The organism is Vibrio sp. B183, assembly GCF_000740665.1.
GTDB lineage: Bacteria > Pseudomonadota > Gammaproteobacteria > Enterobacterales > Vibrionaceae > Vibrio > Vibrio coralliilyticus.
Genome location: NZ_JPQB01000007.1, coordinates 173,014 through 274,011, shown reverse-complemented (window position 1 = coordinate 274,011; position 100,998 = coordinate 173,014). Strand labels below are relative to the sequence as shown.

Genomic DNA, 100,998 nt, shown 5'->3' with positions numbered 1-100,998 from the left:
GGTTTAGGGCTAGAAAACAAAAGGGAGCACGCTATGTGCTCCCTTTTTAATGGTTGTGTCTTGTATCATTCTGAACAAAGAACAATTGTGATTCTCGAGTTACCTTTCTCCAAATGCAACGCTGATGTTGGTGTAGATCGGCTTCCAAAGGTATTGGAATACTGACTTCTCGCCCGTCGTAATGTCTACCTCTCCCGTCATGCCAGGAAGAATAGAAAAGCTTTCAGGGTTGTCACGGAAGTATGGCGTTTCAACAGACACCACAACCTCATAATAGATTTCACCTCGTTCACTTTGGCTTGTGGTCGGTGAAATACTTTCAACCTCCCCTTTTAAAGCACCAAAACGGCTGTAATCAAACGCATCAATCTTGATTCGAGTTGGCTGACCTACGTTCACGAAACCAATATCTCTCGGAGATAAACGAGCTTTAAAATCGGCTTTACCGCCAACAGGAACGATCTCCACCACAGTCCCGCCCGGTTGAATAACACCGCCGTTCTGTGTACTTGGCAGGCTTTGTACTAACCCTTGTAGCGGTGACACTAACATGGTGTTTGTCAATTTCGCTTGGCTTGAACGCACCCGTGCATTAAGTGCCGACAAATCTGATACCGCTTTGGATCGATCGTCACTGACTTTTGATTTAGCCTCCGCAAGAAGTTGTTCGATTTTTTGTTCATTGCTGTCTGCTTGCTTAATAAGAACCGACTTCTTGCCGCGAGCTTCCTCAATTTTCTGCTCTATGCTCGCCAACTTCTGACGCATTTCAAGCACACGTAATCGAGAGATGTTCCCGGCTTTATAACCTTTTTCCAAGATGTTCAGTTCTTGCTTAGTTGCATTTAGCTCTTTGTCGTAGCTAGGTAGAGATTTTTCTACGACACGAAGCTGCTCTGCTATTTGCTCACTGTCCTTTTCCAACACAATGCGTTTTTGATAGTAGAGCCCTTTTTGAGCATTTAACTGCGCCTTTTGTTGGCTAACGATCTCTGGGAAATCAATTTCAAATTCTCCAAAATTCGGCTCACGATCATCTAGCAAAGCGTTCATCCGCTCGATACTCGCAAGTAAGGTTACTTGTTGAGATTTCAACTCTTCTAGGGCTGTGCGCTGGAAGGTAGCGTCAAATTCAACAAGTGGTTGCCCTTTCTCTACCAATTGACCTTCTTTAACAAGAATTTGCTTTAACTTGCCACCAATGGCGCTTTGTAACACTTGCTTTTCCCCTTCAGGAATCACCGCCCCCTTTGCTTTAGCGATTTCATCCACTTGAGTGACCACAGACCAAGTGACAAAAGCAATGACACACAAGGCAACTGACCATGTCGCTAACGCCAATGTTCGAGCTGTATTTTGTGATTCAACAAGCTCGCCGTAACGCTTGCCAGTCTCGATAGTTTTTTTAGCCATTAGCGACTCCTTGCTTTGACTCTACTTTTTGCTTTGGTAACTCTTGTGTGTCAGATAACTGCTGTTCTTGAGACTCTGATGGCTGCTCCAGAGGACCTGCATAAACCACAGCACCCTCGTCTAACACCACGACTTTATCAGCGAGCTTAATCAAGTCTGGATCATGCGATGTATAGATCACCGTTGCTTTTCCTTTCTTCATCGCCAAGAACTCACCGAATACACGTTTAGCATTGGGATGGCCATCAGGCACCGGGTTATCCATTAGGAACATGGGGTAGTCATACACCAAAGCTTTGGCGTCAATGAGGATCTGAGCGACAGTACCTGACAACATGTCAAACAGGCTATCCGGCTGGATACTGCTGATAGAGGTATCCAGTCCGTCAGGTAATGTGGAGAACCAGCGCTTGCCCCCAACCATATCAATGGCAGCTATCATTTTCTGCTCTTCAACTTTATGCCCATCGCTCAGCCACTCTCGAATACTCAATGTGAGTAAATCTGGGTAAGCCGCGCGAATGAAACACCAGTGTCGATAGAGCTGCGGATCGTACTGAGCAAGATTTACCCCTTTAAGTTCTACCATGCCGTTTTGAATAGGCTGTAAACCAGACAACACTTCAACTAATGTCGACTTACCACTGCCTGAAGGGCCAGTGATCGCCACAATATCACCTGCTTCAACATCAAAACTTACGCCATTCAATGCCGGGCGACTCTGTTTAGGATATCGGAGAGTCACTTGATCTAACTTCAAGTTCGGAGCGACCGTTGGCAATGGGTGATGCTGATAACTAAATTCACGTTCAGACGGCTGAGACAGAATACGATTTACCTGCAGCTTAGATTGATTAAAGCTATTAAAACGCATCGCGCTGTTGGCCAACACTTGCGCAGGCCCAGTCACTTTAGAAATCAACATCATTGATGCAATCAAACCACCGGGCGTCATTACTTGCTCGAAAATAAGGCCAATACCCAAGCCCATGACAGCCAGTGTTGAACCCACTCCGATAAAGTAATAAATCGAGGTGTATCGACTTTGCAGAACCGCTTGATTGAACGTCACCGTGGAGGCAAGCAGATTGGCCTTTTGGAAACGTTGGATCCAGTGTTCTGAAAACCCAGCACTACGAATAAAGGCAAGCTTGGAAGACAACTCATTCGCCATATTTTGACGATTCGTGCCGGCTACCGTCGATTGCATTGAGCGCTTACTATTCGAACGTATCGAACGCTTAGCTAACAGGTAATACAGAACCAAAGAGACGATTGGAACTAGTACCAGCCATCCACCTAGCACACCTATCGCAAGAACAAAAATGGCAATGAAAGGTAAATCAAACAACGCATTTCCGAGTGGTCCTGATAACACACCTGAAATACGCTCAGATAACATCACTTGGTTTTGCTGACTAGACGAGGCAGTTTGCTGGTTTTGCGCATAGCTATTTCTTAATAATCGCTGCACAAGGGATTGAGATATCTCGCGGCTGACTCGGTTGGACACAGAAGCAAACACTCGACTACGCAATGTTCTTAACCAGCCCATCATCACAAACAACAAAGCAGCCCCAATGGCAATACCTTGCAGTTCGTGCCCAGCATCGCCACCGATTACATGGTCATAGATCGACATCGTGATGAATGGCACTGCGAGAGCAAATAGATTGGTGACAAAGCTGACCAAGAGCAATTTAGGAATGATAGGACGAAAAGCATGTAACCGTTCACCAACCCAATCCGGAGAAGCCTTCTCCAATGGCGCCCCTTCGATCACAATGCAAAATTGAGGAGCTTCTGAAACGTCTTCATTGCCATCAACAGCCACAAACTGTTTTGACTCCAAGTGACCGGAAACCAATTCACTTTCACTAAGAACTAGGAGAACTAATTTGTGATCGCCGACTTCATCTAGGTTAGCAACCAAGCGATATGGCAAGGCAAGCCTATCAAACAGGGCAAACATATCATCTATTGATTCAATGCCGTTCTCATCAACCCATTGGCGCGCGAACAGTTGGATATTCGCATTTACTTCCAACTCCCTGAGCACAGAAAGGCTTTCAGTTTCCAGTCGGTTCATCGGCTCATGTTGACCGTCTGTTTCGCCATGACGACTAGCATCTAAACGATTCATGCAATGACCTCCTGCTGAGTAGAACTGTCTTCGGCAATCGAACCGTTTTCTACTCTAATTGTTCGACTCGCTATTTCGCGAAGTTTTGCATGATAGCTCACCATCAATATGGTTCGCCCTGCCAATACTTCTTCTTCCAGCACCTTAACCAGGTTACCGAGAGCATTGAGGTCGAGCGACGAATCCGGCCTTTCTAGCATGAGAACAGGCTTGCTACTCGCTAATTGAGCCGCAATATTGAGCATTTTAATGTTGCCCATACTCAACAACGAAGCACTTGTATGGCCAATTTGTGTTTCTAATCCATCAGGTAAACGGGTAATTTCTTTGGTTAATCCTAAGCGCACAGCATAGTCATTGGCGCTTTGTGTTCTCTCAGGATCAAATCCACATAAATTATCCAGAATCGTGCCCGAGACTAACTGCCCTTTTACCCCGCAGTAAGCTGTAGCTTGAGCGACAGATGCAATCGAAACGGCTTCGCCATTAATGAAGCACTCACCCGCGGCCAAATCATCAATCCCTGCAATCGAAGACAGTAAGTGACTATTGATGTGGCGATCTTCACTCTCTAACAACACCAGCTCGCCTTTATTTAGCGTCACATTCGTACTAGCGAGTTCACCATATCTTTCAACGCTGGCTTGCTTGATTTCTAAAGTCTCAAAGTCAGAGAAGTTAAGCTCAGAACCAGCGGACTCAGACAGTGATAAGTCCCCTAACTTTTCTATTGCCTGATTGGCACTATGGATTGAATTAAGCTTGATTCGAACCCCAACCAGAGCGCTAAGCGGCGCTACAGCTCTACCCGATAAGATGGAGCATGCTGCTAACCCACCCGTGGTCAATTGGCCATCCAAAACCCACAAGCTCCCGGTAATCACCAACAGAACAGAAGTCGCAAGCGCAGCAAGCTGAATACACTCTTGAGCGAAAGCATTCTGCTCTTCTTCTTTGGCTTTGGATTGAGAGCGAACATTATTGAGCGATTTAAACTGATTAAAAATTCGAGATTCAACAGCCTGACGTTTAATACCCTGAATGGTTTGGCTAAGAAGAATCAAGAAGGCTTTTCTCTCCTGCTCATCTTTAGAAGCTTCTTCACTTAAACTTTTAACTCGGATAGAAGACAGCCAAACAATACCAAGCGTGATGACCCAAACTGCCACAGGTATCGCCACTAGCTCACCGCCGACATAAGCCACCAGCCCTAAAAAGATCAATGCAAACGGTAAATCGATAAAGCCAGCAATTATGCCTCCAGAATACCAATCCTTAACTTTGGATACCGATCCTAGCCCCTCTTCGACACCACCCACACCGAGCTTACGCAGATGGCTTGATGATGCAGTTGTCACCCGTTCAACTAAGGTTTGGTAAGTGGCTTTTTCGGTATTGCTGGCCGCCGCAGACAAAAGCCAAGTACGAACAAAACGTATGAGTGCTTCCATGGCTACGGCTAGTGTCGCCCCCGCTAAAAGCAGTGTAGCCGTACCATAACTTTGATTGGGAAGAATGCGATCGTAGATCTGGAGGACCGTTAATGGAACGGCTAATGACAAGAGGTTAATAAGTAAAGAAGGCAGTAAGACTTTCCTTACAACCCCTTTGCTTTGTACTGATGTAACGGGCATACACAATCCTTATCCGAGCTTATGAAATAAGATTGGTATATTCTATTTAGTTGTGCAAGGTAAGGTGCTGATTTAATTTAGTTTTAAGATATTGGTAAAACTCAGTTGTTTCCATCAAAATTTAGATCAAATAAAGATTATTATTAGAGCTTCTTATTGATTAAGAATGTTTGTATAGCTCATATTTTCAGGTTATGAGTAAACTTTTATCCTAAATGATTTTGCTCAAAGATGAGTTAGAGAAACCTGTCGGGATTATATCTGGGCTAGATTATTCTAAGCCCAGATTGATTTCCTATCGTTGACTGTTTACTGAAGCAGAAGAGCAAGTTGACGAATATCAGGGCTCACATCATCTGAAAGCATCAATTGATTTAGTTTCTGTTGAAAGTTATCAATGACTAGATTTCTCTTTTCTAAATCCTTTCTTAACGAAGCATTAGCCGCATTTTTCGCGGCCAACAACATTGCGTGAGACTGCTCCTGTTGCTTAGCTTTCTCACTAGCTAGTTGAAGTTTTTCGTCTTTGTCTTGAACTTCACGGGTACGATCATCCCGCTCTTGCTTAACTGAGGTCAGCTCATCAGACAAACCAGACACCTTCGTAGACAGGCCGGAAATTTTGCTAGACATATCTGACGTCCTCATAGACGTCGCACCAGACATCACTTCAACTGTAAGTTGGGATTTGATCTTATCTTTATGCTGTTTGAGTTCGTTGTCCGCTTTTTCCTTCGCCTTCTTGGTATTGTCTAAGTTAAAGCCCAGTATCTTGTCCCCTGCTGCACCAGCCCCAAGTTTGGCTAGCTTAGTCGTCGACATAACACTGCCAGCGGTACCAAGCACGGACGGCACAGAAACAGTGCCAGCGAATAGTGTGCCTACTGTCAGCCCAAGTCTTAGTACAGCCGAGGTGGCTTTGGACCAGTACTGCGCTCTGTCGTCATTCATGCCCATTTTTTCAAGCAGTTTATACGTTAAATTCGAGATGGTATCTGAGCCCATTTTCAGCCCTTCACCACCATGTGCTTTGCTATACCAATCTGCGGCTGCACAGCCTGCATCGGAAACCGCTAGCGCAAATGCCACTCCCGCCGCAGCGACAAGTGGCACTCCTAGTCCACCACTAAAGACAGTTGCCGCAATAGCCAACCCTAGTCCCACTCCCGCTATCGCAACGTTAAACAGCTCTTTAAAGAATGTACATTTTGCTACGTCTACCCCAGCTTTCTTAGCCTGATCATAGAGAGCCGTCGATTTTTCGAGCAGTTGTTTTGATTCTGTCGTCGAGGTTTCATGATTGCTTAAATACTCTTTCTGAGCTGGTGTGATGGCTAAATCTAGATGATCGACCGTATCCGCTTGGCTTTGTAAAGGCACTTGTGAAATATCAAAGCTTCTTGCCTCTTGCTTGGGGGAAGATTTCGGCATCTCTAAGTCTAAATAATTGAGGCCAGCAAGCTGTTGAGAAGAGATCTCTATTGGCATGGTAATACTCCTACTGCTTGTTACTGAGTAATCTCATCGAGTAAGGACTGAGCAAGCGCACGAATCTCCGGTTGCTCCGGAGTGATAAAGCTTTGCTCAATACAAGTGTGCAACGCATCTACCGCTTCTGAATGCTTTTCCAGCGAAAGATAACATTGACCCATTCTGAAGGTCACCCCAGCGTCACATGCATTCATTAAGGTTGAATAGCCGTAGAAGATCAGCGCATGTTCAAATTGATCTAACGCGTGCAGCGTAGAGGCCATACCAAACATGTATTCGCGTCGCCAAGGGTTGTTCATCACCAGATAGGTAAAATGTGTCAAGGCTCCAGGCATATCTTCATCTTGATATAGCTCAAGTGCGCTTTGATATGCCTGATCTAATTCTGACTCTTCAACACCATTTAATTGCGCCAAAGTTTTATGCCCATTAACGACGTCTTGAATGGATTCGGCGACTTGGTTAATGTCGACTGGAAGGAAATTTGTAGTTGTCATGAGATATTCCATCATCGGTAAGGCACCGAATGAACGGTGCCCTACATTTGGTTTACGTAAAGAACAGATTAGTTGTGAACCGCTGACGCGATGCGCCCGTGAAGCTCGACTAACTCTTTGACTAATGAACGCATCTGCTCTGAGATTTGACGTGCCTTGTCACTGAGTTCGTTGACATTTTTGGCGTAATTTTGGGCATTCATCGCTTTGAATTCGCCGTCCATTTTTTCCATCTCAGCGTCTTTAGTAATGGAAGCCGAGACCATAGAGCCTGCCCCATCAACGCTTTTCCCGAGTGCCTGACCTAGGTGGGTCGCCCCTTCGCCAAATTTCGACGTTGCACCGACACCGACCATACCAACGACTCCTGACAGGATCTGTAAGCCACCGGACCAAGCCGCAGATTCAAAAGCACTCTTAATTGCATCTCGTTTAGTGTCCATCGACGCTTTTTGCACATCCCATCCAAGCAATTGCTGCTTCTGGTTATACTCTTGGAGCACGTTACGCAGCTTTTTAAAGATCTCTGCCAGTTTGACAATCAGTTCGTTAAGCTGAGCAATCGCATCCATCGCTTCACTGCCAGAGACATCATGGTCGTAGTTCGTTGAGCTTGCAGCATTCACTGGTGCGTTGTTTGAAACTTGTACTTCACTCATAATTTCCCCCTTAGCTACACTGCTGATGTGGCAATGCGAGCCTGTAACATTCCTGTTTCATTGATCACTTTGCTTGCACCATCTAAGGTGTCGCCTTGTTTATCAACCAAATCTTTGATGGTTTTGGATTGCTGTTCTTTGGCTTTGTCGTACCAGTCGTAGCAGAACTCCATCAGGTTTTGTTTCAGGATCAAATCTTCAATTTGTTTTTGAAGTTTCGCTTTTTCTTCAGTCACAATACCGCTGGTGATGGCTTTGCCAGACCCGGCAGATGCACGAATAAGATCAAGTGAGGTATAGGTACACGCTTTGATGACGGTTTTGATGACTTCATTGCGCACCATGGTAGTTACCTGTTTAGTGATCTCTTGGGCAGTAACCTGCGCACCTTTCTCGATGGCCGCGGTCGCCGCTTTTTCTACCGATTTAGTCACGAGTTGCTGAATCGCTTCTTCACTGAACGCTTTACCTAAAGACTTAGCGATTTGGCCACCCCGTTCAGCGACTTGCTCTACGCCCTTGCTGACGCCACTCATCAACTGTTTGCTGACCTGTTCTGCCACTTGTTCGGAGACTTGTTTACCAACTTGCTGCGCAATGTTTGTGACTTCTTGAGTAGAGCCTTTGCCGATGCTTTCGACCAGCTTTGGCGCGGCTTCTTTCATTGCCGTTTCTGTGCCTTTGGCGATAGAGCGAGTAGCTGAAATAGCTCGGCCTGCCTGGAAGATATCGAGTGCCATACCCACGATCTCCGCACCCAATTGTACTTTGCCCGCGACATCAATGACTTGCTGACATTTCTCTTTGTCCGCGCCACAAAGAATTGCTGTTTCCGCGGCAGCTTTGACCATGCCGGCAATACCCGCGGTAAGGTAAGCCGCGCCACTGGCCATATCCAATGCCCCGCCTGCTACGTCCCCTACGGCTATTCGCGCGGCGCCTTCAATCAGTTTGAATACACCGACAATGGCTTCGACCGCGCCGACGATCCAGTCGAAGATCGCAGCGAAGATGCCGCCTTTGTGAGCTTTCTCAGCTTGCTCGATTCGCTTAGCAAGCTGCTCCTGAAACTCTTTGACTTGTTGGTCACGCAGTACGGCTTGGGTATCAGTCATTAGTCGACTGGCTTTGGCTGCTGAATTTGCCGTATCGCCAAATGTCTTAAGTCCCAGGTTCGCCGCCATTAGAACCATGTCGTTCATGGAAGCCTTCTCTAACTGGCTTACTGTGACGTTGTCACCCTTGTGAAATGCCGATAATACGCGCTGCAATGCCCGACTTGCTATGTCTGAGCTGACCACGCCCGTTTTTGTTTCGCGGTCGATTACGTCAACAAGGCCACCGGGGGTTCCGGACGAAGGTAAACGCGCTTTGGTTTCCTTAGTTTTATCAAGACGCTCAGTATCCGATGTGCCTGTTACTGGCATTTGAGTATTGAAGTTAACACTAGTCATGATGCACCTCCTGATTAAATTGAGCTAAAGCTTTGTTGGCCTTCTCTGCAATCTCATCCCAAACTCCGTCTGGGTGACAATCACATACGCGCAATGCCGCTTTGTAGGATTTGATGGCGTACTCTTTATTACCAACAGCCAGATAGTTATTGCCTGCATAATAAGGGCTGCGAGGGTCTTCCACTTTGACGATGCCTGCGCGTCCAAAACAGAAAATCGCTTCTTCGTGCTCTTTGAGTTGCTGACAGCATGTGCCTAGTGCAAAGAAGTAATCGAAGTTCCACTGATCAATTTTCATTAGTAAATAGAAGATTCGCTTGGCACCTTCGTAGTCCCCGTAATTCATTAGCTGGGTTCCGTATCGAAACAGAAGATCGAGATCTTTCTCTTCAACGTCAGCCAACATTTTGAGTGAACCGCCTTGTTGCAAGAATGTCTGCAAAGTTTCAAAGTCTTTCTCTACCATAACGCCCCCCTATCGGATGTTTTGTGCAATGGACTTGTTCATCTCTGCCAGCATGGTTTGCATGCTGTTCAGCAGGCTGACAGTCACGTTGTAGGTTTGCATGATTTTCTGAAGCTGGAGCTGTGATTGGGAAACAAAGTCGGACGCACGGTTAGAGACGGTATCGAGTGCTGCTTTTACCGCTTTGAGTTTGCCCTGATCTAGACCACCAGCCGCTTGTAGTGTGTCAGCGATGTGCTGCATGTGTTCTTTGTTGATCCGCTGACCAGACATGTAACCCACTTCAGGTAGGCTCCAGATGTAGTCGCAAGCCCGCTTTCCATCGACCTTAATGCCGTGCTGATCCATATAGCTCACAACATCTTGCCAGCTGTATGACTGCATACCCTCTGGGCCACTGGCGTCAATTTTTGCTTTTAGCTTGTCGAGATATTTAGCTGATGGATCGTTGGTTTTGAGGTAATCGCTAATCGACTTACCATCGACTGAAAAACCATTGTCCTTCATATACTTGATGACTTCAGGTGGTAGCTGACCTGTTGCTTTGTCGCCCTCTTTTGCAACTCGGGCAATCACTTCATCTACGCGGTTAGCCATATCCTGAGCAGAGCGAGATACATCCGCTTTCGCTTGCATCTGACCGTATTTAGCATCAGCTAATTCAGACAGAAGATTCATGAATAAATACAATACCGCTACGCCACCTGACAATACGCTATCGCCTTTAATAGCGTTTTCAATTTCTACTTTGTCATTTTCTTTAGACAAAGGAGCACTCACGCCGTTATCAACTTGAAGCATAACAACTCCTTACTATTATTTTATTGAACAGATTTATCGTTTAAATAATTAACGAATATTCTGAGCGATGGATTTATTCATTTCAGCCAACATGGTTTGCATGCTATTTAAAAGGCTGACGGTCACGTTGTATGTCTGCATCAATTTTTGTAATTGAAGTTGGGATTGTGAAACGAAATCTGACGCTCGATTCGATACGGTTTCTAGAGAGGCTTTAACCGCTTTTAGTTTGCCCTGATCAAGGTCCTTACCATTTGCCTCTAGGTATTTATCAATGGTTTTTCCATCGACTGTAAACCCGTTGTCTCTCATATAGTTAATCACTTCAGGATCCAGTTGTCTTGTGGCCTTATCACCTTCTTTAGCGGCTTCCGCGACTTTTTCATCGACACGGTTTGCCATGTCCTGAGCGGTACGTGACACTTCAGATTTTTTCTGCATCTGAGAGTATTTGGCGTCAGCCATTTCAGACAGTAGATTCATGAACATATACAGCACAGCGATACCACCGGACAGTACAGTGTCACCACGTGATGCAATAGTATTTTTAATATCTTCACTTTGTTGAGAGTTGATGATGCTAGTACCTTGAGTACCTGATGTATCATTAAGATTAACAGCCATAATATTTTCCTCTTATTAATAGGTTATTACTACAAGCTGGGTTCTAAATTGGAAAATCACCATTTAGCATCTCAGTTTGTAATTCTATATTACCGCCCGTTTAATCTTTTGATTTCTAATATCCTCAACCAGTACAAATTGGTGGTTCGACCAGTTTGTTGAATATATTTTCAAATATTAAAACAGTTACAAAAAAACCGGCATAACAATATCGCTATACCGGTAAGGGACCACAGTGGTCATTGACGAATAAGAGATGAACTTTAGAGAGTTACATATATTTCTTTAACACTCGTTTTTTGGGCTTAGGAGATGATTCCGGCTGCTGTTCTTCGGAATCTCCCATGGTTTTGAACCCTTCCTCCAAGCTTTTAAAGTTGCTCTCAAGCTGGGTCACTTTCGACATAATGGCTTGCTGAGAGTTTTGAAAACCCTCGGGAAATGCCTGATTCAGCTTTTCTAATTTTCTACGTGCATCTGGATCGTGCGCAGATTTTTCGACCAAAACCTGAATTTCACTCTGCAGTTGTTCGAATTCCTTCATTTGTTCAGCAAGCATACTGCGACGGCTGTTGAGGTCATCCATTACGGATTTAATGTCGTTGAATGTATCCATAATTTTCTCCGGTTTTTAAAGTGGTACGGTAGAGTTCGGTTTATGTATAGCGCTTGTTACTGATATCGCTTAGCCAAAATACTGATCACGTCTTGAGCAGCGTAAATGGCATGGTAGAGACTTTCCGCAGTCTGTTTTGATCCTTTATTCAACTCATTTCGAGCAGCTTCTAACTGAGAAATCAATTCATCTTTGCTTTCAGGATTCTCCTTAAGCGTGGATTCCAGTTGTGTAATTCGAGCCATAACGCCTCCTATAAAATGAATGGTATGTGTATAAGTTCGCCATCTCGACTGAGATCCAGCCCTTTCAAATCAATGTGACTTACCACATAACCGCTATCGAGTTTGCTGTTCAATTTAAGTCGAGTTCCGTTGCTAAGCTCGACAAATGGGTGGCTGCTGTTACCACCAAAACTTACGATTTGCCCAGACAGATAACGGGATAAATTGTCCCTTACTGGGATGTTCTCAAATCGGACATCAATGCTTTGGCCTGTGTTCGCCATCAACTCACTACTCACCTGACGAATCTGACTGCGGACATCATCTTGAAACTGCCCCGTCACCATGATGCTGTCTTGACGACGTTCTACCATCAGGCCTTGAAGTAGCCCTTTGTCTCTAAGTGCTTCAATGAATTTTTGCACATAGCCACCAATATCGTTTGCCACTTGCCAGTGTTTAAGCCCTTGAACTTGTTCTAATTCACGAGTCACTTTGTCCCACTTTTCACCAGATTGGATTGCACCTGAAATTCTGACTTCACCCATTCTTCTTGATGGAAGAACGTTGATGTTCTGATAACCATTTGCGCTCAATACCGACTCAACATTGCTGATCAATGTATCGGTACAAACCGCGGTGTTGGTGAAACGTATCGAATGCAGTTTCAACCCTTCTTTTAACTTGGCCATGGCGGTTGAGTTGTCGCAGTAACCTGTCAGCGTCACTACTCCATCAGGGCTCCAGTTTCCTTCAACCTGATGTAATGCCGGAACATTGAGTTGGTGTTGTAACCATAATTGCGGGTCGAACACGGGTTGTGTTTTAGCCGGTAACATCAAGGTAAATGCCATTAGAACGATGGTGATCAGTGTCATTGCCAGCAACACCATCTTTCTCCATCTACTTTGGCTGGTTTTTACATGCGCCGGTAACTTTTGCCACTCTAATGCTTGCTCTGCCTTTCCTATAACCAGGCCGACACCACAAATTTCTATCGGTTCTCCCATCGGTAAGGCTTCTTCGGTATTTGCCAGAGAGCCATTTGCCCAGACTTTAACTGTATCCCTGACAAACACACCTTTTTCATCAACCCTGATATTCAATAACTCACGCTCAGCAAGTGGCACCATGATGTCGCCGCTAGGCCCCATTGATAGATCGCCCTGAGGTAATCTCAGTTCTCTACCTTGCATTGGGCCTGTGAGCCATAAGAGTTTGGTACTATTTTCCATAGCCACTCCCACTTATTGATTGACGGGTTCTGCCTTAATTAAGAACAGACGCATAACGCTTTGCTTGCTGTGGTCTGTACTACGGAAAAGTCCTCCTAGTAGTGGGATATCACCCAGTAATGGAATTTTGTTTTCTACGGTATGGTCTTTGTCCTGAACGAAACCGCCCAACAATAGACTCTCACCGGTTTTTAGTGTGGCTTGCGTTGCAATCTCTGAGTTCTCAACCTGAGGTAATGGATCTTTACTACTCACGGGCTTTGCTTGTTGGCCATCTTGAATGTTTAGTGACAGCATCACTTTTTTAAAGTTATTCTCATTGACCAGTCTTGGTGTCACTCTTAAAAGCGAACCTGTAGTTACGGATTCCAACTTGGCAACCTTCTCTCCTTCAATCTTGGTATAGAAGGTTACGTTTTTGTCCAACACCGCTTGAACATTGTTGAGTGTCACAACGGAAGGTCTTGATAACACTTTTGCTTTTGAGTTCTGCTCTAGTGCATTGAGTCTAACCATGAAGTTGCCAGTGTTGCCAATCACCGTTGAGAAGTTATCGCTGCTCAAGCTACCTTGGTTGAAGGTGACACTCCCTCCGCCAAATTTCGCGGCGGCAGACCAATCGATACCGAGTTGATTAAAGTCCGAAGTGTCAACATCAATAATGGTGACCGAAACTTCAATCATGGTTGGCGTGATATCTAATTGCTTTATCAACGAAGCATACATCGCCATATCCATCTTGTTGGTCCGAATGATCACTGCGTTTTGGCGCGAGTCTGCTGAAAAACTGGTTGTGCCTTGATTACTGGCATCAGGTCCTTCATCTTGCTCCATTTGTTTAAGCACAGAGACCACACCTGGTACCGTAACGTCTTGGCTACGGTAGCTATATACGGTGTCTGTTGCAGACGCGTATTTCAGTGGGAAGATTTTGACCGACTTCTGTGATTGCGCATGTTGCTTAGAATCGTTGTCCAGTTGCTGAACATACTTACTCACTGTATTTACACATGCCGGAACCCCATTGACTTGGATTGCGTGCAAGCCTGAAATAGATGTTACCTCACACGCTACTTTGTCAATGAAGCCCGCTTTCGCGATGTAGCGAGTCGCTTCCTGATTAGAGAGTGAAGACAGAGAAATTACCTCATTGGTGACCTCTCTCGCCTTGTTAACATGCAATAAATCCCCATCATAGTACCAAACTAAGCCGTACTGCTGCGCAAGCATGGTTAGGATCTGCTTTGGTGTCTGACCATCTATTTGACCACTGAAAGACTCGCTAATCTGGCTGCTGACTTCCATTGGGATTCCATAGTTCTTGCCTACTTCTTCAATCACTGACTTCAAAGGCGTTCCACGGCTATAGAATACAAATGGTTCACCATGCCATTGAACCGCTGATATCGGCGCAGCATGAGCAAAGTTGATCGTAAAAAGAAGTAACCAGCATAGTAATTTCTTCATAGTTTGCTCCTCCAAATACGAGGTTTGCTGGCTGGAACAGGCTTCAACAACTCTTGCTCCAGATATCTGGACAGTGCCAGTTGCATTTTTATAGAGGAAATCAGTGCTTCGTCGTCAAGCTTATTTGGGTAGCAGCGCCACAATACCCACTCATCATCACGATTTTCTAGGCTGCAATCCCAGCCTTCTTCACATACAGCGAGCACAAGAGACGCTTGCGTTGACCAAAGGCGGTTTTGTGGTGGCTCAATTTGCATACCGATCGTCACGTAATGCTCTGACTGCAACCATCGAAGTCTTCTGCTTGCGCATTGGCCTTGCCACTGGCTGTCATCTGATGCGCTATCCGTATCCAGATACCCCATCGCAATTAAACGTTCGATCATTGAGAACCTCTTTCTCTGATTTCGAATTCAGTATGTATCGAGAGGTTTTTGTTCGGTATCAGGTGAACACCTTAGTCTCACCTGAGGGGAAAAGTTTTATTATCTACATCAAGGTAAAGATGGATCTTACGTGATGCTTCACGCTAAGGTAGAAAGAGCGAATCTTGAAATGATTGCGTTAAAAATCAATGACTACAGGAGTAGACATGAAAACTCGTTGGAATTCTTCACTGGTTACCAAACTCACCATTGCTTTTATATCGGTGTTTGTCGGTCTATGGGTACTGATTCAGATAAATGCATTCGATAACACCTACAACGGAACCTTAAAGCAAACGCTGAAGAGTTACGACCAAATCAGTGAGATTCGAGCGCAGATGAATCGCAGTCTTTTCGCTCAAGCTAAGGATGATACCGAGCAATTTGAGCAGCGCCTTGAGCAATTCCAGACCATGGAAGTAGATTCTAACGCTGAATTGGTTGCCCATCAGTTCAATATTGGTGATACCAATCTACCTATAGAGCGCAAACAACTTTGGGCGCTACAAACCTTTGGCATCGCAGGCCAACAACGTTATGTAGATAGCTTCATTATTGAGCCGGACAGGCAAGTGTCTATTTATGCGGCATCCGAAATTGAACGTTCTCACCTTGATCAACGCGTCGCTGAGATCATCGACCTTTCTCAACTTGATACGGAAGACGGTTTTCGCTGGAGTGAACCCAAATACGATGCCAGTAGAAACAGCGTCTACATTCTCCTTAGTTACACCTTAAATCCGGAAGATGAGATGGCGCGTCAGGTTGGCTTCGCCATTGACATTAAAGACGTCGTCACTGTCTCCAATGTTTATACCAAAGGCGACCAAAATTTATTTCTTACACCAGAAGGCGTTGTACCGTTTCATGGTCAGTCTAAACCGGACGAACCAACCAAAGCTCAGTTGAATAGCCAAATCATGAAAGCCGGTGGCGTAGAAAATGTCGGAGAGTTTTTTGAAACCGACAATTATTATGTCGTCAGTAAGTTCATCGATGGCCCCGATTGGTTGCAGATTTCCATGGTACCCAAATCAAGAATTGAGAAGATGGCTTACACACCGTTCTACAACGAGCTCAAATGGTCACTGGTCTCTTTCGCTGTAATGATTCTGGTCATGCTGTGGATCTTGTGGAAATCACTCGCCCAAACCATCCGTAAATTTGTCGGCATCATTAAAAGTGACCGTCAGCCAACTTTTTCAAGGCGCTTACCAGAATCTAGGAAAGATGAACTTGGCGATATCGCTCGCGCCTACAACATGTTGCTCGATACGATTAAATCCAGCTATGACGAGCTTGAGTCTAAAGTTGAACAACGAACCGTTGAACTTGCTCATGCAAAACAACTGGCTGAAAAGGCGACTGCTCGAAAAAGCGAGCATCTGACCAACATCAGCCATGAACTACGTACTCCTTTGAATGGCATCACGGGTTCGCTTGAGTTACTGCGCAATACTCAGATGAATGAACAACAAGCTGACTTAAGAAATACGGCTTACACGTGCGCTAAATCCCTACTCAGCATCATTAACAACCTGCTCGACTTCTCCAGAATTGAAGCAGATCAGATTGAGCTTAATCTTGCCAGTAACCCACTTCTAAAAGTGGTCGATGAAGCAATGCTGACGATTCAATCCAATGTCATCAACAAGCCTGTTGAGTTAAAAACCGTTGTTGCCGATAACATTCCTGAAAGCTGCATATTCGATCCAATCCGAGTAAGGCAAGTACTGGTTAACCTACTCGGCAACGCGGCAAAGTTCACAGAGCAAGGACACATCTTCCTCTACATTGATAGCAAAGATGACATGTTATATTTCACTGTCGAAGATACAGGGCCCGGTATTGCAGCTAATAAGCTAGATGAAGTTTTCGAACCATTCAGACAATCTTCCCAGCATCAGGTTGGGACCGGGCTGGGGTTACCTATCTCTCGCAAACTTGCCAGTATCATGGGCGGTAGCTTGTCTTTGAAAAGTGAGCTTGGTGTGGGTTCAACATTTATTTTCGCTATGCCACTGACTGAACCTAGCATGCGACTACGCCTTAAACAAGGCGTCATTGATGCGCCAGAAAATCTACATACACAGATTTCACTTTGGGGCGGAGAGTGTGTCGATAAACACTCGGAATCACTTCAAAATGATGAACTCAATTATCTGCCTTGGCGACTTTGGAAGCGTTTGTACGAAATTCAGCATGGTATTTCAACCGAGAAAACCACCGTTCCCGCCAAGGAGATGTTGCCTTGGAAATTGAAAGTACTCTTGGTTGATGATGTTGAAACCAATCGCGATATCATCACCAAAATGTTGGTTGAACTAGGCCAAGAAGTGATTTGTGTGGAGAGCGGTGAGCTAGCGTTGCAAACCGGCGAGCGCCATATCTTCGATCTAGTATTAATGGATATTCGTATGCCAGGCATCGACGGCTATCAAGCGACGCAACTCTGGCGTGAAAGCGAGACTATTCTCGATACCGACTGCCCTATTATGGCATTAACGGCGAACGCCAATCACTCGGAACACGATCAGTCTATGCACCTGATGAACGGCTATCTCACCAAACCTGTTTCATTGAAGGAGCTGGCAAAAGCTCTTGATGTTGCGGCTGAAATTCAGATAGATCGTGACATGCAGCCAGATATCAATACAGACTCAGATACCCCTATTATGGATTTCGCCGAAGACGAATTTACCCAACGACTCGCTAATCATTTCAAAGATATGGCTCAAGCTGCCCGTGAGAGCTTAGCGGATCAGAATTGGCAAGAGCTCAGAGACATATTACATAACGTAAAAGGAAGTGCTGGTCTCGCTGGTATCAATGATGTTTCGAGCGCTGCTGCCGATCTAGAAAAGCAATTGGAGCAAACCAATCATATTGAAAGCGAAGAACTTTATCCGCTGCTCCTCGCTTTAGAAAACTATCAATCACGTTCATAGCGAAGTAGAAAAATATGACATACGAACAATGGGATGCAATTGCTGATGCCTACATTCCACTTATAGGTTGCATTAGCCTGATCGTAATCCTGATTACGAGTTTTAGGTCTGGTTTGAGAACCAGTACTAAGCAGCTGCTAGCAACTTTAGTATCAACGCTGTACATCTATGCACTGATGTTTGCAGATAACTATTTCCAAATTTGGCCTTCATTCGGGATGGACTATAGCACCCACACTGCGTTAGCACTGGTGTTCGTCACCTATCTGTTTACCCATAGCAAAGCACTAAAATGGGTAAGCGTGGCTTCAATGATCGCCTATGCCATTTTGATGATGTACCAACACTATCATACGTTTTCAGATATCATCACGACTGCACTCTGCGTTTTACCCGTGCTTTGGCTTTGTCAGACTCGGCTTGTAAAAGGGTTAAACACACAACCTTGTGCCTAACCAATTAAGCATTAAAAAAACGGCGAATTCAGTAAAGGCTGAATTCGCCGTTTCGTTAAACTGTATCTAAGTTAGATACCCATCCTATGGGCCCATTTCATTAAATCGGCAACATTGTGCGCGTCTAGCTTACGCATAATGTTCATCCGATGGGTTTCTACGGTTTTTAGACCAATCAACAGGGCTTCAGCAATATCTCGATTACGTTTACCTTCGAAGATCAATTTGAGAACCTGCTTTTCCCGCGGCGTTAAAACCGGGATATCCCCTTCTTCAACACCACTTAGTGCCTCAATATGTTTGGCATCCAAAGCTGGGTCGAGGAAACTCTTGCCTCGTGTCACACTCTTTATTGCAGCGAGCAATGTACTTTTAGAACCATTTTTCAATACGTAACCGTTTGAACCGGCATCTAACGCTTCTCGTGCTTTGCGCTCTTCTTCAGAGGCTGTCAATACGATGATCATCATGTCTGGCCAACGTTTACGTAACTGTCGAATTGCCTCTACACCGGACATGCCCGGAAGGTTAAGGTCCATAAAGACCATGTCCGGTTTGAGCTTAAGGCACTCCTCGTATACGCCCAGCCCATCTGTCACGAATCCTACTAACTCCAAATTTGGATATGGAGAAAGGCAGCTTTTTAAACCGTCGAATATAAGGTCATGATCATCCACGACCAAGATTTTTAAATGTGAATACTCGCCAAATGTCATCGTCATTCTCCACGTCAGAAATCGATGCATATAAGGTTCAATATAACCAAACTGCTACGAATTTATTGTTGTTATCGATATTCAATCTATCATTCAACGTGAAGTTATCAAGAGCGTTTTTCATTTAAGTGACATGGGTTCTCATAACGAGGCAGATCGCATGGCGCGTTTAGTCTTCTCCATCATCGTAAGAGACGTTCATCACCACACGAAGTAACTCAGCAACAGGCTCAAACAATGATTCGGGAATGACCTGACCGGGCTCTACCTGGTGATACAAGGCACGTGCTAGCGGAATGTTTTCAACCAGCGGAACCTCATGTTTCTCCGCCATTTCAACAACATGTAGGGCCATATGTTCTTGCGCTTTGTCTAAAACCAATGGCAACGGTGTTTCACCCGGTTGATAATAGAGGCATACCGCAATGTGTGTAGGGTTTCGGACAATGACTGTCGATTTTTTCACATTAGACACCAACGATCCGTTCGCTGTTTCTCTTTGCAGTTCGCGACGTTTTTGCTTCACTTCAGGGTTGCCTTCTGTTTCCTTGTATTCCTGTTTAGTGTCTTCTTTCGACATCTTGAGCTGTTTCATTGTCTGGAAATGGACGAAAGCGTAATCCCCAACGGAAAAGACAAGGTAACAAACAAGGAAGGCGCCCCACAGCCATTTGATCAGAGTGAAAATGATCTCAACACCGCAATCTACACCACATGTAGGTAAATACTGGAACATATTCACATGCTGATGCAGCAGATAATAAAAGACCAAACTGAGCACCAAAATTTTGAGCATGTTCTTACACAGCTCAAACAAGCTTTTCATTGAGAAGATGTTCTTTGCATTGTTGATGACATTCACTTTGTTAAAACTTGGTTTTAAGCTTTCAGATGCCCAAACCGGCCCCGTCTGGACCATGCAGCTAAACGCGACGGTAATCACCAAAATAAAGACTAATCCAGCAATGAATCGAATCAGGATATAAACAAACGCCGCAACCACGGTTTCTGCCGCCACTTTGAGTGGCAAATCGATAGAAGTAATGGCGAGATCGATCATTTTCCATATCGCTTCCATCATGCCCTGCCCTTCAATAATGAAGTAACCGAGAATCACCGCCATTTGAAAGCCTGTCACAATCTCATTGCTTTTAATGACCTGGCCTTTTTTTCGTGCATCACGTAAGCGTTTTTGGGTCGGTTTTTCGGTTTTCTCAGCCATACCTAGCCCTTAAACAATTGGAACAGTGTTGAGATATTGCTTTCAAACTGATTGATTTGATTGAGGTAGTGAGACAGTGCGAAATGCATGCTCACCAAAAGTAAGAAGACAACTAAGATGCTTTTTATGGGCATCGATAGGAAGAAAACATTGAGTTGCTCAACAGAGCGGTTAACCAAGCCAAGCGCAACATCGACCATGATCATGACGACCATTGCAGGCAGTGCAAAACTCAAGCACATGTCAGACATCATCTGCCACTGTTGGCTGATAAATGACAGCAGGTCCTGATTAAAAGACAAGGCAGACTCAGGAGGTAACACGGTATAGGACTGGTATAGAGCGGTTAACAAGGCGTTAAAACCACCAGATACCAGAAATAACACTCCTAGTATCTGAGTGAAGAACATACCAAACACTGAGGATTGTAACCCCATCAACGGGTTGAGTACCGTTGACATCGATGCACCACGCATTGTATCGATAACAAATCCGGCCATATCAATCGCCCAGAATGGAATGGCAGCACAGAAACCAACAATCAGGCCAATTAAAAGCTCTTCACCGTAAATGAATGTTAGTTCTGTTAATGGTTTAGCTGCAAAGTCAACTGGGTGAGCTTGCATCATCGGGATGATGGGCAGTGCGAACATCAGTACCAGTGTATTGCGAATCAACCCGCTTCCCATCGCTCCACCTTTGAAAAGCGGTAGCATTATCATCATGCCCAGTGGTCGCATCATGCAAAGTGCGAGAATAGGGATATATTGCATCAGGGTTGCCATTTAGCCCCCTATGTATCCAATCTGATCGAAAGCCAATCCAGCGTAGTTAAGTAGAGTGCTCCCCATCCAGTGATAGCTCACAGCAAGTGTGATGCAGACAGCTACCAACTTGATAAGGAATTGCAAAGACTGGTCTTGTATCTGCGTCAGTGCCTGAAACAAACTCACCAGAATCCCCACGGCAGAAGCCACAACGACTACAGGTAAGGAAAGAATGAGAACCAACCAAAGCAATTCAGACGTAAAATGGATAATCACCGCTTCGTTCATGAGAAAGACCCCATCAGTTGGCCAATCAGTTTGTCCCAGCCACCCATTAGTATGAAAATCAATAGCTTGAATGGGAAAGCAATCGTCATTGGCGATACCATCATCATGCCCATCGCTAGCAAGATGTTAGAAACGATTAAGTCGATGGCGACAAACGGTAAATAAAGCAAGAAACCAATTTTGAATGCTTCAATCAATTGGCTCATGGTAAACGCCGGGACCATAACCAGTAGTGAATCTTTGGATAGTTCGCTTTGGTATTGTTCAGGCCAGATTTTGTGCCCAATCTCAGAGAAGAACTGAATTTGGGTATCACTGGTGTTGTGGCTGAGAAATTGATGATATGGCGCGATTATCTGATCACTGATTTGGCTAAACACTTCCGGTGACGCCCAATCCACAGGATGCGCGGCCAAATTATCTCGAATAGCTAAACCAACAGGCGCCATCGTAAACATTGTCAGAATTAGCGCTAAACCATAAATTGCCATATTAGGCGGGATTTGCTGAATACCCAGAGCATTTCGCAACATAGACAGCACGATCGAAAGTTTTAAAAATGATGTCCCCATGACCGCAAACAATGGCAAAAGTGACATAAAAAATAATACTGCGATCAGTTGAATTGGATTATCCAGTAAGGCCATAAACACCTCCCAACGATGGTTACATGGTGAGTTTGCACTAGATTGCCATTGCTTAGTATCAGGTCAGGACCTGAGATATAAGTGACATGGAATTGGATAAAAATGGAGATATAACTTTTTATAATCAATCACTTCTGAATCTTCGACATATCCTTTAAAGCTAAGTAAACCTTAGAGGACATATGAAGATGAATATACGTACGCTTAGTCTCGGGCTAGTCGCAACCACCATGGCGTGGTTGACCAATGCAAGCCCTTCTTATCAGGATACTGACACGCACTACCTCGCTTTCGAAGCGGAGGACTACCACAACATTATTCGGCACAACGGAGACAATGACGGTTTCAACGTTGTCTCAATCGACGAATTCACCTCTGAATTTGGCACATCAGTCTTACCCGAAAATTCAGCCTACCCCGCTTCAGAGAACCGCGCTTTGCTGGCTGATTTTCGCTACGAGTATGACATGAACCAATCAACCGTTAAGTACCAAGTCGTTTTTCAAACACCTGGGACTTATCGCCTTTATTACCGACGCTCTATGTTTGAAAAAGATAACGGCTCTTCCTACGGTGGAGAAGATTCATTTTTCTACGCGAACGAATTTGACGGAGAAGAGTTTGCTCAGCATGGTAGCCGTCAATCTCAGGATAGTGATAGTGAATCCAATCCAGAGAACAACCCTTCAGAAGGAAAATTCTTTTGGTACCGAGTCAATAATGATTTCATCGTCACTCAGCAAGACGTAGGAAGGGTTCTGACGTTTTCAATCCGTGACCGAGAGAAAGGCTTTGCACTCGATCGCTTTATCTTCAGCCTCGACCATAAGTTAGACATGGAAGAAACGCCGAAAGATGGTGATGGAAATCAACTGGATGAGTTAGTGAATTCACCAAAGCAGAAACCGGAACCTGTCTCCCATCTATTTCCAATGGACTATGTACCGCATTATGAAAGTGACGAAGAAATTTCGGAACGTGAAAGCGCACTGAAAACACGTCGAGACGATTATATTGGTTATCTGTTCGAACAAGACCAGTTGGGCAACAGTGAGTTGCTCATTGATGAGTTAATCAGGCAGAACAACGATCAGGATGATTTCAAAAGTGCGCTCAAAACCCTTGTGACTCTAGTCTCCCAAGAGCGTTTTTTTCCACACTGGAAAGATCAAGTTGTTGAACGTTTTCATCACGAAGGTGAATTGGCGAGACTGAATGCACAAAAGATTATTCAGGAAAGCAACGGAGATATAAATGATCTCGTTCAGGTGAACCCGATTCGCCATTACACCGATTACGCATGGGCGCTTTATGAACTCGGAGTGTTCAACGACGACGACGACGATGACGCTGCCGTTGCATTCAGACAAAACTTTGAAACCTTCGTCACCCAATATATTGAGGGCACTGCCCCTTACTTTGATAACGCGTATTTCTCTGGAGGTTACAACAAACACGTTACCGCAATGGATATCGCATCCACCATAACCCTGCTCTACAAATCTTCTCTTGCATACCCGAAAGTAAAAGAGGCGTTTTATGCTTTCTGGTACAACGTGACTCAAATGTCGTACGACGGAGATAATTCCCCTCATTATGATGCCGGGACTGGTTTTAACATCATCCTTAACATCGCAGTTCGACATGGGAAAGAGAACGACGTTATCCAGTCTGAACACCTGCTAAGAATGATGGACAGAATGTCCCGTACCGTCATGCCAAGCGGGCAATCAGCCAAATGGGGAAAATCGATGGAAAGTGTTTCTGCAGGCCAAATCAAGATATCAGCAGGCGGGAACCTTCCTTGGATTTTAAAGATGGGCTACCGTCTGTGGCATCATCCTCATTACCTATATATGGCACGCAAGTATCAAGCTTTTCTTTATCAAGATCATGGCCCTTTTGCTGGTAAAGAGTATGCCCCAGATCTATGGCCATTAGGTATCGACGCATTCGATATTGAGCTGGCAAAACCAAGCTCTGGTGACACTCTGTCGCGTACCACTCCTAGAATTACTTCATGTTGTCATAAGGACGGACTGTTGCTTGGCCGTGGTGATACCAACTATGTGGGTGTACAGGATAAGCTGATACTTTCAACTGGGCATCACCCAAGAGCACCTTATATGTTGATGGATTTGAGCTATACGCAACATAAAGCCGCACATGACCATCGTTCTGGTATCGATAATCACAATTTCAATGGTGCGCATACTGTCACCAGAATGAAGCGGTGGGCTGAAGCGAATAAAAACAATGGGATATACATCAATCCTGCTCAGTATGACTATCCCTCAGCACCTTATCCTTCAAAGGAAGTGTCAGCACCCGGAGATAATGAGCGATTTAAGCAAGTCATGGGCTATAAACCTTCCTCTGGCTATGAGATTGAAGAATATAGTGTACAACAACTCTCTGATGACGCTGCCTATGGGGTGGTTAAGTATCGCCGCTACCAATACGAAGGTGTGGTTACTAAGCGTGAAACTGTGTTACTCCACAATGGCGTTTTAGTGGTATTGGACACCCTTTCTACAACACCAACCTACTCAGGAGATCATATCGGCGGCGCCCTTTATCAGGTATTACCGCAACTAAAATCGTCACAAGGTAACAACTGGGTTCTTCTCAAAGGGCAACAAAAAATGCTACCGACTACCTTACCCTCAGGAGAGCTACAACAACTTGATACCTTATTGGTGTTTGATGCTTCGAATGAGGACGTTGAGGTGAAACTGACCAGAAACACTTGGGACAATGAAGAAAGGGAATGGTTTAGCGCTTCAAAGCCACTTGGAACAGGCGAGTCATTCAAAATTGTCTCTTTGATGCTGCCTTTAAGGAACAGTCACGCAATCCAATCGTTCGTTAACGGCATAGACATAAAGTATGAGGCCGAACCAACACTGGTCACTATTCCGTATAACACAACGCAGAACTTAAAGGTGGCTTTTCATTCCAATCAACCAGCTAACGTTAGCTACGATAAATTCAGCGAAAAAATCACACAAAGTGAATAATAATTTGTTCACCTAGAAATTCTCAAAGAAAAGGCCATTCGCTCTTATATATAGAGGGCGAATGGCCATAAATAGAAACAGTAAATATATCTGAACAAAAAGACAATCCAGATATATTAATTTGATTTAAAATTTAAAGGCGGAACTTAACACCAATAATATTTGCCTCTTCGAGATCTTGAAGTGTTAGTTCAAAGTCTTCTTTTGATGAGAGTTCAACCTCCCAACTTTTCTCTTTACTTTCGACTTTTAGCTGGGAATTTTCACTGGTTAACTGCCAATTTCCTGTCGGTTTTTCCAGCACCAGTTTTGAGCCTTCTAAAATGGCATTGATAGATCTATTTTTAACATTAAAAGTACAACTTGGTTTCAACTCACATTCCACATTTCCTTGCTCTTTGTAGGCCATTGTTCGCCAAATAAACGCAGTAATTAAAAGGGTTAACATGATGATTATTTGAGCAAAACGACCACGTGTGAGTTTTTCGGCTGCCATTCGGTACGGTTCTCCGTGTAACAAACTTCAAAGTTTTAAAATAAAAGGTCAAAACCTGACCGACTGTAAGGTTACTACCCTGTCATTGAATTGTTAAATGCAGTATAGTTGGCGGCTGAAAATGCCACTTTTTTATTAAAATCGGCAAGAAAGTTTAACCGACTGTTTCGGCGTCATTTTCTTTATGGTTTGGGTGGCATTACGACATGTGTCGTGTTGGAAGTAAAGTGTAGTTAATTAGAAATTGGAAGCATGCAAATGAGCCAAGAAAAGCAGCTTGAACAAAACTACAACTATACGGTCGTCCGTCAGTTCACCCTAGTAACCATTCTATGGGGTATTGTCGGTATGGGCGTTGGTGTTTTGATTGCCGCTCAATTAGTTTGGCCACAGCTAAACTTTGATACGCCGTGGTTGACGTACAGTCGTTTACGTCCTCTGCATACTAATGCGGTTATTTTTGCGTTTGGTACAAGTGCTCTGTTCGCAACGTCTTACTACGTTGTGCAGCGTACCTGTCAAACTCGTTTATTTGGTGGCCCTCTTGTTGCCTTCACCTTTTGGGGTTGGCAAGCAATCATCTTAGCAGCAGCTATCACTCTGCCTTTAGGTATGACCTCAGGCAAAGAGTACGCTGAACTGGAATGGCCGATCGACATCGCTATCGCGGTGGTCTGGGTCTCTTACGCTGTCGTGTTCTTCGGGACATTGATCAAGCGTAATACGTCTCACATCTACGTAGCGAACTGGTTCTTCGGAGCCTTCATCATCACAGTAGCGGTTCTTCATATCGTTAACAGCATGGCTATCCCTGTGTCTATGGGTAAATCGTACTCGATTTATTCAGGTGCGGTGGATGCGATGGTTCAATGGTGGTACGGACACAACGCGGTAGGTTTCCTACTCACTGCGGGTTTCCTAGGTATGATGTACTACTTTGTTCCTAAGCAAGCTGAACGTCCTGTTTATTCTTACCGTCTATCTATCGTTCACTTCTGGGCTCTTGTATCTCTATACATTTGGGCTGGCCCTCACCACCTGCACTACACTGCTCTTCCAGATTGGACGCAGTCAATTGGTATGGTGATGTCTTTGGTACTGTTCGCCCCTTCTTGGGGTGGTATGATCAACGGTATCATGACGCTATCTGGTGCTTGGCATAAGCTTCGTTATGACCCAATTCTTCGTTTCCTAATCGTATCTCTATCGTTCTACGGTATGTCTACGTTTGAAGGTCCAATGATGTCAATTAAGACAGTTAACGCACTGTCTCACTACACTGACTGGACTATCGGCCACGTACACTCTGGTGCACTTGGTTGGGTTGCAATGGTTTCTATCGGTTCTGTATACCACCTAGTTCCTCGCCTGTTTGGTCAAGAGCGTATGTACTCTGTGAGCATGATCAACGCGCACTTCTGGTTGGCAACAATCGGTACGGTTCTATACATCGTTGCAATGTGGATCTCTGGCGTAATGCAAGGTCTGATGTGGCGTGCAGTTAACTCTGACGGTACGTTGACTTACAGCTTCGTTGAATCTGTACAGGCTTCTTACCCGTTCTACTTCGTACGTTTCCTAGGTGGTTTCATCTTCCTAACTGGTATGTTCTTAATGGCATACAACACGTACAAGACTGTAACAGCGCCAAAAGATAGCCTAAAAGCTATCCCGCAGCCGGCATAAGGAGATTAAAAGAATGAGTTCTAATTCTAACAATCGCCACGAAATTGTTGAGCGCAATGTCGGTTTGCTAGCGATTCTTATTGTTTTTGCAATCAGCTTGGGTGCTCTTGTAGAGATCACCCCGCTTATTTTCCAAAAACAAACCACTGAGCCTGTTGACAATCTACGCCCATACACAGCTCTAGAGCTGGAAGGTCGTGATGTATACATCCGTGAAGGTTGTAACGTATGTCATAGCCAGATGATTCGTCCATTCCGTTCTGAAACTGAGCGTTACGGTCACTACTCTGTTGCTGGTGAAAGTGTTTGGGAACACCCATTCCTATGGGGCTCTAAGCGTACTGGTCCAGACCTAGCACGCGTTGGTGGTCGTTACTCTGATGAGTGGCACCGCGTTCACCTAATTGACCCGCGTGAGCTTGTTCCTGAGTCAAACATGCCTGGTTTCCCATGGCTGGCTGACAATGTTCTTGATGGTAAGAACACCGAGAAGAAGCTAACAATCTTCCGCGATCAGTTTGGCGTTCCATACACTGATGAGCAAATCGCAAACGCGTCTAAAGATGTAGAAGGTAAAACTGAGATGGATGCCATCATCGCTTACCTTCAGTCTCTTGGTCACGCAATGAAGTAATAAAGGGGTGAAATTATGGATATCGGTACTATTCATGGTATTTGGACCATAGTGCTTTTCGTGTGCTTTATAGGTGTAGTTTGGTGGGCCTACGGTAAAAACCGTAAAGCTCGCTTCGATGAAGCTGCGAACCTTGTTTTTGCCGATGAAGAGCAAGCACCCTCAAAAGAACAAGGAGTGACTAAGCAATGACTACATTTTGGAGTCTTTGGATAATCATCATCACAGTCGGTACACTGGTCGGCTGTGCTGCACTACTGTTTTGGTGCCTTAAAGATAAAATGGGCGTTGAAGAAGGTGCAGATATGGGTCACGAATACGATGGTATTCGTGAGCTAAACAACCCACTGCCAAAGTGGTGGACGTATCTGTTTGTAAGTACTTTCGTATTTGCAGCTGTTTACTTCACACTTTATCCAGGTATGGGTAGTTTCAAAGGCGTACTTGGCTGGCAGAGTTCTGACCAGCTGGTAACAACGCTTGAAGAATCAAAAGCATCTATCGCTAGAGCTCAAGAGAACAAAGAACTTGTGCAATACGCGAAAGAGCTAGACGATGCAGAAACTTACTTCGGTGAAGCTTTCAAACGTCTAGCATATGTTGATGGTTCTTCTGAACTACGCCCTATTCCAGAAATCGCCGCTGATGAAGAAGCAGTTAAAGTAGGTCAACGTTTGTTCCTACAGAACTGTTCTCAGTGTCACGGCTCTGATGCTCGTGGTCAGAGAGGTTTCCCTAACCTAACTGATGACGCGTGGCTATACGGCGGTGAGCCTGAAGCAATCGTAACGACTGTAATGCAAGGTCGTATCGGTCAGATGCCTGCATGGAAAGACGCGCTAGGCGAACAAGGCGTTAAAGAAGTGGTTAGCTACACGCTAAGCCTTTCTGGACGTTCTGTTAACGCACGTGAAGCAGAAGCTGGTAAAGCTCGCTTCGTTGTGTGTGCTGCGTGTCACGGTACTGATGGTAAGGGTAACCCTGCTGTTGGTGCACCAGACCTGACCGATCAGGACTGGTTGTTCGGCGGTTCACGCGCTGACGTAACTGAAACTGTAATGAATGGCCGTTCTGGTGTAATGCCAGCATGGAAGGACATTCTGGGCGAAGATAAAGTCCAACTTGTTTCAGCTTATGTCTGGAGCTTAAGCAACTCAGATAATAAGTAACATTTCAATAACGGCCCCTTTTGAAGGGGCCGTCTTTCCTTTACAGTTAAAGCCCTAATTTATTTAATTTTTTTATTGAGAACTTTTGTATGGAAAAGCCTTGGTATAAGCAGTTTTGGCCCTGGTTTATACTCTCCTTAACGGTCGGAGTGTCTATATTAACTTTGGTTCGAGTCGCAATACTTACCAACCACTCAATTCACTTAGTGACTGAGGATTATTACAAGAAAGGTAAAGGTATTAACGTCGACATCACTAGAGTCAAAGTCACTAAAGAGTTAGGCCTTGACGCTACGGTTCGCTCCGAAGGCGACACTGTGGTGATTCAGTTTGATAAAGGCCAGCTAAAGCATTACCCAGCAATTACCGCTATGTTTGCTCACCGAACCCTTCCTGACCATGATTTCACGAAGCTTGTCACATCAGACGCGAGTGGTCAGTACCGACTTAAGCTTGATAGTGAGCTTCAAGGTCCATGGTTTATAGAGCTAACCCCGCACGACGAGAAGTGGCTAATCCAAGGCCGTGTAGAGTTCCCAACATCGTCAGCAGTACAACTAACCAATTAAGAAGCGTCTATGTGCAAATCCTGTTATCACTGTGGTGAAGATGTACCAGCCAACACGGATTTCAAAGTCGAAATTTTGGGTGAAACACGAGATATGTGTTGCCCAGGCTGTGAGACAGTAGCTCAGACTATCGTCGATAGCGGACTGGTTTCCTACTACCAATATCGAACAGCACCTGCAGAAAAAGCCGATTTGGTGCCTGAACAACTTCAGGCACTGATTCATTATGACAACGAAGAAGTCCAGTCCGAGTTTGTAAGAAACGCCGAAGACAAAGCCGAAGTTACCTTGTCACTAGAAGGCGTTTCTTGTGCCGCTTGTGCATGGTTGATAGAGAAGCAAGTTTCCACTCGCACTGGCGTTCTATCTATTCGAGTCAATACCACGACAAACCGTGCAATTCTGGCATGGGATAAAACCCAAACTAAACTCAGCGAACTGCTCTCTAGCATTCATCAGCTCGGTTACAAAGCTGCACCTTTTGAAGCAGACAAACAAGAAGCCGCTTATCATGAGTCCATGAAGCAATACCTATATCGACTAGGTATTGCTGGCTTGGCAACAATGCAAGTAATGATGCTGGCTGTTGCACTGTATCTTGAAGTATTTGGTGACTTGGAGCCTGAATTTAAAAGCTACTTTCGTTGGGTGAGTTTAATCTTCGCAACGCCAGTTATGCTTTACTCTGCCCTTCCATTCTACCTCAATGCATGGCGTAGTATTCGCAGCCGAACGCTAGGCATGGATGTGCCTGTCTCATTGGCAATGATCTTCGCTTACTTCGCCAGTTTGGTAGCAACAGTCACCGAGCAAGGTGAAGTCTTCTTTGAATCCATCTCCATGTTTGCGTTTTTCCTCCTAGTAGGTCGCTTTCTTGAGATGCGAGCTCGACGCAAAGCTGCCGCAGCAAGCGGTAACTTGCTCAAGCTCATCCCCGCTATTGCGACTAAATTAGATGGCGATCAGGTTCCTGTTAAAACGCTTAAACTCGGTGACCAAATACGCGTTCTTCCGGGCGAGCATGTTCCTGCAGACGGGAAGATCATCAAAGGACGAGTCCATATTGATGAATCCATGTTAACTGGCGAGTCGGTGCCGGTGGTCAAGAATGTCGATGACTACGTATATGCAGGGACATTAAATGGTGAAGAGTCTTTCGAACTAGAAGTGACTTCAACTAAAGCCGACTCGATGATTTCCAACATTGTGCGCTTACAAGACGAAGCGCAGTTGTCGAAGCCAAAAATCGCTCAGATTGCCGATGTTGTCGCCCGTTACTTTGTGGCGATTATTTTAGTAATTGCAGCAGGTACGTGGTTTTTCTGGCATCAGACCAAACCGGATGACGCATTTTGGATCATGCTTTCAGTCTTAGTGGCCACCTGCCCTTGTGCGTTATCTCTAGCAACACCAACAGCATTAACCTGCGCTACCTCTCGAATGGGTAACCTAGGCATTCTTCTCCGTAAAGGGCACGTATTCGAAACACTCTGTAAGATTAACCACCTTATCGTTGATAAGACTGGCACGCTCACGCATGGCGACATCGTAATCAGCGAAGTAAATACCTTCTCTGATACCTCAAAAGAAGAAGCCTTAGCAATTGCGGCCTCACTGGAATCCCACGCAAACCACCCGATCGCGAGAGCTTTCAAGTCATATCAAAGCTTGGAAGTTCAGGTAAATGATGTAGAAAACATTATTGGCTCTGGCATTCAAGGTACTTACCAAGACCAAAGCGTTAAGATCGGCAGTGCAAGCTTCATCTTGGGGGAGCAATCAGAAGCGGAACCTAACTCCGTGTATCTGTCCTTAGATGGTCAACATGTCGCCACCTTCACTTACCAAGACCCAATTCGAGCAGAATCTAAGACGTTCATCGAGCGCTTTAAGCAGGCGGGTATCAAAGTCACTTTGCTCACTGGGGATTCCCAATCTAACGCAGACGTAGTCGCCAAAGAGATAGGTATCGAGACAGTGGTTGCAGGCGCAAAACCTCAAGACAAACTTGAGTATCTGCAAAACGTCGATGACAGCGATGTAACCATGATGATTGGAGATGGAATCAACGACGCCCCTACCCTCGCGGGTTCCCATCTATCTGTCGCGATGGGCGGCGGTGCTGATGTTGCCAAAGCCTCTGCTGATATGGTCCTGCTCGGCGACCAATTGGACCGCATTCTTGAAGCTCGTAAGCTCGCTCTGCAAACACGTAAGATTATCCGCGAAAACCTCGCTTGGTCACTTGGCTACAACATTTTGATCTTGCCATTGGCCGTAGCAGGGTTTGTCGCTCCTTATTTTGCAGTTGTTGGTATGTCTGCAAGCTCAATTATTGTAGTATCTAACTCTCTACGCTTGCTCAAAGAACAAGGTAAATAAGATGGAAAGCCTTTATATTCTTATCCCAATTGCTATCGTTTTAGTTTGTGTCGCCATCGCAATCTTCCTCTGGGCGGTAAAAAGCGATCAGTTTGAGGATTTGGAGCGACAGGGTCACAATATTTTGTTCGACGAAGACGAGAAAAACGAGAGCAAGACCAAATGACGCCAGACTGGTTAGGTGCCTTGCTAATCGGTGTCATCGGCGCAGGTCACTGTATGGGGATGTGTGGAGGTATTGCCTCCATGCTTACTATGGGTCAAATCAATAGCTCGAAGCTAGTCCCTGTCTTCTACAACCTCGGTAGACTAATAAGCTATGCCATCATAGGTGCTATTGTTGGTGGCGCCATCTCTTCCATCGCTGAAGTCAGTACAATGAACAATGCGCTAACATGGCTAAGGTTAGGTGCCGCTGTGTTTATGATTCTATTGGCTTTTTATATTGGTCGATGGTGGCAAGGGCTACTTTATGTTGAGAAGATAGGCCAGAAACTGTGGAAGTTCATCTCGCCAGCAGGTAAATCCTTACTGCCATTAAAATCCCCGCTCCATGCTCTTCCTTTTGGTTTTATCTGGGGTTGGTTACCATGTGGGTTAGTGTATTCCACATTAACTTGGTCTGCGGTATCGGGGAGCGCGTTAAATGGCGCTTTGATCATGTTAGCGTTTGGCGCTGGTACTCTACCTGCTATGCTGCTCATGGGCTTTGGCGCAACCTATTTACACAAGTTGCAACAATCGTCGATATTTCGTAACTTCGGGGCGTTATTGATCTTATCTTACGGGATCTACACGGCTTACGGTGCAGTAACTATATTATCACTAACATGATATACCCCTGTTTTTCTGCGGCTTTTTTAGCTACCCTTTAGTATTAATGAGTGCTAAAATATTGATGTATATCAAATCGTGAAAGGTTGTTATGATTTCTGAAAAGCCTGCAACAAAACGCATCCAATCCGGCGGATGTGCTATTCACTGTCAAGACTGTAGTATCAGCCAACTGTGTATTCCATTTACACTGAATGAGTCTGAGCTTGACCAATTAGATCAGATTATTGAACGTAAAAAGCCAATCCAAAAAGGACAAGAGCTTTTTAAAGCGGGCGATGATCTTAAGTCTTTATACGCGATTCGTTCTGGCACAATCAAAAGCTACACCATCACAGAACAAGGTGACGAGCAAATTACCGCTTTCCACTTAGCTGGTGATTTGGTTGGTTTTGACGCCATTACTGGCGACCTGCACCCAAGTTTTGCGCAAGCACTTGAAACTTCGATGGTGTGCGAAATCCCATACGAAATCTTAGATGACCTTTCAGGTAAAATGCCTAAACTTCGTCAGCAAATCATGCGTTTGATGAGTAACGAAATAAAAGGCGACCAAGAAATGATCCTGCTGCTATCTAAGAAGAATGCAGAAGAGCGCTTGGCGGCATTCCTATACAACCTGTCAACTCGGTTCTCTCAACGCGGCTTCAGCCCTCGTGAGTTCCGTTTAACTATGACGCGTGGTGACATTGGTAACTACTTAGGTCTGACAGTCGAAACCATTTCTCGTTTACTAGGTCGTTTCCAGAAATCAGAAATCCTCAGTGTTAAGGGCAAGTACATCACGATTCTTGATCATGATACCCTTATGGAACTGGCTGGCGTTTCAACAGAATCGTAATAACTTCAATGACGTAGCTCAAAACTGAGCTACGTCATACTTTTTTCACCTTCCTTACTGTTTTTCTAAAAATCTTCATCTAGCTAGGCTACATTAATCATATAACTCTCCCACTCCTAAGGAGTTACTATGAGTATCTATAACAAAATACTAGTTGTTGCTGACATAAATAAAGATGAACAACCCGCTTTAGCCCGTGCCATGCAGCTCGCTGCGAAAAGTCGTTCTCGTAGTCATGTGACTTTCTTCCTATCTATCTACGACTTTTCTTATGACATGACCTCAATGCTGTCTATCGATGAGCGTGACGCAATGCGGCGTGGTGTCATTGGCCAACGTGAGCAATGGATGCAAAACGTGGCTAAGCCCTACATTAACGAAGACATTGATTTAGAAGTAAAAGTCGTGTGGCACAATCGCCCGTATGAAGCCATCGTCGCTGAGACATTCGCAGGTAGCCATGACATTGTGATCAAGGGAACGCGTAAGCACGATGTTCTAGAATCAGTGATTTTCACGCCGACTGATTGGCACTTACTCCGTAAATGCCCTTGTCCGGTGTTATTGGTGAAAAATGCAGATTGGCCCGAAGATGCCAGTATTCTCGCCTCTGTCCACGTAGGCTCTGAAAACGACACCCACTTAGGCTTAAATGACAGCATGGTCGAACAGCTTAAGAGCCTTACCGAGCGCCTAGGTGCCCAACCCTATCTGGTTAACGCCTACCCTGTGACTCCTGCGAATATCACAATTGAACTGCCTGAGTTCGATCCGACAACCTATAGCGATGCAGTACGCGGCCATCACCTAACCGCAATGAAAGCGCTGCGCCAAAAGCATGGTTACGACGAGCAACAAACTATTGTTGAGCAAGGACTACCTGAAGACGTCATTCCTGAATCCGCTGAAAAGCTTAATGCAGCAATGGTTATCGTCGGAACAACAGGTCGCACGGGCTTGTCTGCTGTGTTTATCGGTAATACCGCAGAACACGTCATTGATAAAATCAACTGTGACGTTCTAGCTCTGAAACCTAAAGGCTATATCAGCCCATTAGACCCTAAAACAGCGGTATAACTTAGGACTTCGAATCCCCTCAAGGTAACTTGGGGGGATTTTTTATTGTCTTCTATTATTAGAACTGGCATCTGACTCATTTATCCGTATTATACGCACTTCATTTTGGTTTCATGATTGATTAAGACTGCAAGCGAATGACTGAGCAAACTCAAGAGCTAACAAAAGCTCAACAATACAACTTCAACAAGTTACAAAAGCGTATTCGTCGTAATACAGGCCAAGCGATTCAAGACTTCAACATGATTGAAGAAGGCGATCGCATCATGGTGTGTCTGTCTGGCGGTAAAGACAGCTTTACTATGCTTGATATTCTGATGAGTTTGCAAAAAAGTGCGCCGATTAACTTCTCGCTAATTGCAGTTAATCTAGACCAAAAACAGCCGGGGTTTCCAGGTCATATTCTTCCTGAATACCTAGAATCTTTAGGTGTTGAATACAAAATTGTAGAGGAAGATACTTACTCGATTGTTCAGGACAAGATCCCTGAAGGTAAGACAACTTGTTCTCTATGTTCTCGCCTGCGTCGCGGCATTCTATACCGCACCGCGAATGAACTAGGTGCAACTAAGATTGCTCTAGGTCACCACCGTGACGATATTTTGGAAACACTGTTCCTAAACATGTTCCACGGCGGAAAGATGAAAGGTATGCCACCTAAGCTGGTCTCAGATAACGGTGAACACGTTGTTATTCGTCCACTGGCCTACTGCCGTGAAAAAGATATCATTAAATTCTCTGACATGCGTGGTTACCCTATCATTCCATGTAACCTTTGTGGCTCTCAGCCAAACTTGCAGCGTCAGAATATCAAACAAATGCTAAACGATTGGGATAAGCGCTTCCCAGGCCGCATTGAAAGTATGTTCCGTGCAATGCAAAACGTTGTTCCAAGTCACTTAGCAGACCATGAGCTTTTCGATTTTAAATCGATCGACAAAGACTCAGGTGTTATTAACGGCGGCGATATCGGTTTCGACAAAGAAGAAATGCCAAAACAGCCTATTGTTGACGAAGATATGGTTCAGGAATTTGATCCTAGCTTACAACTTGATGTCACCAACATCTAAACGCATTTAGAATTAAAAAAGGGTCGCAGCAGCGACCCTTTTTGCATAAACACCCAGCGGATTAGTTCGCTTTAGGTAGGTAAGGCAGTACACGGGCTGTTTCTTGAGGCAGTGTCATCGTACCGCCTTCACCGATATCTGATAGTGCGACCTGCACTTTTCCATCAACGATGTCTTTGCTCGAACCGTTAGAGAATTCCACTTTTGAATTCAATTTGTTAGCAAACTCAAGTGTCACCCCTTCTACATCTGGTGTAAACCAGCTTGCAAACATACCACCCAAGTCTTCAAGCATGGCCTGCATTTGCGGCATCAGCTTTTCTACATCAGCGTACGCGATCTCACCGTTAAAGGGTTCTTTCGTCATCACAACCATAGAAAAATCACATCGCTGATCCATTGGCGTTTGAACAAAAACAAGTGGGTTAGCTGATTTAAGGTTGTTGTCCAGTGGAACAATCAATTCATGGTATGGCGAAGATTTCAGCTCTTCATAGTGTTCTTCTTTTTCCATCCATGCTTTCTCAATAACACAGTTTTGCTTTGTATCTGCATTAAGGAAGAAGAAACCGACTTTGACATCTTCATGCCCTTCTTTCACATTCTGCTTCATATGAGTGAAGAGCTTTGAATAGGTAAACATGTATTCTTGAGCAGAGACAGGTAACGCCGCAGCAGAAGTCACCGCTGCAGTTAAAAGGGCTAACGATAATTTTTTCATTGAATGTAATACTTATTTTTTAGTAAGGGTGTCTTCCCAGAACGCCTGATTGTGCCTGATCATTGCTTGTAAGTCCTTGACGTATGCCTCACCTCGCTCAGAGTATTTCAGCAGACCATTGGTCAAAGCAATAGCAGCATCGGTATCCGTCAGGCTTTCACCTCTTAGATGGCGCTGATAGCGAATCTCTCGCAATTCTTCGTAGGCACGATTTCGGTTAACGTTCATAAAGTAGCCCTGTATGGACTGCTGTACAGAGCTGAATTTTGCGACTTCATGTGTCATGCCCTCTCCCCGCTGTAGCGGAACGAGACCACAACCCGAGCTATAGCACCATTGGCCGAAATAATTGTTGGCTTGGGTGGCAAATCGCGATGTCCCCCAAGCAGATTCATTTGCACCCTGCACTAGGACTAGCGCTTCTGGAATAACATCTACACGATGAAACATTTGATCAAGCCATTGCTGGCTAATTCCTTTGGAGTCCAGCTCGACGTTATAAAGTTTTCCTAATCGCTTTGCGTAACTCGTGTCATCATTGGAAAGCTGATCAGATTTGAAGTTAGCTTGTATTTTGTCTAATCGACTTCGCTCATTAAGAATGCGTTGATTTTCCAAAGCAATGCCTGGGCGCAGATAGTCGAAAAACGTTTGTTTCTTTTCCGTCACATTGGTGATAGCTGAAAAGTCAGGCGCTTGACCTACAGAATGACCATCAAACGATATAGATTGCTCTGTAGTTTGGGCCTGCTTTCTACGCTCGCGTTCCTGAGCTTCATTTTTCTCATAGCTATAAAAACTACAGCTGGCGATTAGGCCAGCTGCAGCGATAGCAATGAATTCACTTTTACGCATTGAACACTTGTGAATCGTCGTCATTGTCATCCTCATCTTTCGGTCTGTCTGTTGCGACAACCTTGAGTTTGATACCGAACATATTGCGATAGATGATGCCCTTCACGTGGAAGAAGAACGGTAAAACAAAGATTAACCCCAGACCATAGAACATGGCTCCTGCCACGAACATTAACATAACCAATGAATAGATCCCTGCCAAAACAAAAATCTTTTTATTCACCGCACGTAAAGACAGTAATAAAGATTGCATTGGTGGGATCTGCTTCTCACAAATGAGAAGGATTGAGTTGCTGAATGCAAGAGACAAATACATAGACAGAAACGGCAGGAGCATGCCTGCAATTCCTTGAAGCAATAAGCTAAACAAGGTCGCCAAAATAACAGGAACCGTATATTGAAGCCCTTTGCCAATATGGCGAGGCTTTGTTGATAAGCCAGCGGCATGGCTCATTGCCATTAAGCTAATACCTGCATAGATAGGTGCGCTCACTACTTCATAACTGAAGTTTGCGACAAATATTGCCTGGATGATTCTTGGATCAATACCTTCATGGTTTGTCACAGCATCAAGAATGATTGAAGGGTCACCAAGTTGCAGTTTTAATGCAACATAGAAAATCGCGAGTTGGACGATAAGCAGAATGATAATAGCGGGAGAAAACGACAAGAAGTTTTTGATCGTATGACCCCACGCTTCTCTGAAAACTTCACCTGCTTTTAGTTCGTAGTTACCGGAAAGAGCACGTTCGACACTTCCACCTAAATTGAAATCTTTTTCAATGTCATTATTCATTATTGAATCCGGTGCTTAATGAATCTTTCACTAAGCTAACTTGTTGATTAAGAGTTATGTTGCGATATCCCGACATTATACTGAATCCTTTCCAAGTCCAAAATCGATTCACGCTCATCCGCTTGCTTTATTGCCTACATGGTTGATAATTGACCATTAAATGCGTAAGTAAAGCCAAAAGTTGCCTTAGATTTTCTATGTTTGAGGCATTAAATTTGTCTAAAAACAGTATGGTAAGGAATGTTTACTTTTGCCTGCAAAATTTTTTGTGTTTCAAGGTAAGAAAATGCTTTGATTTCACACTTTTGGTGATTATGATGCGCGCCTCGAAATTGTGTAATTACAGGTCATTTTCTGTTGGCCGGAGTGGGAGAAAAACAGACGTTGAACGCTAAACCAAAAGCAGGACAACCAGTTATCCGTTTAACTGGCATCAGTAAAAGTTTCGATGGTAAAGAAATTATCGGAAATCTTAACCTTGATGTGAACCACGGAGAGTTCCTAACGATTTTAGGTCCATCCGGTTGTGGTAAAACCACGGTATTGAGAATGATTGCTGGTTTTGAGGCCGCTGATAATGGCGACATCATTCTTGATAACCAGAACGTTACTCAAGTCCCTGCTGAACAAAGGCACGTCAACACTGTATTTCAAAGTTACGCCTTGTTTCCTCACATGACAGTGTTTGAAAACGTTGCTTTTGGCTTGCGTATGCAAAAAGTGCCAGCAGCTGACATCGAACCGCGTGTGATGGAAGCGTTGAAAATGGTGCGCCTTGAGAAAATGGCTCAGCGCAAACCACACCAGCTTTCAGGTGGTCAGCAGCAACGTATCGCCATTGCGCGCGCTGTCGTCAATAAACCTAAGGTGCTACTGCTTGATGAATCTCTCTCTGCACTAGATTACAAACTCCGTAAACAGATGCAAATCGAGCTTAAACAGCTTCAGCGCCAGCTTGGCATCACCTTTATCTTCGTGACACACGATCAGGAAGAAGCTTTATCCATGTCAGACCGCATTATTGTTATGCGTGATGGCGTTATAGAACAAGATGGCTCTCCACGTGAGATTTACGAAGAGCCTAAGAACTTGTTCGTTGCCCGCTTCATTGGTGAAATTAACGTATTCGATGCAACCATGATTGAACGCATGGATGACAAACGAATTCGTGCTGAAATCGAAGGTGTGGAGTCGATTGTTTACTACGATAAAGAAGCACTAACCGGTGACAAGCTACAAGTTCTGCTTCGCCCAGAAGATCTTCGCCTAGAAGAAATCAAAGAGTCCGAGCAAAAAGGGATTGTTGGCCACGTCACTGAACGCACTTACAAAGGTATGACGCTGGATTCTGTCATCGAACTGGAATCAGGCATGCGCGTAATGGTCAGTGAGTTCTTTAACGAAGATGACCCTGATGTGGACCATTCATTGGGCCAAAAAGTGGCGATTACTTGGGTTGAAAGCTGGGAGGTCGTTCTCAATGATAAGCAAGAAGCTTAATCTGCAGAACGCCATCATCACACTGGTCGTCGGTTGGCTAGCGCTGTTTGTGCTTGTACCCAACCTAATGATTATTGGTACCAGTTTTCTGACTCGTGATGAAGCGAATCTAATTGAACTGACTTTTACGTTCGACAACTACATTCGCCTGATGGATCCGCTCTATGCTAAGGTGCTTTGGCATTCTTTCTATATGGCAATCATTGCAACTCTATTGTGTTTGGTGATTGGTTATCCTTTTGCTTACATCGTTGCGAAAATGCCTGAGAAATGGCGACCTATCATGCTGTTTTTGGTCATAGTGCCTTTTTGGACCAACTCACTCATCCGAACGTATGGTCTTAAAATTGTGCTTGGAACCCAAGGTGTCTTGAATAAATCACTCATGGCAATGGAAATCATCGATAAGCCTATTCGTCTGATGTATACAGAAACGGCGGTGATGATCGGCCTAGTCTATATCTTACTGCCATTTATGATTTTGCCGCTCTACTCTGCCATCGAAAAGCTCGATAACACTTACATTGAAGCGGCGAAGGACCTTGGAGCAAACAAGTTTCAGACGATCACTAAAGTCATTCTGCCTCTCACCATGCCAGGTATCATCGGCGGATGTTTATTAGTACTTCTTCCTGCTTTAGGCATGTTCTACATTGCTGATCTACTCGGCGGGGCGAAAAACCTGCTTATTGGTAACGTGATTAAAAGTCAGGTTCTCAATGCCCGAGACTGGCCGTTTGGTGCCGCGACGAGTATCGCGCTCACTATTGCGATGGCGATCATGCTCTATGCCTACTATCGAGCAGGTAAGTTATTGAACAAGAAAGTGGAGCTAGACTGATGGGACGTACAGTTAGATTTAGCTTTATGGCGTTGGTGTATGCATTCTTGTACCTGCCAATCATCGTATTGATCGTTAACTCGTTTAATGCCAATAAATTCGGCATGAAATGGGGAGGCTTTACCACTAAGTGGTACGAAACCTTAGTTAACAATGACAGCTTGATGCAAGCCGCTTGGCACTCATTGAATGTCGCTATTTTTTCAGCGACAGCAGCGACTGTAATCGGAAGTCTAACGGCTGTTGCCCTATTCCGCTATACATTTAAAGGAAAAGGCGCAGTCAACGGCATGTTATTCGTTGTTATGATGTCACCAGACATTGTCATGGCGATCTCTCTGCTTGCACTGTTCTTGGTATTGGGTGCACAACTGGGCCTTTTCACCTTGTTGATTGCGCACATCACCTTCTGTTTACCGTTTGTTGTGGTTACGGTTTACAGCCGCTTAAATGGCTTTGATGTGAAAATGCTTGAAGCAGCCAAAGACCTTGGTGCTAGCGAATGGGTTATTCTCAAACAAATCATTCTGCCACTGGCGAAACCTGCAGTGGCCGCAGGTTGGTTGCTGAGTTTTACGCTTTCTCTGGACGATGTAATCATCAGCTCGTTCGTGACTGGGCCAACTTATGAGATATTACCACTCAAGATCTACTCAATGGTTAAAGTGGGAATCTCTCCAGAAGTGAATGCGCTGGCAACTGTCATGCTGATTGTTTCACTAATCTTAGTCGTGATTTCTCAGCTTCTGGCGAGAGAAAAAGTTAAATAGATTTGAATCTTCTTTCATGAAACAGAATGGCTCAATGTCATTCTGTTTTTCTATCGACCGCCGCTTATGCTCACGCGATTACTCAAGAGCATTCGGCAACGTTTGGTTTGGAGCTAACGTCAATGAAAAAATGGGCTACTTTTTTAGCTGGTAGTGCATGCGCGCTTTCACTGTTCTCTGGTTCAGTGCTCGCCGATGAAAACAAAGAGCTGGTATTTATGAACTGGGGGCCATACATCAGTAGCAGCCTTCTGGAACAATTTACTAAGGAAACAGGTATTAAGGTTATCTACTCGACTTATGAGTCAAATGAAACCTTATACGCCAAGCTAAAGACACACAATCAAGGTTACGATTTGGTTGTACCTTCGACGTATTTCGTCGCCAAAATGCGCGATGAAGGTATGCTGCAAAAAATCGATAAATCGAAGCTGAGCAACTTTGATAATCTGGATAAAAACTATCTGGATAAACCTTATGACCCTAACAATGACTACTCTGTCCCTCACGTTGTTGCGATTACTGGTCTAGCGGTTAACGCCGATATGTATGACCCAAATGATTTTCAGAGCTGGGCAGATTTATGGAATCCAGAGCTTGAAGGTCAGGTCATGCTGATGGATGACACACGTGAAGTGTTCCATATTGCACTTCGCAAACTGGGCTATTCGGGCAACTCAACCGATCCGAAGCAAATCGATGAAGCTTACGCTGAGCTGCAAAAATTAATGCCTAACGTACTAGTGTTTAACTCTGATAATCCGGGTGCACCCTATATGTCAGGCGAAGTCGGCGTAGGCATGCTGTGGAATGGCAGTGCGGCGGCAGCTCAAAGTGAAGGTATGAACCTTAAACTGGTATTCCCCAAAGAAGGAGGAATTGGTTGGGTGGATAACTTTGCGATTTCATCCGGTGCAGTAAACGTAGACGCAGCGCATAAGATGATCGATTTCCTTCTAAGGCCTGAAATAGCGGAGCAAATCTCTCGTGACACTGGCTACCTAACCGCCGTTGAAGCGTCGAATGCGAAGTTTAATGATGTTGCCCCGCTCTTTCCATCTCAAGAAGATCTAGATCGTGTTGAGTGGCAAGATGCCGTTGGTGATCTGACTGTGAAATATGAAGATTACTTCATGAAGCTGAAAGCAGGTCAATAAGCATTCATTTTCTTCGAAATAGGCAGCATTAGCTGCCTATTTTCGTTATTGGCTGATATAATTCTTTTCTGTATGGTTTGTCGTTACGATAAACATCTTTACTCACGGCTTTATCTCCAAACATCGTCAGGGCTGACGGTTTACTGATTCAGCAAAAACAAAACGGAAAAAGAATGAAAAGTAAATTCTATGCAAGTGCACTTTGCGCAGCGTCTCTGATCGCTTCACCTGCAATGGCTGCTGATCAAGAACTCTACTTCTACAACTGGTCTGAATACATTCCAAATGAAGTTCTTGAAGACTTTACGAAAGAAACTGGAATCAAGGTTATTTACTCTACCTACGAGTCAAATGAAAGCATGTATGCCAAGCTTAAGACTCAAGGATCGGGTTACGATTTAGTAGTACCGTCTACTTATTTCGTTTCTAAGATGCGTAAAGAAGGCATGCTGCAAGAAATCGACAAGAAAAAACTGTCGCACTTCGCTGATCTTGATACAAACTTCCTGAACAAGCCTTTCGACCCGAACAACAATTATTCTATCCCTTATATCTGGGGTGCGACAGGTATCGGTATCAACTCCGACATGCTGGACAAGTCTTCTGTCACCAAATGGGACGACTTCTGGGACAGCAAATGGGAAGGTCAGTTGATGCTCATGGATGACTCACGTGAAGTTTTCCATATCGCATTAACTAAACTGGGTTACTCACCAAACACAACGAACCCAGACGAGATTAAAGCAGCCTACGAAGAACTGAAGAAGCTAATGCCAAATGTACTGGTGTTCAACTCAGACTTCCCTGCAAACCCGTACTTAGCTGGTGAAGTATCTCTAGGTATGCTTTGGAACGGCTCTGCTTACATGGCTCGTCAGGAAGGCGCATCCATTGACATTATCTGGCCAGAAAAAGGCACTATCTTCTGGATGGATAGCCTAGCGATTCCTGCAGAAGCGAAGAATGTGGATGCAGCTCATAAGATGATCGATTTCCTTCTACGCCCAGAAAATGCAGCGAAAATCGCTCTAGAAATCGGCTATCCAACTCCTGTTGCAACAGCGCATAAGTTGCTACCTGAAGAATTTGCAAACGATCCAAGCATCTTCCCGCCTCAAGAAGTGATGGACAGTGGAACCTGGCAAGACGAAGTTGGTGAAGCAAGTGTGCTATACGACGAGTACTTCCAGAAGTTAAAAGTTGACAACTAAAAACGTAAACTTGTTTTCAGTTATATACTTAATAAAGCGGCTCAAGCCGCTTTATTTGTTTTCTCATGGATCGAGGACGCTATGATTGTAAGGTACAAAAGATTCCTGTCTGGCTTCTGCGTGCTGTCTGGGCTTGCGATACTGGTTACGACAATCAGCTATCAAACAAACCCTGAATCCTATAGTGACCTTCTTTTTGAAGCCAATACTCTATTCGTTCTTCTTTTCATATACTTTGTTTCACGTGAATTATACCGCAACAACACCTTCATAAAATGGGGGTTGATACTCCTAGCCGTCAACCAAGCTTATGATATCTTGACGGAAATTCCCGGTTTAGATCAATGGACAGACAATAACGAATTCACCCATACATTGATTGAAGATGGGGGAATCCAAATTGCCTATCTATTAATTGCTTTCGGTGTGACTCGGTTGTTTCGCCAAATGAGCGAGCATGCGTATACAGATGAGCTGACAGGGCTTTTTAACCGTAAGAAACTGTTCTCGATCGCACGTAAACAGTTTGATTTAATCTACATCGACTTAGATGGCCTCAAGCAAATCAACGATACGCATGGACACGCTAGTGGCGATTTAGCCATCATCCGTTTCGCGCAAGCCGTCAATGCATCGGTAAGCCCTACGGATAAAGCATTTCGCATCGGCGGAGATGAGTTTGTAATTGTGGTTGGCCCGGGAGAAGGTGAAGCCTTCATCGATAGAATCAAAAAAGACTTGGTCGAAGAACAAATCTTATTCAGCTACGGCATTGAGGCCTCTACACCTGAAACCTTAAAAGAGAACCTGATAAAAACGGATAAAGCTATGTATGAAATGAAAAACTCTCAGCGCAAAGGCGCCGAGAGTGACTGAATTAAGCGTGTTTAACGTTTGGCTCTTGCAACGCTAAGATTTCTTCGACCAGCTTAGGTACCTCGATACTTGCTTTACCATAGCGTTTTTCTTCAAACTCACTCTCAACCGCACTAGGTTCAAGATTGATTTCAAGCGTATGCGCTCCATGCATTTTGGCATCATGTACAAACCCTGCGGCTGGATATACCACCCCAGACGTACCAATCGAGATAAACAAATCGGCTTTTTCTAATGATTCGTAGATATCGCCCATTCGCAGAGGCATCTCTCCGAACCAGACAACGTGTGGTCGCATCTGAGAAGGAATTTGACAACAGTGACAAAGGTCTCCTGTCTTAACTTCACCCTTCTCTTCAACAACCTGATTAGATTCACTGCATCGTGCTTTCAGTAGCTCTCCATGCATATGAATCACATTAACACTTCCACCGCGCTCATGAAGGTTATCAATATTTTGCGTGATGATGGTTACTGTACCCTCGAGTTCTTTCTCAAGGCGCCCCAAAGCTAAATGGGCGGCATTGGGTTCTATACCCTCTTCCTGAAGCTTTAAACGACGCTGATTGTAGAAGTCCTGCACGAGGTCTGGATTGCGCTCAAAACCCTCGGGCGTTGCCACATCTTCAATGCGATGATCTTCCCATAAACCATCCTGAGCTCTAAAAGTCTGAATCCCTGACTCAGCCGAAATACCTGCCCCAGTAAGTACTACAATATTGTTATAAGGAAACTTCATATCAAATCCCTTTAATTATGTTTGATATAAGCTTACCACCTGAGAATTATCAGCAATAGTCGTTCAGATTAGACCATAGTTGTATTTGAGGGCTGACTTTTTGAAAAGTGTGAGGAAGTATAGATGAAATGGTTCACGTTATCGCTAGTCATATTATTCATGACCGGGTGTCAGGCAACATCTTCAGTTGATAATCAGAATTCTGATTATCCTCAGACTAACATGAAAAAAGGTTGTTCTGCCTAAGGTTATAAATGAAAGAGAGCGGCATATACCGCTCTATACGTGCTTAGAAATCAATCCTCATTGCTAGAAGAGATCTTATGGATAGCTAAATCTGCACCGTTAAACTCATCTTCTTCTGATAAGCGTAGCCCTGATATTTTATGGATGACCCCATAGACGATTAGCGCACCGACAAGAGCAACTGTAATGCCAGCTAAAGTACCAAGCACCTGTACACTGACACTCACTCCTCCCAGACCGCCTAGTGCGCTTTGGCCAAATATCCCTGCGGCAATGCCGCCCCACGCGCCACATACGCCATGTAAAGGCCAAACACCCAGCACATCATCAATCTTGGTTTTGTTTTGCAAGTACGTAAACAGGTAAACAAACAAGGCACCCGCAATACCACCTGTAATTAGAGCACCAATAGGATGCATCAGGTCTGAGCCAGCACATACAGCAACCAAACCAGCAAGTGGGCCATTGTGAATGAAGCCGGGGTCATTTTTACCCGCAATCAAAGACACAACAATGCCTCCTACCATCGCCATTAGAGAGTTCATTGCAACAAGGCCGCTGATTCCATTAAGTGTTTGTGCTGACATGACGTTAAACCCAAACCAGCCCACACACAAAATCCAAGCGCCAAGCGCGAGAAATGGAATATTGGAAGGAGCAAAGTTAGTGTGCTTTCCAGCGCGAATTCTGCCTTTCCTCATACCAAGGAACACTACCGCAACTAATGCGATCCAGCCCCCTACACCATGGACAACAACGGACCCTGCAAAATCGTGGAATCCGTAACCAAAGTGGTCTTCAAACCAGGATTGCAGACCAAAGTTTCCGTTCCATATCATGCCTTCAAATACAGGATATACGAGCCCAACGGTGAAAAAGGTCGCAACAAGTACCGGGTAAAAACGAGCTCTCTCTGCAATTCCCCCTGATACAATCGCTGGTATTGCGGCAGCAAACGTCAGTAAAAAAAAGAATTTGACCAATTCATAACCGTTACCTTGAGACAAAGTTTGGGCATCAGCAAAAAAGTTAGCACCATACGCAACCCAATAGCCGATAAAGAAATAAGCAATTGCAGAAATACCAAAGTCAGCGAGTATTTTAACCAGTGCGTTAACCTGATTTTTGTGTCGCACCGTTCCAACTTCAAGGAAGGCAAACCCAGCGTGCATTAAAAATACCATAATGGCGCCGAGTAGAAGGAAAAGAGTATCGGAACTCTGGGTCAAGGTTTGAACCGCTCCGTGAACCTGACTGGCAGTTACGCTCATTGTAAATTGTCTCCATCAATTCGCTACGCACTTATCCTGTGCACTAGCACAATAAAATCACCAAAGTGGTGACATCAATTTGAAAAGCGAATGTGGAGCAACGACCGTGCCAGCAAATCAATGGGAAATCGAGAGCACCTATCTAGTTGATAAGTATAAATTTAATAATTACAGCACGCCCATAGTAAATGATAGATTTAAAATTAATCGCACTAAGATGGTGACAGAGCACCATGCTGTAGCGCGTTAACTTGGTGCAAAAAAAGCCCTGAGATAACAGGGCTATATACATTTAAAGGTTTGGTCCTTTGTTGAATGAAAACGGCTGATTCGCCTGTAGTTTGCTAATCCCTTGATACATACGTACAAACCAAACAATAATCGCTATTGCCCCAAAGAGCATACCTACGTAGGGAATATAATAAGCGATATCATCAATAATATGGTTCTGGTACCAGTAATCATTCACGCCTTTCAAAACCCCATTAGACGTTGCGACAGTGATGATAAGAACAACGAAATAGATCAGATTGAGAAAGAACGTACGAATCAAACCATAATAGTGTGAATCAATCACTTCTCCGTCCTGACCTTTATCCAGCCTGTAACCCGCATAAACGATCGCTACAACACCTGAAATCAAACAAGTAAATGGCGTAAAAATACTTAGGATGTACGCAATCCAAATTCCTTTATGAGGTTTGTTCATTGGTTTGCACTCCTTTTACGCTGTCATGTTCCGAAGCTTCTTGGTGCTCTTTCGCCTTCATTTCCTCGTACCACAGGTCATGATGTTCTTTTGCCCAAGTTTCATCGACTTCGCCCGTCACCATGCCTTCCAGTGCGCCTTCCATTCCAAACAAACCAATGTATATATGGAAAATAAAGCCACAAATCAGGATCAGAGCAGCCACCATATGGACGAGATTCGACATCTCCATATCACGCCGCGTTTGCCCGAAGATCGGGAAGTCCAGAACTAAGCCACTCAGCGCAACCGCGGTTCCAACTACGATAAGTAGCCAGAACAAAGCCTTTTCACCTGCATTGGAAAACTCAGCAGAAGGATGAGAGCCCTTGTGCTTCCCGACCATGCCGCCTAACTTCATAAACCAAACAAGGTCGACTTTCTTGAAGATCGACTTGCGCCACCATTTCACTAGTACGCAAATCAGCAGCACATAGAAGATTGGCCCAATGTAGTTGTGGTATTGCTTGGCCAACATAATGATGAAACCCCACAACTCTGATGGAATGTACGGCTTAAGGAAGTGTTTACCGTAAACCAACATCAATCCACTAAAGGCTAATGTTAAGAACGTAAACGCCATACTCCAGTGCAATGCTCGATCAAATCGAGACCAACGCTTGATTTTTTTACCTGTTCTTGGCGCACTGAGCATCAGCGGGCCAATCACGATGTACATCAATGTCACGAACGCAATACTGCCAAAGATGGCGACTGCGCCTGCCGGAGACATCCACTTTTCTTTGAGAATGTACCAAGTCTGGCCGGGAGCACTGATCAGCACCCCATGCTCTGGGAATTGAGAAGTAGTGTAGCCCTCTTCTCCCTGACGAACCTGACGCCAGAAATCCGCGCCAGCCAATTGAGACATTTCTCGTTGTGCAACATCAGCTTCTTTTTGCTCTGCCTGAGCAGGCAATGAAAAAGCAAACATTAATGCTGCCATGATCGACAGCATTAAAAGAGATGCACGTTTAAACATTGAAAACATGACCATCTCCAACGTTAGCTTTTGGTGGCGTCGTAAGACAGGTCATTACCGTTCGTCCAGCCTGCGCCCTTCGCGCCGCGCTCAACTACACGCTGACGGAAAATGTGCGAAACTTTCTCTGCATCACCCGCTAGCAAAGCTTTCGTTGAACACAAAGACGCACACATAGGCAGCTTACCTTCAGCAATGCGGTTTGCACCGTACTTCTGACGCTCTTCCACTGACCCTGCTTCGGTTTCAGGGCCACCAGCACAGAAAGTGCATTTGTCCATTTTTCCACGCTCGCCAAACGCTTCCTGCTTAGGAAACTGAGGTGCACCAAAAGGACAGGCAAACAAACAGTAACCACAACCGATACAAAGATCTTTGTTATGAAGCACTATGCCATCTTCGGTGTGTTCAAAGCAGTCTGCCGGGCACACCGCCATACAAGGTGCATCAGTACAGTGCATGCACGCTACTGAAATTGAGTTCTCGCCCGGTTCACCATCATTTAGTGTGACCACGCGACGACGCTGAATACCCCACTCAAGCGCATCATCATTTTCGTTCTTACACGCAGTGACACAGCCGTTACATTCGATGCAGCGCTTGGTATCACATAGGAATTTCATTCTAGCCATTGGTTAACTCCTTACGCTTTACGAATGTTACAGAGGGTGACTTTGGTTTCCTGCATCTGAGTGACAGGATCGTAGCCATAGGTAGTGGCAATATTGGCGGAATCACCAATGACGTAAGGGTCCGTCCCTTCTGGGTATTTATCTCGTAAATCTTCGCCCTGGAACTTGCCACCAAAGTGGAATGGGATAAATGCCATGCCCGGCTTCACTCGACGTGTCACCATTGCTTTGACGTGAATGCGGCCTTTCTCTGCACCTTCAACCCAAACCATGTCTCCGTCGCGGAAATCAAGGTCGTTGGCGTCTTTCGGGTTCACCTCAACAAACATTTCTTGTTGAAGTTCAGCAAGCCAAGGGTTTGAACGAGTTTCTTCACCGCCACCTTCATATTCAACCAAGCGGCCTGAAGTCAGGATGATCGGATACTCACCAGATTTATCCTGATCCTGAATTGATTTGTACATGGTTGGCAGTCGATAGATAGATTCACTGTCATCCCAAGTCGGATAATCCGCCACTAAATCTCGACGTGGCGTATACAACGGCTCACGGTGTAAAGGCACGCGGTCAGGGAATGTCCAGACAATGGCACGAGCTTTCGCGTTGCCAAAAGGGATACATCCGTGCTTAATCGCAACTCGCTGAATGCCTCCAGACAAATCTGTCTTCCAGTTTTTGCCTTCTGCCGCGGCTTTTTCTTCAGCGGTTAGATCATCCCACCACCCCAGAGATTTTAACAACTTATCGCTGAATTCAGGGTAGCCATCTTCAATCTCACTGCCTTTTGAGTAGCTGTCTTCCGCCAGAAGATTGTGACCTTCGTACTCAACACCGTATCTTGCGCGGAAATTACCACCTCCCTTCGCAACCGGTTTGGAGGTATCGTAGAGAATATGTGTCCCTGGGTGTTTCATTTCTGGGGTGCCCCAACACGGCCAAGGAAGTCCATAAGTATCTCCATGTGCTGGACCGCCCTCTGCCTCCAAAGAGGTTTTATGGAAGGTGTGCCAATTTTGCTGATGAGACTTCAAGCGCTCTGGACTTTGACCGGTATAACCGATAGTCCACATCCCGCGGTTGAACTCACGCGTGATATCTTCGATGACAGGCTGGTTGTTTTCGACTTTGACATTTTTAAATAGCTGCTCAGCAAACCCGAGTTTCTTGGTCAGCAGATACATAATTTCGTGATCAGGCTTAGAGTCGAAAAGTGGTTCCACGACTTGGTCTCGCCACTGAATCGAGCGGTTTGATGCTGTCACACTTCCGTGAGTTTCGAACTGCGTAGTCGCAGGAAGAAGGTACACGCCATCGGTACGATCGTTCATGACCGCTGCTACTGTTGGGTAAGGGTCAACAATGACCATCATCTCCAGTTTCTTCATCGCAGTGCGCATTTCAACACCACGAGTCTGAGAGTTCACCGCGTGTCCCCAGTAAAACATTGCGCGGATATTATCCTTTTGCTCGATGTTGTCCTTATTTTCAAGAACACCATCAATCCATCGCGAAACAGGAATCCCCATGTTGTTCATTGGCTTTTTGCCGCGGTATTCACTTTGATCGAAACGCTTCTGAACCCATTCGTGATCGAGCCCCCACACTTTCGACCAGTGCTTCCAAGCGCCGTCTGACAAGCCGTAATAGCCGGGCAAAGTATGCGACAAAACACCAAGGTCGGTAGCGCCCTGAACATTGTCGTGACCACGGAAAATGTTTGCACCACCGCCGGATTTACCCATGTTGCCCAATGCGAGTTCCAACACGCAATATGCACGCGTATTGTTGTTCCCTGTAGTATGTTGAGTACCGCCCATACACCAGACAACACAACCCGGTCGATTTTGAGAAAGCAGCTTCGCGGTTTGGTATACATCCTCTTCAGTCACCCCCGTCACACGCTCTACTTCTGCTGGCGTCCATTTCGCGACTTCCTGACGGATTTCATCCATACCAAAAACGCGCTGACGAATGAATTCTTTGTCTTCCCATTGATTGGCAAACACATGCCAAAGGATGCCCCAGATAAACGCCACATCTGATCCCGGACGAAGTGACACGTAATGGTCAGATTTGGCTGCAGTACGTGTTCGGCGTGGATCTGCGACAACGATCTTACAGTTATTCTTTTCCTTGGCGATTAAGATGTGTTGCATCGCCACAGGGTGAGCCTCAGCGGGGTTAGAACCAATGAACAGCATCGATTTGCAGTTGTGCATGTCATTGAACGAGTTGGTCATCGCTCCATAGCCCCAAGTGTTCGCTACCCCTGCAACCGTGGTCGAGTGACAAATACGCGCCTGATGGTCGACATTGTTTGTTCCCCACAATGAAGCCATTTTGCGGAACATGTAAGCCTGTTCATTGCTGTGCTTCGCACTGCCTAGCCAGTAGACAGAATCTGGTCCGGAGTCTTTTCGGATATCCAGAATCTTATCGCCAATTTCTTCGATAGCCTGATCCCAAGAAAGCTTCTTCCACTTACCACCTTCCAGTTTCATCGGGTATTTCAAACGGCGCTCGCCGTGGCCGTGTTCACGCAAAGCTGCACCTTTCGCACAATGTCCACCAGCGTTAAACGGGTGGTCGAATGCAGGCTCCTGCCCTGTCCAGACCCCATCTTGAACTTCAGCGTAAATGCCACAACCGACAGAACAGTGAGAACAAATCGTCCGCTTAACTTCGGTTTTCGCTTGAGGATCCACAGACTTTGCTTCTGCTTTTCTAATCATCCCTGGAGCAAACAATCCAGCGCCTACCACAGCGCCACCCGCCGCCAAGGAAGAGTTTCTCATGAATGCACGACGCGATACGCCAAGCGGGTTCTGTTCTTTGCTCACGCTGTCTGAGCGTTTAACTAATTTCATTGCTCTGCTCCTTACAGCGTGTCGTAGTAATCACGAATATGTTGGGTTTCGCGATAACCTTTTGATTTCGCGGTTTCTTTCTCCGGCTGTACAACTTCAGCCGCTGCCGTAGTATTGGCTGTTCCTGCAACGATAGGCCCGGCAACAGCAGCGGTAGTCAGCCCCTTTAGAAGGTCTCGACGGCTGGTATTAACATCTTTATTGTCTTTCATTTTGCTTCCTTACCAATAAGGTATCTGGAGACTGTTGTCTCTCTTCTCGACGTGAATGCTTTATCGTTGAGTCTGCTCGTATTCAGCGGCGTTTTTCACATCAATTCTTGAATTATCTTTAGCGCCCTTCACCTTTGCGCTGAACCGCACCTGTTCTAGTGTTAAGAACGCTTCGCATAGCTGAGCCACAGAAAGGTAAAAACGTGCGTGCTGAGCCTGCTTAACCTGACGAACAAATGAGGTGAACCAAGGCGAAATGTGAGTATTGAAGAAATGTTGTTGCTGAGGATCCTGCTCGCGCACGAGCACCGCCATCACTTCGCATAAGGCTGAAATATGGTCTTCTGGCTCTTTGATGCTTTCTTCTCTCTCCAGACCTAACAACTTCAGATCATGGCGGATGTTGGCAAGCGGCTTCTCCATCAACGAACCAGTACGATGCCAGGATGCAAACGGAACGGCTTCGCCACGGCCGATACCAATAAACAGCTCGTGATATTCGTCTTCAAGTTCTGAGGCATTTACGTCAAGCGCCGCCTGCTTGAGAGCCCGCCATGCCGACTGCATCTCACTAGGCGCGTTTTCAATTTCCAAATCAGCCAAAAATTGCACTAAATCCACGGTAGGACATTGGCGATACAACGCTGATAACATCAAGTAGATGTCAGCTCTTAAAGTAAGTTGCTCTTCCACTTTCATCTCCTAATAGTTCAGCTGTTTGGTCGGATCGTCAGCCATCGCTTCAAACATATCGATGACTCGGCAGTCCTCACACATGGCGATACGGTTGAGCGCACTGTCATCATTAAAGTGAGAGTGACCACGTAACTTATTCTGAAGCATATCGATCATAGATTGAGGCGCGAAAGGTTTGTGGCAGCGTATACATTCCGCCGCCTTTTCTTCGTGAATCGTCATAGCTGACTGCCGAGCAGCCGCATCCCAGTTCATTCGAGGCGTCATAGTAAGAGCGTTTTCAGGGCAGGCTTTGGTACATAGCCCACATTGAACACAGTCTTGCTCAACAAATTTAAGCGATGGTGATTGGCCGTCGGTATGAAGTGCTCTGGTTGGACAAACCGCAACACAGCTCATGCACAATGTGCAGTCTTTACTTTCGCAAGAGATATTGCCATAAGGCGCATTAGCAGGAAGCTCAACAAGAGTTTCAATAGGAGTTCGAGTCTGGGCGAGCGAATCAAGAGCGGTAAAAAGTCGCTGCCTTTTATTGCCTTGTAAGTCACCGAGTGACAAATCAAACGAGTCAACACGCAATTGTGGGCGACTCTCACTTAGCGATTCCATGTAGAGAATATCGATAGTGTCTCGTTCAATGCCAATTTGAGACAGTAACTCCTGCGCTGTGGCAACTTCATTTTGCAAAACGCGTAATATCGTCGCTGGCATACGCTTGCTTGCGGCAAACAACACTTGTGTTGCTCCATTGACCAAAGCTGCAAACCAAGAGTCGATACCTACCGACGGAAGATCTTCAACCACAATAGGAACAACATTGTCCGGCAACACATTTAGCGCCATAACGTTAAAGTTTTCGTGACGCTCACTGCATATCAGTACAACCGGAGCAACCCCTCCAGCTTGGTGATAGTTCGCCAAAGTACGCTCAATAAATTTCTGAGTTTCTTGAGGGTTCGGCAATGCATAGTGGATAGCTTCTGTCGGGCAAGCCGTTGCACACGTACCTACGCCCTGACACAAATACGGGTTGATTTCGATTCGATGACCCGTTTTGTCACTCCCTTCACTAGACAAAGCACCTGCGGGGCAAGCGTCAACACAGCGCTCACAGCCTTTAACCCCTCGTGAACTATGCGCGCAGAGATCGGTATCCAATCGAAAAAACTTCGGTTTATCGAACGTCCCCATTAAGTTTGGGATCTCTTCCAGAGCATCCGCAAGCTTTGGATAGCCTCTGCCTACAGGGAAGTAACCCGGAGCGGGTACCTCTTCATCCATACAGCTATTGAGGCAAAGATCTAATACGATATCGAAGCATTGTTGATTGATGGCGACCTGAGCCAGATTGCTGCTCAAGCCATGGTTTTGTGTATGAACATCAAATGCGCCGAGAAACCCTGAGACTTGAACCTGATTGGCGTAATAAATATTGCCATGGCTGCCAGGCTCACCATCAGTAGATAGCAGTGTTAAGCTTCCCATTTGAGACAACTGCTCTGCGGCGCTTTCAATAATTGAAGTCGGCCCGATGATGAGTGTATGTCCTCCACTCTCATAACTGACCGTAGGAGGAATGAGGTTTGTCAGTTCAACGGTATTCTCAAACGCGTAAAGACGCGCTTTACCATTCTCTGACTGAGATTGTTGTAATAGTTGTTTTAGCATTGCTCTGTTCCAGCATTAAGAACATGAATTTTGTTTTATCCGTTTATTAGCAATTGCTATACCAATTTTAATATTATTAATTATCAGTTAGTTACACTCATTTCTCTTACTAGGAAACCGAATAAAAAAAGGGTGAGACATTTTGTCCCACCCTCGTAATTGATTGTTTAGTCAAAATGTACCTATTTTTTGTGTGGTATATTTTGTCCCACCTCATCTGCATCGGTTTCAGCACTTAAGTCATTTTCTGTATTCAAAGGCTGTTCAACATCTGAACTATCAGACTCCACGTCAGTGGAATTTTCTTGCTCATCATCTTGATTCACCCACTCCCGAAGCTTGGCGGCCACGTCGGTGGATAAACTCTTCACCGCTTTATAGTCGTGATCATAGTCATTGAGTCGATCGACCTCACTGAACTCACCGGATAAGAACAGCTTTCTCAACGCCGCTTTCTTTACGGCTGATTCGGCTTCAGAGACCAATAACGCTGCCACACTCGTCTCTTTAGAGTCTTGTTCTAGCGTGATATCTGTAGAGCTACCGTCACTTTCGAGTTGGCCTGCTGCGTCTTCAGGAGGCAGATCGGTGAGGGAAGCGTTCTGTTCCTGCTCACCATCAAACTTGCGTTTAGACCAACGCGATATAAAGCTACTTGCCACTTGAACGCCCCGCTCCTTTACGCTTCTTACGTCTTACTTCAAGCAGTTCACCATGACGACCTATGTACGCTTCGATCCAAGCTTGGACAGGCAACGGCATTTCATTAGATAACACCAGATAATCACCATCCATATACTGACCAGCCGCACTCTGCGAAGCCGTCAGTGAAACGATATGGGGTTGTTCTTCATTGTCTACAGCATCCAGAATCAGAAAAAGCTTCGGCTGTTGAGAACTTAGGTTGAAGCGGTAATCTGTTCTCTCATCTCGATGTAGTTGTAGCGTCGTTGTATTTTCGCTGTAACTGTCAGGTTGAAGCTCAAACCCAAGCAGCTGCCATTGCGTGGTTGACCATACTCCCGTCGAGATTTCATGGGATTTTAGGTCACAGTTCATGGACCACAAAGACTCAGATTTCTCTAGCTGAGCACTAACAATTTCTTGTTTTGACATACTTATTCGCTCAAATATTCATTTTGTTGTTTTCTAGCAATAACTGTACCTAAGGTCTGTGATTGGATTACGTGATGGGAACGGTATTTGCTTACCCCTTCAAAACCGCAAACAATCTAAAGCAGGAAACCTTGTAGTGAAACCTAACATCATCCGAACCAGTGAGAATCCACTGCAGACCATGGAAGTAGAAGTCTGCGATGAATATGGTGAAAAAATTGTCAAACAGATCGCCTGTGAACGCCCTCTGACTGTGATGCTCAACTGGAAAGAAATCGTCACGCTGATGACATTAGGATCACGCCCTGAGTCTCTTGTACTTGGATACCTAAAAAACCAGAGTTTTCTTTCAGACCTAGAATCACTTGAGTCAGTCATCATCGATTGGGAAACACATAGCGCAGCCGTTATCACGAAAGAAAACACTGAGCATCTTGAAAGTGCACTAAAAAAGAAAACCGTTACATCAGGCTGTGGTCAGGGCACCATGTACGGCAATGTCATGAAGCAGCTTGAGAACTATCAGGTACCACAAGTGAAACTCAAACAATCGGAGATTTATTCTGCACTTGAGGCGCTCACTCACTACAACGACACCTACAAAAAAGCTGGTGCTGTTCATGGTTGCGCGATCTGCCGACACAATGAAGTGTTGTCTTTTGTCGAAGACGTCGGTCGGCACAATGCTGTCGACACACTGGCCGGAGAAATGTGGCTAGAGAATCTAAGCGGCGAGGATAAAATCTTCTACACAACGGGTCGACTAACATCAGAAATGGTCATCAAAGTAGCGCAGATGGGTATTCCAGTATTGCTTTCACGCTCTGGCGTTACCCAAATGGGGTTAGATTTAGCTAAAAAGTTTGGAATTACGACGATAGCAAGGGCTAAAGGGCTGAGATTTCAGGTTTTCACCGGAGCAGAAAAAATCGTATTTGATGTAAAAGGTGATATGAAATGATATTTATAGCCAGCTAACTTGCAAAACACCTCTCCAATGCTATTAGTTTTATATTCGCATTAACAAAACTGTCATAAAGCACATAATTAAAGCGAATATTCAATGTCATCAGGCTACAGGGAGGTGTCCATGAACGGCTCACCTAAATCAGAGCGGTTTGCTTTTTCTTTTTCCATTCGTGCTAAGTTAATTCTTATCAATTTGACTTTACTGGTTAGCGTCGGCTTGTACGCTTATTACGAGCAAGTCAGTTTTAACAGTTTCGAATCCTTAGAACATGCGGCCATAGATAATCTACAAAGCTCCGTCGATCTGCTTATGTTACGTCGTCACGAAAAGGATTTTCTTGCGCGTAAAGATATGAAATACCCGCAGCGTTTCGACAAAACGTTTGAAGAGTTATCAGAACGTTTAACGGCCCTTACCATCGTTTTAAAGTCTCACAATCTTGATATGGAAGAACGTACTTCCATTATTGTATCAACTCTCAATCAGTACCAAGTCCAGTTTCACAAGTTGGTAAACCAAGTTAACGCAATTGAAGGAGTTGATGTCGCGTCCAACTTAATTGCAGAAATGGAACGCTCTAGAAAAGCATTGAAAGTCGCTGCAGCAGACAAAGACAGTTTTGCGTTAGAAGTTGAACTACTTGAGCTAATGGAAGCGGATTATCGATATCTCGCTAATACCAATAAAGAAACAAGTGCCTCCTTCCTCGCCTCTCTAGATAAGTTTTCTGCAAGTGAGCATGTTCCTCAATCACTTCAGTCGGTGTTTACTGAATACCAAAGCAACGCAGAAAAATTAGTCGAGGCTTGTGAAATTCTCGGTCTGACCTCTAGCGAGGGGCTTAGAGGCGCACTAAGAGCTAACGTTCATAATACTGAAGAAGCCATCAACGGTCTGCAAACTGATATAAGCCAAGTCATTTCTCGAAAGTCCTCAGAAATCAAAAGTCAGCTTTTCTTAATTGGAGGAGCAATTGTTGTCTTACTCTCAAGCATGTTATTCCTTATTGGGAGAAGCATCCTAAGCCGTATTCAAGCCATAAACGTCCTCATGGAAAACATTGCCAGTGGGGATGGTGACCTAACAGTCCGTATGAATGCCAAAGGTGATGATGAATTAGCCCAACTTGCTAACTCTTTTGACCGATTCATATCCCAACTTCATGGTCACATTAAAGAGTTAGCCAGTGTTATGTCGGTGTTGAGTGAAAGCTCATGCAGTTCAGAGCATGCCGCTGTAAAAAGTATGAATAATGCTGAGCAGCAGAAGGTACAGTCAGAATCTGTGGCGACTGCGGTCAACGAATTAGTGATGACCAGCAATGAGATTACCGCCAATATCGAGTCCGCAGCTCAAAATGCTGAGAGTATGAAACATCAGGCCGACAGCGCTCTAAATGTCACCCACTCAACCAGTGACAGTATTGAAGCTCTCTCGACGAATATTGAAGAGTCCCAAGCCTTAATTGAGGACCTAGCTGAGCAGAGCAAAGAGATTAATCAAGTTATCGCGACCATCCAAGGGATTGCAGAACAAACTAACCTCCTTGCTCTAAATGCTGCAATAGAAGCCGCTCGGGCGGGTGAAAATGGCCGTGGCTTTGCTGTGGTAGCCGATGAAGTCAGACAGCTATCGCTGATGACAAACAATTCCACCCATCAAATAGAAACCACAATTCAGACTCTGACATCCGGTATACAACAAACCGTTACGAAAATGTCTTCAAGCTTAGATCAAGCGCATCATACCAAGGCCAGTACCAAGGAAGTGGTCAAGGCGATTGACGCGATGACGTTGCGGATCAGTGAAATGTCGGACATGAATACACAAATAGCAACCGCTTCAGAAGAGCAATCCATGGTATCTGCAGAGATAGACCGCAACATTACCGAAATTGCACATTTAGCAGGCGACACACACCAAGTAGTAGCAGGTTCCGTTCGTTGTAGCGAACAAGTGTCAGGTGTTAGCCACAAACTGGAGCAAATTGTCGCTAACTTCAAATATTAATCGATTGATAGCTTTGGCCGTATCATTTGGGCAATGAAAATGATACGGCCTTTTTTGTGCGCCCAGCTCACCGATTTTACTTTGCGGGTCTTCTTGACACTGGCGCATTTATAACTTCATGTGAGACATTAGAACGGCGCCTAAATTTACGTAGTTATCGACCTAGCATTCGCAGCAGCGTTCTGTCTTTGTCGATTAAGTGATGCTTGAGTGCTCCGACAATATGAAGAATGATCGCAGCAGGCAAGAGTGTTTCGCCGATGAAGGAGTGGATAGTATCCCCAATATCATCAAGACGCGGATAAATAACTACGTTTTCTCCTGGATTAGTCGGGTCTGGCGTAGCTGCTAAAAGATCAAAACTAAAAAAGTGTAAGCCATGTCCGCCGCCAATCGCCATCATCATACCTGATAACGGCATAAGTAGAGTCGCAATCAGAAGTGCCCAATGCACTGCCTTACCACTTATTTTTTCAAACTGTGTGTAGTCTCCAGCATGCTCCGGCCAGCCATTTGAGTACCGCCAGATAACTCTTGGAATGACAACTAGTAAGATTGCCACTCCAAACGAGGTATGAGAATCAAACAACCATTGAATTCCGATGTCTTCCATAAAGAGGCCTGACATAACCATATAGAGCATTAATACACCTACGACCCAGTGAAGTGTGATGGTAATCGATGATAGTTTTTCTCTGGTATCCATTTTCCTTTCTCCGCTAATGATAACTAGCAACAGGAACAAACTACTATTTACTACGTGAATGAAACATGAACACCTAATATGGATACTGAGCTACACACGACGCGTACCTGTATGCCATTCAATCAGTTCTTACTTAGGACGGAGCATCTCCCAGATAAAGGGAGCCTCTACTTAGGCCCCTTAGTTTGAAAAACGGTGCTTACTTATACAAAATCTAAAACGTCTAACGTTTCTCCATTGGCACTACCTTCGATTGATGCGACGTACGCTTTAGCGGTGTCGTCAGCAGAAAGACCAGAGGTTGGATCCATACCCATCATCTCCATGGTTTCCTTTACAAACACTGGGCTGACAACGTTAATACGAATATCACGCTCTACTTCCAACGCAGCCGCTTTTGTAAATGACTCTAAAGCGCCGTTAACCATACTCAACGTGACTGAGCCCGGCATCGGCTGACGAGATAAAACACCTGAGGTTAAAGTGATAGAACCACCATCAGACAAATGCTCCTGCCCTACTCTCACCAAATTAACCTGCCCCATCAATTTATTGCTAAGCGCAAGTTGGAAGTCTTCATCTTTAGCTTCATTTAACGAAACAAAGTTGGCTGCCCCAGCGGTACTCACAATAGCGTCCAATGTCCCAACTCGATTAAACAGCTCCTCGATCGACGTCTTTGAAGACAGATCAACCTGGACATCTCCTCCTTTATAACCTGCACGGATAACCTCATGCTGCGTTGATAACTGTTCGACAACCGCCTTACCAATGGTACCTGTTGCGCCGATAACCAAAACTTTCATATCTTCTCTCCTAAACCATTACTCAATCTCAAACCTCTGGGCTGCCAACCGTTATTGGCACACCGTAGTTGATGAAGAAAATATAATTCGACAGTCTGTGCACGTAAATTAAGCAACATTGCAAAGGATGCTTGCATGAATGCACAGGACTTAGATTGGAATGACATTCCTTTTGTGTTAGCTGTTTGCGAGACAGGGTCGCTCTCTGCTGCGTCGAGAAAGCTGGGAGTAAATCACTCGACTGTATTTCGCCGTATCGAAGGCGTTGAGCTAAAGCTTGGCGTCAGACTCTTTGAAAGACTGCAGACCGGCTATGTAATGACAGCCGAAGGAGAAAAATTTTTCCAGTACGCTCAGGAACTAAAAGAAGGTGTTGACCGCATCCACAGAGAGCTAGGCGGCCAGAATTCTAGACTTGAGGGCCAACTCACCATTACGACTACTGATTCTCTGATGTATACGCTGGTGGATATCTTTAGAGGATTTCAATATGCCTATCCAGATGTCGAATTGTGTATTTTAACCGGTGCGAAAAATTTAGACTTGGTTCAGCGTGAAGCCGACATAGCTTTACGGCCAACACGAAACCCACCAGAACACTGGGTTGGTCGGAAGCTCTCCGAAATATCTTATGCCACATATGCAAGCCACAATTATATAGAAACTATGGCCGACGATAAGCCAGAGAACTTTCGCTGGTTAAGATTGATCGACAGCCTCAATCAGTCATCAATGAACAAAATCGTTCACCAACTCAAACATGCCGATGCACCGGTAACAATTTCGAACTCGTTGATGGGTGTTCATGAATTTGCTGTCGCAGGCTTCGGAATTGCTGCTCTTCCCCGTTATCTATGCGAAAGTAACCCTAACTTGCATTCGATACACAGAAACTTGAGCCAATATGACACTGAGCTATGGCTGCTGGCGCACCCTGATATGAGGCGTAGTGCGAAAGTTCATGCGTTCTTCGAGTATGTGACACCATTAATTCGAGAAAAATTCGCCCAACTTTGAAGACTCGTACACCAAACCGCATTGCTCTAGCGCTACACAAGACAATGTATCCCCCCTGAGTAAAACTCAGTTCAATTATTCTTAAAAAGTTATAATTATCAGTTACATAGTTTTGATCTTATTATCACAGCAATATCTTTTCATTCTTTTTAATCATATGAAATCATTTTAATATTTATTCGAACAATAAAAAGGAATGAAAACATGAAACTCGTAACAACCACTCTCGCCCTTGCAGCACTTTCTTTTAACGCACTTGCTTCTTCCGAACTTCCATCCGTTGTTTATCTGGATGGCGTAGCCTACCCATTGGTTGAACTGGATTCGAAAAAGACCACTAACAACAGCGTTGAACTCAATATCACTCAAAAGGAACAGCAGCAAATCAAACAGAAAGGTTTTGCGGAAATGGCCGCTGCCTACAATTTCAGCTGTCGTATCACAATTTCTAATAACCACTACTTTACAAATCTACAGCCTCAAACCGCCACAATTGCGCATTCTTTTGAACAAAAGTGTGCCAATAAAGCCGCAACGGCGAGCTTGACGAATCTCTCAAACGCGTCGCTGGATTTATACCTGTTCGATTACACAGGAACAACGATCCTGGCAGGGCCAATGAGAAGCATCACTGCATACCCGGCCAATGGCAACTATCACTGGATCGTATTTAACAAATCAACGGGGAGCCGTGGTGACGGTTACGTAAAAACATCGAATCGTATCTAGCTCATTAGCTAGTAACTGTCTCAGCCTGATGGTTATCTATCAGGCTGCTGTTTTTAGGCCTCCTGTACCTGCTTAATATTCCATCGAAAAAAGCACAAAAATCTATCGAATAAATTCATTATTGCCTTGTCGTCTTTGGGACTACTATGAGTCCGAACACTTATCAAAAGGATTACAATAATGAAAAAAGTTCTACCGGTTTTAAGTCTTGCTCTGGCTTTGGCATCTGCTCATTCGTTTGCTGCAGATAATTACCAACTGGATCCCTCACTTTCTTCAGTCAGCTTCGCAACGATTAAAAATCAGTTTGTTGTTGAGCCTGCAACAATTAACACTTTATCGGGCACTTTTGACAGCAGCGGTAAGTTTGAAGTGTCTATTGATTTAAAAGGCGTTCAAACAGGCATTCCAATTCGTGATAGTCGCCTGAACGAGCTGTTCTTTGACTCTGCTAAGTTCCCGACAGTAACGGTAAGCGGTAACGTTGATACACAATCATTGTCTGATGCTCCGCAGAAATTAACAGTGCCCGCCCAGGTCACTCTTTATGGACAAACTAAGACGATTAACTTTTCAGTCGTGGCGTTCAAATCAGACAGTCACGTAATGGTCAGTTCGCTTTCTCCAGTGATTGTTGGTGCATCGGATTTTGGAATTCCTACTGAGAACCTAACGAACCTAGCAGCGACGGTTGGGGGGATTAAAATTTCAGATCGTGTACCGCTTAATCTGACTCTGACATTCAAAGAAAAGTAAGCTGGATCGACATAGAACTATCTTCTATACCATTTATCCCACTGTAGCTCTGCTTATACACTCATCTAGAGACCTTGTAATCAGAGCTATCATCCATTTTCTGCCTCTCACTCTTCGCCATCAACACAAGTTCTGTTCATCATTCTATACAGCGTACGACACAGCACTATTTTGGTACTAAGTGCACTACTTATTACACTTTCAAAACGGCAGAGTTTTACTCTATTCAACATCGGCATATCAGGAGTAACACGCCGTATTAGGCTTAAGAGTCATTGGCATTTATTGCTAGTGAAGATCGCTTGCAGTGCTGCAATGATCAAAAGAGAAAAGATTACGAGCAGTCGTTCTCCTATGAACTCGCTGTCAGCTCGTAAGTTCACCATGTTGGGGCTTGCAAGCATAACAGTTGGCTGGAGAACATTATGAAAACACAACTTGGTACCTTGCTAATACTTTTTAGTGCGCAAGGATTCTCGCACTCTATTCTACCTACTATCGATACAGGTGAACTTAACCTTTCGACATTGGAGCAGCAAAATATTCCAACTCTACTCACAGAGCAAAGTTTCGTCTACAGGCCAGTAACATACCCATTTTTGATCACTGATTACTTCGATGAAAACTCTAAGTGGCTAGTATTAGAAGAGGAGCTCAACCATTGGAGCGGAGCAATGGGGGTTGATCCCAGAGTGATTTTAGCAACACTGGCGGTGTCTCATGGCTGGACGCTTAATCACACATTATCTGAGGCTGAGTTACAACAAGTTAGGAGTGAAATTAGACACGTTGCAAATCGCCTTTCACAGTTTTTTTATCACACAAAGCAACAGCTGGAGACACAAGATCTCGCTGCAACCTATGCTGTTGTGTCATCACTCCAGAGTGTCGAACAATGGCCTAAGTGGCAGACGTTTTATTCTGAGCAATTTGGGACACCGATAGCTGCTGAAGAAACCTCTTTCGTTTCTCCCCCTGATATGCAGTGGCCATGGAGAGTGGGATATAACTGGATACCAAACGGCCCACATTCGCACACAGGATCTGGCTACCCTCTGTCTTCAGTTGACGTATCTTATGACTGGCCACGCTGGGGCGAGCAAACTTATAGTGTCACCGCTGCACATGAAGGCTATGTTTCTGTATTTTCTCGTTGCCAACTGAGAGTAACGGCACCAAACGGATGGGCAACAAACTATTACCACATGGATGGAATACAGGTTCAAGATGGGGCCAGGGTGTCCAAGAACCAAAAGATAGGAACGTATGCTAGTCAAAGAAACATTGCTTTATGTCAAGGTGGTTCTTCAACAGGACCTCACCTGCATTTTTCTTTGTTGTATAACGGACGTTTTGAGTCGCTACAAGATATTTCATTTGGCCCATACACGATTGACGTAGGCCGTTATAGCTATGATAACCATTGTAGCTATACGTGGATGCTAGATGCGAGAACCAACTCAAAACGATGCTTTTGGTATCGAGTAGACAACCCTTAATATGATACAGCTATCTCTCGATTTCTCCTCGGGAGATAGCTTTAAGATTCATTGAGCTAATAGAAATGTTCAGCTTGCAAGATAATCTTCAAAGAAGTCTATCAAACAACGCACTGTCCGTGACAAGTGCTTTCGAGAAGAATACAAGGCATACACCTTCATCTGTTGTGGACGCCATTCGGGGAGTATTTGCACAAGCTCACCACTCGATAAATGTTCATCAGCTAAGTACCTAGGCTGAACCGCTAAACCAGCTCCGTTAAGTGCTGCATGCAATAGCACGGTAGCCTCATTCGCGGTTAACTGACAATGCACCTCTACCGCTTTATGCTCGTCATCTTTACTCAAATGCCAAACATGACGTTGGAAGTTTTTGTACCCTAAGCACTGAAGTCGCGATAAATCTTCCGGTCTACTCAGCTCGACATTTTCAACATAACTCGGAGAGGCAACAATCACAGAGTCACATACGGCTATGGGCTTGCCAATCAAAGACGGATCTGGGTTAGAAGCGATTCTGATCGCTAAATCAATCTGGCTGTCTGCCATATCTGTCACTGAATCTTGAAGATCGATGTCAATACTGACCTTGGGATGCAGCTTCATAAACGCAGTAATCGCAGGTATGAGCTGCGAAAAGCCAAATGACATACTGGTCGCAATTCTCACAGTCCCTGTTAGTTCATCACCAGTATCCGTTGTCGCTGTTAACTTATCAGCCTGCTCCAACCATTGTTCGACTTGCTTAAGGCAAGATTCCCCTGCGGTGGTAAGAGAGACTTTTCGAGTCGTCCGGTGTAAAAGCCGCACACTAAGCCAGTCTTCCATTGCTTCAATGTACCTAGTGACCATTGGTCTTGACATATCTAGCCTATCTGCTGTGGCAGTAAAACTGCCCGACTGTGCGACATCGACAAATACTTTAGCAGCGGTAAGTCTATCCATCCATATGTTCGATTTAAGAAACAATGTTGTTAACTTTGAGGTATTTTTCCGGTCAGGTCAATTTCCTATCATCCTCATGTCCCAACACACAGCCCAGTTAATGGAGAGAATGATGAAAAGACTTACCCTACTTGCAGCTTCGATGCTGATCGCGACGAATACTTTGGCAGCTGAACAATCAAACCTCACTTTTGATGTTTACAACGCTGACCAAAACAGTTTCCACGTTAATTCAACACTCATAATTGGCGAAAATGAGGTTATGGTTATCGACACTGGATTCACCAAAGCAGATGCACTTCGCATTGCAGCCAAAGTGCTGGATACAGGTAAAACCTTGAAAACGATCTTTATTAGCCAGGCGGACCCGGATTATTATTTTGGTGCGGAAGTCCTGCATAGCTTGTTCCCAGAAGCGCAAATCATTACAACACCTGCTGTAAGAAAAGTTATCGAGGAAAAACTGCCGACCAAACTTAAGGTGTGGGCGCCGCGCATGGGCGATAACGCTCCAGTAACACCTTATATTCCAACAACGTACACCGCTTCTAGTTTAACCATTGACGGCCATACCATTGAAATTCATGGTACTGATGGTGATATTGCCCACCGGCCTTATCTTTGGATTCCATCAGAAAAAGCGGTACTGGGTAACGTTTCAATATATGGCACAGACCTCCACCTATGGATGGCAGATGCCCAAAGCAATGAAAGCCAAGCACTTTGGTCTAAACAATTGGAAGAAATCCAGTCACTGAAACCAGAAATCGTTGTTCCGGGTCATATGATCTCAGGCACTGAGTTAAACGTGAGTTCCATTCAATATTCTCGACAATATCTCCAGGACTTTAAGCAAGCTAAGAAAACAACCAAGAACAGCGAGCAGTTGATTGAGAAAATGAATGAGAAATATGGAGATGCGGCGTTGCCTGTTGCTCTCAGTATTGGAGCAAAAGTCCATAAAGGAGAAATGGAGTGGTAGGAAGCAAGAAACAATGTAATGTGTGGTTGGTGCTTCAGCACCACCACATCACGGAGATAATTGAAATTTAGCCATATTTCAATTATCTCGTACTCTATCGATATGATAACGCCTTAGCGAACAGACACTGTTTTCAACGTCTTCACCAGCAAGTCATGAAGATAGTCTACGGCTCTGGAGCCTTTGGACGCTTTGCTACGATAAACAGCCACCTCCATTGGTTCCAATGGGCCCAATCCATGTTCCTGTTCCTGTTCCTGCCCCAATACTTCGAGGTGTTCTGGCACACTACACTGAGTAAACACCGCTACAGCAAGCCCGCTCTCAACTGCTGCAATTTGTCCAGCAACACTGGAGCTGTTGTAAACCACTTTATAAGGCCGACCATGCTGAGCCAACGAGTTGATCGCACTGCGCCTAGCCAAACTTGAGCTTTCATAAACGGCAATAGGCAGAGTTTCTCTGCGCCAAATTTCAAATTGCGGTGCTCCAACCCAGACCATTGGCTCCTGAAAGAGCAGTGTTCCCCTACTGGCGTTATCTCTTGAAACTAAAGCCAAATCCAGATCGTTACTTTCAACTCTAGGAATCAATGAAGTGGACTGCTCACAATCAAGTTCGATTTCAACGCCCGCAAAGCGAGAAGCAAAGTTTCTTAATATGGGGGTTAGATACTCCGCAGCATAGTCTTCGGGCACCCCTAATTTCACCTGACCGACTAACTCATTACCATGAAAAGCAGCCTGCGCTTCAGAATGCAAATCGAGTATACGCCTAGCATAGCCCAGCAACACCTGACCTTCTTCAGTTAAGTCTATGCTTCGACTGCCTCTAACGATAAGTCTCCTACCCGTCGCATTTTCCAGTTTTTTTAGATGCATGCTCACAGCAGATTGTGAACGGTGGACACTTGCCGTGGCATTAGATAGAGAGCCAGCGTCTACGATAGCTACAAAACTCTTTAACCAGTCAATTTGAAGATCTTGATTATTCATTATTCGATTTTCGAATGGGTAATTTCTGAATTATGCGCTTTTCGATTTCATCATTCCAGTTTACTGTTTGATTCACTTTGCATCACTCATGAAAATGGCTAACTCCATGCTCGAAAAAGAATTAAAACTAGAGTATCAATCCGTACAACAAGGCTTCATCAGCTTACTACCTATCTCAATATTCGTTGTGGTCTTTGGCACTGCATTTGGTCTGGCGGCCGTTCAGGTCGGGCTGAGCGAATCTTCTTCTTTGTGGATGAGCACGCTGGTTTTTGCTGGCGCGTCTCAGTTTGGCGCGTTAGATCTGTGGGAAACGCATGTCCCTGTTTTTCCTTTAGCTATCACGGTATTTGCCATCAATGCCCGCCACCTTCTTATCGGCGCAACACTGTATCCTCACATTAAAACCATGAAGGCTTTGCCACGTTACGGCGTGATGTTACTCGCTTCAGATGCCAACTGGGCAATGTCGATGAAGGCGTTTGCTAACGAAGAACACTCGAAAGGACTAGGTATTCTGTTTGGTGGCGGTCTGGCGATTTGGATTTTCTGGATTATCGGCTCTTGGATCGGTGTTTATTTTGGTAACGCGATTCAAAACCCATCCGCTTATGGCATTGATATGGTCATGGGGTGCTTCCTGCTTACCATGGTGCTTGAGGGTAATAAAGACAACGGTACCTACATTATCTGGGCATCTGCAGCGATCTCTTCCATTGCCGCGTATTTGTATCTGCCAGAGAACGCTCACGTGATTGTTGGTGCCTTAACCGGTGGCATTGCCGGTGTGCTTGTAGGAGAAAAGAAAAATGAACATTGAGACAACGGATCTAGGCACCTTGGCGATCATAGCGGTTATGACCATCGTCACCATTATTACTCGCTGGGGTGGCATCTATGTGATGTCTTACATCCCCATTAGCCAGCGCGTTCAGCAGTTTATCGCCGCTATGTCGGGCTCAGTGTTAGTAGCGATTATAGCGCCACTGTTTATTACCGGGGACATGGGCGCTAAGGTCGCCTTGCTGGTGACGGCTATCGGCACACTGGCCTTTAAACGACCTCTGACATCCATCACTCTTGGTATTGTGCTGGCAGCTTTAACTAGAACTTTTTAGCGGCACTAGGTAGTAAAAGAGCCTTATCTTAGGCTCTTTCCATTGAAGTCAGGTCGTCGCTGCTTTCAGGTTTCTAAACCATTTTTTAATCGGTTGAGCAATCCAGTATCGCGAAATGAAGAGCCCAATCTGGAATAGAATATACTGACGCCTGCAGTAAAGCATACAGACATAATCAAACTTCTCAGTTGGGCCTTCAAACAGGATATTGGGGTAAATGTACTTTTGTCTTTCAGCGACTTTGGGGTTGCGGGCACCAGACATGAAATAGCGCTTCTTCATACGATACGCGTCCCAGCTGGCATAGATAAAGACAAAACCGCGCTCAAAATCAGATAATTCTCGCTCTACCCAAAGCCCTCCACCTTCAACAATGTTTTCCGTCGCGTATTGAAGGGGGTGCGCTTCCATGTCTTTCGGTAAATCCGCGATATAAACCAAGGGGTTGTCACAGTTGACGGTGTACCCTGCGCACATCTCTCCTTTTGAGTCGTAAAACGCACGAACACACGTTCGGCTCTTCAATTGCTCTATCTTGCTCGTATTGCCTGATATGGATTGATAGTGCTTGGCAAACTCCAGAAAATCACTGTCTCTGGAAAGGCGTTTGCTCGGTAAGATCATTCTTAACTGTCCTCCGAAAATTGGTAAGAAACCGCCATCTGATAACGACCCGGAGAAACAATGTCATCGGGATCAAACGCGGCTTTAATACGGCTGCGCAGTTCTAGTGCGTCTTGCTCCAGCTCTAACTCACTATTGAATGGCATTTCATCAACGGCACGTCGATAACACGGCCACTGGTAGCGTCGATATAAGGCGCGCAATTTACGTACTAAATCTGTCGCTCTGGTAACTTCATCAGGATTACCAGAGTCATAGTAAATACTGATAATCGCCTGGCACATGTACGCATTGACGGCAGTTAACGTGACACCAAATTCAAACCCTGCTTTGCCGAAGGCTTGCTGTGATAGACGCATACACTTTTCGACATCTTCGCCAACCATCGGTAACGTAGGTGCAACCCAATAAAAGCCAGCCCCGTCTTCCACTGGGTTCATTTTTTCGGGAATATTTCCGCGATAGCGCCAATAACAACCTTTGAGTGCCAAATCTTTAGGGTTCCCCTCTAGCATATCCATCATCTCAGTAAAGTCATTGAGACTACTCTGCAAGCGCTGGTACACAGGCAAGCGCCCAAGCAAACGACTGGCACTGATTGCTATTTGGTTCATTTGTTTCAGCTTTGCCAAGCTAACTACATTTACTTTAGCGATGGGCTTAAGCAGTGCTTTTACACGTGCGGCTTTAGCTTTTGCTACTGCCATAGTGCCTGTGATCACAAACGCACCGGACCAAGGAGATAAGTTGTATTGGTTGCACAGCGATTCAATATCCGCCTGGTTCGCACCATCACTCGTGCTCCATTTGGTAAAATCGAATCGTTCCATCATGGTTAGCATTCGGTAGGTGTTACCCAAGTGAGGCAAACCATCAATGCTGCCTTCTGATTTCAGGCGGCGCATGATATCGATATAGGCAGGTAAATCATTCGCGCTTTTCAGGCGTACTAAACAACGTAAGCTCGCTTCTGGCCTAAGCATCAGTTCGAACTTAATTTTGCTGATCACGGCAATATTGTTCTGAGTGAACAACTCGTGAAGATTGGCAGCAAGGCCCGCTCGGCCACAATATCGCGCGCTCTGGTTTAGCTTCATCACCTTGCCATTGGCTAAGATTAATTCGCTAATCGTAAAGTGCTGGCTTCGGTTACCAACAGGACCGTGACCAAATCCTCTCTCTAGTATATTCCCCATCAGGCTGGTATCTGGCCCTGCTCCTGTGCAATCCAACATCCATGGCGTATGTTTGAGATATCCAGACACTTGACCTTGTGTTACACCCGGCTCGACCTCAATAACTCCAAGCTCTTCATCAAAGCTCAGTATTCGGTTCATGCCGCTAAGATCGAGTAACGTACAACCATCACTGGCAGGCGTTTTGTAACCGTACCCCCAGTTGTTGCCTTTCCCGACAGGATAAACCGGCAGTTTTTTTAAGTACGCCTGTTCAATAACTTGTTGCAGCTCCATACCATTTTGAGGCTGAAGAATTTGCGGGATGATGCGCGAATGATGGCCGAGGCCACTGCGCAGTTCGATTGGCTGATGCAAATCAGCCTGTTCCACAACAGATGACACGTGTAGCTCCTTTACTGGTGAATAATACGGCTATCAAGGGATTGCTCGATAACTTTGTCTGCTGTTTCAATTAGGGGCAGGATTATCTCAGCAGCTCAAATATCAAACAATACACATATCTGCGGGGTGAATGCATTCAGCAAAAACAAGTAGATAACAACATTAATATTGACGAAATAAATACATAAAAACACGAAAGTACAGACAATTTATGAGATGGGAGTTCATGAGGGGAAAAGAATGTGCTCATAAATCCAATGAGCACATTGAGGCTATCGGTGATTTTGGTACAACTCATCCAATGCGACGGATAATCCGTCTTCTTTAACAATACGTATATGTTCACGAGCTAAGTCACGGGCGTTGGTCACGCCACATGAGTGAGCGATCAAGCCAATACCGTAGTGGATGTATTTGTTGTAATTCGCGACACGCTCCATTTTGTCTTCAACGTTCAATCCTTGTTGCAGGCGCACGTCATGAGTGGTGATGCCTGTCGGGCACGTATCTTTATTGCATTGCAGCGCCTGAATACAACCCAGTGCAAACATGTGGCCTCGAGCAGAAACAACAAAATCGGCACCTAGAGCAATCGCCCAAGCTACTTTGGAAGGCGTGATGAGCTTGCCAGAGGCAACCACTTTAATTCTCGGGATTAGACCACGCTCACTAAGTAAATTTACTACCAGAGGCAGGCTTTCTTTCAACGGCAGCCCTACGTAATCCATCAGTGGTTGAGGCGCGGCGCCGGTGCCGCCGTCAGCGCTATCAATCGTAATAAAATCGGGGGCACTGTCATGGCCTCGCCTCTCTATTTCATCGAGAAGATCTTTGAACCATACTTGAGAGCCAATGACACTCTTAAAGCCAACGGGTTTGCCCGTCACCTCTCGAATACGCTGGATCATATCAAGTAAATCGCCCACATTACGGATATCTTTATGCCCATTCGGGCTGATAGAGTCGTGCCCCTGAGGGATACCGCGAATTTGAGCAATTTCAGCTGTGACTTTGCGCCCGGGTAGCATGCCGCCTTTGCCAGGTTTCGCTCCCTGACTGATTTTTATCTCAAACATTCTGACATTATCATGTGCTGCCAGTTCTCGCAGTTTGTCATCAGAAAGATGGCCTTCTTCGTCTCGAACACCGTATTTAGCTGTCCCGATCTGGAACACAATGTCGCAATCGCCTTCCAAATGATACGAGCTTAAGCCGCCCTCTCCCGTGTTCATCCAGCATCCGGCGATCTTTGCGCCTTTAGACAAGGCTCGAACGGCAGGCTTTGATAAGGCACCAAAACTCATTCCGGAGATATTGAAAATCGATGACGTGGTATAAGGCGTTCGGCAACCTTCACCGATGGTGACCGCAGCCGGGGATACAGCGTCTTCCTCTAACGTGGGAAACGCACAATTCATAAACATGATGGTGCCAGTCGCATCCAGATTGCGGGTGGAGCCGAAAGCTATCGTACGATCAACATTTTTCGCCGCTTTGTATACCCAGCTACGCTCTGCACGATTGAATGGCATCTCCTCTCTGTCCATAGCAAAGAAATATTGCCTGAAGAACTCTCCCTGTTTCTCAAACAAGTAGCGAAAACGCCCAATGACAGGATAGTTGTGTCGAATGGCATGTTTGTGCTGGCGTTTGTCTGCAACGTACATGTACAGAACACTGATTACACCAAGCCCAATCGCGATAATGAAAAGCCCTGAGAATAGATCGATCCCGATGACAAAAAATTCACCCATTTTATGCTCCAGTAGTCTTTGTATTTTCTATTTGTATAGACCGTCTTCATCAATATAGCTGACGATCTGGAGCAATTTGAATTTTTTCAATCAATTAGCGGCTTCAATTCGTAATTGGGTGACTAGATCTGAAGCGCTCTGTTTTCTCGCCGGCATCTTTTCCGATCGTAAACCTTGGTCTTCAGCTCTGGTATTCCAAATGTAAACGGGGCCACTGCTTGCACAGTCATTGCAAATAATATGGTGTTCCAGCTCGTTAGAGTTCCACGCGCTTGGCTTCATTTCCTTTACCAAATGCGTGCTTCCACAGAATGGGCAGGGTTTTAAGTTCATGTTCAACCTTTGATTACAGAATGTTGAGGATTTCCGCTGCAGTACTCTTAAACGCGAACAGCAAAAACAATGCAAGAATGAAAAATTCGAAGCGCAGTAGTATTGAGTTCACCACCAAAAGCTGAGGCTGGGCGATACCTTTTATACCTCGTTTTTCAGTCTGGCTGTTTTCGTTGCTCGACTCGCTAGATTCCGATTGATTGGCTGCACTTAACGTGATGACTGACGCAATAAACTCGTAACCAGACTTCGGAACTGTTTTGATAAAGGCTGGGGACTTAGTAGAGTCGTTGAGCGCTTTTCTTAACGTCGATACTGATTGAGTCAAACTGGAGCTATCGACAAAAATCTCTCGCTCAATCCAGAGCACTTCGATTAACTCCTTACGCTGAATCGTTCGATGACTATGCTCGACAAAGTAATCCAGTAAACGACATTCGTTTGAACCTAAAAGTATGTCGCTATCGTCGCCTTCGATGTAGCTCAGCGTGTTTTTCTTAGGCCTAAAGAGAAATTGATTGCCAATGTTATAAACTCTTTCCATCGCAATTTAACCTAGCACTAGTAAATGAATGGGAAAGAACGGTAGGAAACCATTACCTACCGTTCAGTTTGCTATACAGCGTTAGCTTCTGTCGTCAGCGTTCGCTGTGGTTCACTGACTTTGTTTTTATTGAAATCTTCAGCGATAGCAAGGTACACAGCGGGTAACACGAACAAGGTAAACAAGGTGCCAATAATCATGCCTGCGACTAATATGATGCCTATGCTGTTTCGTGATTCTGCCCCGGCTCCTGTCACCAGTACAAGCGGGAAATGCCCTAAAACCGTTGCTGCGGTCGTCATTAATATGGGTCTTAGGCGAATCTTTGCCCCTTGAATGACGGCTTCCAGTTTCTGATGGCCCTGATGCTGAAGCTCATGGGCAAATTCAGTAATGAGGATGCCATTTTTAGCCACCAACCCGACTAAGGTGATAAAGCCAATCTGGGCATAGATGTTCATGCTCGTCAGCCCGAGAAAAGCAAACGACATTGCACCAGCTAACGCCAAAGGTACTGACCCTAACAATACAACCAGAGGTGAGCGGAAGCTGTTGAATTGAATCGACAACACCATATAGACAACGAACAATGCCACAGCCAGTACGGTAAACAGGCTGTTACCTTCTTGCCTTAGCTGGCGACTACTGCCTGCATAGTTGACTTGGTAACCTTTCGGCAAAATGTCACTCGCGGTTTGTTCCAGTAGAGTAAGCGCTTGATCCGGAGTCACTCCAGGGACCAATCCACCTAAGATTCGGAATGAGTTGAGCTGATTGAATCTTGAAATGCTGCGTACATTAACGGTCTGATCCAGCGATGCGACACTACTCAGAGGTACAAATTCTCCTGCAGGCGTTTTGATCTGGAGATCCAGCAGTGATTCGCTGGTTGAGCGAGACTGCACATCGACCATAGGAATCACTCGATAAGCTTTTCCGTTGCTGTCAAAACGAGTCACCTCTTGTTCAGACACCATTAGTGAAATTTGGTCTGTCACTGCTTTGGTTGTCAGGCCAAGATCCACCATTTTCTGATTGTCGAAGTTGAGCCGAGCGTGTGGCATATCAATTTTCAGATCGGTATCGACGAACATGAATTTTCCGCTTTGCTGCGCGGCTTCAAGCAGTTGATACGCGTACTGAAGCATGTTCGCGTAACTGTCTTGAGATTGAATTACCATTTCTACATCAAATTGTCCCGCAGTCGGCAATGGCTTCGGCATGGTTGGATAAACGCGAAGGCCCGTAACATCTTTTAACGTAAAGTAAATGTTCTGCAGCATATCCGACACGGAGTAAGCACGCTCTTCATAGGGGGCAAAATTAATCCCACTGAAGCCACCTTGCTCAGTCACTGTTTGCCAGACGATATCCACACCTTCCATCGACAAAATTGAGCCGACAGCTTGCTGCATGTACCGATTGTTATATTCCAGTGCCCCACCTGATGGCGCTTCTGAAATTACAAAGATAGAGCTTTGATCTTCAACCGGAGCGAGCTCTTTCTGGGACAACAAGTAGAAAGGAACGGTGAGCAGTGACAACACAACCGCTGAAAACAGAATCGCTCTGCGATGAACAAAGACACCACGCAACGCAGACTCATAAGCCGTCGATAAACGCTCAAATACAGAGTTGATCTTTTGCGTCAACTTGCCCTCTTGTCCTTTTTCCGGCGACACATAGGCGCTCATAATAGGTGACAGCGTAATGGCGACCACGCCAGAGAACAACACCGCAATCGCTAGCGTGAACGCAAACTCTTTGAACAAAGCACCGGATAGACCACTAACAAAGCCTATCGGAGCAAACACGAGTGCCAGTGTGATCGTCATGGAGAAAATCGGGCGCAACAACTCCCGTGAGCTTATCAACGCAGCCTCAATCCGCCCTTTCCCACTGCGCATATGGCGAGCAACGTTTTCAACCACAACAATCGCATCATCGACGACAAGGCCAACAGATAGGACGATGGCTAGAATGGTCAAAAGGTTGAGTGAAAAGCCCGCCATTGCCATCGCAGCAACACTGCCCAAAATGGAAATCGGTATTGTGATCAAAGGAACTAATGCGGTGCGGAACGACCCCATCAGAAGCAAGATCACAATGCCCACTAAGAGTACTGTTTCCGCCAGCGTGGTAAAAATTTCACGCAGTGCATCACGCATGTACAACGTACCATCATAACCAATCGTTATCGCTGTGCCTTGTGGTAAACGTTCGTTGACGACAGCCAACTGCTGGTATAACTCGTCACCAATTGTGATTTCATTTGACCCCGGAGAAGTGACAATACCAATAAAGACAGACTCATTCAGGTCAAGACGCGCCGTGTCAGAGCCTCGGTCTTCACCCATTTCTATTCTGGCTATGTCCCCCAAGTGAACCACTGTATCGCCATTTTTCTTGATGATCAGATCTCGAAAGTCCTTTGCATCCCTCTGCAAGGCATTACTCATGATGCTGATGTTCTGAACATCATTTTCCGCACTGCCCAGCGACGCGATAACATTGTTATCGTTCAGAGCCTGATGAACCTCTTGCGCGCCGATGTTCAAGCTCGCCATTTTTAGAGGGTTCAGCCAAACTCGGATTGCAGGCTTACGGCCACCTAATACATCTGAACTTTGCACACCTTCAATTGACGCGAACCATGGCGTCACATTTCGTTCCAGATAGTCAGTCAGCGCCGGTCGGTCCATGGTTTCGCTTGAGACGTTCAGGTAGAAGGTTGCACTTGGTCGATCAACACGAGCCACTGAGACACTCGGATCTTGTGCCCCTTCAGGCAATTCATACGCTATCTGGCTAAGCCTTGAGTTCAGCTCTGCAAGTGCATCCGTGCTGTTTTCATTCAGTTTCAGCCACGCGGTTACTTTACTCACGCCCGCGGTGGTCGAGGAGTCAACATAGTCAACACCAGGTACACTCATCGCGACCTTTTCAATTGGCTCAGTAATAAAGCCTTTAACCACGTCAGACGAAACCCCGACGTATTCTGTCGTGATAATCAGAGATGAGCTCTCAATTTGAGGAAACTGAGAGATAGGCAATCGAGAAGATGCCATTAACCCTGCGATTGTAATCACCAATGAAATGACAATCGCAAACACAGGTTTTTTAACAAACACATCCATGTTTACTCTCCAACTTTAACCACAATAGATACTGGATCGCTTTGCTCTGGGGCCTTCGTGCGTACTAACAGACCATCATAAAGCTTGAACGCGCCTGCAGCCGCAATGCGCTCACCTTCTTCGATACCATTCAGAATGAATTTTGCGCCTTCTCTTTCAGCAATGACCTCTACAGGGCGGCGGTTCGCACGAAAAGCGCCTGAACCTTCATCTTCCTCAGACAAACTGACAACGTACGCGCCATAGAGATCTTGGTTCACTGCTGCAACGGGTACTCTATATACGTTCGCGTCCGCACTGACCGGAATCTGAACTTCCATTGGCGTATTCGACCTGCTCTCTGCTAATTTGAGCACGGTACTTTAGGCTTCTTGACGTGTCAGAAACACGAACGTCACGAGCAATGACATCTGCGATTTGGTAGGTTGCCTGACCAAACGCGTCAATGTGTCTCACCTCCACTTTATCGCCGACGCTTAAACTTGGATAAAACTGAGGCACGCTGAACTCGATCCAATTGTACTCTGTAATTCCTACAAAACTGGTGAGCATTTCATTCGCAGAAACGTAATCCCCGACTTTGACGTTATGCATCCCCACCATGCCGGTGAAAGGGGCATAGACTGACTTTTTCTCAATCGTTGTTTCAAGTACGTCAATTTCGGACTGAATTACAATCAGATCCGCATAGGCTTGATCATGCTGTTCTTGACTGATCGCGTTGGTCTTAAGAAGTTTTGTTGAACGTGTGTAGACGGACCGTGCGTGCTGTTCACGTGCTTTAGCTGAGCGAATACGTGCTTGTTCCTCGGATATATCGAGTTGGAACAAAAGTTCGCCGCTTTGTACACGCTGACCAGCCATCGAACCAACGTGCGAGACTTTCCCTGAAAGCTCAGTAAAGAGCTCTGTTTGCAATGGAGAGACTGTATTTCCCAATACACTGACCGTAGGTACGTACTCGGCCCTTTCTACATAAGCCGTTTCCACCACCTCATAGTGCTCTGGAAAAGATTCCGCGATAGCAATCGCTGTCGTGATTTCTGAATATTTGTAGTATGCCAAGCCACCTATCACTGCGGTTAGGCCAGACGCGGCAAAAAGCCACGCTTTGATTGAAGACCGATTTTTGCTCATAACCTCACCGTTATTATCTGTACAACCCATTTATAAAAACACATTCGAATATCATTCGAATGTGTTTCAAATATTAATTTTGCAGATTTATCTTGTCAAACCATAGCGAGGCGGATAGTCATAAAAGAAGCCGTGAGGAAAATAATTTATCTTTTATATAACAAACAGATAGGGACTTATCATTGATATTAAAAATATATCAATTGACATTGATTGCTACTTGAGTACAGCTTTGAGGTAAAGATTGACTCGTCCAATCAGATTCTTTAGCATTCAAGCGAATGTTATTCGAATGAAGATCCAATATGCCCGCACCAAGACACTCATTTGCCGAACAAGAACGACTCGTGCTAGACGCCGCCGCTCAAAGCATCTTAGAAAGTTCACTGATTGATTTTAAGATGTCCAACATCGCTAAAAATGCGGGCCTATCTATGGGGTCGGTGTATAAGCATATTCAGTCCAAAGAGGATGTGCTTGTTGCACTGTCTGTGCGATTGGATAAACAAGCCACTGCCGCTGTAAAAGAAGTCTTAAGCCTACCGTACTCCCTCCCTACGAAGATTGTTGCGATTAATCTTCTTTCCGAAAAAGCCATGTATCTCTACCCTTTCGGTTATCAATTGATGACAATGCTCAGTAGCCAGGATTTATTGGCCAAAGCATCAGAAAAATGGCTGAATAAGCTGAGCATTGCAGCAGAAGAAATTAGGCTTTGTTTTGAGCAAGCACTTCGACAAGCCATTCAATCCCAAGAACTGCTTTGCAATGAAGACGAGCAAGAGTCACTCATCGAAGAGTTCTTACTCCTTAACTGGGCAATCAGTATCGGTTTTCCGCAAATCGTTAATCACCCGTATGACGTCTCAATCACTGAGTCAAAGCGAAACGTTAATATTCCACTTTCCCTTGAGCATCCGTTGATACGTGCAACGATTCGTATGACCAATAGCTACCCTTGGAAACATCCCGTGTCTATTGAAGAGTTATCAGAGATTGAACAAATTCTTCAGTCTCGTGGTATGAGAGAAAATAGCGAACCTAGTGCGTAAAGAACTGACATTTGCATAAATACCCTGTCAACTTGCTGTAGCACAAATCAAACTTTCAACACTGTTGACTTTCCCTTTACACCCATAGTGAAATCTCGGTTAAAATATTGTTTTAAAATAACTAAACCCATTTAGAACATTTTACATTAGTAAGCGTTAATCAGTCGTCAAAATGTAAACACCACCACTAAAATGCAACAAGCTCGTTACATACCTAACTAACAGTAGTGGATTACGGGCCCTATCACACTAGAGATTTACCATCTTCAGACACTCACCTATTGAAGGAATATTATGAAACTAACAGGAAAAAAAGCGTTCATTACTGGAGCAACTTCAGGCATCGGCTTAGCTATTGCGCGTCGTTTCTTTGAGGAAGGCGCAACGATTGCTATTAACGGACGAAATGCCGAAAAGCTGGAAACAATTAATAGAGAGCACTTCTCGAACAAAGCGCTCGAAGTGGTCGCAGATATATCCAAAGTCGAAGATATTGCCTCCGCGTATGAATTGCTTGGAAAAGAGTTTTCTGAACTGGATGTATTGGTTGTCAATGCAGGGGCCTATCAGCTAAAGCCGTTTACAGAAACAACTGAACAAGACTTTGACGACATGTTTGCACTCAACGTTAAAGGCGCTTTCTTTACTATGCAATATTCAGCGCCACTATTGAGTGAAGGAGCATCGGTTATTTCTATTTCCTCTGTTGGTGCGATACATGCCAGTTGGAACCAAGCGCCTTACAACGCCTCAAAAGCTGCTATCTCTTCTCTAACGAAGAGCTTTGCCTGTGGACTCACTCATAAAAAGATCCGCGCCAATACCATTTCACCCGGCGTAACCGAAACTGAAATTTGGGACAAGGTTGATTACCGAGAGCAGGTTGACCAAGTTGCTAAAGACGGGATTCCTCTCGGAAGAAAAGGCGCGGTCGAAGAAGTGGCTGGCGCTGCGCTATTCCTTGCCAGCGATGACTCAGCCTTTATGACCACCAGCGATCTGATGATGGATGGCGGCGTCACTTATATCAATGACCCAGAGGAATGGGGCCATAAGCAGTAAACAAGTAATTCCATTTTAAAAGAGCCTCGTCTGAGGCTCTTTTCGTTTTTGGAATCATCGGTTAAATTTTTTCCATTTTTGGAAATTAAAGTTTAACACCATTATTTCATCGCTCGATTCAATACTATCGCTAATCAATCCACGCCCACCTTCAAGCCAGATCATGTTTAGGAGATTCCTATGTCTAAAGCGATCCTAATAATCGATTTAATCAACGATATTGTTCATCCCGACGGAAAGATACCAAGTTGTGCTCAGCTTGCTAGTGAGATGGAGACAATCACTAATACCAATCATGCATTGAACTATGCGAGAAAAAACAACTGGTTAGTGGTTCACATCAAAGTAGGTTTTGATACCAACTATTCGGCGCAGCCCAAGTCCTCGCCTGTATTTGGTAAGGCAGATCAGTATCGAGCGTTACAACTGGGGAGCTTTGGTACCGAATTTCATAGCGATGTAGACGTTCGAGAAGATGATTCGATCATTGTGAAACCAAGAATTAGTGCGTTTTACAACACATCATTAGAGGCCACGCTACGAGCTAACCATGTGACACAGCTGTATCTTGCGGGTGTAAGTACAGAATGGGCAATTCAATCCACAGCCAGAGAAGGTCATGACCGAGACTATAAAATCACCATCTTGGAAGACTGTTGTGCCGCCTCTTCAAAAGAAGCTCACTCCACTTCCCTCGCTATGCTCAGTCGCATTGCGGATATAGCCTCAGCTTCGGATTTATCAACAGAAGAACTGTAAGCGGCTATCTACTTTGTAAAGGAGCTCGTTCAAGCTCCTTTAAGGCCTGATAAGTGATTTTTGATCCAAGAACCATAAGTCACAAATATCTCCACCACTTAGTCACACATGACAGTAATGGTAAATCGGTCAGACGTCGTCGACATTGATTTTACTGTATACGTTGAAGGGCAATAACTTAGCTCTTTGTTCCATTGAGCAAAGCGTTGAAGGTTCGTTGACTCGTCAAACGATTCTTCATCTGTGTAGGTGACTTGCACTTTTCCGTCGACCACTTTTTGCGACACTTCTGCGGTGTATGAAGAAGCACAACCTGCAGCTACAGCAACACTTAACAAGACGAGTAATTTTTTCATGAGAGACACCTTTCAGTTTGACCAGCATAGCGCTGACCTTGGATAAATTTCGGATATTAGCCAATGCAACTGAAAGTATCTCTATCCCTTTCGCTAATCTACCATTTAGAGAAAGCTTTATGATTAATAATGCTTAACCATTCTTAACTCTTTGAAGTAAAAAGCAGAAGTGAGATTTGGAAGGTAAGTTTCGTTGTGAATAAGCAATAAAAAAAGCTCCATATCTATTATGGAGCTTTTTGCTTTTGTGACGTCAGCTAATTAACCGTCAATACCACGTGATTTCAGGAATTCAGCATACGTTCCTTTGAAGTCAGTGATCTTGTTGTCTTTGATTTCAATAATGCGCGTCGCCAAAGAGTCAACAAACACTCGGTCATGCGAAACGAAGAACAAGGTACCTTTGTATTGCTCGAGCGCCGAGTTCAACGACTCGATGGATTCCATATCCATGTGGTTAGTTGGCTCATCCATTAACAACATATTTGGTTTATGCATCATGATTTTACCAAGAAGCATTCGACCCTGTTCACCACCAGACAGTACCTGAACAGACTTTTTGATGTCGTCTTGAGAGAACAGCATACGCCCTAGGAAGCTGCGTACAACCTGCTCATCTTCACCTTCTTGACGCCACTGTCCCATCCAATCCATCAGATTCATATCTTCAGCAAAATCTTCAGCATGATCCTGAGCGTAATAACCGATGTTGGAGTTTTCAGACCATTTGAACTCACCAGAACGTGGTTCAAGAGCACCCGCCAGTGTGTTGAGAAGCGTCGTTTTACCTACGCCGTTCTCACCGATAATTGCAACGCGCTCACCAACTTCGAAAATTGCGTTGAAATCTGAGAATAGATCGTCTTCAAAACCTTGAGAGAGGTTTTCTACAATTAGAGCATTACGGAATAACTCTTTAGACTGCTCAAAGCGAATAAACGGGTTTTGGCGGCTTGATGCTTTCACTTCTTCTAGCTGAATCTTGTCGATCTGTTTAGCACGAGAAGTCGCCTGTTTAGCTTTAGATGCGTTTGCAGAGAAGCGGGCAACGAAGGTTTGTAGCTCAGCAATTTGCGCTTTCTTCTTTGCGTTATCAGACAACAGACGATCACGAGCCTGAGAGGCAGCCGTCATGTATTCATCATAGTTACCCGGGTAGACACGCAATTCACCGTAGTCTAGGTCAGCCATATGAGTACATACAGAGTTTAAGAAGTGACGATCGTGCGAGATGATAATCATGGTGCAGTTACGCTGGTTCAGCGTTTCTTCCAACCAACGGATAGTATCCATATCCAAGTTGTTGGTAGGTTCGTCAAGTAGCATGATATGCGGGTCTGCGAACAGTACCTGAGCAAGAAGAACACGCAGTTTCCAGCCAGGAGCAACCTCGCTCATCAAACCGTAATGCTGCTCTTCTGGTATACCAACGGCTAAAAGAAGTTCACCTGCTTTTGCGTCGGCCATGTAACCGTCCATCTCAGCAAATTCAACTTCAAGCTCAGCAACTTTGATTCCGTCTTCTTCGCTCATCTCTGGCAGTGAATAGATACGGTCACGCTCTTGCTTTACTTTCCACAGCTCTTTGTAACCCATGATAACGGTATCGATAACCGTAAACTCTTCATAAGCGAACTGATCCTGATTCAGTTTAGCAACACGCTCATTTGGATCGTAACTAACGTTACCTCCAGTCGGATCTAACTCACCGCTCAGAATCTTCATGAAAGTCGACTTACCACAACCGTTAGCACCAATCAGGCCGTAACGATTTCCTTCGCCAAATTTCACTGAAATGTTTTCGAACAGCGGTTTTGCACCAAATTGCTGCGTGATGTTATTTGTACTTATGATGAGAGTATCCCCCTATAATTTCTCTATACTTTTCATTAAGATAGAGAAATCATTATTGAAACAGATAAGAATTTGCGCAGAGTATAGCAGTTTGGAACTGTGAACTACATCAATTGTTCAAATCCATTTCCTTTTCAAGAGACTTTTTGCCACCGTTGATGGTTGCTCTAAAAAACAAACGCCCTTTAAAGGGCGCTTTTCTTATGTGGTTTAAATTGCTTGCCAGCTACTTAACTCGACGCAACGTCCGCGATACAAGACTTCACTCTCTGGATCGCGATTTGCGGTCACCAATAGCTCAGAGCTGCTCTTCAACGCCTGCCACTCTGTAGGCGACATATAACGAACGTCATTCACGTTTTGCAAGCTATCGATCAGTTGGAGTTCACCAGTCTCGGAGTTTCTCATCCACACCATCGCCCTATCCATCGGCACTTTATCCATGTTTAGATTGCGTTGCATGCGCAGACTTGATTGACCGGGTTTATCACCCTGATATGCCACCAGCGCAAAGTGATTCTTCTGGGTTTCTGAAGACATCATGGCCAAATAACTCACAGGTTGTACCTGAGCGGCTTCAATGGGTAACGGGCTTTGCAACAAAATCGGTTGCAGCCAAACACCCACAAACAAAGAGAGTGCCATACCTGTTGGTAGCCACCACCAACGTATACGCTTTGCCCCACGGTTAGGACTAAATGTTTGCTCAGAGATGTTTTTCCAAACCCGTTTTGGTGGGCGTTTTAGGCCATGTTCAGACGATTCAAGCTCTGTGGAAGGATTCAGACCAGATAAATGCTGTTGCCACTGTTCTACATGCTCCCACCACGTCGGGTCTGCTTGCATCAAAGTTTCCAACCTTCGTCGTACCCGAGGCGTTTGCGTCCCCAAGACGTATTCACTGGCCAGCTTATCTCTTAGCTCAGAGTTCTGGTAACGGCGGCTCGTTAATCGGTCAGACATCGTTTCAGCTCCTGTAGCCCACGGCGAATCCAAGACTTTACCGTGCCAAGTGGTGTTTTAATGTGTTGGACGATCTCCTGATGGCTCATCCCGTGTTGGTACGCTAGCACTATCGCATTTCGCTTCTCTTCGCTGAGAGAATGTAAACATCGATCGAGCCCAGAATCTGAAGTCGATACAACTTGCCGATCAACTTGATCCAATGACTTTTCCAGCGGCTCTTCTCCTCGCCTGCTACGTTTCCTGACTTCATCAATAGCAAGGTTCCTCATACTTTGACACAGCCACGCCCATGGATAATCTAATGGGTATCGGTGGTCGCTATACCAAAGTTTAACGAAGCCTTCCTGAAGTAATTCCGCTGCTACTTGCTCGTCTTTTACAACACTGCAAATCAAGCTGAAAAGTTTTGTGCTGGTTAACTGATAGAGCGCTTCGAAAGCCTCCCGGTCTCGAAGCGCTACTTTGGAAAGCAGTAAACCTATTTGCTGTTTATCTGTACTCACACTTTCCTCATTGGGTAACAAGGTGCCAAACGTTTTTCACACCATCACCACTGGTGTCACCCGGATTCTGGTCTTTAAACCAACGATAAAGCGGCTTGCCCTCAAATGTCCATTGGTATGAGTGATCATTTCGCTGCGTAATCCCAAACCCTCCGGTTAATTTTAGGCTGTCGATGCCTTTCTCGGTCAGCTTAGAATCAACGTATGCTGGCGGCCATTTCACTTCACAATCCCCATAACATGCTGACTTGTTCAATTTGTCTTTATCGAAGGTGTAGAGTGTTTGGTTACTACTATCGACCAAGAAGCGGCGCTTGCCATCGTTAAACAGCTTAATCGTTACATCGTCTGCTCGGGCAAGTGGCCACACACCTTTAACGCCCGCTCCGGAAATATCCCCCGGCTGCTTATCTTTAACCCATCGGTAGAGTGGTTTTCCTTCTAATGCCCACTGTTTGGCGCCATCTGCACGAACAATCTGGCTAAAACCTGCCTGACCCGCGAACTGCATACTATTGTGCCCTTCAGCCAATAGCGGTGGCCATAACGCCTCACAGTCTCCCTTACATACCGATTTCCCGATTGGGTCCTTCGCAAAAGTGTAAAGAGATTTACCTGTATCATCCGCGTATACCTCGCCGAAGCCAGTATCGACTGTCGATGCTGACGCCATGGCGTAGCTGGTTGGAATGAGCATTAGTGTTGAAACGAATAGTGCTTTCATTGTTGTTTTCCTTATTATCGGGTCCAGCCTTCGCGGGTGAAAAAGGGGCTACCTTCACTGCTGTTGACAAAGTTGATGAAGTCTTGAGTTTGCGGATCTGCCCCTTTCGTTTTAGCCAAGGTTAGATCACGGTAGATACGTCGCTCTGGCTCTATTTCCACGTAGTCAACCTTGTCCGCATGATTGAGAGGCCAGTGAATCCATGTAATCCAAGCGTCCGCGTTCTGCTGTTGAAACGCTTTAAAACTCGCACCACTGCCCTTGGCGTACGCAATGATCTTCTCACGGAAATTTTGCACATCAGCCAGCGAACCCGTTCGACCTGCAACATCTTCCCAGACACCTGTTCCAGAGGTGTTGTACACACCTAGTCCTTCGGTGACGACAATACGTGCGGGCTTATCCAGTAAATCTTTAATCCCCGAAATGTTTTTGGGGTTGCCTTTTGGAACTGCGATAACAGCACGGCGAAGGTAAACAGGCTCCACGTCCTGATTGGTGATGAAAGGATACGTTTCAACAAAAGCACTCATTGATTGTTCAGAGGACCCAAAGATTAGGTCTGCATTCTTTTGTGCATCCTGAGTCCATTTCGACTCGGGACCGGCAATCACATTGACCTGTACACCACTTTTCTTGGTGAAAGCTTCAGCAGCGTGACGCAAAGCAGTATCAGGGCCTCCTGGTCCATAGACGTTAATCACATTATCTTTAGGCTGATGCGTGATGCTTGGTTCAAGCTGAGGTGAAGCCAATGCTGATGCACTTGCAATTAGCATGGCTAGGCTGGTCAAAGTCAGGTGACGCTTCATGTCTTCTCCTTAAATAAACGACAGTTTCAGACAAGAGACGTACGGCGATGTAATTTGGATGCAGTAAAAAGAAAATATTTTCAAAACGTGTCGGCGTTGGGCGATCTTGCCCAGCGCCGACACTGGAGATGATTACAGATTGGTGATTTTCAAAGATGTGTCGGCGCGCTGTGGCAGGTATATACTGAATTTACTGCCTACGCCCCATTCAGACTCAGCTTTGAGCTCCCCGCCAGTTTGACTAAGAATACTCTGGGAAACGGATAAGCCCAGCCCCGTTCCCTCCCGCTTCGTCGTATAAAAAGGTGAGAAAATACGCGCTAAGTTTTCTGGTTTGATACCGCAACCTTCGTCAGCAACGTGAATGATAGCGCCCAATTCCTGACCGTTTTCAATCCAGTCTTCACTGCTTATCGTCAGAGTCCCTTCTCCACTCATCGCATGAATGCCATTCATTTCAAGGTTGACCAGAATTTGCAGCAGTTGATGGCGATTAACCTCGACAGAGTTTTTGGCTTTAAGATCAGTGACGAACTGGACCGCACGCTTTTTAGAACCCGTTTTCACCAAAGTGATACTTTCTTCGATAATCGGGTTGATGTGCTGCCAAGTGATCTCGTCTTGTACTCCACCTTGGCGACTGTATTGCAGCAAACTTCGAGTGATATTCCTGACTCGATCAATCTGAGCGTGGATCGCGTCAATTTCCTCTTGTACCCGCTGAGAGTCGTCACCTAATTCAAACTGCATCAATTCAACGTTGCCGAGAATAACCGCTGTGGGGTTGTTAATCTCATGAGCGATCCCAGCCGTCAATTCGCCCAGTGCCGCCAATTTTTCATTAATGACCAACTTGTCACGAGTCTGATTGAGAAGCTGAATATGAAGTTCCAACTCTTCTGTTTTTTCTTTAAGGCTCGCCGTCCGCTCTTGTACTTTTTCTTCCAGCTCTCCTGCGGCCGCCTTTAGCTCATTCTTTCTCTGGTTGAGCAAATCGAGCATGTTATCAAACTGTTTTGCCAGTTGTGCCAACTCATGATTTTCATCGAGCCCAAGCGGACCAATGCGAGTTTCTTTCCCCAGCTGAATCATCTTTACCACACGGTGAATGTGCTCGATTGGGTTGAACAAATCACGCGACCCTCGATATACCATTAACCCAGACACCAGCAGCACCAGTGTCGTAATGGAGATTTCAGCAATGTTGGTCATATAAGCTTCAACAAATGGCCACAATAAATACCCGGTATAAAGCATGCCAATAACATTGTCGTATTGGTCTCGAATAGGCTGATACGCGGTGATATACCAAGCATCATAAACATAGGCTCTGTTTACCCATTCTTTGCCTTCATGTAGCACCGTTCGATTAACCTGAGGTGATACGCGAGTACCAATCGCACGACCGATTCTCCCTTCACTGTCGAGAGGAACATTCGTGCTGACTCGAAGATCATCAAGAAAAACCGTCAAGGTACCAACTGGGCGCAAGCTGTCTTCTTTTGTTGGATAAATCAGGTCACGAATTTGATCGACCAATACCGTGCTGTTGTTGAGCAGCAATCCTCCATCAAGAAAACCAATGATGTCATTATGGCGGTTGTAAATCGTGATCACTGTACGACTGACCAGACCTCGACCTTCGACTCGCTGACTTTTCAGGATCGGAATTTGTGCTCGTCTGGCTAATTCAGGATCGAGCCAATTCAGCTCATCTTGTTCCAAGACATCAAAGAACGACTCCTTACGAGTCAAATCGAGATAGCGGAACTTTTTTTCAATCGTATCAACGCGATGAAAACGTAGAAAATCCAACTTATAACGCTTCTTTTGCTCGGAAACCCAACGTTCAAATTCTTGGGTGTCACCGACTTGCTTCACTCTCGATACAAACCCGTAAGACTCAGCAAACGCTTTAACGTGATTGGCCTGTTTTTCTTGTATCAATTCAATGCTATTTTGCGCCACACCTAAGCGCTCAGAGACATCAAGCAATGCACTCTGCCAAGTGTAGTGAATTGACCAATACACCGTGATTCCAATGAGAGCAATCAATGTGAGTAAGATTGGCGCAGAAGTCAGAAACATGAGGCGATATCGAACCATGGTTTTGAATCGATAACGCCATTTGGAGCACAAGCCGCCTTTACTCGGCATAGTTGGACTCCGCTATTTCCCACTCTTTAAATTTGCGCTCTAGTGTCTTGCGCGCCACGCCTAAATCACGTGAGGCCGCGGATTTGTTTCCGTCGTGGTAATCAACCAGTTGTTGAATATGCGCTCTTTCAACTTCCTTGAGCGACCAGCTATTGGGGTAACCTTCTTTGGCTCCGCTATCATCAGGTAAATCCAGTACGGCGCTGCCGCTCGATACAGTCACAGACACATGCGTTTGAGGCAGGTATCCATTCACTTCTCGCCAATAATGCGCCGGTGGCTTGCCAAGTAAAATACAACGTTCAATCAAGTTTTTAAGTTCACGAATGTTGCCCGGCCAGTCATAGTCGTTCATCGCGATAATGTCTTCATGCGCCCACTGAGGGTCAGGCATACCCAGTTCTGCCGCTAATAAACGGGTAAAGAAAGGCACTAAATCAAGCAAGTCGGCTTTGCGTTCTCTAAGCGGCGCGACATCGATTTTAAGCACATTCAATCGATAAAAGAGGTCTTGGCGAAAATTACCCTTCGACACTTCCTCTGCCAAGTTTCGATTCGTTGCTGCCACGACTCTGACGTCAACGCTGATCTCTTTTTCACTGCCCACGGGACGAATCGTTCTTTGTTCGAGAACACGCAACAATGCCGACTGCATTTGCAATGGCATCTCGCCAATCTCATCAAGAAACAAAGTGCCGCCGCTGGCAACCCTAAATAACCCTTCGCGGTTTTTCTTCGCACCAGTGAAAGCACCGGATGTATGACCGAACAGCTCACTTTCAAGTAACTCGGGCGCTATCGCACCGCAGTTAATAGGTACAAACGGCCCTGTCCGCTGACTCGCATCATGAACACCACGAGCAACGAGCTCTTTACCTGTGCCGGATTCACCTTCGATTAATACGGACGCACGGGAAGGGGCAAATTGGGTAATAAGTTGTTTCAGATGGCGCGTTTTTTCTGAACTGCCGACCATGTCAGTTTTGATAAGGCGCTTAAAGTCATGCTTTAGTGCGTATTGAAGCCGCTCGTTCAGGCGCTTGTCCATGCAGCGTTGTACCGCTTTGAGCATCTGATCAAGATTAAAAGGTTTGAGAATAAAGTCGGACGCACCGAGCTTAAGTGCTGAAATCGCCGTTTCCAAATCGGCATAACCCGTCATGAAGATCACATCTGACTTTCGGTCTTCGTCATTAAATGCCTCTTCCCAGTCGATTCCTGAGCGCCCGGGCAAGTTGATATCCAATATGATCAAATCATAGTGGTTGACGACCCTAAGCGACTCCGCTTCCTCAATACTCCCCGACGTATCCACTCTCGAAAACCATTTGCTGAGTGCTTTCTTGAGAATCGTCTGCATTCCGACTTCATCATCAACCACTAATACGGAAAATGCTTGATATTGCGCCACTTTATTGGGATCTAACGTTGGGGACATATTGACTCATTACTCGTTATTGTAATTGGGACAGAGTGTACCAAGAAAATTTAGGACGACGAGAATTAACGTGCGACATTTTGTCCCACATCAAATTTGAAAATACTATCTCATTGATATTTAAGATAAAGGTATTCAGTGTTTATTGGCATCAAGATTGCTATTCATAGGCGTTAAACATAAAGCCCTCGATAGATCGCTCAGAAGCGGTCGTTTGAGCAATAAAGTTAGTACGGAATGAATAGCCATGAAAGCAACAACTTTTACCATTGCAGCGGCGTCTTTAGCCTTTATCAGTTCTTCAGCCTTTTCGGCGGATGACAGCCATCACATTCGCTTGGCGACCACCACCAGCACCTACCATTCTGGGTTGCTGGATTATTTACTCCCTCAGTTTGAAAAAGAAACGGGCTACCAAGTCGATGTCATCGCAGCGGGAACGGGGAAATCACTCAAGATGGGTGAAAATGGCGATGTCGATTTAGTCATGACTCACGCCCCTAAAGCAGAAGCCAATTTCGTTCAAAAGGGTTATGGCGTCTTACCTCGTAAGCTCATGTACAACGACTTTGTGATTGTCGGACCGAACGCAGACCCAGCCAAGGTTCACGACTCACACGACGTAGCGGAAGCGTTTAAGCACATCGCTAATATGAACGCGACCTTTATTTCCCGTGGCGATGATTCAGGCACACACAAAAAAGAAAAAGGGATTTGGCAACAGACCAAAGTCGAACCAAACTTTGGCGGCTATCGCTCAGTGGGTCAAGGTATGGGCCCTACCCTGAACATGGCGAATGAGATGCAAGGCTACACCATCACTGACCGTGGTACTTGGCTGGCGTACAACAATAAACTCGATCTCAAGATCCTGTTTCAAGGCGATCAAAAGTTGTTTAACCCTTATCAGGTAATTCTGGTGAATCCAGAACGTTACCCAAGCATCAATTATCAAGGGGCTAAAGTTTTCAGTGATTGGTTGGTCAACCCTAAAGGACAGAAGCTGATCAACGACTATAAGTTGCATGGCAAACAATTGTTTGTTGCCAATGCAAACGAAAAGTAACCCGTGATGACCTTAGGGCAGACAACAATAGACGCCTTGGCGTTATTGGCCAGCTTTGATCGAGAGCTGTGGGAGATCGTAGCGGTCTCCTTCAGTGTCTCTATTACGGCCATTTCACTGGTGCTACTGCCGGCGATTCTGTTTTCATTCATTCTTGCTTATACAGATTTTCGCGGAAAGTGGATTTTTTTGTCGTTAGTCAATACGTTACAAGCAGTTCCAACCGTTGTGATTGGCTTACTCCTTTACATGATGTTATCTCGCTCAGGTCCTCTCGGGGACTGGCAAATGCTGTTTACCCAGCGAGCGATGATTGTAGGTCAAATGTTGATCGGCTTTCCGGTTCTGGTCTCTATGATGCACGGTGCGCTGCAATCCAGCGATCGCCGCGCTGTCGAAACGGCCATTACACTGGGAGCATCCCCTTCACGCCTTGCGGCGACTATGATTTGGGAAACAAGGTTTCCACTCATGGCAGCCACTATTGCAGCGTTTTCACGTATTGTGACTGAAGTTGGCTGTTCCACTATGGTGGGCGGAAACATTATGGGGATGACGCGTAACATCCCAACCGCGATCGCGATGGAGAGCCATAAAGGCGCTTTCGCCCAAGGTGTGGCTCTGGGCATGGTTCTACTCACGCTGGCGCTTGTCCTCAACTTTTTCCTGACCAGTATGCGCGGCAAAGGCTACCTCAGAACGTAAAGGCGAATTATGACCATCAAAATCACGGCACAAGATATTTCGATGCGCTTTAAAGAACGGGGGCTCTTTCATATTCCCACTTTGAGCATTGGTCCTAACGACGCCATCTACCTCAAAGGCGACAACGGGGTTGGAAAAACGACGCTACTCAAAATTCTGTCTGGTCTGGCGAAGCCCACAACTGGGCACGTCAACGCCCCCTATGATACTTGGGTTAAGCGATTTTTTAGCCGAACAGGAAGAAAAGACGTCATCTATCTGCACCAATCGCCTTATCTGTTTGATGGCACGGTTTATCAAAACGTCGTCTATGGCATCAGATACCAACAAGAATCACCTAAAATTAAGCGAGCTCAAGTTATTACTGCGTTACGCATGGTAGGCTTGGAAACTTTAGCGGATGAACATATTTCTGTGCTTTCGGGCGGCGAGAAACAACGCGTTGCGATGGCCAGAGCTTGGATACTCAAACCATCCATTCTTTTGATGGATGAGCCCAGTGCATCTCTCGATCAAGAATCCATTGATCGGTTAGTGGTAATGGCGAAAGATCTTCTGGCTCGTGGATCAAGTATCGTTATCACTAGCCATCAAGAAAATGCACTGACAGACTTATGCCGCAGGCAGTGGTGGATTAAAGATACGACTCTGATAGAGTCGCCACTGCTACACGTTATTAAAGATACAAGGCAAGAGAACACTTATGCTTCTTCCAACGCAAACTAGTTGGGTTATTTTAGCTGGCGGTCAGGCCAGACGTATGGGCGGAAAAGACAAAGGCCTTATTGAACTCGACAATAAGCCTTTGATTCAACATGTATATGAACGGCTGTCCACACAAGTCTCTGACATCATGGTCAATGCAAACCGTAACCAGGATACCTATTCGAAGTATGGTGTCGTGGTCGGCGATAAAATCAAAGGTTTCCCTGGCCCTATGGGCGGTATTCACGCAGGCCTAGCGGCAGCAACCAAAGACTGGGTAGGGTTTGTTCCGTGCGACAGCCCACAAATCAGCTTGGATTTGGTCGCTCGTTTTTGCTCTGCAGTTAAAGAAGATTCTGACATTCTGGTCGCCCATGACGGTGACTATCAGCAGCCCGTCTTCACGCTCTACCACAAGCGTGTACTGCCGAAACTGACCGCGTTTCTTGAACGTGGCGATAGAAAAATCATTCTTCTTTATAAAGAGTGCAAGACGCACTACGTGGACTTTAGCGATGCGACGGATTGTTTCGTTAACCTGAACACCCCAGAAGAACTGGCACAATTTGGAACCATACATTCATGAAACACTCGCTCCCTATCCCAATTCTGGGGTTTGCTGCTTATTCTGGAACCGGTAAAACCACGCTGTTGGAAGCTTTGTTGCCAAGATTAACTCAGGCAGGATTACGCATTGGTATGCTAAAACACGCACACCATAATTTTGATGTAGATAAAGAAGGCAAAGACAGCTTCCGGCTGCGTAAAGCTGGCGCCTCTCAAATGCTCATTTCATCTCGTAATCGATACGCGTTAATGACTGAGACTCCCGAAGCTGAATCTGAATTTGAGTACCTACTTAGCCGCTTCGATACGGACACGTTAGACGTCATCTTGGTTGAAGGGTGCAAAAACATCGCCTTTCCAAAAATCGAGCTACACAGAGAAGAAGTCGGCAAACCTTGGCTGCACCCTAACGACAGTAACATTATCGCCATTGCAGCAGACACGGATGTTGAAGATGTATCCCTGCCTCAGATGAATATTAATGATCTTGATGCAATCGCACGTTTTGTTTGCGACTACGTCAAGCCCGAGAAGCGAGAGCAAGTCGCTAAAACTTCAGGCTGTTGCGACACTTTGTCTCCTGCATTTCTTTCTGTCAGCGAAGGGCAAGACAAAATCCTTTCCTCAGTTCAATCCCTGGCAGGCATGGAAACATGCACTATTGAGCAAAGCTACGGACGCGTGCTCGCCAGAGATGTGAACTCGCCAATTAATGTACCTCAATATACTAACTCTGCAATGGATGGCTATGCCATTCGCAGCGATGATCTGGAAAGAGAACAATACACCGTCGTTGCTGAAGTGCTTGCTGGGCACGCCTACGATGCACCTCTTCACAAAGGTGAAGCGGTAAAAATCATGACTGGTGCGCCAACGCCAGAAGGTGGGGACACCGTAGTAATGCGTGAGCAGGCAAACCAAACTGGAAATCAGGTTTCTTTTGCCGGTGCATCAATTAAAGCTGGCCAAAATGTTCGTCAGGCCGGTGAAGACCTCCCAGTCGACAGTGTAGTTTTCAGTCAAGGCAAAAGACTAGAGTCACCTGAAATGGGGATGATCGCCTCATTGGGATTTGCAGAGTGCCCTGTTTTTCGCCGCTTGAAAGTCGCGGTGTTCTCTACGGGTGATGAAGTGCAGGCGCCGGGAACCGAACAAGCCCCGAATTCTATTTATGACTCCAACCGCTTTACCCTACTAGGCCTGTTAGAAAAATTGGGCTGTGAGATCCTCGACCTTGGTATCCTCGAAGACAATGAACAGAGCATGACGGAGGCCCTGCAAGCAGCCTCGGCTCAAGCGGATGCCATTATCACGTCAGGTGGTGTTTCTGTCGGTGATGCCGACTTCATCAAACTCGCTTTAGATAAATTGGGCAGCATTGACTTTTGGCGCATCAATATGAGGCCGGGTCGCCCGCTGGCCTTTGGTCAGGTGAACGATAAACCCTTCTTCGGCCTGCCGGGTAATCCCGTAGCCGTGATGGTGTCGTTCATTAACTTTGTTGAGCCTGCGCTGCGTAAAATGCAAGGAGAGCAAGGTTGGCAGCCATTGAAAGTCAACGCGGTCGCTCTTGAAGACTTACGTTCTCGTCAAGGCCGTACCGAATTCAGCCGTGGCGTTTATGAGATAGATCCTCAGGGGCAATTGACCGTCAGAAGCACAGGGAAACAAGGCTCTGGCATTTTGCGTTCAATGAGTGAGGCCAATTGTTTAATTGAAGTTTCGCCAGCGATCGATACAGTAAAAGTCGGAGAAAGCGTGACAATCATTCCTCTTCAAGGCAGAATCTAGCGCAATCAAAGGCCAGCTCAGCTGGCCTCATTTATCTTAAGAGAAAGACATATGGCTCGCACAATCCTGTATACCTATAAGGGTGAAAACAAAACGCTGACTTTTTCATATCAGCAACATCGTAATATTCATGAAGCAGTGGCTGAAGCAGAAGGTATCGATATTTCCGAGTTCCTTAAGATGGAACAACAGATTGAAGCAGTGTCAGATACTAAGGCAATGCGCAACTATCGCGACAACCACTTTAGAAAGCTAGGATTTGAAAAAATCACTCTCAAGCAAAAAGAAAATCGTGGTGTCGGTAAAAAGAACCAGTAGTTGTAAACAGGAGCCTAGCGCTCCTGTTTTGCTTTAATTGCTTTGTAATTTTTGAACCATATGGATAAGCTCCCAACTCTCTCCGTCGAATTCTCGAACGCCTTGCTCTCTCTTCACTTCGACAAAAGCTAGCGACCGATAACAGCGAATAGCAGAATGATTGTGGCTAAATACGCACAACGTAATTTCGCGATACCCTTGGTTTCTAGCTTCTCGAATCAACGCTTGCAACATGGTTTTCGCTACACCCTGCCCTCTAAATTGCGGAGCAACGAAGACCCGACAGATTCGAGCAATATCATTCGAATGATGATATAACTCAACGAAGCCAGCCGCTTTGCCCTGATGAGCGTACAGATATGGCTTGACCTCAGCCTGTGAGCAATGGGCATCGACGCTCTCAACCGTTAATGGGTACTGATACGCAGGTCCACCCCACAGGTAGTTAAGCTCAGCGGAATCGATCCAGTCGATAAGTTGCTTATAGTGTTCTTGTTGAAAGGCGTGCAAAGTCATTGTGATTACCATAAAAAAGAGCCTGCCTAAGCAAGCTCTCAAATTTATGCAATCATATCAAGATTATTTGATGTTGAGGAAGGCAGCGCCACGCACACCACCAGAATCGCCATGCTTTGCTTTAATAATTTTCGGACACTTAGCAACAGACAGCAGATACTTAGGCACACGCTTTGGCATTTCTTCGTAGATGAGTTCGAAATTAGACAACCCACCGCCTAGCGCAACAACATGTGGATCGTTAGCGGTAAAGATATTCGCAAAGCAAATCGCCAATAACTCCATAAATCGCTCAACGTGTTCGACCGCTTTCGCTTCACCTTCCTGATGAGCAGTGATGATATCAATCGCTTTCTTCGCTTCACCGTAATAGTGTTCGTATATTAGCTCAAAGCCACGACCTGATAAGTAGCTGTCCAAGCAGCCTTTTTTACCGCAGCCACAACCTAGTAGCGGCGCGTTATCTCCCAAGTGGAACCAAGCGTCAATCGGTAAACGCATATGGCCAAGCTCACCCGCTACGTGGTTACGACCAGAAAATACTTTACCGTCGTAAATCAATCCACCACCAAAGCCAGTACCAAGAATCAGCCCCATAACCGAAGGCTCGTCTTTAAGCTCTTCATCCCACGCTTCAGAAAGTGCAAAGCAGTTCGCATCGTTTTCAATTTTAACGCTACGGCCTATTTTGGCTTCAAGGTCAGCGCGAAGTGGCTTACCTTTGGCCGCAGGCACATTCACCGTCAGAACGGTAGCATCATCGGCATCTTCCATTCCAGGTAGACCTAGACCGATCTTGCCTTCGCAGCCGAACTGTTTGTCATACTTATTCACCAGTTCAGCAATCGTGCTCACTAATAAAGAGTAGTCTTCCGTTGGCGTTGGTACGCGCTCTGTGGCAACACGCTCTAATTGTTCATTAAACGCACCAAATTCAATCTTAGTGCCTCCAACGTCAAAGCCGTAGTACATCGTATCTCTCCCAGAAACAAATATAAAAAAGTCAAAATCGGTTCATTATCCACATTGGTACGCCTACAATCCGTGACGTGGAACGAATTTAACCACTACCTAGGCTTAACTGTGCAGACTATCGCCAACAAGCCCATTATTTTCAGACTGAATTCTCGTTTTTCGTCTTCTGAAGATAATGTTGCAGCTGTGGTCGGTCGAAATTTGGCTTAATTCGGGTCTTGCTTAAAAGGTAGCTTTCTTTAAACACATCAAACCACAGTTTAAGCGTTTGCGCCGTCTGCTCTTCACCCAGTTGTTCAAGTACCAATGTGGCGACTTCTGCCGTAGCAAGATGTTGCTCGTTGTCGGAACGTCTCATGACGTACTGAGAAATTGATTCTGGCGACACTGACAAAACAGGAAGCGCATTCAGATATGGCGACTTTCGAAAAATGCGCCTAGCTTCTCTCCAGCTTCCATCAAGAAAGATGAGTAGTGTTTTTTTATCACCACACTGCTGACGGGCGTCTTCTCCAAGCAAGCGAGACTTATCTTCAACATATTCATCAGGAAACACGACGATGGGCTGATAATTTTCATGATTGATCAACGACAGCATCGCCTGATCGGGTTCTGTGCGACTCCATTGATACACATAACCTTCTTTTACCGTATCAAGGATAAGCCGCCCAGTGTTGCTTGGCTTGAAGACTTCATTTTCAGACACTAGCAGCATCACCGCCACCGAGCTGGAGACATCTGGCTGGTAAGCACAAATACAAAAGTGTTCAGCTACCTGACAGTACTGACAACGCTGGACTTTACAGCCTCTTGCATTGAACGGCTTAGTCGAGTGCTCTAGGCGATGCTGATAGAGGCGGTGAAAAGCGTGGATTCTCATGTAAGTTGATGGATAATGATAAAGGGTGCAGAGTTTACCTTGAGACAAATCCGTTGCAAGTTCCATGTGGGAGAAAAACCTCGTATGCAGAATCCAGATCTTATCCGCTTAAGCTTTTTTCTTTCCGTGCTCATACTGTGTGGATTGTGGGAGTGGCTAACTCCACGAAAAAAGCTGACTCAGAATAAGCTCTATCGCTGGATGAACAACCTTGGCTTAGTCGCGTTTAACTCGGTCTTTCTCGGCATCTTTATGCCAGTGCTCGCCTTTGAGGCAGCAAACGTTGCTCTCAAACAACAATGGGGCTTACTCAATCACCTAGATTTCCCTTTATTAGCGGAACTCATCATGTGTGTCATCTTTCTCGATCTGGCGATCTACCTCCAACATCTGGTCTTTCATAAAGTCTCTTGGCTATGGCGATTGCACAGAATGCATCATGCGGATCAGGATATCGATGTCACGACAGGAAGCCGCTTCCATCCAATTGAGATCGTGTTGTCGATGTGGATTAAAATTGGACTTGTGGTCGCACTGGGTGTTTCTCCTGTTGCAATCATCGTGTTTGAAATCATTCTCAATGCAAGCGCGATGTTTAATCACAGTAACGCCAAGTTGCCATTCAAGGTAGATGCTGTTCTACGCAAAGTCATTGTCACACCAGACATGCATCGCGTGCACCACTCGGTAATACCGCGAGAAACCCATTCTAACTTTGGTTTTTTTCTCTCTATCTGGGATCGCTGGTTCGGCACTTACATCGATCAACCTGAGCGTGGACACAACGACGTAAAGATTGGGATTCCACTTTTCCAGACGCCAAACGAACAAAGGCTGGATAAGATGTTAACCCAGCCCTTTCGAGAGAAATAAGTTACTGATTCAATGACTATTGTGGTAAGTCGTACTTATGAAGCATAGCTTGTTGATGACCTGCAATTTCTGCAACTTGTTCTGAATTTTCAACCATTGATTCAAGTTGAAGTTTAGTTTGCTCTCCCTGTTCCGATACATGAGCGATGGACTGGCTTACATCCGCTGTTGCCCGCTCCTGTTCTTCCGTCGCTACAGTAATTTGCTCCACTCGAAGACGTATCTGATTAACCGCTTTCTCAATGTTTTCAAAGGTACTTTTTACTTGTTCACTGGACTCAAGAGCGAAAGTCATTTCCTCACGGCTAGCTGAAACTGCACTACGCGATTTCTCGGCAGCAGCAACCAATTCGCTCATGCGGTCGCGGATGTTTGACGTCTGTTGTGATGTATCGCTGGCCAGTTTACGTACTTCATCAGCAACCACGGCAAACCCTCTCCCTTGCTCTCCTGCTCGTGCAGCTTCAATAGCAGCATTGAGCGCCAATAAATTCGTATTTTCTGCAATACCGGAAATCATATCGACCATTTCACGAATCTGCTTCACTCGATTGTCCAACTCAATCATGGAGTGTTCATTCATGTTAAGTGTGTCTTCTAAAGATTGAAGCCTGACTTGATTCAGCTCGATGACTTTCACCCCATTTCCAGAATACTCTGCCGCTTGTTGGGATTCACTGTATGACTCGTTGGTCACGGTTGCGATTTCTTTTATCGATGCTTCGAGTTGCGTGACTGTCTCAACCATGCTTGTGAGGGATTCATTCTGACGTGCCAAGCTCAGATTAGATTGCTCCGCTGCATCATGACTAATTTCCGCTGTTTGATATAACGTCTCGCAGTTTCTCGTCACCGTCGAGATAGAACCACGGGTTGACTCGATAACCTGATTCAGTTTGCGCGCCACTTCTTTCATTTCAAATGGTCCGAGCAAAGTAACCGTGTTGGTAAAGTCATGCTCAGTTAGCCTATTAAGATTACCAGTGATGTTTTTCAAGCCTCGATTAATCCAAGTTCGTAAAGAAGCCCAAGAAACAACAATAATAGCGACCAACACCAGACTACTAATAATCAGTATCGTATTGATAGAGTATATAGTGTTGCTAACGACACGTTTACTGTCATCGATTAGCGCTTCTGCTGTCTGGGAAATGTTGTTAAGCAGTTGGATGGTGTCATTGGCCAAAATCGCCGCTTGGGAAAGCTGTGCGCTCTGATTTTGTGCCAGTTCCAATTTTTTCAAAATTTGCTTTAGCACCCCTGACTCAGAAAACCCATTTTGGACCATATCGTATGGGGCAATTAAACTCGCAAACTCTTTAACCTCGGGGTGCCATTCTGAAAAGTCATCGAACGCTAGATTGATCCCAGCAATACGATTACGCATTTCCTTGTACTCTTGCATTGCTTTGTCTTGATCCGTTTGCATCATCAAAACTAGAAATGTACTTTCCATAGAGCTCGCGCTGGCAATAAATCGATTCGCAGCATCTGAAGATTCAGGGTTATCAACGGCAAGAAAGGAACTGATTCGATTCATTTCTGGTCCGATTGAGCTCAAGCCATAACGGAATTCTGTCACTTGTGAATCTATACTCCCCTGCATTGTCAGTAACGACTTCTGAGCTGAAAGTATTCTGTTGGTTAAATCAGATAACGCTTCGATATTCTCTCTAAGTTCTAATTCTTGCTGTTGCGATATGGCTTGATTGAATTCCGAGGAAATCGCAAAGACTTGTTCCACTAACGTCGACGTTTCATCCGAACTGTTAACGGTTTGTTCCTTGATTCTATTCAAGCCCTCAATATCGCTAACTTGAGAGCCGTAGCCGAGTTGCTTAACTTGTTCCAGAATGGCTTGTGTGAGCTTTGCATTGGTCATTGCAAGAGGAAGGGCCTGATCGGAAAGCGTCTCAAATTGAGCTCCAACTCTCTCAATCCCTTTAATACTGGTGACAGATAATCCAATGACCAGTATGGTTATCGTTAAGAATACAGCACTGATAGTTTGAATGAGCGAGAGTGAAAAACTCGTCTTTTGCTTAGGCATAATTTTGAACCGACATCATACAAAAGTTTAATCAGTGTGCGATTCTATTTAGATAATATTACATACAAATGTCATTAAGAGGTGAAATAGACGCCATGAATAGAGTTGCGCCGCAATTTTCAATCGCTTTGTTAATTCTCCTCTTAGCAGGATGCTCAAGTTCCCCTTCCTCAACAGACTTCAATACCTTAGATAGTGGTAAAAATATCTCTTCGTATGAAAAAGGTGTGCAACAAGAGTTTCTTGAAGTCTATAAGGATTGGAAGGGAGTCCCCTATCGCCTAGGGGGCAACAATTACAACGGTATTGATTGTTCCGCTTTTGTTCAAGTAGCTTACAGAGACGTCCTGAACATCCACTTACCCCGCACCACATTGGCACAGGTAAGCATCGGAAACGAGCTGAGTTATGAACGAGTTCAAGTGGGAGATTTAGCCTTTTTCAAAACATCAAGAAAGGTTCGTCATGTAGGCGTGTATATTGGTAACAAGCAATTTATGCATGCTTCAACATCAAAAGGCGTTATAATTTCTAGGCTTGACAATCCCTATTGGGCTTCGAAATTCTGGCATTTCAGACGGGTTGCCACGCCGCCTGTGGTGAATTGAAATCAGTCGTATTTGGCGACTGCGGAATCAAATAGATTTTTGACCAGTGCGATATACTCATCAAGGAATGTTATCTGATCATTGGTTGCAGGTTTAGCCCACACACCCGCTAACACCTCTCCTAAATCTTCTACAACTGAATCTGCTTCCTTAAGCAATTGGAAGCGAACACTAGAGTGCAGTTCTGGGTTCTGCTCAAAAATGGCCATGATGTTACTCGCTACCATATCGGTAACGACATCTTCGACACTTTCAGCACCCGTGTCTCCATCGTCAGATGAAAAGACATCAAGATTAAAAGCCAGATGCTCAATAAGTGCTAGGTAGCCATCGGTTTCAACAACCACTGTCGTTCTCCATTCATTATTCTACTTTCGAGTCACTATCTAATACTAAGACATATCAATGAGTTTTCACAACTCAACTCGACTCGGACGCTGATAAAATTCAAAAGTTGTTTATACCTTAGTTGAAGAGTTTGGTTTAATTTCCAACTTATTGCTTTGAACTAGGATCAACTTTTATCAGGCTAAACTATTTTACGAGCTTATAGGCTCTAACCAGATATGACAAAGTTCACAAATTGATAAGCCCAATGAATCCGCCCACTAAATGATTGAATTTTTTGCAGTCTGATTCAGAATTAACCAATTCCTTATTCTACAATGTTAATACTCAACTGCGGAAACGGATCTTGATATGTGGCAAGCCATAACTGAGCAACTGTCTGAAGCATTAATGTTTT

At 45.1% G+C, this 100,998-nt stretch carries 100 protein-coding genes and 1 pseudogene (1 of these 101 only partly in view); 41 read left to right on the top strand and 60 right to left on the bottom strand.

Annotated elements, in window-relative coordinates:
• Nucleotides 1-99: 99 nt before the first annotated feature.
• From IX95_RS10025 to IX95_RS09955, 15 genes are all read right to left on the bottom strand, one after another.
• Complete coding sequence (locus tag IX95_RS10025; RefSeq protein ID WP_038159356.1) at nt 100-1,413, bottom strand: HlyD family type I secretion periplasmic adaptor subunit; 1,314 nt, start codon at nt 1,411-1,413, stop codon at nt 100-102.
• The gene (locus tag IX95_RS10020; protein WP_038159354.1) at nt 1,406-3,556 is read right to left on the bottom strand and encodes a peptidase domain-containing ABC transporter; all 2,151 of its coding nucleotides are present in this window, start codon (nt 3,554-3,556) and stop codon (nt 1,406-1,408) included. Before IX95_RS10020 ends, IX95_RS10025 begins: the two co-directional genes overlap by 8 nt.
• Nucleotides 3,553-5,190: an ABC transporter transmembrane domain-containing protein gene (locus IX95_RS10015; protein ID WP_038159352.1), complete on the bottom strand. Its 1,638-nt coding sequence runs from the start codon at nt 5,188-5,190 to the stop codon at nt 3,553-3,555. Before IX95_RS10015 ends, IX95_RS10020 begins: the two co-directional genes overlap by 4 nt.
• Nucleotides 5,191-5,499: 309 nt before the next feature.
• The gene (locus IX95_RS10010; RefSeq protein ID WP_038159349.1) at nt 5,500-6,678 is read right to left on the bottom strand and encodes a hypothetical protein; all 1,179 of its coding nucleotides are present in this window, start codon (nt 6,676-6,678) and stop codon (nt 5,500-5,502) included.
• A gap of 20 nt (nt 6,679-6,698) precedes the next feature.
• Nucleotides 6,699-7,178 carry a type III secretion protein gene (locus tag IX95_RS10005; protein WP_038159346.1) on the bottom strand — a complete coding sequence of 160 codons (480 nt, stop codon included), beginning with the start codon at nt 7,176-7,178 and terminating at the stop codon, nt 6,699-6,701.
• Between the two features lie 68 nt (nt 7,179-7,246).
• Nucleotides 7,247-7,837, bottom strand: a complete 591-nt coding sequence (locus IX95_RS10000; RefSeq protein WP_038159343.1) for a pathogenicity island effector protein — start codon at nt 7,835-7,837, stop codon at nt 7,247-7,249.
• 14 nt (nt 7,838-7,851) lie between these two features.
• Nucleotides 7,852-9,291 carry a type III secretion system translocon protein gene (locus tag IX95_RS09995; protein WP_038159340.1) on the bottom strand — a complete coding sequence of 480 codons (1,440 nt, stop codon included), beginning with the start codon at nt 9,289-9,291 and terminating at the stop codon, nt 7,852-7,854.
• Entirely contained in the window at nt 9,284-9,757 is a 474-nt protein-coding gene (locus tag IX95_RS09990) for a SycD/LcrH family type III secretion system chaperone (RefSeq protein ID WP_038159337.1), read from the bottom strand. The genes IX95_RS09995 and IX95_RS09990 overlap by 8 nt, the downstream gene beginning before the upstream one ends.
• A gap of 9 nt (nt 9,758-9,766) precedes the next feature.
• Complete coding sequence (locus tag IX95_RS09985) at nt 9,767-10,558, bottom strand: secretion protein EspA (protein ID WP_038159335.1); 792 nt, start codon at nt 10,556-10,558, stop codon at nt 9,767-9,769.
• Between the two features lie 48 nt (nt 10,559-10,606).
• On the bottom strand, nt 10,607-11,182 hold the full coding sequence (locus IX95_RS09980) for a secretion protein EspA (RefSeq protein ID WP_038159332.1): 576 nt from the start codon (nt 11,180-11,182) through the stop codon (nt 10,607-10,609).
• A 271-nt stretch (nt 11,183-11,453) separates the two neighbouring features.
• Nucleotides 11,454-11,798 (bottom strand): hypothetical protein, encoded by a 345-nt coding sequence (locus IX95_RS09975; protein WP_038159330.1) that lies wholly within the window; start codon nt 11,796-11,798, stop codon nt 11,454-11,456.
• Between the two features lie 56 nt (nt 11,799-11,854).
• Nucleotides 11,855-12,043 (bottom strand): EscE/YscE/SsaE family type III secretion system needle protein co-chaperone, encoded by a 189-nt coding sequence (locus tag IX95_RS09970; RefSeq protein ID WP_006962246.1) that lies wholly within the window; start codon nt 12,041-12,043, stop codon nt 11,855-11,857.
• A gap of 8 nt (nt 12,044-12,051) precedes the next feature.
• A complete protein-coding gene (sctD, locus tag IX95_RS09965) occupies nt 12,052-13,257 on the bottom strand; it encodes a type III secretion system inner membrane ring subunit SctD (protein ID WP_038159327.1) in 1,206 nt (401 codons plus the stop codon).
• A gap of 12 nt (nt 13,258-13,269) precedes the next feature.
• Entirely contained in the window at nt 13,270-14,724 is a 1,455-nt protein-coding gene (locus IX95_RS09960) for an EscC/YscC/HrcC family type III secretion system outer membrane ring protein (protein WP_019276902.1), read from the bottom strand.
• On the bottom strand, nt 14,721-15,110 hold the full coding sequence (locus IX95_RS09955; RefSeq protein ID WP_038159322.1) for a hypothetical protein: 390 nt from the start codon (nt 15,108-15,110) through the stop codon (nt 14,721-14,723). Before IX95_RS09955 ends, IX95_RS09960 begins: the two co-directional genes overlap by 4 nt.
• Before the next feature lie 206 nt (nt 15,111-15,316).
• On the opposite strand from IX95_RS09955, the gene IX95_RS09950 reads away from it, so the two are divergent.
• Together IX95_RS09950 and IX95_RS09945 are read left to right on the top strand one after the other, a co-directional pair.
• On the top strand, nt 15,317-18,097 hold the full coding sequence (locus tag IX95_RS09950; RefSeq protein ID WP_038159319.1) for a two component system sensor kinase: 2,781 nt from the start codon (nt 15,317-15,319) through the stop codon (nt 18,095-18,097).
• A 14-nt stretch (nt 18,098-18,111) separates the two neighbouring features.
• Nucleotides 18,112-18,552 carry a membrane protein gene (locus IX95_RS09945; protein WP_038159316.1) on the top strand — a complete coding sequence of 147 codons (441 nt, stop codon included), beginning with the start codon at nt 18,112-18,114 and terminating at the stop codon, nt 18,550-18,552.
• Nucleotides 18,553-18,623: 71 nt separating this feature from the next.
• On the opposite strand, the gene IX95_RS09940 is transcribed toward IX95_RS09945, so the two are convergent.
• The 5 genes from IX95_RS09940 to sctR form a co-directional block, all read right to left on the bottom strand.
• Nucleotides 18,624-19,268: a two component system response regulator gene (locus IX95_RS09940; RefSeq protein WP_019277991.1), complete on the bottom strand. Its 645-nt coding sequence runs from the start codon at nt 19,266-19,268 to the stop codon at nt 18,624-18,626.
• A gap of 169 nt (nt 19,269-19,437) precedes the next feature.
• Nucleotides 19,438-20,490: an EscU/YscU/HrcU family type III secretion system export apparatus switch protein gene (locus tag IX95_RS09935; RefSeq protein WP_006962252.1), complete on the bottom strand. Its 1,053-nt coding sequence runs from the start codon at nt 20,488-20,490 to the stop codon at nt 19,438-19,440.
• Nucleotides 20,491-20,492: 2 nt separating this feature from the next.
• Nucleotides 20,493-21,275: a type III secretion system export apparatus subunit SctT gene (sctT, locus tag IX95_RS09930; RefSeq protein WP_038159312.1), complete on the bottom strand. Its 783-nt coding sequence runs from the start codon at nt 21,273-21,275 to the stop codon at nt 20,493-20,495.
• The gene (locus IX95_RS09925; RefSeq protein ID WP_006962254.1) at nt 21,276-21,545 is read right to left on the bottom strand and encodes an EscS/YscS/HrcS family type III secretion system export apparatus protein; all 270 of its coding nucleotides are present in this window, start codon (nt 21,543-21,545) and stop codon (nt 21,276-21,278) included.
• Nucleotides 21,542-22,192 carry a type III secretion system export apparatus subunit SctR gene (gene sctR, locus IX95_RS09920; protein WP_038159309.1) on the bottom strand — a complete coding sequence of 217 codons (651 nt, stop codon included), beginning with the start codon at nt 22,190-22,192 and terminating at the stop codon, nt 21,542-21,544. Before sctR ends, IX95_RS09925 begins: the two co-directional genes overlap by 4 nt.
• 188 nt (nt 22,193-22,380) lie before the next feature.
• Between sctR and IX95_RS09915 the strand changes: the two genes are divergently transcribed.
• Nucleotides 22,381-25,212: a hypothetical protein gene (locus IX95_RS09915; protein WP_235202608.1), complete on the top strand. Its 2,832-nt coding sequence runs from the start codon at nt 22,381-22,383 to the stop codon at nt 25,210-25,212.
• A gap of 133 nt (nt 25,213-25,345) precedes the next feature.
• Here IX95_RS09915 and IX95_RS09910 read toward each other — a convergent pair whose 3' ends face one another.
• Complete coding sequence (locus tag IX95_RS09910) at nt 25,346-25,708, bottom strand: hypothetical protein (RefSeq protein ID WP_038159304.1); 363 nt, start codon at nt 25,706-25,708, stop codon at nt 25,346-25,348.
• 258 nt (nt 25,709-25,966) lie between these two features.
• Here IX95_RS09910 and ccoN point away from each other — a divergent pair, with 258 nt between their 5' ends.
• The 11 genes from ccoN (at nt 25,967) to ttcA (ending at nt 35,970) form a co-directional block, all read left to right on the top strand.
• On the top strand, nt 25,967-27,394 hold the full coding sequence (gene ccoN, locus IX95_RS09905) for a cytochrome-c oxidase, cbb3-type subunit I (RefSeq protein ID WP_006962258.1): 1,428 nt from the start codon (nt 25,967-25,969) through the stop codon (nt 27,392-27,394).
• Between the two features lie 13 nt (nt 27,395-27,407).
• Nucleotides 27,408-28,028 carry a cytochrome-c oxidase, cbb3-type subunit II gene (gene ccoO, locus IX95_RS09900; RefSeq protein WP_006962259.1) on the top strand — a complete coding sequence of 207 codons (621 nt, stop codon included), beginning with the start codon at nt 27,408-27,410 and terminating at the stop codon, nt 28,026-28,028.
• A 15-nt stretch (nt 28,029-28,043) separates the two neighbouring features.
• Nucleotides 28,044-28,220 carry a CcoQ/FixQ family Cbb3-type cytochrome c oxidase assembly chaperone gene (locus IX95_RS09895; RefSeq protein WP_006962260.1) on the top strand — a complete coding sequence of 59 codons (177 nt, stop codon included), beginning with the start codon at nt 28,044-28,046 and terminating at the stop codon, nt 28,218-28,220.
• Nucleotides 28,217-29,197 (top strand): cytochrome-c oxidase, cbb3-type subunit III, encoded by a 981-nt coding sequence (gene ccoP / locus IX95_RS09890; protein WP_006962261.1) that lies wholly within the window; start codon nt 28,217-28,219, stop codon nt 29,195-29,197. Before IX95_RS09895 ends, ccoP begins: the two co-directional genes overlap by 4 nt.
• Before the next feature lie 89 nt (nt 29,198-29,286).
• Entirely contained in the window at nt 29,287-29,766 is a 480-nt protein-coding gene (locus IX95_RS09885; RefSeq protein ID WP_006962262.1) for a FixH family protein, read from the top strand.
• A 9-nt stretch (nt 29,767-29,775) separates the two neighbouring features.
• Nucleotides 29,776-32,148 (top strand): heavy metal translocating P-type ATPase, encoded by a 2,373-nt coding sequence (locus IX95_RS09880; RefSeq protein WP_038159301.1) that lies wholly within the window; start codon nt 29,776-29,778, stop codon nt 32,146-32,148.
• Nucleotide 32,149: 1 nt separating this feature from the next.
• Complete coding sequence (ccoS, locus tag IX95_RS09875) at nt 32,150-32,314, top strand: cbb3-type cytochrome oxidase assembly protein CcoS (RefSeq protein WP_006962265.1); 165 nt, start codon at nt 32,150-32,152, stop codon at nt 32,312-32,314.
• A complete protein-coding gene (locus IX95_RS09870; RefSeq protein ID WP_038159297.1) occupies nt 32,311-32,982 on the top strand; it encodes a sulfite exporter TauE/SafE family protein in 672 nt (223 codons plus the stop codon). Before ccoS ends, IX95_RS09870 begins: the two co-directional genes overlap by 4 nt.
• A gap of 91 nt (nt 32,983-33,073) precedes the next feature.
• Nucleotides 33,074-33,823, top strand: a complete 750-nt coding sequence (locus tag IX95_RS09865; RefSeq protein WP_006962268.1) for an FNR family transcription factor — start codon at nt 33,074-33,076, stop codon at nt 33,821-33,823.
• Nucleotides 33,824-33,952: 129 nt separating this feature from the next.
• On the top strand, nt 33,953-34,900 hold the full coding sequence (gene uspE / locus IX95_RS09860) for a universal stress protein UspE (protein WP_038159293.1): 948 nt from the start codon (nt 33,953-33,955) through the stop codon (nt 34,898-34,900).
• A gap of 137 nt (nt 34,901-35,037) precedes the next feature.
• Nucleotides 35,038-35,970 carry a tRNA 2-thiocytidine(32) synthetase TtcA gene (gene ttcA, locus IX95_RS09855; protein ID WP_006962272.1) on the top strand — a complete coding sequence of 311 codons (933 nt, stop codon included), beginning with the start codon at nt 35,038-35,040 and terminating at the stop codon, nt 35,968-35,970.
• Nucleotides 35,971-36,031: 61 nt separating this feature from the next.
• Here the strand turns inward: ttcA and IX95_RS09850 are convergent, their stop codons facing one another.
• From IX95_RS09850 to IX95_RS09840, 3 genes are read right to left on the bottom strand one after another with little or no spacing between them, the layout of a single operon-like run.
• Nucleotides 36,032-36,691, bottom strand: a complete 660-nt coding sequence (locus tag IX95_RS09850; protein ID WP_038159290.1) for a DUF2987 domain-containing protein — start codon at nt 36,689-36,691, stop codon at nt 36,032-36,034.
• Nucleotides 36,692-36,703: 12 nt separating this feature from the next.
• Nucleotides 36,704-37,546: a glucosaminidase domain-containing protein gene (locus IX95_RS09845; RefSeq protein ID WP_038159287.1), complete on the bottom strand. Its 843-nt coding sequence runs from the start codon at nt 37,544-37,546 to the stop codon at nt 36,704-36,706.
• A complete protein-coding gene (locus tag IX95_RS09840) occupies nt 37,539-38,342 on the bottom strand; it encodes a hypothetical protein (protein ID WP_038159284.1) in 804 nt (267 codons plus the stop codon). Before IX95_RS09840 ends, IX95_RS09845 begins: the two co-directional genes overlap by 8 nt.
• 366 nt (nt 38,343-38,708) lie before the next feature.
• On the opposite strand from IX95_RS09840, the gene potA reads away from it, so the two are divergent.
• The 6 genes from potA to IX95_RS09810 all read left to right on the top strand — a co-directional run bounded on the left by potA (nt 38,709) and on the right by IX95_RS09810 (nt 44,697).
• Nucleotides 38,709-39,842: a spermidine/putrescine ABC transporter ATP-binding protein PotA gene (gene potA, locus IX95_RS09835; protein ID WP_080749075.1), complete on the top strand. Its 1,134-nt coding sequence runs from the start codon at nt 38,709-38,711 to the stop codon at nt 39,840-39,842.
• On the top strand, nt 39,823-40,683 hold the full coding sequence (potB, locus tag IX95_RS09830) for a spermidine/putrescine ABC transporter permease PotB (RefSeq protein WP_006962283.1): 861 nt from the start codon (nt 39,823-39,825) through the stop codon (nt 40,681-40,683). The genes potA and potB overlap by 20 nt, the downstream gene beginning before the upstream one ends.
• A complete protein-coding gene (potC, locus tag IX95_RS09825; RefSeq protein WP_038159279.1) occupies nt 40,683-41,453 on the top strand; it encodes a spermidine/putrescine ABC transporter permease PotC in 771 nt (256 codons plus the stop codon). Before potB ends, potC begins: the two co-directional genes overlap by 1 nt.
• Nucleotides 41,454-41,575: 122 nt before the next feature.
• Complete coding sequence (locus IX95_RS09820; protein ID WP_038159388.1) at nt 41,576-42,610, top strand: extracellular solute-binding protein; 1,035 nt, start codon at nt 41,576-41,578, stop codon at nt 42,608-42,610.
• 173 nt (nt 42,611-42,783) lie between these two features.
• On the top strand, nt 42,784-43,821 hold the full coding sequence (locus tag IX95_RS09815; protein WP_006962287.1) for an extracellular solute-binding protein: 1,038 nt from the start codon (nt 42,784-42,786) through the stop codon (nt 43,819-43,821).
• 81 nt (nt 43,822-43,902) lie between these two features.
• Nucleotides 43,903-44,697: a GGDEF domain-containing protein gene (locus IX95_RS09810; RefSeq protein ID WP_038159276.1), complete on the top strand. Its 795-nt coding sequence runs from the start codon at nt 43,903-43,905 to the stop codon at nt 44,695-44,697.
• A gap of 1 nt (nt 44,698) precedes the next feature.
• On the opposite strand, the gene cobB is transcribed toward IX95_RS09810, so the two are convergent.
• From cobB to IX95_RS09755, 11 genes are all read right to left on the bottom strand, one after another.
• Nucleotides 44,699-45,436, bottom strand: coding sequence for a Sir2 family NAD+-dependent deacetylase (gene cobB / locus IX95_RS09805; protein ID WP_038159275.1), 738 nt, complete (start codon nt 45,434-45,436; stop codon nt 44,699-44,701).
• A gap of 296 nt (nt 45,437-45,732) precedes the next feature.
• Nucleotides 45,733-46,953 (bottom strand): ammonium transporter, encoded by a 1,221-nt coding sequence (locus IX95_RS09800; protein WP_038159272.1) that lies wholly within the window; start codon nt 46,951-46,953, stop codon nt 45,733-45,735.
• 292 nt (nt 46,954-47,245) lie between these two features.
• Nucleotides 47,246-47,662 carry a membrane protein gene (locus IX95_RS09795; RefSeq protein WP_038159270.1) on the bottom strand — a complete coding sequence of 139 codons (417 nt, stop codon included), beginning with the start codon at nt 47,660-47,662 and terminating at the stop codon, nt 47,246-47,248.
• On the bottom strand, nt 47,646-48,635 hold the full coding sequence (locus tag IX95_RS09790) for a formate dehydrogenase subunit gamma (RefSeq protein WP_436411207.1): 990 nt from the start codon (nt 48,633-48,635) through the stop codon (nt 47,646-47,648). The genes IX95_RS09795 and IX95_RS09790 overlap by 17 nt, the downstream gene beginning before the upstream one ends.
• Nucleotides 48,636-48,706: 71 nt before the next feature.
• Entirely contained in the window at nt 48,707-49,315 is a 609-nt protein-coding gene (gene fdh3B / locus IX95_RS09785) for a formate dehydrogenase FDH3 subunit beta (protein WP_038159266.1), read from the bottom strand.
• Nucleotides 49,316-49,326: 11 nt separating this feature from the next.
• Entirely contained in the window at nt 49,327-52,182 is a 2,856-nt protein-coding gene (locus IX95_RS09780; RefSeq protein ID WP_038159262.1) for a formate dehydrogenase subunit alpha, read from the bottom strand.
• An 11-nt stretch (nt 52,183-52,193) separates the two neighbouring features.
• On the bottom strand, nt 52,194-52,394 hold the full coding sequence (locus tag IX95_RS09775) for a twin-arginine translocation signal domain-containing protein (RefSeq protein ID WP_038159259.1): 201 nt from the start codon (nt 52,392-52,394) through the stop codon (nt 52,194-52,196).
• Between the two features lie 60 nt (nt 52,395-52,454).
• On the bottom strand, nt 52,455-53,093 hold the full coding sequence (locus tag IX95_RS09770) for a TorD/DmsD family molecular chaperone (RefSeq protein ID WP_038159256.1): 639 nt from the start codon (nt 53,091-53,093) through the stop codon (nt 52,455-52,457).
• Nucleotides 53,094-53,096: 3 nt separating this feature from the next.
• Complete coding sequence (locus IX95_RS09765) at nt 53,097-54,758, bottom strand: 4Fe-4S binding protein (protein WP_038159254.1); 1,662 nt, start codon at nt 54,756-54,758, stop codon at nt 53,097-53,099.
• 182 nt (nt 54,759-54,940) lie between these two features.
• A complete protein-coding gene (locus IX95_RS09760) occupies nt 54,941-55,420 on the bottom strand; it encodes a DUF3306 domain-containing protein (RefSeq protein ID WP_038159251.1) in 480 nt (159 codons plus the stop codon).
• Nucleotides 55,410-55,874 carry a DUF3305 domain-containing protein gene (locus tag IX95_RS09755; protein WP_038159249.1) on the bottom strand — a complete coding sequence of 155 codons (465 nt, stop codon included), beginning with the start codon at nt 55,872-55,874 and terminating at the stop codon, nt 55,410-55,412. Before IX95_RS09755 ends, IX95_RS09760 begins: the two co-directional genes overlap by 11 nt.
• A 181-nt stretch (nt 55,875-56,055) precedes the next feature.
• Here IX95_RS09755 and IX95_RS09750 point away from each other — a divergent pair, with 181 nt between their 5' ends.
• Together IX95_RS09750 and IX95_RS09745 are read left to right on the top strand one after the other, a co-directional pair.
• A complete protein-coding gene (locus IX95_RS09750; protein ID WP_051912524.1) occupies nt 56,056-56,835 on the top strand; it encodes a formate dehydrogenase accessory sulfurtransferase FdhD in 780 nt (259 codons plus the stop codon).
• A gap of 129 nt (nt 56,836-56,964) precedes the next feature.
• On the top strand, nt 56,965-58,854 hold the full coding sequence (locus IX95_RS09745; protein ID WP_038159245.1) for a methyl-accepting chemotaxis protein: 1,890 nt from the start codon (nt 56,965-56,967) through the stop codon (nt 58,852-58,854).
• 154 nt (nt 58,855-59,008) lie between these two features.
• On the opposite strand, the gene IX95_RS09740 is transcribed toward IX95_RS09745, so the two are convergent.
• Nucleotides 59,009-59,560: a cytochrome b gene (locus IX95_RS09740; RefSeq protein WP_038159243.1), complete on the bottom strand. Its 552-nt coding sequence runs from the start codon at nt 59,558-59,560 to the stop codon at nt 59,009-59,011.
• Nucleotides 59,561-59,763: 203 nt separating this feature from the next.
• Nucleotides 59,764-60,369, bottom strand: a pseudogene (locus IX95_RS09735) (short chain dehydrogenase); the annotation flags it as partial.
• 132 nt (nt 60,370-60,501) lie between these two features.
• Here IX95_RS09735 and IX95_RS09730 point away from each other — a divergent pair.
• From IX95_RS09730 to IX95_RS09715, 4 genes are all read left to right on the top strand, one after another.
• Entirely contained in the window at nt 60,502-61,383 is an 882-nt protein-coding gene (locus IX95_RS09730; protein WP_038159235.1) for a LysR family transcriptional regulator, read from the top strand.
• Nucleotides 61,384-61,587: 204 nt separating this feature from the next.
• Nucleotides 61,588-62,112 carry a hypothetical protein gene (locus tag IX95_RS09725; protein ID WP_038159232.1) on the top strand — a complete coding sequence of 175 codons (525 nt, stop codon included), beginning with the start codon at nt 61,588-61,590 and terminating at the stop codon, nt 62,110-62,112.
• Between the two features lie 180 nt (nt 62,113-62,292).
• On the top strand, nt 62,293-62,868 hold the full coding sequence (locus IX95_RS09720) for a YceI family protein (RefSeq protein ID WP_038159229.1): 576 nt from the start codon (nt 62,293-62,295) through the stop codon (nt 62,866-62,868).
• 425 nt (nt 62,869-63,293) lie between these two features.
• Entirely contained in the window at nt 63,294-64,367 is a 1,074-nt protein-coding gene (locus tag IX95_RS09715; RefSeq protein WP_038159227.1) for a M23 family metallopeptidase, read from the top strand.
• Between the two features lie 69 nt (nt 64,368-64,436).
• On the opposite strand, the gene IX95_RS09710 is transcribed toward IX95_RS09715, so the two are convergent.
• Complete coding sequence (locus IX95_RS09710; RefSeq protein ID WP_038159225.1) at nt 64,437-65,312, bottom strand: LysR family transcriptional regulator; 876 nt, start codon at nt 65,310-65,312, stop codon at nt 64,437-64,439.
• A gap of 112 nt (nt 65,313-65,424) precedes the next feature.
• On the opposite strand from IX95_RS09710, the gene IX95_RS09705 reads away from it, so the two are divergent.
• Complete coding sequence (locus IX95_RS09705) at nt 65,425-66,294, top strand: MBL fold metallo-hydrolase (RefSeq protein ID WP_038159223.1); 870 nt, start codon at nt 65,425-65,427, stop codon at nt 66,292-66,294.
• Nucleotides 66,295-66,407: 113 nt separating this feature from the next.
• Here the strand turns inward: IX95_RS09705 and IX95_RS09700 are convergent, their stop codons facing one another.
• Nucleotides 66,408-67,289, bottom strand: a complete 882-nt coding sequence (locus IX95_RS09700) for a LysR family transcriptional regulator (protein WP_038159220.1) — start codon at nt 67,287-67,289, stop codon at nt 66,408-66,410.
• Nucleotides 67,290-67,395: 106 nt separating this feature from the next.
• Between IX95_RS09700 and IX95_RS09695 the strand changes: the two genes are divergently transcribed.
• Both IX95_RS09695 and IX95_RS09690 read left to right on the top strand, forming a co-directional pair.
• The gene (locus IX95_RS09695; RefSeq protein WP_038159217.1) at nt 67,396-68,109 is read left to right on the top strand and encodes an AzlC family ABC transporter permease; all 714 of its coding nucleotides are present in this window, start codon (nt 67,396-67,398) and stop codon (nt 68,107-68,109) included.
• Nucleotides 68,099-68,407 (top strand): AzlD family protein, encoded by a 309-nt coding sequence (locus IX95_RS09690; protein WP_038159214.1) that lies wholly within the window; start codon nt 68,099-68,101, stop codon nt 68,405-68,407. The genes IX95_RS09695 and IX95_RS09690 overlap by 11 nt, the downstream gene beginning before the upstream one ends.
• Nucleotides 68,408-68,455: 48 nt before the next feature.
• On the opposite strand, the gene IX95_RS09685 is transcribed toward IX95_RS09690, so the two are convergent.
• From IX95_RS09685 to IX95_RS09655, 8 genes are all read right to left on the bottom strand, one after another.
• Complete coding sequence (locus tag IX95_RS09685; RefSeq protein ID WP_038159211.1) at nt 68,456-69,031, bottom strand: hypothetical protein; 576 nt, start codon at nt 69,029-69,031, stop codon at nt 68,456-68,458.
• Nucleotides 69,032-69,033: 2 nt separating this feature from the next.
• Nucleotides 69,034-70,611, bottom strand: coding sequence for an FAD-binding protein (locus IX95_RS09680; protein ID WP_038159208.1), 1,578 nt, complete (start codon nt 70,609-70,611; stop codon nt 69,034-69,036).
• Between the two features lie 272 nt (nt 70,612-70,883).
• Entirely contained in the window at nt 70,884-72,365 is a 1,482-nt protein-coding gene (locus IX95_RS09675; protein ID WP_006962314.1) for an FMN-binding glutamate synthase family protein, read from the bottom strand.
• Between the two features lie 90 nt (nt 72,366-72,455).
• Nucleotides 72,456-72,698 (bottom strand): Lar family restriction alleviation protein, encoded by a 243-nt coding sequence (locus IX95_RS27000; protein ID WP_038159205.1) that lies wholly within the window; start codon nt 72,696-72,698, stop codon nt 72,456-72,458.
• Nucleotides 72,699-72,711: 13 nt separating this feature from the next.
• Nucleotides 72,712-73,242, bottom strand: coding sequence for a winged helix-turn-helix domain-containing protein (locus IX95_RS25695; protein WP_051912521.1), 531 nt, complete (start codon nt 73,240-73,242; stop codon nt 72,712-72,714).
• A gap of 71 nt (nt 73,243-73,313) precedes the next feature.
• Nucleotides 73,314-76,379 (bottom strand): efflux RND transporter permease subunit, encoded by a 3,066-nt coding sequence (locus IX95_RS09660; RefSeq protein ID WP_038159204.1) that lies wholly within the window; start codon nt 76,377-76,379, stop codon nt 73,314-73,316.
• A 2-nt stretch (nt 76,380-76,381) separates the two neighbouring features.
• Nucleotides 76,382-76,699: a hypothetical protein gene (locus IX95_RS26830; RefSeq protein ID WP_235202607.1), complete on the bottom strand. Its 318-nt coding sequence runs from the start codon at nt 76,697-76,699 to the stop codon at nt 76,382-76,384.
• Nucleotides 76,656-77,516, bottom strand: a complete 861-nt coding sequence (locus tag IX95_RS09655) for an efflux RND transporter periplasmic adaptor subunit (RefSeq protein ID WP_235202606.1) — start codon at nt 77,514-77,516, stop codon at nt 76,656-76,658. The genes IX95_RS26830 and IX95_RS09655 overlap by 44 nt, the downstream gene beginning before the upstream one ends.
• 305 nt (nt 77,517-77,821) lie before the next feature.
• Between IX95_RS09655 and IX95_RS09650 the strand changes: the two genes are divergently transcribed.
• From IX95_RS09650 to IX95_RS09640, 3 genes are all read left to right on the top strand, one after another.
• Nucleotides 77,822-78,568: a TetR/AcrR family transcriptional regulator gene (locus IX95_RS09650; RefSeq protein ID WP_038159201.1), complete on the top strand. Its 747-nt coding sequence runs from the start codon at nt 77,822-77,824 to the stop codon at nt 78,566-78,568.
• A gap of 294 nt (nt 78,569-78,862) precedes the next feature.
• Entirely contained in the window at nt 78,863-79,630 is a 768-nt protein-coding gene (locus IX95_RS09645; protein WP_038159199.1) for an SDR family NAD(P)-dependent oxidoreductase, read from the top strand.
• Between the two features lie 180 nt (nt 79,631-79,810).
• The gene (locus IX95_RS09640) at nt 79,811-80,389 is read left to right on the top strand and encodes a cysteine hydrolase family protein (RefSeq protein ID WP_038159196.1); all 579 of its coding nucleotides are present in this window, start codon (nt 79,811-79,813) and stop codon (nt 80,387-80,389) included.
• 98 nt (nt 80,390-80,487) lie between these two features.
• Here IX95_RS09640 and IX95_RS09635 read toward each other — a convergent pair whose 3' ends face one another.
• The 8 genes from IX95_RS09635 to IX95_RS09600 all read right to left on the bottom strand — a co-directional run bounded on the left by IX95_RS09635 (nt 80,488) and on the right by IX95_RS09600 (nt 89,199).
• Complete coding sequence (locus IX95_RS09635; RefSeq protein WP_038159193.1) at nt 80,488-80,745, bottom strand: hypothetical protein; 258 nt, start codon at nt 80,743-80,745, stop codon at nt 80,488-80,490.
• Nucleotides 80,746-81,006: 261 nt separating this feature from the next.
• Nucleotides 81,007-82,599, bottom strand: a complete 1,593-nt coding sequence (locus IX95_RS09630; protein WP_038159191.1) for an ABC-F family ATPase — start codon at nt 82,597-82,599, stop codon at nt 81,007-81,009.
• 210 nt (nt 82,600-82,809) lie between these two features.
• Nucleotides 82,810-83,562: a hypothetical protein gene (locus tag IX95_RS09625; RefSeq protein WP_038159189.1), complete on the bottom strand. Its 753-nt coding sequence runs from the start codon at nt 83,560-83,562 to the stop codon at nt 82,810-82,812.
• Nucleotides 83,547-84,068, bottom strand: coding sequence for an RNA polymerase sigma factor (locus IX95_RS09620; RefSeq protein WP_038159186.1), 522 nt, complete (start codon nt 84,066-84,068; stop codon nt 83,547-83,549). Before IX95_RS09620 ends, IX95_RS09625 begins: the two co-directional genes overlap by 16 nt.
• A gap of 7 nt (nt 84,069-84,075) precedes the next feature.
• Nucleotides 84,076-84,792 (bottom strand): hypothetical protein, encoded by a 717-nt coding sequence (locus IX95_RS09615; protein ID WP_038159183.1) that lies wholly within the window; start codon nt 84,790-84,792, stop codon nt 84,076-84,078.
• A 14-nt stretch (nt 84,793-84,806) separates the two neighbouring features.
• Nucleotides 84,807-85,604 carry a substrate-binding domain-containing protein gene (locus IX95_RS09610; RefSeq protein WP_038159180.1) on the bottom strand — a complete coding sequence of 266 codons (798 nt, stop codon included), beginning with the start codon at nt 85,602-85,604 and terminating at the stop codon, nt 84,807-84,809.
• A 132-nt stretch (nt 85,605-85,736) separates the two neighbouring features.
• Nucleotides 85,737-87,761: a sensor histidine kinase gene (locus IX95_RS09605; RefSeq protein ID WP_038159177.1), complete on the bottom strand. Its 2,025-nt coding sequence runs from the start codon at nt 87,759-87,761 to the stop codon at nt 85,737-85,739.
• Nucleotides 87,751-89,199 (bottom strand): sigma-54-dependent transcriptional regulator, encoded by a 1,449-nt coding sequence (locus IX95_RS09600; RefSeq protein WP_038159175.1) that lies wholly within the window; start codon nt 89,197-89,199, stop codon nt 87,751-87,753. Before IX95_RS09600 ends, IX95_RS09605 begins: the two co-directional genes overlap by 11 nt.
• A gap of 247 nt (nt 89,200-89,446) precedes the next feature.
• Between IX95_RS09600 and IX95_RS09595 the strand changes: the two genes are divergently transcribed.
• The 6 genes from IX95_RS09595 to IX95_RS09570 are packed head-to-tail and all read left to right on the top strand — an operon-like array spanning nt 89,447 to nt 94,351.
• Complete coding sequence (locus IX95_RS09595) at nt 89,447-90,265, top strand: substrate-binding domain-containing protein (protein WP_038159172.1); 819 nt, start codon at nt 89,447-89,449, stop codon at nt 90,263-90,265.
• Nucleotides 90,266-90,271: 6 nt separating this feature from the next.
• Complete coding sequence (locus IX95_RS09590) at nt 90,272-90,970, top strand: ABC transporter permease (protein ID WP_038159170.1); 699 nt, start codon at nt 90,272-90,274, stop codon at nt 90,968-90,970.
• Nucleotides 90,971-90,979: 9 nt separating this feature from the next.
• The gene (locus IX95_RS09585) at nt 90,980-91,696 is read left to right on the top strand and encodes an energy-coupling factor ABC transporter ATP-binding protein (RefSeq protein ID WP_038159168.1); all 717 of its coding nucleotides are present in this window, start codon (nt 90,980-90,982) and stop codon (nt 91,694-91,696) included.
• Nucleotides 91,674-92,261, top strand: coding sequence for a molybdenum cofactor guanylyltransferase MobA (gene mobA, locus IX95_RS09580; protein WP_038159166.1), 588 nt, complete (start codon nt 91,674-91,676; stop codon nt 92,259-92,261). The genes IX95_RS09585 and mobA overlap by 23 nt, the downstream gene beginning before the upstream one ends.
• A complete protein-coding gene (locus IX95_RS09575; RefSeq protein ID WP_038159165.1) occupies nt 92,258-94,033 on the top strand; it encodes a bifunctional molybdopterin-guanine dinucleotide biosynthesis adaptor protein MobB/molybdopterin molybdotransferase MoeA in 1,776 nt (591 codons plus the stop codon). Before mobA ends, IX95_RS09575 begins: the two co-directional genes overlap by 4 nt.
• A 51-nt stretch (nt 94,034-94,084) precedes the next feature.
• Nucleotides 94,085-94,351: a DUF2960 domain-containing protein gene (locus IX95_RS09570; RefSeq protein ID WP_038159155.1), complete on the top strand. Its 267-nt coding sequence runs from the start codon at nt 94,085-94,087 to the stop codon at nt 94,349-94,351.
• Nucleotides 94,352-94,384: 33 nt separating this feature from the next.
• Here IX95_RS09570 and IX95_RS09565 read toward each other — a convergent pair whose 3' ends face one another.
• From IX95_RS09565 to IX95_RS09555, 3 genes are all read right to left on the bottom strand, one after another.
• Nucleotides 94,385-94,867 carry a GNAT family N-acetyltransferase gene (locus tag IX95_RS09565; protein ID WP_038159153.1) on the bottom strand — a complete coding sequence of 161 codons (483 nt, stop codon included), beginning with the start codon at nt 94,865-94,867 and terminating at the stop codon, nt 94,385-94,387.
• 63 nt (nt 94,868-94,930) lie between these two features.
• A complete protein-coding gene (gene nagK, locus IX95_RS09560; RefSeq protein ID WP_038159151.1) occupies nt 94,931-95,839 on the bottom strand; it encodes an N-acetylglucosamine kinase in 909 nt (302 codons plus the stop codon).
• A gap of 142 nt (nt 95,840-95,981) precedes the next feature.
• Nucleotides 95,982-96,722, bottom strand: coding sequence for a tRNA-uridine aminocarboxypropyltransferase (locus IX95_RS09555; protein ID WP_038159382.1), 741 nt, complete (start codon nt 96,720-96,722; stop codon nt 95,982-95,984).
• Between the two features lie 84 nt (nt 96,723-96,806).
• Here IX95_RS09555 and IX95_RS09550 point away from each other — a divergent pair, with 84 nt between their 5' ends.
• Nucleotides 96,807-97,595, top strand: coding sequence for a sterol desaturase family protein (locus IX95_RS09550; RefSeq protein WP_038159149.1), 789 nt, complete (start codon nt 96,807-96,809; stop codon nt 97,593-97,595).
• A 16-nt stretch (nt 97,596-97,611) separates the two neighbouring features.
• Here IX95_RS09550 and IX95_RS09545 read toward each other — a convergent pair whose 3' ends face one another.
• Nucleotides 97,612-99,645: a methyl-accepting chemotaxis protein gene (locus IX95_RS09545; RefSeq protein ID WP_038159147.1), complete on the bottom strand. Its 2,034-nt coding sequence runs from the start codon at nt 99,643-99,645 to the stop codon at nt 97,612-97,614.
• 95 nt (nt 99,646-99,740) lie between these two features.
• On the opposite strand from IX95_RS09545, the gene IX95_RS09540 reads away from it, so the two are divergent.
• A complete protein-coding gene (locus tag IX95_RS09540) occupies nt 99,741-100,253 on the top strand; it encodes an NlpC/P60 family protein (protein ID WP_038159145.1) in 513 nt (170 codons plus the stop codon).
• A 2-nt stretch (nt 100,254-100,255) separates the two neighbouring features.
• On the opposite strand, the gene IX95_RS09535 is transcribed toward IX95_RS09540, so the two are convergent.
• A complete protein-coding gene (locus IX95_RS09535; RefSeq protein WP_006962343.1) occupies nt 100,256-100,600 on the bottom strand; it encodes a DUF3802 family protein in 345 nt (114 codons plus the stop codon).
• A 352-nt stretch (nt 100,601-100,952) separates the two neighbouring features.
• On the opposite strand from IX95_RS09535, the gene IX95_RS09530 reads away from it, so the two are divergent.
• Nucleotides 100,953-100,998, top strand: the 5' portion of a protein-coding gene (locus tag IX95_RS09530; RefSeq protein ID WP_006962345.1) for a fructosamine kinase family protein. 821 nt of this gene lie beyond the right edge of the window; the window shows 46 of its 867 coding nt (coding positions 1-46); it begins with the start codon at nt 100,953-100,955; its stop codon lies off the right edge, out of view.

What these genes read in the sequence shown, in the direction of transcription:
- IX95_RS10025 (WP_038159356.1), bottom strand. Translation starts at nt 1,413, where the DNA reads ATGGCTAAAAAAACTATCGAGACTGGCAAGCGTTACGGCGAGCTTGTT.
- IX95_RS10020 (WP_038159354.1), bottom strand. Translation starts at nt 3,556, where the DNA reads ATGAATCGTTTAGATGCTAGTCGTCATGGCGAAACAGACGGTCAACAT.
- IX95_RS10015 (WP_038159352.1), bottom strand. Translation starts at nt 5,190, where the DNA reads ATGCCCGTTACATCAGTACAAAGCAAAGGGGTTGTAAGGAAAGTCTTA.
- IX95_RS10010 (WP_038159349.1), bottom strand. Translation starts at nt 6,678, where the DNA reads ATGCCAATAGAGATCTCTTCTCAACAGCTTGCTGGCCTCAATTATTTA.
- IX95_RS10005 (WP_038159346.1), bottom strand. Translation starts at nt 7,178, where the DNA reads ATGACAACTACAAATTTCCTTCCAGTCGACATTAACCAAGTCGCCGAA.
- IX95_RS10000 (WP_038159343.1), bottom strand. Translation starts at nt 7,837, where the DNA reads ATGAGTGAAGTACAAGTTTCAAACAACGCACCAGTGAATGCTGCAAGC.
- IX95_RS09995 (WP_038159340.1), bottom strand. Translation starts at nt 9,291, where the DNA reads ATGACTAGTGTTAACTTCAATACTCAAATGCCAGTAACAGGCACATCG.
- IX95_RS09990 (WP_038159337.1), bottom strand. Translation starts at nt 9,757, where the DNA reads ATGGTAGAGAAAGACTTTGAAACTTTGCAGACATTCTTGCAACAAGGC.
- IX95_RS09985 (WP_038159335.1), bottom strand. Translation starts at nt 10,558, where the DNA reads ATGCTTCAAGTTGATAACGGCGTGAGTGCTCCTTTGTCTAAAGAAAAT.
- IX95_RS09980 (WP_038159332.1), bottom strand. Translation starts at nt 11,182, where the DNA reads ATGGCTGTTAATCTTAATGATACATCAGGTACTCAAGGTACTAGCATC.
- IX95_RS09975 (WP_038159330.1), bottom strand. Translation starts at nt 11,798, where the DNA reads ATGGATACATTCAACGACATTAAATCCGTAATGGATGACCTCAACAGC.
- IX95_RS09970 (WP_006962246.1), bottom strand. Translation starts at nt 12,043, where the DNA reads ATGGCTCGAATTACACAACTGGAATCCACGCTTAAGGAGAATCCTGAA.
- sctD (WP_038159327.1), bottom strand. Translation starts at nt 13,257, where the DNA reads ATGGAAAATAGTACCAAACTCTTATGGCTCACAGGCCCAATGCAAGGT.
- IX95_RS09960 (WP_019276902.1), bottom strand. Translation starts at nt 14,724, where the DNA reads ATGAAGAAATTACTATGCTGGTTACTTCTTTTTACGATCAACTTTGCT.
- IX95_RS09955 (WP_038159322.1), bottom strand. Translation starts at nt 15,110, where the DNA reads ATGATCGAACGTTTAATTGCGATGGGGTATCTGGATACGGATAGCGCA.
- IX95_RS09950 (WP_038159319.1), top strand. Translation starts at nt 15,317, where the DNA reads ATGAAAACTCGTTGGAATTCTTCACTGGTTACCAAACTCACCATTGCT.
- IX95_RS09945 (WP_038159316.1), top strand. Translation starts at nt 18,112, where the DNA reads ATGACATACGAACAATGGGATGCAATTGCTGATGCCTACATTCCACTT.
- IX95_RS09940 (WP_019277991.1), bottom strand. Translation starts at nt 19,268, where the DNA reads ATGACATTTGGCGAGTATTCACATTTAAAAATCTTGGTCGTGGATGAT.
- IX95_RS09935 (WP_006962252.1), bottom strand. Translation starts at nt 20,490, where the DNA reads ATGGCTGAGAAAACCGAAAAACCGACCCAAAAACGCTTACGTGATGCA.
- sctT (WP_038159312.1), bottom strand. Translation starts at nt 21,275, where the DNA reads ATGGCAACCCTGATGCAATATATCCCTATTCTCGCACTTTGCATGATG.
- IX95_RS09925 (WP_006962254.1), bottom strand. Translation starts at nt 21,545, where the DNA reads ATGAACGAAGCGGTGATTATCCATTTTACGTCTGAATTGCTTTGGTTG.
- sctR (WP_038159309.1), bottom strand. Translation starts at nt 22,192, where the DNA reads ATGGCCTTACTGGATAATCCAATTCAACTGATCGCAGTATTATTTTTT.
- IX95_RS09915 (WP_235202608.1), top strand. Translation starts at nt 22,381, where the DNA reads ATGAATATACGTACGCTTAGTCTCGGGCTAGTCGCAACCACCATGGCG.
- IX95_RS09910 (WP_038159304.1), bottom strand. Translation starts at nt 25,708, where the DNA reads ATGGCAGCCGAAAAACTCACACGTGGTCGTTTTGCTCAAATAATCATC.
- ccoN (WP_006962258.1), top strand. Translation starts at nt 25,967, where the DNA reads ATGAGCCAAGAAAAGCAGCTTGAACAAAACTACAACTATACGGTCGTC.
- ccoO (WP_006962259.1), top strand. Translation starts at nt 27,408, where the DNA reads ATGAGTTCTAATTCTAACAATCGCCACGAAATTGTTGAGCGCAATGTC.
- IX95_RS09895 (WP_006962260.1), top strand. Translation starts at nt 28,044, where the DNA reads ATGGATATCGGTACTATTCATGGTATTTGGACCATAGTGCTTTTCGTG.
- ccoP (WP_006962261.1), top strand. Translation starts at nt 28,217, where the DNA reads ATGACTACATTTTGGAGTCTTTGGATAATCATCATCACAGTCGGTACA.
- IX95_RS09885 (WP_006962262.1), top strand. Translation starts at nt 29,287, where the DNA reads ATGGAAAAGCCTTGGTATAAGCAGTTTTGGCCCTGGTTTATACTCTCC.
- IX95_RS09880 (WP_038159301.1), top strand. Translation starts at nt 29,776, where the DNA reads ATGTGCAAATCCTGTTATCACTGTGGTGAAGATGTACCAGCCAACACG.
- ccoS (WP_006962265.1), top strand. Translation starts at nt 32,150, where the DNA reads ATGGAAAGCCTTTATATTCTTATCCCAATTGCTATCGTTTTAGTTTGT.
- IX95_RS09870 (WP_038159297.1), top strand. Translation starts at nt 32,311, where the DNA reads ATGACGCCAGACTGGTTAGGTGCCTTGCTAATCGGTGTCATCGGCGCA.
- IX95_RS09865 (WP_006962268.1), top strand. Translation starts at nt 33,074, where the DNA reads ATGATTTCTGAAAAGCCTGCAACAAAACGCATCCAATCCGGCGGATGT.
- uspE (WP_038159293.1), top strand. Translation starts at nt 33,953, where the DNA reads ATGAGTATCTATAACAAAATACTAGTTGTTGCTGACATAAATAAAGAT.
- ttcA (WP_006962272.1), top strand. Translation starts at nt 35,038, where the DNA reads ATGACTGAGCAAACTCAAGAGCTAACAAAAGCTCAACAATACAACTTC.
- IX95_RS09850 (WP_038159290.1), bottom strand. Translation starts at nt 36,691, where the DNA reads ATGAAAAAATTATCGTTAGCCCTTTTAACTGCAGCGGTGACTTCTGCT.
- IX95_RS09845 (WP_038159287.1), bottom strand. Translation starts at nt 37,546, where the DNA reads ATGCGTAAAAGTGAATTCATTGCTATCGCTGCAGCTGGCCTAATCGCC.
- IX95_RS09840 (WP_038159284.1), bottom strand. Translation starts at nt 38,342, where the DNA reads ATGAATAATGACATTGAAAAAGATTTCAATTTAGGTGGAAGTGTCGAA.
- potB (WP_006962283.1), top strand. Translation starts at nt 39,823, where the DNA reads ATGATAAGCAAGAAGCTTAATCTGCAGAACGCCATCATCACACTGGTC.
- potC (WP_038159279.1), top strand. Translation starts at nt 40,683, where the DNA reads ATGGGACGTACAGTTAGATTTAGCTTTATGGCGTTGGTGTATGCATTC.
- IX95_RS09820 (WP_038159388.1), top strand. Translation starts at nt 41,576, where the DNA reads ATGAAAAAATGGGCTACTTTTTTAGCTGGTAGTGCATGCGCGCTTTCA.
- IX95_RS09815 (WP_006962287.1), top strand. Translation starts at nt 42,784, where the DNA reads ATGAAAAGTAAATTCTATGCAAGTGCACTTTGCGCAGCGTCTCTGATC.
- IX95_RS09810 (WP_038159276.1), top strand. Translation starts at nt 43,903, where the DNA reads ATGATTGTAAGGTACAAAAGATTCCTGTCTGGCTTCTGCGTGCTGTCT.
- cobB (WP_038159275.1), bottom strand. Translation starts at nt 45,436, where the DNA reads ATGAAGTTTCCTTATAACAATATTGTAGTACTTACTGGGGCAGGTATT.
- IX95_RS09800 (WP_038159272.1), bottom strand. Translation starts at nt 46,953, where the DNA reads ATGAGCGTAACTGCCAGTCAGGTTCACGGAGCGGTTCAAACCTTGACC.
- IX95_RS09795 (WP_038159270.1), bottom strand. Translation starts at nt 47,662, where the DNA reads ATGAACAAACCTCATAAAGGAATTTGGATTGCGTACATCCTAAGTATT.
- IX95_RS09790 (WP_436411207.1), bottom strand. Translation starts at nt 48,635, where the DNA reads ATGTTTGCTTTTTCATTGCCTGCTCAGGCAGAGCAAAAAGAAGCTGAT.
- fdh3B (WP_038159266.1), bottom strand. Translation starts at nt 49,315, where the DNA reads ATGGCTAGAATGAAATTCCTATGTGATACCAAGCGCTGCATCGAATGT.
- IX95_RS09780 (WP_038159262.1), bottom strand. Translation starts at nt 52,182, where the DNA reads ATGAAATTAGTTAAACGCTCAGACAGCGTGAGCAAAGAACAGAACCCG.
- IX95_RS09775 (WP_038159259.1), bottom strand. Translation starts at nt 52,394, where the DNA reads ATGAAAGACAATAAAGATGTTAATACCAGCCGTCGAGACCTTCTAAAG.
- IX95_RS09770 (WP_038159256.1), bottom strand. Translation starts at nt 53,093, where the DNA reads ATGAAAGTGGAAGAGCAACTTACTTTAAGAGCTGACATCTACTTGATG.
- IX95_RS09765 (WP_038159254.1), bottom strand. Translation starts at nt 54,758, where the DNA reads ATGCTAAAACAACTATTACAACAATCTCAGTCAGAGAATGGTAAAGCG.
- IX95_RS09755 (WP_038159249.1), bottom strand. Translation starts at nt 55,874, where the DNA reads ATGTCAAAACAAGAAATTGTTAGTGCTCAGCTAGAGAAATCTGAGTCT.
- IX95_RS09750 (WP_051912524.1), top strand. Translation starts at nt 56,056, where the DNA reads ATGGAAGTAGAAGTCTGCGATGAATATGGTGAAAAAATTGTCAAACAG.
- IX95_RS09745 (WP_038159245.1), top strand. Translation starts at nt 56,965, where the DNA reads ATGAACGGCTCACCTAAATCAGAGCGGTTTGCTTTTTCTTTTTCCATT.
- IX95_RS09740 (WP_038159243.1), bottom strand. Translation starts at nt 59,560, where the DNA reads ATGGATACCAGAGAAAAACTATCATCGATTACCATCACACTTCACTGG.
- IX95_RS09730 (WP_038159235.1), top strand. Translation starts at nt 60,502, where the DNA reads ATGAATGCACAGGACTTAGATTGGAATGACATTCCTTTTGTGTTAGCT.
- IX95_RS09725 (WP_038159232.1), top strand. Translation starts at nt 61,588, where the DNA reads ATGAAACTCGTAACAACCACTCTCGCCCTTGCAGCACTTTCTTTTAAC.
- IX95_RS09720 (WP_038159229.1), top strand. Translation starts at nt 62,293, where the DNA reads ATGAAAAAAGTTCTACCGGTTTTAAGTCTTGCTCTGGCTTTGGCATCT.
- IX95_RS09715 (WP_038159227.1), top strand. Translation starts at nt 63,294, where the DNA reads ATGAAAACACAACTTGGTACCTTGCTAATACTTTTTAGTGCGCAAGGA.
- IX95_RS09710 (WP_038159225.1), bottom strand. Translation starts at nt 65,312, where the DNA reads ATGGATAGACTTACCGCTGCTAAAGTATTTGTCGATGTCGCACAGTCG.
- IX95_RS09705 (WP_038159223.1), top strand. Translation starts at nt 65,425, where the DNA reads ATGAAAAGACTTACCCTACTTGCAGCTTCGATGCTGATCGCGACGAAT.
- IX95_RS09700 (WP_038159220.1), bottom strand. Translation starts at nt 67,289, where the DNA reads ATGAATAATCAAGATCTTCAAATTGACTGGTTAAAGAGTTTTGTAGCT.
- IX95_RS09695 (WP_038159217.1), top strand. Translation starts at nt 67,396, where the DNA reads ATGCTCGAAAAAGAATTAAAACTAGAGTATCAATCCGTACAACAAGGC.
- IX95_RS09690 (WP_038159214.1), top strand. Translation starts at nt 68,099, where the DNA reads ATGAACATTGAGACAACGGATCTAGGCACCTTGGCGATCATAGCGGTT.
- IX95_RS09685 (WP_038159211.1), bottom strand. Translation starts at nt 69,031, where the DNA reads ATGATCTTACCGAGCAAACGCCTTTCCAGAGACAGTGATTTTCTGGAG.
- IX95_RS09675 (WP_006962314.1), bottom strand. Translation starts at nt 72,365, where the DNA reads ATGGGTGAATTTTTTGTCATCGGGATCGATCTATTCTCAGGGCTTTTC.
- IX95_RS27000 (WP_038159205.1), bottom strand. Translation starts at nt 72,698, where the DNA reads ATGAACTTAAAACCCTGCCCATTCTGTGGAAGCACGCATTTGGTAAAG.
- IX95_RS25695 (WP_051912521.1), bottom strand. Translation starts at nt 73,242, where the DNA reads ATGGAAAGAGTTTATAACATTGGCAATCAATTTCTCTTTAGGCCTAAG.
- IX95_RS09660 (WP_038159204.1), bottom strand. Translation starts at nt 76,379, where the DNA reads ATGGATGTGTTTGTTAAAAAACCTGTGTTTGCGATTGTCATTTCATTG.
- IX95_RS26830 (WP_235202607.1), bottom strand. Translation starts at nt 76,699, where the DNA reads ATGGAAGTTCAGATTCCGGTCAGTGCGGACGCGAACGTATATAGAGTA.
- IX95_RS09655 (WP_235202606.1), bottom strand. Translation starts at nt 77,516, where the DNA reads ATGAGCAAAAATCGGTCTTCAATCAAAGCGTGGCTTTTTGCCGCGTCT.
- IX95_RS09650 (WP_038159201.1), top strand. Translation starts at nt 77,822, where the DNA reads ATGCCCGCACCAAGACACTCATTTGCCGAACAAGAACGACTCGTGCTA.
- IX95_RS09645 (WP_038159199.1), top strand. Translation starts at nt 78,863, where the DNA reads ATGAAACTAACAGGAAAAAAAGCGTTCATTACTGGAGCAACTTCAGGC.
- IX95_RS09640 (WP_038159196.1), top strand. Translation starts at nt 79,811, where the DNA reads ATGTCTAAAGCGATCCTAATAATCGATTTAATCAACGATATTGTTCAT.
- IX95_RS09635 (WP_038159193.1), bottom strand. Translation starts at nt 80,745, where the DNA reads ATGAAAAAATTACTCGTCTTGTTAAGTGTTGCTGTAGCTGCAGGTTGT.
- IX95_RS09625 (WP_038159189.1), bottom strand. Translation starts at nt 83,562, where the DNA reads ATGTCTGACCGATTAACGAGCCGCCGTTACCAGAACTCTGAGCTAAGA.
- IX95_RS09615 (WP_038159183.1), bottom strand. Translation starts at nt 84,792, where the DNA reads ATGAAAGCACTATTCGTTTCAACACTAATGCTCATTCCAACCAGCTAC.
- IX95_RS09610 (WP_038159180.1), bottom strand. Translation starts at nt 85,604, where the DNA reads ATGAAGCGTCACCTGACTTTGACCAGCCTAGCCATGCTAATTGCAAGT.
- IX95_RS09605 (WP_038159177.1), bottom strand. Translation starts at nt 87,761, where the DNA reads ATGCCGAGTAAAGGCGGCTTGTGCTCCAAATGGCGTTATCGATTCAAA.
- IX95_RS09600 (WP_038159175.1), bottom strand. Translation starts at nt 89,199, where the DNA reads ATGTCCCCAACGTTAGATCCCAATAAAGTGGCGCAATATCAAGCATTT.
- IX95_RS09595 (WP_038159172.1), top strand. Translation starts at nt 89,447, where the DNA reads ATGAAAGCAACAACTTTTACCATTGCAGCGGCGTCTTTAGCCTTTATC.
- IX95_RS09590 (WP_038159170.1), top strand. Translation starts at nt 90,272, where the DNA reads ATGACCTTAGGGCAGACAACAATAGACGCCTTGGCGTTATTGGCCAGC.
- IX95_RS09585 (WP_038159168.1), top strand. Translation starts at nt 90,980, where the DNA reads ATGACCATCAAAATCACGGCACAAGATATTTCGATGCGCTTTAAAGAA.
- mobA (WP_038159166.1), top strand. Translation starts at nt 91,674, where the DNA reads ATGCTTCTTCCAACGCAAACTAGTTGGGTTATTTTAGCTGGCGGTCAG.
- IX95_RS09575 (WP_038159165.1), top strand. Translation starts at nt 92,258, where the DNA reads ATGAAACACTCGCTCCCTATCCCAATTCTGGGGTTTGCTGCTTATTCT.
- IX95_RS09570 (WP_038159155.1), top strand. Translation starts at nt 94,085, where the DNA reads ATGGCTCGCACAATCCTGTATACCTATAAGGGTGAAAACAAAACGCTG.
- IX95_RS09565 (WP_038159153.1), bottom strand. Translation starts at nt 94,867, where the DNA reads ATGACTTTGCACGCCTTTCAACAAGAACACTATAAGCAACTTATCGAC.
- nagK (WP_038159151.1), bottom strand. Translation starts at nt 95,839, where the DNA reads ATGTACTACGGCTTTGACGTTGGAGGCACTAAGATTGAATTTGGTGCG.
- IX95_RS09555 (WP_038159382.1), bottom strand. Translation starts at nt 96,722, where the DNA reads ATGAGAATCCACGCTTTTCACCGCCTCTATCAGCATCGCCTAGAGCAC.
- IX95_RS09550 (WP_038159149.1), top strand. Translation starts at nt 96,807, where the DNA reads ATGCAGAATCCAGATCTTATCCGCTTAAGCTTTTTTCTTTCCGTGCTC.
- IX95_RS09545 (WP_038159147.1), bottom strand. Translation starts at nt 99,645, where the DNA reads ATGCCTAAGCAAAAGACGAGTTTTTCACTCTCGCTCATTCAAACTATC.
- IX95_RS09540 (WP_038159145.1), top strand. Translation starts at nt 99,741, where the DNA reads ATGAATAGAGTTGCGCCGCAATTTTCAATCGCTTTGTTAATTCTCCTC.